Origin of the sequence: Actinomadura rubteroloni, assembly GCF_002911665.1 — a bacterium.
Classification (GTDB): Bacteria; Actinomycetota; Actinomycetes; order Streptosporangiales; family Streptosporangiaceae; genus Spirillospora; species Spirillospora rubteroloni.
The window spans coordinates 56,633-168,238 of the sequence record NZ_MTBP01000003.1; the positions used below are offsets into that span (position 1 = coordinate 56,633).

A 111,606-nucleotide genomic window follows, 5' to 3' on the forward strand; every position below is an offset into this window, starting at 1 on the left:
GCGCGGCGGCCTTGGCCATGCGCTCGTACACGCTGACCTTGAGAGGTTCGAGGTCGGGGTCGGGCGGCGGGATGTGCCGCGTATCCTCCAGCAGCCCGGATCCGGGCGTTGCCTGGCTCACAACGACTCCCCAATGTTTCACCATGCGGAACAGTGGCCGCCATTGTGATACCGAACTCAGGTCGATGGCAAGTGGTCGCTGGCAAGAAGCACGCCGAAACGACTCCGGCCGGCCCTTCGCGGTGAAGGGCCGGCCGGAGACGTCGTCGGGTGGCCTCAGCCGGTGAGCTGGCCGAGCTGGTGAGCGACGCTCATCGTCGCGGTGGCCGTGGACTTGAACCATGCGTCGTCGCAGCGCGACCGGGGGGCGGTCGCCGCGATCGCGCCCCGGACGCGGCCCCGGTTGTCGCGCACGACGGTGGCCACGGCGCTCACGTCGTCCTCGCTCTCGGCCTTGTTCATCGCGTATCCGAGGTGGCGCACCTCGGTGAGGTGCTCGCGCAGCTCGTCCAGGGTGGTGATGGCGCGAGACGTCGCGGCGGGCAGTCGCCCGGTCGGGTAGAGGGCGGCCAGTTCGGCGTCGTTCTTCTCCGCCAGCAGGGCCTTTCCGGCCGCCGTGGCATGGGCGGGCAGGACCCAGCCCATGCGGCTGCCGGTCCGCACGCCCTGGTTGCTCTCGACGCTGTCGAGATAGATCACGTCGGTGCCGCGCAGCGTGGCCAGGTGCGTCGTCTCGTTGGTCAGGTCCCGCAACTGGACGAGCATGCCGTGCGACAAGGCCCGGACGTCGATGTTCTGGACCACCGACAGGCCGATGTCGACGAGGGCCGGTCCCGGCTTGTAGGCGCGGGAGAACTCGTCCTGCTCCACGAAGTCGTGGTGGCTCAGCGTGGCGAGCATGCGGTGGACCGTCGAGCGCGACAGTCCCATGTCCCGAGCCACCTGGTTGACGCGGATCATCTCGTGGTCCTGGAACAGCCGAAGCAGCCGCAGCACGTTGTCGACCGCGCCGATGAGGCCCGCGGGCCGCTCGGAGGTGGAGTCGTCCGGAGACGTGTCGTGGGCGATGACGTCGACCTTTCGTGGCGGTCAGAGCAGATTATCGCGACGAAGTCCAGCCTTGTACTCCGGCGAAGTCGGTAGCAGAATACGGGCCACTGTTCCGTATCGTGACACATGGAGGAGTGAGATGGCTCTCTTCGTCAGCCTTCACCAGGCTCCCGGGCTGTCCGCCGAGGAGATCGCGGGGAACGCGCCCGAGGTCGCCCAGCAGGTGCACGCGAAGTTCCGGAAGCTGTACGTCAACACCGACACCGGCTTCATCGCCTCGGTCTACGAGGCCGACGCGGCCGCGGACGTGGAGCGGGAGTTCGAGCGGGTCGGGTTCCCGTTCGACTCGATCAACGAGATCGACTTCACCCAGACCGCCGAGGAACTGGTCGAACTCGCCGGCAAGGTCTCCCGTGGCTGACGCCCCGCGCCTGGAGCGGCCGGTCACCGTCGCGTTCCGGGGCGACTGGGGACAGGCCAACATGCACCGGATCTGCGGCTGGCTCGCCCAGGAGATCGGTGATCGCGCTCCGGAGGGGTCGCGGTTCGCGGTCTGGTCCGGCCGCGGCGGCACCGACCAGATCCGGGCGCTGCGGTCCGGCGAGGCCGACATCGCCATCGTCACCCCGACGGCCGCCGTGCGCATGTTCCACAGGGCGGGGGAGCTGGACGGGCTGGCGGCCCTCGGTGTGATCGGGCAGAAGGACCGCCTGGTCGTCGCCGTGGACGCCGCCCTCCCCGCGCGGACGGTCGCCGACCTCGCCGATCTCGCCGGCCGGTTGACCGTGGCGACCTCTCCCGACGACGGCGTCAACCTCATCGGCCTGGCGGCCCACCGGGCGCTGCGGGCCGCCGGGGTGGATCCCGCGAGCCTGTCGTTCCGCTACGACGAGCGGCCTTTCCCTTCGGTCGCCGCGTTCGCCGACGGCCGGGCCGACGTGCTCGTCCACGAGGCGGTGATGACGCCCCACTGGCAACGCATCGCCGAGAAGCGTCCGGTCCGCTACCTGCCGTGGGGACCGCGGGTGCTGGCCGACTTCGCCGCGGACGGCTGGCCCGACGCCGTCGTTCCCGCCGGGTACCTGCCCGGCCTGACCGAGGACCTGCGGACCCTGGACTTCTCCGACTTCGTCCTGCTCTGCCGGGACGACCTCGACGACGACCTCGCCTACCTGGCGACGTGGTGCATGGTCCGGACGCGGACGGCTCTGGAAGCGCAATACCGGCACATCCCCGCCGACCGCTCCCCGGTGACGTATCCGCTCGTCCCCGCCGATCTCGCTCGCACCCCGGTGCCGCTGCATCCGGCGTCCGCCCGCGCGTACGCGGACCTGGAGTCGGACGAGCCGGTCTCGGGCACGCCGATCTGGAGCTGAGCATGCACGATCCGACGACCACGGTCGAGACCGAACTGCTGATCGTCGGCGCCGGTCCGGCCGGGCTGTTCGCGTCCTTCTACGCGGGACTGCGGGGCCTTTCGGTCACGCTGATCGACAGCCTGCCGCATCTCGGCGGACAGGTCGCCGCGCTCTACCCGGGCAAGGAGATCTTCGACGTCGCCGGGTTCGCCGCGGTGACCGGAGCCGACCTCATCGAGAGACTGACGGCTCAAGCGCGGCTCGCCGAGCCCACCGTTCTGCTGGGCGAGGAGGCCGGCGGACTGGACGAAGGCGCGCACCACCTCGTCGTCACCACGACCGGCGGCCGGAAGATCATCGCGGGCGCCGTGCTCATCACCGCGGGAATCGGCCGGTTCACCCCCCGGCCGCTCCCGGCCCTGCGCGGCTATACCGGTGGCGGCATCCACCATCAGGTGACCGATCCCGCCGACCACGACGGTCAGCACGTGGTGATCGTGGGCGGCGGGGACAGCGCCGTCGACTGGGCGACCATGCTGACGCCGTACGCCGCGTCGGTGACGGTCGTGCACCGGCGCGCCAGGTTCCGGGCGCACGAGCGCGCGGTCGGCGACCTGATGAACTCCGCCGCCCGCGTCCTCACCGGCTGCGAGATCACCGAGATCCACGGCGAAGCCACGCTGAAGGCGGTGACCGTTCGGGACTGCTCGACCGGCGCGACCGAACGCGTCGACGCCGACGCGGTGATCCCCGCGCTCGGGCATGTCGCCTCGCTCGGCGGCCTGGCCCGGTGGGGGCTCTCGCTGAGCGGCCAGCAGATCGAGGTCGGCACCGACATGTCGACCGGGCGGGATCGGATCTACGCCGCCGGGGACATCGCCGCCTACCCCGGCAAGGTCCGGCTGATCGCCGTCGGCTTCGGCGAGGCGGCCACGGCCGTCAACAACATCGCCGTCCGCCTCCGTCCCGGCGCGGACCTGTTCCCCGGCCACTCCACCGACAGGGCGCCCACCCCGCCCCCGCAGAAAGAGGCTGTGCCATGGCCTACGTGATCAACGAGAGGTGCATCGGCGAACTCGACGGATCCTGCGTCGACGTCTGCCCGGTCGACTGCATCTACGAGGGCCTCACCAAGCGGTACATCAACCCTGGCGAGTGCATCGACTGCGGTGCCTGCCTGCCCGAATGCCCGGTGGACGCGATCGTCGCCCCCACCGAAGGGCCCGACCCGATCTGGATCGACGACAACGCCGCGTTCTTCGCCGTCCCGCTGCCCGGCAGGGACGCGCCGCTGGGCAGCCCCGGCGGCGCCTACGGCACCGGCGGCATCGGCGTCGACACGCCGCTCGTCACGAGCCGGACCAAGGAGTGAACCCGCTCATGACGAACGCGGACGGCACCATCCCCATCCTCATCATCGGCGGCGGCATCGGCGGCATGGCCGCCGCCCTCGCGCTGGCCCGCGCCGGGTTCCCCGCCCACGTCGTGGAACAGGCACCGGAGTTCACCGAGATCGGCGCCGGCCTCCAGCTCGCCCCCAACGCGCTGCGCGTCCTGGAGGGCCTCGGCGTCATGCCGGCCCTGGACGAGGTCGCGGTCAAGCCCCGCAACCTGGTCTTCATGCACGCCGACACCGGCGAGCACCTCACCACCATCGACTTCGGGAAGCCCTTCCGGCGCCGCTACGGCCAGTCCTACACCGTCATGCACCGCAACGACCTCCTCGACGTCCTGCTGTCGGCGTGCCGCGACCACGACCTGGTGACTCTGGAGAACAACCGGCAGGTCGAAGACGTGCAGGACCTGGGCGGCGGCGCGCTGGTGCGGTTCGCCGACGGCGACACCTACCGGTGCGGCGCCGTGGTCGGCGCCGACGGCCTGTGGTCCCGGACGCGCAGGCTGCTCGCCGACGACCGGCCGATCGCCGACACCTACGTCGCCTACCGCGGAGCGCTGCCCGTCGCGGAGATCACCGCGCCCGTCGAGGCCGACGACGAGATCATCTGGATCGGCCCGCACAAGCACCTGGTGCAGTACCCGATCAGGCGGGGCGAGCTGTACAACCAGGTCGCGGTCTTCCGAAGCCGGCGGTACACCCCCGAGGACGAGTTCACCGACCGCTGGGGCGTTCCGGCCGAACTGGACGAGCACTTCGCCTCCTCCTGCGAGCCGGTCAAGGCCGCCATCTCGCTGTTCAACCGCGACCGCCGCTGGGTGATGTACGACCGCGAGCCGCTGGACAACTGGACGCGCGGCCGGGTGACGCTCCTCGGCGACGCCGCCCACCCGATGGTGCAGTACCTCGCCCAGGGCGCCTGCCAGGCCATCGAGGACGCGGGCTGCCTGGCCCGCCAGTTCGCCGCGCACGGCGGTGACGTCGACAAGGCCTTCGCCGCCTACCAGGCCGAACGGATCCCGCGCAGCGCCCTGGTCCAGCGGGTGGCGCGCGGCTGGGGCCGGGTGTGGCACGACAACGGCGACGTCATCCCGGTCCTGCGGGACCGGCTGTTCGCCCGCCGCAGCCCTGACGACTACACCGACCTGGACTGGCTCTACCAGCCCGTATCGAGCTGAACGGCGGACACGATGAAGGAAACGATCGAGGCGACCGTACGGGCGAGCCGGGCGCTGGCCGTCGCCGGGCTCACCGACATGGTGTGGGGACATGCCGCGCTCCGCGACCCCGACGGCCGGGGCGTGTGGATGAAGGCCTCCGGCTTGGGGTTCGAGGAAGTCGACGCCGACACCGTCCTGCTCGTCACCGCCGACGGGGACGTGCTCAGCGGCCAGGGCAAGCGGCACATCGAGTACCCCATCCACACCGAGATCATGCGGCGGCGGCCCGACGTGGGGTGCGTGGTGCACACCCACGCCCCGGCGCTCAGCGCCTTCGCCTCGCTGGAGACCGAGCTGCGGCCGATCTCCCACGACGGCGTCCTGTTCAGCGATCCGCAGATCCCGCGGTTCACCCGCACCGGAGCGCTCATCGCCACCACCGAGCTGGGCGAGGCGCTCGCCGACGCGCTCGGCGACGCCCGCGCCTGCCTGATGCCGCAGCACGGCGCGGTCACCGTCGGCCCCGACGCCGCGACGGCCGTCATGTACGCCGTCCTGCTGGAACGCGCCTGCCGCACCCAGTTGTCGGCGCTCGCCGCAGGCGGGCCGGCGGTGTGGTCCGACGAAGCCGAGGCCGCGTTCAAACGCGAGCAGATCTGGAACCCGGAGCAACTGGAGGCGGGATACCGCTATCTCGTCCGGAAGGGAACGCCGTGAACCCGGACGAAGAACAGTTGTACCGCGACTTCGAGAAGCACGGCCTGATCCCGCTGTGGACCGAGCGGGAGGGCCTCATGCCGATGCGGCCCGAACCGCGCGCCGTCCCCCACATCTGGCACTGGGACGACCTGTACCCGCTGGCCGAACGAGCCGGCGACCTGATCCCGGTCGGGCGGGGCGGCGAACGGCGGGCGATCTCGGTGTCCAATCCCGGGCTGCCCGGCCTGCCGTACGCGACGCCGACCCTGTGGGCGGCGATCCAGTACCTGGGGCCGAACGAGGTCGCGCCCGACCACCGCCACAGCCAGAACGCCTTCCGGTTCGTCCTGGAAGGCGAAGGCGTGTGGACCGTCGTCGACGGCGACCCCATCGCGATGCGGCGCGGCGACCTGCTCCTCACGCCCGGCTGGCGCTTCCACGGCCACCACAACCCCCACCCGGCGCCGATGGCGTGGCTGGACGGCTTGGACATCCCGTTCGTCCAGGCCACCGACACCGGGTTCTTCGAGTTCGGGGCCGACGGCGTCATCGACCGGTCCACCCCGCGGATCTCGCGGTCGGAGCGGCTGTGGGCCCACCCCGGCCTGCGGCCGGTCTCGGCGCAGCAGGACACGCCCAACTCGCCGCTGGCGGCCTACCGGTGGGAGCACACGGACGCGGCCCTGACCGCGCAGCTCGAACTCGCCGCCGAAGGACACGGCGGTGTCACCGAGCCCGGCCACGCCGCCGTCCGGTTCACCAACCCCACCACCGGCGCCGACGCGCTGACCACCATCCGCACCGAGATGCACCGCATCGCCGCCGGGCACCGCACCGCCCCCGTCCGGGAGACCGGCTCCAGCGTCTGGCAGGTGTTCGAGGGCACCGGCACCGTCCGGCTGGACGGCGACCGCACCGACCTCGCGCGCGGCGACCTCATCGCCGTGCCGTCCTGGTGCGAGATGTCCCTGCGCGCGGACACCGACCTGGACCTGTTCCGGTTCGGTGACGCCCCCATCTTCGAACGACTCAACCTGGCCCGGAAGGAATTCTCGTGAAGCTCGCTACCATCCGCACTCGCGGCACCACCGCCGCCGTCCGCGTCGACGGCGACGCGGCCGTCGAGACCGGCGACCTCGACGTCGGCGCGCTGCTGGCCCGGCCGGACTGGCGCGAGCACGCCGCCACCGCCGACGGCGCCCGCCACCCGCTCGGCGACCTCGACTTCGCCCCGGTCGTCCCGCGCCCGCAGAAGATCTTCTGCGTCGGCCTGAACTACCGGTCGCACATCACCGAGATGGGCCGCGACATTCCCCAGTACCCGACGGTGTTCGCCAAGTTCCCCGCCGTCCTCATCGGCGCCAACGACACCCTGGTCCTGCCCGCCGCCTCGCAGGCCGTCGACTGGGAGGGGGAACTCGCGGTCGTCATCGGCTCGCGAGTCCGCAACGTCGAGGCCGAGGACGCCGCCGGTTTCATCGCCGGATACGCCGTCCTCAACGACGTCACCGCCCGGGACTGGCAGCACCGCACCCGCGAGTGGCTCCAGGGCAAGGTGTTCGAGGCCACGACCCCGTTCGGCCCCTACCTGGTCACCTCCGACGAGACCGACGGTTCGGACCTCCGGCTGGTCACCGAGGTCGACGGGGAGACCGTCCAGCAGGCCGTCACCGGCGACCTGGTCTTCGACGCCGCCGCGCTCGTCGCCTACCTGTCGACGATCATCACCCTGGAGCCCGGCGACGTCATCGCCACCGGGACGCCCGGAGGCGTCGGCAACGCCCGCAAACCCCCGCGCTTCCTCGAAGACGGCTCGGTCCTGACGACCCGGATCGAAGGGCTCGGCGAGGCCCGCAACCACTGCGTCCGGGAAAAGACCGATGCGGCCTGATCAGGTCCCCGTCGGCAGGCTCCTGGACTGGCTGGACGCGGGGACCGAGGTGTTCGCCGCCCACAGCGGCGCCCTCGCCTCCGCGAGCCCCGGCCGGCCCACGGCCCTGCCCGGCTGGACGATCGGCCACCTGCTGACGCATGTGGCGCGAAATGCCGACGCGCTCACCAACCTCGCCGCATGGGCCGCCACCGGCGTCGAGACACCGATGTATCCCGGAGGCGCCGACCAGCGGCTCGCCGACATCGACTCCGGCGCCGGGCGGCCGGCCGGCGACCTCCTCCACGACGTCGCCGACAGCACCGCCCGCCTGCGCGACGGCCTGGCCGCACTGCCCCGGGAGGCCTGGCGGCGGACCGTCCGCACCGCGCAGGGACGGAACGTGCCCGCCGCGCTCATCCCCTGGCTCCGGATCCGCGAGGTCTGGATCCACGCCGTCGACCTCGGTACCGGCGTGCGGTTCGCCGACCTCCCCGCAGACCTGGCCGCCGTCCTGCTCCCCGACGTCGTCGGGACCCTCGCGACACGGGAGGGATGTCCGGCGCTGCTGCTGTCGGCGCCCGGCACGACCGTCCTTTCGACCCGTCCGGGCGACCCCGCGGCGACCGAGGTCTCCGGCGGCGTCCCGGCGCTGCTCGGCTGGCTCACCGGCCGGACGGCCGGGGCCGGCCTGACGCCCTCGAACACCCGGCTGCCGACGCTGCCCGGCTGGCTGTGACGGCAAGCCACCACAGAAGGGACGGAGGTGCAGGTCGGGCCAGAGGCCGGTGGAGCGGGCGATGATCTCTTCCGAGATCTCGTTGGCCCGGCGCCCAGACCGTCACGCGACCCGGCACGTGCGGCGACCTGCGCGGCGGCGGCACGGTCACCGGCAGCAGCACCTCTGCCGTGGGTGCGCGCTCAGGGGTGTGTTTTTCGCCTCAAGCTTCATATCTCGCCCTCCATCGATCTGCGACGCTCACGGAGCAGATATCCGAGCCGTCGGCGTCTCCGATGGCTCCGAGGAGGTCAGAGGATGAAGAGCAAGCAGGTCATCGCGGCGCTGGGTCTGGCCGCCGCGGTCATCGCCGCGCCGGCGCAGGCCCTGGCGGCCCCGAATGCGGCCATCGCCGCGGCGCCGCGGGTCGCGCCCGCGGCCAACCCCTACGAGCGCGGTCCCGCGCCGACCGAGGAGTCGGTGAAGGCGGAGAAGGGGCCGTTCGACATCGCTCAAATGCCCGTTCCGGGCGGCGCGGGAGTGTTCGGCGGCGGCACCATCTGGTACCCCAAGGACGAGGCCGGGCCGTTCGGTGCGGTGGTCGTCTCACCCGGGTTCATGACGCTGGAGCCGCTCATCCAGTGGTACGGCCGCACGCTGGCCTCCCACGGGTTCGTGGTCATGACCATGGCGACGATCACACCGATCGACCCGCCGTTCTCGCGGGGTGACGAGCTGCGCTCCGCGCTGGACTACCTCGTCACCAAGAGCACCGTCAAAGACAAGATCGACCCGACCCGGACGGCGCTGATGGGCCATTCGATGGGCGGCGGCGGCACCCTGGACGCCGCCAGCAAGCTCCCCGACCTCAAGGCCGCCATCCCGCTGGCGCCGTGGAACCTCGACTACGCGCCCCCGGCGAAGATCAAGGCCCCCACCCTGATCATCGGCGCGGACAACGACCCGATCGCCCCGACCGCCGCGTTCGCCGACCCGTTCTACGCCGCCCTCACCACTCAGAACCGGGCCTACCTCAAGCTCAAGAACGCCGGACACACGTTCTCGTTCCTGGGCTACAACCCCACCATCACCAAGTACACGGTGTCCTGGCTCAAGCGGTTCGTCGACAACGACACCCGCTACGACCAGTTCCTGTGCCCGATCCCTGCGGCAAGCGACACCGTCGCCGCCTACCAGGGCACGTGCCCGCTCACCTGAGCCGGCGGTCCTCGTTCGCCACCGGTTCTTCCAGCTCGCTGAGGAACCGGTGGTAGAACACCTCGAAATGCTCGATCGAAATCGCCGCGATCTCGTCGATGTCCACCTTCAGGCTCCCCGTCGCCCGGTAGGTCATCAGATCCGACACGGCGCCCACCAGCATCAACGTGCCCATCTCGATGCGCGTGGACCGGGGCGTCCCGAGCGCGCGGGTAACGGTGTCGGCGAGGAAATCGGCGAACCCCATCCGCGCCTCCTGCCAGCGCGCCTGCATCGCCGCTCCCGTCATGAACACCTCCAGGAACACGATCCGCGCAACCCGCTCGTCCTGCGCCAGGCTCCGCACGAACGTCGGGACGGCCACCCTGATCTGCTCCTCGATCGAAGGCCCCGCCGACAGCACCGCGTCCAGCATCACCTCCTGCAACCGCTGGATCTGCGCGTCGTACACGCACCGGAACAGATCCGCCCGGTCGGTGAACGACTCATAGAAGTACCGCTTCACCAAGCCCGCGTGCTCGCACAAGATCTCGATCGTGGACGCCGTGTACCCCAAGGTCCCGAACAGTTCGAGCCCGGTCTGCAGGAACTTCTCCCGGCGCGCCGCCGCACGCTCATGACCGGCCATCCCCCCGTACCGACGCTTCGCAAGCGGCTCCGTCATACCCGCCAGTCTAGGAACCGTTCGCTCACACCCCCGCCCCCCTCCCACCACGCCCGAGAAATGACAGCGGCTACGCAACCTGCCGCTGCACGGCTCCGCGGCCGACCGATCGGGCTCAAGCCGGTCGCGCTCGCCCCGGACCTGACCGCCTGGACCAAGATGCCCGCGCTCCACGGTCCGCGCCCTTCTGGCAGGCTCGGCCAGATGCACGCCACCGGATTGCCACAGCGGCCGCCGGCCGGGGAACGCCGGGCCCGTTCGGGATCGGCTGTTCGACCCACACGACACCAACGCCGCCTACCACGCGGCTGAGGTCGCGTCGTCCTTCTTGCTGGGGCCGGTTCCCGCCGACGCCGTTACGGTGCGGATCACCTATCCGCATCGCGTTGACACCCGGGTCGCGACCCGGGCGCTGCCGAAACTCCACGGGATTCCCGCCGGGCGTTACTTCGTCATCAACGCCGACCCGACCGGATCGATCACCGCGGACGCCGACACGACCGGTCCCGGTAATTGGTGGAGTGTCACCCCACTCGATGCTTCAGGCCGTCCCGTGCCGTTCACGCCATTCTGAATCGGTCGTGCCTTACGCTGCGCCTGAAACATTCGCGTGGGATGCCATGGCTGGTGCGGCATCCATGTGGGCCGGCTAGAGGCCGGTGGAGCGGGCGATGATCTCTTTCATGATCTCGTTGGAGCCGGCCCAGATCTGGCGTGAGACGGGGCGATGTCACGAGGGGGCGGCCGGGGAGCCGTCGGCTCCGTCGAAACCTGCTGACTATGCCGCCCCTTCGCACCTCCCGCCGGCGGGTCCGGCCTCAACTGACGTGCGGGGTGCCGTGGGTGTGGAAGGACTCGATGGTCTTCAGCCCCCAGGCCTGGCCCTTGGCGCGTTCGGCCTCGGTCCAGGTAACGGTGCGCCAGTCCGGGGCGAGGATCAGCCGGGTGTTGGGGTTGCACAGCTCGATCCGGTTGCCGCCGGGCTCGTAGACGTAGAGGAAGAACGTCTGCTGGATGGCGTGCTTGTGCGGGCCGGTCTCGATGAAGACGCCGTTCTCCAGCATGATGTCCGCCGCCCGCAGGATGTCCTCACGGGTGTCCGTGGCGAAGGCGATGTGGTGGAGGCGGCCCCGGCTGCCGGTCCAGTCCTCGGTGTAGACGAGGTCGTAGGACTTGTTGGCGAAGGAGAGCCAGCGGGCGCCGTAGCGGCCGTCGTCGAGCTGGATCTGCTCGGATATTCGGGCCCCGAGGACGTCACGCACGAAGTTGCCGTTGGGTTCGACGCTCGCGGCGAGGAAGTTGACGTGGTCCAGGCGGCGCGGTGCGACACCTTTCCCCGAGTACCGCTGCGGCTGGTTCTTCAGCGCGGGCTGCTGATCCTTGGGGGCGGTGTACCAATCGGTGTCGTAATAGAGCTCCAGTTCGTGGCCGTCCGGGTCGGTGAAGACGTAGGTGTCGCCGATCCCGGGGCGGCCCTCGGTCCAGCCGACGCCGAGGCTCGCCGCCTCGATCGCGGCGACCCGGGACCGCAGCGCCTCGGGGCTCGCGGCGCGCAGTGCGGTGCGGCCGATGCCGGAGGTGCGATGGCGGGTGAGGATGACGGAGTGCCGCTCGTAGTTGTCCCAGGTGCGCAGGTAGACCGAGTCGCCGACGGTGTCGGTGACCGTCAGGCCCATCACCTCGGTGAAGAACCAGAGGCTGCGGTCGAGTTCGGGGGTGAGCAGTTCGACGTGGCCGAGGTGGGCGATGTCGTGCACGAGCCGGGTCGCCATCCCGTCGGGGGCCGGGGAGGTGGTGGGGACCCATGCGGTGGCGCTGGTCGGGGGGATGTCGGGCACGGCGTCGGCGGGTGACATTGCGGCTCCAAACGAGGGTGGGGGTCAGTGGGCGGGACCGGGGTACACCGTGCCGTCGAAGATCTTGCGGGCGGTGCGTACGACTCCGGAGCGGAGCAGTCGCGGGATGGGGCCGGACCGGTCCAGCTCGACCGACACGGCCAGTTCGCCGGTGGGGTGTTCCAGCACCAACGCTTGGCCGGCGGGTGGAAGTCGGGCGTGCCGCGCGCCGACGGCGCCGTCCAGCAGCAGGCCGGTGCCCACGCTGACCGCGGCGAGGGCTCCGATCGCGGCATGCGCGCGGACGGGGATGAAGCTGCGGGTGGAGACCGTGCCGCCGTGGCGGGGAGGGGCCAGCAGGGTCAGCTTGGGAACGGTGGTGGCGACGGCCGGGTCCAGGCCGAGCAGCGGCATCACGGCGCTGCGCACGGCGGCGATCCGGGAGGTCAGCTTCTCGTCGGACTCCAGCTCCTCGGGGGTCTCGTCGCCGCGGACGCCGAAGTCCTCGCCGGCCAGCAGGACGACCGGCATCCCGGCGTCCACCAGAGTGGCCCGCACACCGGGAAGCGGTTCGTCGACGGTGTTGCCGGTCGGCAGTACCGGGGTTCCCGTGCCGTCCGGGGCGGCGAACGCCAGCACCACCGGCGCCGCGGTCCCCGGGACGCCGGGAACGGCGGTGTCGCCGCCGTACTCGACCCGCCTGCCGGCGGTGCGGATCCGGGCGGTGGCGTACTGGCCCGTGTTCAGCATCCGGATCCGGACGGGAGTCTCGTCGGCCTGCGCGGGGACCAGTCCGCGCTCGACGGCGAAGGGACCGACGCCGGCCAGCAGGTTGCCGCAGTTCTGGGCGTCCGAGACGTCCGGCTGGTCCACGCCGACCTGAAGGAACAGGTAGTCGACATCGGCCCGCGGGTCGGGGGAGACGGAGACCACGGCGACCTTGCTGGTGAGGGGGTGGGCGCCGCCCAGGCCGTCGATCTGCCGGGGGTCCGGACTGCCCATGATCCGCAGCAGCAGCGCGTTGCGCTCGGCGGGGTCGGCCGGCAGGTCCTCGGCGCGGAAGTACGCCCCCTTGGAGGTGCCGCCGCGCATAAGCATGCAGGGCACACCCGCGCCTCGACGATCGCCGGACATCAGCTCTCGCCTTCCTCGCGCGCGTATTCCCCGGCGGTGAGGTAGCGCACGCCGAGCTTGTCCAGCAGCGGGCGCAACCCGTACCGGTCGAGGCCCAGCTCGCCCCGCTGGAAGGCGGCCCGGGTCGCCTCCTCCTTCTCCGCCCTGGCCTGTGCCTTCTCCAGGGCCTCGGCGATCCGGGTGCGCGGGACGGCGGTCACGCCGTCGTCGTCGGCGAGCAGCGCGTCCCCGGGCCGTACGATCTGCCCGCCCACCGACACCGGGACGTTGACCGCGCCGGCCGTCGCCTTGACGCTGCCCTGCGCGCTGACCGCCGCCGCCCAGGCGGGGAAGCCCATCGCACGGAGCTCTTCGGTGTCACGGATACCGGTCGTGGTGACCACCCCGCGTACCCCGCGGTGCTGCAGCGCGGTGGCGAAGAGTTCGCCGAACAGGCCGTCCATGGCCGGGGAGGTGGTGGTGACCAGCAGGATGTCGCCCGGCCTGCACTGCTCGACGGCGGCGTGGATCATCAGGTTATCGCCGGGCCAGCACACTGCGGTGACCGCCGAGCCCGCGATCCGCGCCCCTTGCTGCACGGGCCGCAGCCCGGGGCCGAGGTAGCCGGTCCGGCCCAGTGCCTCGTGCACCGTGGCCACCCCGTAGCGGGCGAGCCGGTCGAGGTCGGTGAGGGCCGGCCTCGGGACATCCGTCACGATCACGTTCCTCATGCCAGTTCCCCCGTCACCTGCGGGTACAGCCGCATGTACGCCTCGCCCATGGTGTCCGTCGTGAAGCCCAGGTTGGGCCCGGCGTTGCGCTTGAGCTGGACGCCGCGGCGCTTGGCGAGGTCGGTGTAGTAGTCCCACATGTGCTGCTGCGCGGGCAGGCACTCCATCGCCTTGCGCTTCTTCGCGAACACGGAGGTGATGTCGAGCAGCACCTGCGGCTTGAAGTCGCACTGCTCGCTCTGGTGGGGCTCGAAGAAGAAGACCGGCGGGGCGCCGAGCGGTTCGCCGGGCGCCTGGTAGCCGATGGCCTGGGCGAGGATGCGGGCCTGGATCGCCATCCGGTTCGCGGCCGGGTGGTCCCCGTTGTAGGGGTCGATGCTCGGGTGGGTGAGGACGACGGCGGGCTGCACGTCCCGGTAGATGTGCACCAGGCGGTCGATCAGCTCCTCGGACTCCCGCAGCGGGTAGTCGTCGGCGTCCAGGAAGTCGATCTCGGCGCCGAGTTCGCCGGCTGCGGCCTCGGCCTCGCCGCGGCGCAGTTCCTTGATCTCCTCCAGTGACGCGCCCTGCCGCCAGGCGCGGGCGGACTCGCCGCGCTCGCCGTAGGACAGGCAGACCACCTTGGCCCGCTGCCCGCGCTCGGCGGCCAGGGCTATCGCCCCGCCGGCGCGCCAGACGAAGTCACCCGCGTGGGCGCTCACGACCAGCAGCGCGCCCGCGCCGGAAGCGTCTCCGGGGGTGTTGCTGTCGCTTTCGACCGGGTTGTTCATGGGCCTCGTTCTCCGTATCAGTTATCAGGGGTCCTGTGTCAGCGTGATCCGCAGGCCTCGGAGGCGCCGCCCTCTACCGGCGGCGTCTGCGCAAAGGGATGCGCAGCAAGTCCTGGCCGACCACGATCTCGCCGTGGTATCCGCCGGCTCGCTCGGCCCACCATTGCGAGATCCGGAATTCAGGGCTACTGGGGGAGTAGTGGGTCAGCACCACCTTGAACGCCGTGCGGAACCAGCACTGCGGTCACCGGTTGGTGCTTCGTCTCCCGTTGGAGGGGGCAGGCGGAGGGCCGGTCCAGGGCGGTGGCCGACCCTCCGCGCGCTCTCAGGTCCCGGGCTTGAGGAGGATGCGCCCGACGAGGGCGGTGCCTTGTTCCATCAGTTCGTGGGCCTTCGCGGCCTCGGCCAGCGGAAGGCGTGCCGCGATCGGCGAGTGCAGCCTGCCGTCGGCCAGCAGGGACATCACGCGCAGCGCGTCCTCGTGCCGGGCGCCGCGGACACCGACGATGTCGGCTTCCAGCCGGGTGAGGTCGAACACCGTGAACGGCATCGGGCCGGGCGGGTCCTGTTCACCGGCCGCCGGGCAGAGCCTGCCTCCCAACCGCAGTACGTCCAGGGCCAGGCGCAGGAGGTCGCGGTGGGTGGAGTAGTCGATTGCGTGGTCGACGCCTCGGCCGCCGGTGAGGTCCTTGACGGCGTCTCGGGCGGCGTCGAGGTCTTCGGTGACGACGACCTCGGCACCGCAGGCGGTGCGCAGAGCCTCGACTCGCTCAGCATGTCGGGTGGTGGCGATGGTGCGCAGGCCGAAGATCTCGGCGAGTTGGATGGTGGCGAGGCCCATCGGGCCGGCGGCTCCGGTGACGAGCAGGGTGTCGCCCGCGGTGACGCGGAGTCGGTCCCGCAGGATGCGGTGGCTGGTGCCGTAGGGCCACAGGGTGACTGCTGCCTGTTCCAGGTCGATGTGGTCGGGGACGGGCAGGAAGAGACGCTCGTCGCGTACGACGTATTCGGCGTAGGCGCCCGGGCTCTGGTGGCCGGGGAGAGCGATGCCCGTGGAGAGGTTGCCGAGGCCCCGGTAGGTCTCCAGGGCGTAGGGGTTCTCGGGGTGCACGACGGCCGCCACCCGGTCGCCCGCGCGCAGCAGCCGGGCGTCGGGTCCGGTGGCGATGACCGTTCCTGCGGCTTCACGGCCGAGTTGCTGGGGCATGGGGAAGGGGTTGCGGCCCGGGAGTTTTGTGCCGGGCTGCAGGCCGCGGCGGTATTTCAGGTCCCAGCCCGAGACGGCGGCGGTGTCGATGGCCACCAGCACGTCGGTGGGGCCCAGGGCGGGCAGGGGCCGCTGCTCGTGGACGAGTTGCTCCGGGCCGCCGTGTTCATAGACCCATACGGCTGCCGTGGTGGTCGGGATCGTGGTCATCGGGTGCTTCCTCGCAATGCTTTGGCTACGGCGGAAACAGGGAGTTGATGGGCACTGGTCACGGGTTGACCACCGCCATCCAGATCGGCTCCTTCCGGCTCTGGATCGCGTCGATGGCTTCGTTCGCCTCGGCCAAGGGGTAGCGGTGGGTGATGAGTTCTTCCGCATCCAGGGCGCCCTGCGCGAGCAGGGTGAGAACTTCATGAACGTCGGTGCGCGTGCAGGCCCGGGTGCCGACGACGCGCCAGAGGTTGACCATGATGGCGATCATCGGGAGCGACAGAGGGGCGGAGCTGCCGCCCATGTGCACGAGGCTCCCCCCGGTCGCGAGGGCGGCGAGCGCCTGGGAAGTGGCGGGTCCTTCCGGCACGAAGTCGAGGACCGCATCCGCGCCCTGCGGGACCAGTGCGCGCAGGGCGCGGGTGAGACCACCCTCCTTCGCCCAGTCCGGCGGCAATTCCTCCAGCGCGACGGTGTCGGTAGGCAGGTCGCCTGCGAGCGGCCGGACCGCCGCGAGCCGCTCGGCGCTGCGTCCGATGAGGATGAGCCGGGTGATGCCGAAGTGCCGGGCGAGTTTGACGGTGGCGGTGCCCATCGTCCCGGTGGCGGCGGTGACCACCAGGGTGGCGCCCAGCGGCAGTTCGGCGCACTTGAGGGCGCGCACGGCGTTCGCGAGGTCGTGGACCTTCGCGCCGACGTCGAAGGACACGTTGTCGGGCAGCGTATCGACGAGCCAGTGCGGTACGCGGATGTACTCGGCCATTCCGCCGTCGTGGTAGCGGTCGTACAGCGGCATGGGAACGTCACCGAAAGCGGCGTGGCCGATCATCGACTGCTGTGGGCACATCATGTCCCGGTCGGAGCGGCAGTAGCGGCAGGAGCCGCAGTTGAGATTGGGGTGCACCCGCACGCGGGTGCCGATGGCGATCCCCGCCACCTCGCTTCCCACCGCGGCGATGGTGCCGGCGGCCTCGTGCCCGAGTGTGGTGGGCAGGTGGGTGAAGGCGCCCCGGGCGAGAAGGGTCATCATCCCGGGGGCGAGGCCGGCGGAGGCCACCTTCACCAGGACGTCCTGGGGTCCCGGAACAGGCGCGGGAATCTTGTGCAGGTGCAGCGCATCGGAGTCCTTGTGGGCGCGCGCGGCAAGCATGTCGGTCACGTGATGTGCCTCCTACGTCTTTTCAGTTCAGTGCCGCAGTGCGGCCAGGCGTTCGGGGGTGTACGGCTCGGCGGTCCTGCTCGTCTCGGCGATCTGCGGGAGATCGCGGTCGGAGAACAGGGCGATGTGCTCGCTCTCCTCGGCGCACACACTGGTGTGCGCGATGCCGAGCGGGATGCGAACGAAGTCGCCCGGCCCCAGCTCGACGATGCCGCGCTGGCTGACCAGGGTGCGGCGGCCACTGATCTGGTACTGGATCTCGTCGGCGTCCAGGGTGCGCCGGTAGACGCGCTGGTTCTCGGGCGGCTGTCGTACGGAACTCAGGCGGAAGCCGGGGGAGCGGTACAGCCAGGTCGTGCCGGCTTCGTCGCTCCCGGTGAGAACGCTGAGGCGTTCCTTCTCGGCGTGCACCTGCTCCAGGAGTCGCCGTTCGTCGACGGGGGCGACGGTGATGTCATGGCCGGGTGTGCCCATGCACTGGGTGACCGCCTCGTTGAGGTTGCCCGGTTCCCAGCCGGGGAAGGGCGGGAACGTCGTTTCGGAGCGCCGGACCGGAGCGCGTTCCTCCCGGACGGGAGCGGGTGTGTAGAAGAGCAAATGGCTTTCGCGACGCCCGTAGTTGTCGTGGGCGACACCGCGCGGCAGGCGGGAGAACTCTCCGGGCCGGTGTTCCACCACACCGAGTTCGGTCATCAGGGTGCGCTCGCCGGCGATCTGGTAGGAGATCTCGTCGACGTCGCAGTTTCGGTGGTAGAAGGGCTGCCGGTTGTCCATCGTCTGCCATTCGACGCGGACCTGGGCGCTCTCGTACACGCCGCGCGGCGGAGCGAACGGCACGGCTTCGTATGCGTGGGGGAAGTGCACCACGCTCAGGGGTTCGTGATCCCTCCAGAGTTTCACCGGGAAGGGATTGGGGTGCGGAGGGGACAGCAGGAGGTGCTCGTCCCGCTCGATCGTGCGGGAGGGTTCGTCACTGCAGGCGACGGCGACGACTTCGGTGACAGTGCCCATGAAAGGTCCTTGTTTCGTCAGTAGAAGCCTGGTCAGAGTGCTGCGGGAAGGTGCTCGTCGAGGAAGGCGTGGGTGCGCTGCCAGGCAAGTTCCGCGCTGTCCTGGACGTACATGCGCGGGCGGGCGTCGCAGGCGAAGGCGTGCCCGGCCCCTTCGTAGACGTGGCTTTCGAAGGTCACGCCCGCGGTGGTGAGGGCTTTCGAGATGATCGCCACCTGGTCGCCGGGGATCGTCGGGTCCTCGGCTCCGACGTGCAGCGCCATCGGGGCATCGATGTTCGCGGTCCGGTCCACGACCTCGTGCGGGCCGGCCGCGATGCCCGGTCCGTAGAAGACGACAGTGGCACCGAGGCCGCGGATGCCGGTCGCGGCGGTGAACGCGGCGCGGCCGCCGAAGCAGAACCCGTGGATCGCCGTGCGGGAGACGGGAAGGTTCTCCCTCTCAGCGAGGTGCGTCACGACGGCTTTGACGTCGGTGATGATCGCGTCCGGCCCGATGGCACCGATCAACGGCATGGCCTCGGCGTGCTGCTCGTAGGCGAGGGTGCCGACACCGTTGCGGTGGAACAGGTCCGGGGCCACTGCCAGGAACCCACGCGTGGCGTAGCGGCGCGCGATGTCCTGGATGTGGTCGTTGACCCCGAACGCCTCCTGCAGGACGACCACGGCCCGGTTCGTGGGCTGGGCGGGCCGCGCGACGAAGACGCGCATCGGTCCGTCCGCGGTGCGGACGGTGGTCCAGTCGGTCGCGACAGCGGCGGAATGGGGTTGGTCGTTCATGGCGCATGTCCTTTGCGGAGCTGGTGAGGAAGCGGCCGGAAGTCGTGTGGCCGTTGTCAGGCCGCGCCGCAGGAGTCGGCGGCGGCCTGTCGGACCAAGTAGCGGTATCCGGCCTCCAGTTGGCCGTCGGGCCAGCACTGGGCGCGTTTGGCGAGAGCCTCTGCGATGTCGGAGTGGACGACCGCCCGCCCGGACGCCTGCGCCTGGAACTGCATGGCGTAGGCGCGGTCGAGCAGGACGGCATGCATGACGGCCGCTGCGGCGGTGTGCCCGGCGGCGACCAGCCCGTGCTTGGGCATGAGAGCGGCAGGCGCCGTACCGAGGGCCGCGCTGAGCCTGCGGGCCTGGGCGGGCGTCATTTCGCGGGCAGGGCGTCGTAGTAGCGGGCGGCACCGGGGTGCAGGGGGATGGGGGCCCTGCCCATCGTGACGGGGTCGAGCGGGTAGGTGATGGGGCTGCGTTCCGGAGCCAGGTGCCGGTACTGCCCTTCGATGATGTGCCGCGTCTCTCCCAGTACCCATGCGATGGCATAGGCGACGTCCTCGGCGAGATCGGCGCGGGCGCACACGAGGAAGTCCGAGTACTCAAGGGTCCTGAAGGCGGCCCGCCCCGGAAAGTACCCGTCGTCGACGACTGCCGCCGGCCAGCCGAAGTCGTCATGGAGGCTGTCCAGGACGTGATCCTCGACCTCGAGGAAACTGAAATCACGGCCGATCTCCTGCCACGCGGGCAGCATGATCGCCTCATGGACGATGGCGTTCGCCCGTCCCTCCGTCGCGTGGTCCAAGGACTCGAACGGCCGCTCGTCCTCGAGGAACTCGCCGCCCCAGCCGACGACGTCGACGCCCGCACGTGTCAACAGCTCATGTGCGGCCAGCCCCACGTAATTGACGCCGTCGTTGACAGAGGTCGCGAGACGCAGGACGGGCTTGCTCTGACGCAGTTCGGCGAAGGTGGTGATGCCGAGGTCTTTGTGCACCGCTACGACCAGGCGGTCCCGCTGCGGCACCACACCGAGAGCGCGCAGATCAGGGTAGAACTCGTCGGCGTAGATGCCGCGTCCGTCGAGCGCCGCCGCCGTGAAAGCCGCAGGCGTAGTGAGCGCCACCTGCACCTCCCCCCGGCCCACGGCCCGTACCGCGTCACTCATGCCCCTGCTGTTCCAGGTGGCGATCCGGGTGTGAGGGCCGCAGCGGTCGGTGAGCTCCTGGGCGATCCAGCCGCACACACGATGCAGATTCGCGCTTCCCCAGTCGCCCCGCAGGTGCAGGGTGAGGGAGCGGTCGATCTTGGGTTCTTGGGGGCGGGTAGCCCCGGCCATCTGCTGAGACATGTCGGCTCCTAGATCTAGGAGGCGTCCCAAATGTGAAGACCACGATCCCGCTATGCGGAGATCTGGCCATCAGCCGACGCCTGCTGCGGCACGGGGCGGGTGGACCCGTGAGTGCCGTCGAGTGAGTTTCACCCTAGGGGAAAATTACCTATAGTGCTAGAGGTAATAAGTCCCGGCAGCGAATCCGGCTTGATGGTCGACGTCAGAGGGTGGTTTGGAACCCGCCTTCGCGTCGCCCCACGCGCCCGTCAATGACCGGCCTGTCGAACGTCACCGCTCGTGTCGTGCTCATGAATGAGCCGTAGTGCCCTCTCGCGGTCATGCGCATCGAGGGCGTCGACAAGGTCGCGGTGCGGTGCGTGGCGCTCAGCGGTGTACGCGGCGAGCGGCTGATCACGCCCACCGGCCCCTGGCTGCTCACTCGGGACGAGTTCGGCAACCCCGACGACCTCTGCTCCATCAACGGCGCGGAGGTTCAGAGGGGCCGCACGCGTGACCTGATCTCCAGCATCCCCGCACTGATCGCGAAGCGGCCGCTGTGGGCCTCGGCCGCGGCCCACAGCGCCGGGTCGCCCCGGGCGACGTCCTGGTCTCGTCCATCGAGGGCATCGACGGGTCACGACCGCGAGACCCGTCCTCAGACGAGCGGGGTGATCCTCTCCTCGACGCCGAGCAGGGCCTTGCCGTAGACCTCGAACCCGACGGCGGGTGAGACGACGGCGTGGCGGGCGGCGACGTTCACGTCGCGCCAGATCCGCTGCAACGGACTGACCTCGGCGAATCCGCCGGCCCCGTGGGCGTTCATCAAAACGGTGAGCGCCTCCACGACGTTCTGCACGGCGTGGCCGACGTCGGCGCGGACCCGGGCGCGGGTGGCGTAGTCGAGGTACTCGCCGCGGGCGGCGGCCGCGTCGATGTCGGCGGCGGCCCGGTGGCAGAACAGAGTCGCGGTGTCGATCTTGACGGCGGCGTCGGCGATCTGGAGCTGGAAGGCCACCGATTCGGCCTGGGTCTCGAAGAACGTGTAGGAGATGGGCTTTTTGGCGGCCTTCTCGATGACGAGCTTGAGCGCGGCGCGGCCCATGCCCAGTTGGGGTCCGGCCAGGACGAGGGTGAGCAGCGGTACGAACGAGGACCGGTAGAGGGCCTCCTCGGTGTGCTCGGTCGGATAGGCGCCCTCGATCGCGGCCGGTACCGACAGGACCCGGTGCTCGGGAACGAACAGGTCCTCGCCGACGAGGCAGTTGCTCGCGGTGCCGCGCATGCCGGTGACGTGCCAGACGTCCTCGATGATCAGCTCGGACGCGGGGACCAGGATCAGTCCCTGGTCGACGACTTCGCCGCTCTCGTCGGTCAGAGGGACGCCCAGCACGGCCCAGGTCGACCACCACGATCCGGAGTTGTAGTACCAGCGGCCCGAGACTTGCCAGCCTCCCTCGACTTTCCGCGTCGTGGCGGTGGGGGTGAGGACGCCGGTGACCCGCGGTTCCGGGTCGGCGAACACCTCGTCCTGGGCGCGCTCGGGGTAGAGGGAGGCGAGCCAGTTGCAGACGTTGGTGAGAGCGACGATCCAGCCGGCCGATCCGTCGGCCTCGGCGACCGCGGCGGACACGTCGATCATGGTGCGCATGGAGGTCTCGTAGCCGCCGTAGCGCCGGGGCACGGAGATCTTGAACAGGCCCGCCGCGCCGACGGCCTCGATGCTCTCGGCGGCGACGCGCCGGTCGGTGTCGGACCTGGCGGCGTGCTCGCGCAGCAGGGGCTGGAGCGCTTCGGCTCGGGCGACGAGTTCCGCCGGGGTTGGGGCGGTCATGGGTTCCTCCTCGAGGGGTGCGGTGTCAGCGGGAGCAGGCGGAGATGAGGTCGTCGATCGGCCGGCGGGGCCGGTCGGCGAAACCGGAGTGGGTGCCGAAGATCCGGTTTCCGTAGACGAGCGGGGCCGCCGTCCGGGAGCGCACCGCCCGGACGGTGCCGAGTAGCAGGAGGTGGTCGCCGCCGTCGACGGGCCGAGCCAGATCGCAGGCCAGGAAGCCGGGGGCTTCGGCCAGCCGGGGCAGCCCCTGATCGGTGTACCAGGCGACGGAGGCGAAGCGGTCGCCGCGCCGGGCGAAGGCCAGCGCGGTCTCCGCCTGGCCGCTGCCGAGGATGTTCACTCCGAACCGGCCGGTCCGCAGGATGCGCGCCAGCAGACCCGATGAGCGATCCAGGGCCACGGTCACCATCGGTGGCCGCAACGACAGTGAGGCGAAGGCGCTCACGGTGGTGCCGTGCGGTCCGTCGGCGCTCGTGGTGACGATGGTGACCGGAGCGCAGACCCCGGCCATGAGATCGCGGAACGCCTGTTCGTCGACCATCTCCACCTCATTCATTATGGTCAATGATGGTGAATAATCTCTCGCGGGTAGAACGCGGGTCAAGAGTCCGCCATAATCTTTATGACCGAACCGGCAGGGAGGGCGAGTGACGTCGGCCGAAGAGCAGAGCGAGATACCCGCACTCCGCCGGGCCGACTGGCAGGGCGCGCGCGATGCGGCCAGGCCGCGCGCGGAGGTGGCCGCCGAGAAGGTCGCCGCGCTCGCCGCGCACGTCGAACCGGGTACACGCCTCGGCACCAAGGAGGAGCTCCGGGCGCTGTGCGGCGTGTCCGTCGGCACCTTCAACGAGGCGCTCCGGCTGCTGCAGTCGCGGGAGGTCATCACGATGCGTTCCGGGCCGGGCGGTGGGCTGTTCGCCGCCGAGTCGACGGCCTGGCTCGGGGACGCCGCCGTGATCCTGGACTCCGCCCGCGCCTCGGTGGCCGACGCGGTCCGGCTGCGCAACGCTCTCGACCCCCTGCTGATCGAGGACGCCCTGTGGCACGGCTCTCCCGCTGACTTCGCGGACCTGCGCGAGCATCTCGCGTCCATGGGCAAGGCCACCGAGGCGGGCGACGCGGTCGCCTTCGTCCGGGCCAATTGGCGGCTGCACGCCCGGCTCGCCGACATCAGCCCCAGCCACTGGCTCAGGTCGATCTACACCAAGCTCATAGAGATCATCGAGAGCCACACCATCGAGGTGGTCGCGGCCGGTGACGCGCCGTTGCCGGACTACATCCGGCAGCGGCACGCCCTGCATGCCGACCTCGTCGCGGCGCTGGAACGCCGCGACGCCGACGAGGCCATGCGTCTGATCGCGGCGCACAACACCACCCCGTCCACCGGGCCTTAGCCGGGCACCGTCCCGTATCCGCCCAGAAGGGTCGGCTCGGCAGACCGCGCCTGTTCGGTCGGCCGGGCGACGAGGTCGGCCCCGCCGCCGCGGGGAATCCGGCGACGAAGCCGTCTACCGGGGTAGAGGGCGGCGACCTGCCCGCCAGCAGGCTGTCGAGCAGGGTGACGGACAGACCGCGCAGATCCGTGCCGCCGCCTGGCCGGGCGGCTCTTTCCGGTCAGGCGCTGCTTACGGCACTGCGGCAGCGGTGAAGGTCCGATCGCGGCGCCAAGCTTACGAAGCTCGCTCTTCCGCCACCCCGCTGAGGGCCTCTGGGTTCAGCTCCTCGACGATCCGGTAGAGCAGCCGGTGGACGATGTCCTTGTCCTCGGGCGAAAGCGGGGCGGTCGTTTCGGCCTCGATGCGACGGGTGATCATCGCGGCGCGCGCCGCCACCGGCCTCCCCTGGTCGGTGACGAACAGGCACATGCTGCGGCGGCTGGTGGGATGCGGTTCCCGGCGCAGCAGTCCCCGCTCGACGAGCCGGCCCACCGCCGTCCCCATGGACTGGGCGGTGATACCAGAGCGGCGCGCGATGTCGGCGGCGGTCACACCCGGGCTCCGCACCGTGTGCATCAGGGCGTTGTGCTGAGCCAGGGTGAGATCTTCGGTGCGCAGCGCCCGCTCCAGCATTCCCGCCAGGACCTGGGAGAACTGCCAGGCCAGGTAGCCGGTGGTGGGAAAGGCCGTGTCGGTCACTGCGGCAGTCTATGCGCGGGCGTCGCGCCAGTAGAGGATGGCCGCGGTAAGGGCGATCCACACCGTGAGGACGGTGACGCCGACGACCACTCCGTCGTTGTCGAAGTGCGACAGGCCCTGGATGGCCCGCACGCCCACGCCTACGGGAAGGATCTCCGACAGCGGACGCAACCAGCCGGGGAGGTACGCGGTGGGGAGCGTCCCCCCGCTGGTGCTGTTGCCGAAGGTCAACAGCACCACGGCCGCCAGCGACATCCCGGCCCGGCCGAACAGCCGCAGGAACACCATCGTCGCGCCGCCGACCGCGGCGGCCATCAACGCGATGATCGTCGCGATGCCGAGGAACGGGCCGGGCAGCGCCGCGAACCCGAGGCTCCCGGTCAACAGCGCCACCAGGACGCCGCCGAGGACGCTGAACGCCGAAAGGCTGGCCATCCGCCACCGGTACTCCAGCCGGGGGGCGACCTGGTAGGTCATCAGCCCGAACAGGAAGCCGGCCAAGACAATGCCGAAACCGGCGTAGAACACCGACATGCCGCGGGTGTCGCCGGCCACGGCGGGGACGACGTCGTGCTCGGTGAGCCGGCGGCCTCTCGCCGCGGTCAGCCCGGAGAAGGCTCCGCTGACGGTCGAGGTGACCGAGGGGCCGTTGGCTCCGGCGTACAGCAGCTCATCGGCCTTCCCGGAGCCCGGCACGTAGGCGGCGTAGACCGTCCGGTCCTGGACCGCGCGGCGCGCCGCGTCCGCGTCCGCGTACCGCTTCACCTCGAACCCGCCGGGCAGCGCGCGCTCCAGGCCGTTGGCGACCTGGCCGGCCTGCGCTGCGGTTCCGACGACCGCGACCGGCAGATCGTGCGGACGCGGCGCGTGGAAGGCCGCCAGGAACACGCTGACGAAGATCGCGCCGATGGCCAGCACGATCCCGACCGGAAGCAGGATTCCCTTGAGCCCGGTCGCACCGGGCGGCGCGGGCGCGGCATCCACGGCGTGGTGAGCCGGTGCGCGCGCCTCCTCGGAAGGGGCGGGTGAGGTGGCCATCAGACGTGAGCTCCCAACTCTTAAATATAAGGTGCCTTATATCTCTACCATAGAGATATAAGGCACCTTGCTCTTGCCCTGGGGAGAGGCTCGTCACACCCGATGGGGCCGGGCTCGGCGTCAATCCGGCGTCGGCGGGTCGGGAATCGGCGGGGTCGACCGTCAGGCGGACCATCGGCAGGCGCTCGACGCGCCGCCCGGCCGCCTCTCGATCGTGGCGCGCGGCAGCCGCCACGCGCGGCCGTGCCGTTCGACACAGATGTTCAGCGCGACTGCATGGCGACCAGAGGCGCGCTGATCATGGCGGACCCCGCGGCCGAACGCCTCTGTGAGCTACTGCGCGGCGCGGATTTCGCCTTCACCAACTTGGAAATGGTCCCGAGCAGCGGGCGGGGCCATCCGGTGCGCAACGCGGCTCCGACGGCGCCTTCCGCGCGCCCGACGTCGGACACCTCACCCCGCAGTACCGCGTCACCCACCGAGGCCGCACGGCACCGCTGAACGACATCACCGGCGGCGGCCTCATCGTCCTGGCCGACGGCGACATCGCGTGCTCAGCACTCGACTCCGCCGGCCGGGAGTTCCTCGACCGGATCGGCGCCATGTCGCCTGACACCCCACACCGGCCGCCGGGGCAGCACAGATCACTCACCACGACGCCCGAAAGGTGGCCCGGTTCTCAGGCGCCGCCGGCACTCGGCGAGTGCATGTGTCCTCCACCCTCGGGCAAGCCGCACAATCCATAGCTCTAGAGATAAACTGGAGGCGTGAGTGACTATTCCGCCGCAAGTCTCCCGGCCGAGTTGGTGCGGTTGACGTGGGCCCTTCATCGAGCCTTGCTCCAGCGGCAGACGCCCCCCGCGGGCGAAGTGACTCGTCCGCTGGCTCAGGTTGAAGTGCTGCGGCTCGTCGCAAGCCAGCCGGGGATCAGCGTGCGGGGAGTTGCGGAGGCCCTCCGCATGCATCCCAACAATGTCAGCACCCTCGTCAGCCGACTGCAGCACGACGGCCTGCTGGAACGGCGCCGCAGTGAGCACGACCGCCGCGCCGCGGAATTGCACCCCAGTGAAAGAAGCCTTGCCTTCGGCGCCGAGGTGAACGAAAGTCTGCACCGCGCGATCGGCGAAGCCTTGAGCCACCTCGACCCCGCCGCCGTGACGCGCATCACCGGTGCACTCCCCGACCTGGAAGAACTGATCCGCGCCTTGCCCTCTACTCCCTGAGTCGGCTCTTCAGGAGCCCACTGCGCCCATCCAGCCCACACCTGACCACGACCCGATTCGGGGCGGCATCGGCAGATCCTTGGTTCGGCTGGCGAGTGGATCGCGGTCGACGTTCAGTGTGGCGGGTTCGCTGGCCGAGCGGCAATGTTCGGGCACGTCCTGCCTCGCTGCAGTGGCCGAGGGTCCCTGCGGGCCGAGCAAGCGGGCGTGGCGCATGGAGCGCCGTCGCGAGCGTCTGGATGGTGCTGATGAGCGTCGCCATGTCGGCTGAGCATCTGCGGTGAGAGCGAGCTCGAACCGAGGAGTCGCAGCCATCCTCGCTGTGATGCTGGCTGGAGAGAGTTGCCGCGGAATGCATGAAGGTGCAGGTCGGGCTAGAGGCCGGTGGAGCGGGCGATGATCTCTTTCATGATCTCGTTGGAGCCGGCCCAGATGCGGGTGACGCGGGCGTCCATCCAGGCGCGGGCCACGCGGTATTCGCGCATGTAGCCGTAGCCGCCGAAGAGTTGGACGCAGGCGTCGATCACCTCGTTCTGGACTTCGGAGGTCCAGTATTTGGCCTTGGAGGCGTCCACTGAGTTCAGGTCGCCGGTCACGTGGGCGGCCAGGCATTGGTCGACGAACGCCTGGGCCACGTCGAGTTTGGTGATGAGTTCGGCGATCAGGAATTTGTTGTGCTGGAAGGAGCCGATGGGCTGGCCGAAGGCTTTGCGGTCTTTCGCGTAGGTGAGGGTTTCGTCCAGGACGCCGCGTGCGTGGGCCACGTTCGCTATCGCGCAGGAGAGGCGTTCTTGGGGGAGGCGTTCCATCATGTGGATGAAGCCGCGGTCGACGTCGCCGATGCGGAAGGTGTCGGGGACGCGGACGTCGGTGAAGTACAGCTCGGACGTGTCGGCTTCCGGCTGGCCTACCTTGTCCAGTTTGGTGCCGCGGGTGAAGCCGGGGGTGTCGGCTTCTACGCCGAAGAGGGTGATGCCCTTGGCGCCGCGAGAGGGGTCGGTCTTCGCCGCGACGATCACTAGGTCGGCGTGGCCGCCGTTGGTGATGAAGGTCTTCGAGCCGTTGATCACCCAGGAGTCGCCGTCCCGGACGGCCGTGGTGCGCAGTGCGGCCAGGTCAGAGCCGCCGGAGGGTTCGGTCATTCCGATCGCCGTGATCAGCTCGCCCGTGCAGAATTTCGGCAGCCAGCGCGCTTTTGCCTCGGCGGTTGCTAGTTCCAGCAGGTAGGGCGCGCAGATGTCAGTGTGAATACTGACGATCGAGTTGTAGGCGACGGCCACCCGCGCCAGTTCTTCGCCCAGGACTGCGTTGTACCGGAAGTCGTCCGCCTCCTGGCCGCCGAACTCTGCGGGCACCTGCATGCCCAGGAAGCCCTGGCGGCCTGCTTCCAGCCAGACCGAGCGCCTGAGCGCACGCTCAGTGCGGATCGTCTCGTCCAGGGGCAGCAGTGTCCGCTCCACGAACTCCCGGACGGACGCGCGGAACAGCTCGTGCTCAGCCTCGAAGACGGTACGGCGCATGGCTGGAACCTCCCGGACTCACCGATGTCGCCGCCAGTGTACTGAGCGCCCGCTTAGGATGATCCGGTGGACGAGATGTGGGACGCCGTCACCCCCGAGGCGTCGCGGCGCATGCTGGCCGCCGCCGTGGACGCCTTCGCCGAGCGGGGGTATCACGGCACGTCCACCCGGCAGATCGCGGCGGCGGCCGGGATGAGCCCCGCCGCGCTGTACGTCCACTACCGCACCAAGGCGGACCTGCTATATCGCATCGCCGAGCGCGTCCATGTCTCGGTGCTGGAGACGCTGAGCGCGGCGATGCAGGACGTCGACGGGCACCCCGAGCGGATCCGCGCGCTGATGTACGCGTTCGCGCGCTGGCACGCCCGCCACCACCACGCCGCGCGGGTCATCCAGAACGAGCTGGGCGCGCTGGAGGCCGGGCACGCCCGGAAGATCGCCGCGCTGCGCCGCGAGGTCCGGACGCTGCTGCGCGACGCGGTGCGGGCGGGCGCGGCGGCGGGGGAGTTCGACGTCGCCGACGTGGACGGGACGAGCCGCGCCCTCGCCTCCCTCGCCATCGACGTCTGCCGCTGGTACCGCCCGGACGGCCCGCGCACCCCCGACGAGATCGGCGCCCTCTACGCCCACCTCGCGCTGCGGATGCTGCGCGCGGACTGACGGGTCAGTCCCACCAGAACGACCACCACGTCTTGCCGCGGATCTCCTCGGCGTACCCGGCGAGCGTGCCGGGGCCCTGGAACAGGATGTCGGGGCAGAACGCCCAGTGCTCGGCGGCGACCTGGAGCGCGTGCCGGGCCGTCACCGGAGGGGCCGCGACGGACAGCTCCAGCGTGTTGAAGCCCATCCCGACGACGCGCGCGGCGAACCGGTCCTCCCAGCTCCGCACGACGGCCGACAGCGGCGCCGTCCACTCGTTGTGGTTCAGCGCGCCCTGCCAGCCGGCGGCGGCCAGCGCGTCCGCGCCGCGCTCCACCGCGACGAGCCCGAGGGACAGGCCGCGCCCGGCGAGCGAGCGGGCGTGCCGGTCGGCGACGGCGCCGGGGTCGTCCATCGCGGCGCCGCGCGGGGCGGGTCCGGGGCAGTCGAGGCCGAAGGGGGCGAGGTCGTGGGCCTCCTCGGCGGTCGCCTGATCGGCCCAGTCGCTCCACACCTCGGACATGAACGCGATCGGGGCGTAGTTGCCGATGTCCTCGACGGGCTCGGGCGCGATCTGCCCGGCGGCCCAGGGCTGGTCGGACTCGTCCAGCAGCAGCGGCCAGAGCCCGGACCGCTCGTGCTCGGCGCGCAGCCGCGCCCACAGCTCGCCGGTGACGGGCTCGTCGCTCACCCAGAACGCGGGTCGGAGCTGGATCTGGCGCTGCGGGTAGCCGGGATCGGGCCAGACGAGGTCGCCGGGCGGCAGCGGCGTGGTGAGAGTCCGTCCCGCGGCGCCGTCGGCGAAGAGCTGCGGCAGGTTGCCGGGCAGCCGGGGCCGTAGATCGAGGTCGTCCATTTCACGCCGTTCCGGTCCAGATCATGCCAACGGGATCTTGACACTCCGGGAATGGTAACGGCGGACGGCCCGGCTGGGGGACGACCTGCGCGTTTCGCCGCCCCGGCGCGGGCGGCGGGACGGTTCGTGCCAGGTCACCGGCCCGTGCCGTCCGGTCACGATCTGATAGCGGCCGGTGGGGTCTGGCCATCGGTGATCACGAGTGATAGAAATCAGGCGCTTATTACCGGTTTCTACCCCTCGGAGCCCCGGCATGGCGCGTCGTCCCGTTCTGTCCGTCGCCGTCGCCGGGGCGCTGGTCCTCGCCGGGGCCGTCCCGGCGCACGCCGCCCCCGCGGGCGGACGGTCCGCCGAGGTCGCGTCGTTCGACGGCACCAAGATCGTGACGTACTTCTTCCCGGCGCAGGGCCTCGCGCGGGACGGGAAGGCGCCCACGATCCTGCTCGGCCACGGCTGGGGCGGACGCGCCGCCACCGACGTGACCAGTGGCGACCTCAAGGCGTTCACGACCGCCGGCTACAACGTCGTCACCTGGAACGCGCGCGGCTTCGGCTCGCCCGGCGCGGCCCACGTGGACCGGCCCGAGGTCGAGGGCCGCGACGTCCGCAAGATCATCGACTGGACGGCGAAGCAGCCCGAAGCCCAGCTCGACCGCAAGAACGACCCGCGCCTCGGGATGGCGGGCGGCAGCTACGGCGGCGGTATCCAGCTCGTCGCGGCCGGGACGGACGCCCGCGTGGACGCCATCGTCCCGACCATCGCGTTCACCAACGTCCGCCGCAGCCTCTACCCGGACGACGTGTTCAAGGCGGGCTGGGGCCTGCTGCTGTGCGCGGGCGGCATGCTCAACGGCAACCGGGTGGCGGACGAGGTCGCGCAGGGCTGCGCCGAGGGCCTGCTCACCGGGAAGCTGTCGGACGCCACCGCCCGCTGGTTCGAGGGCGCGGGCGCCGGGGACCTCGTCAAGAACATCAGGATCCCGACGCTCGTCGTCCAGGGCACGGTCGACACCCTGTTCACGCTGCGCGAGGGCATCGGCTTCTACCAGCGGATCAAGGCCAACCGCGCCCCGGTCAAGATGATCTGGTTCTGCGGCGGCCACGGAGAATGCAAGACCAAGCCCGGCCCCGCGGGCGTCCTGACGGCCCGCACGCTCGCCTGGTTCGACCGCTACCTCAAGAAGAAGCCCGTCCAGACCGGCCCCGGCTTCGAGTACATCGACCAGGACGGCGTCTACCGGTCCGCCCCCGCCTACCCGCCCGCGTCCACCGGAGCGCTCCGCGCCGAGGGCAAGGGAAGCCTGACGCTCAGCCCGTTCGACAGCTCCGGCTCCCAGATCGCAGCCGCCCCCGCGTCCCACGCGCTGAACATCGCGATCCCCGCGCCGCGCAAGGCGGGCCGGGCGCTCGGCGTCCCGCACCTGACGCTCACCTACAAGGGCAACGCGCTCAACGATCGGACGGCGCTCTACGCCCAGATCGTCGACCAGAAGACGGGCGTCGTCGTCGGCAACCAGGCCACTCCGCTGCCGGTCACGCTGGACGGCAGGAAGCGGACGCTCTCGCGCGACCTGGAGGCCGTCGCCTGGACGGTCGCGCCGGACAGCCGGCTCGTCCTGCAAATTACCGACGGCACCGCGCTGTTCACCGGGCAGAAGGCCGTCGGCGCGGTGGACGTGACGGACGCGTCCCTGACCGTCCCGACGACCGGGCAGGGCTGACTCACCGGACGTGGCGCTCCACGCGCTCGCCCGAGCGCAGCCGGTCCAGCCCCAGCCAGATGAACTCCAGCGCCATCGCCTCGGCCTCCTCCCGCGCGGTGTCGGGGTGCTCCAGCCACCACGACACCGACGACAGGATCGCCCCGTACATCAGCGGGACGAGCAGCCGCGCCCGCCGCTCGTTCACCGCGAGCGCGGCGGGCGACAGCGTCGGGTCGCTGCGGCGCCGGACGAGCAGCAGCCCCGCGAACGCCTCGCCGAGCCGGTCGCGCAGCCCGCGCAGCTCCCCGCCGCCCTGGAACTTGTCCAGGTGGCGGACGATGAAGCTCCACGCGTCCGGCTCGTCGGTCGCGTAGTCGAACAGGACGCGGATCATCGCGGCGATCCGCGCCGCCGAGTCCTGCTCGGCCAGCACCGCCGCGCTCAGCCGCCGGGTCAGCTCGGCGACGATGGCGGCGGACACGTCGGCGAACAGCTCGTCCTTGGACGGGAAGTGCTGGTAGAGCAGGGCCTTGGAGACCTGCGCGGCGGCGGCGACGTGCTCCATCTGCGTGTCGTGGTAGCCGCGTCGCCCGAACTCGCCGAGCGCGACCCCGCGCAACTGCTCGCGCCGCCGGGCGTGCGGCATCCGCCGTCGGCCCGCCGTGTCCGTCACGCGTACTTCGCCAGCTCGGTGCGCGCCACCGACCGGACGTGGACCTCGTCCGGCCCGTCGGCGAGCCGCAGCGTCCGCGCGCCCGCCCACATCGCGGCCAGCGGGAAGTCGTCGGACACCCCGCCCGCGCCGTGGACCTGGATCGCGTCGTCCAGCACGCGCAGCGCCGTGCGCGGCACGATCACCTTGATCGCCGCGACCTCCGACCGCGCCGCCTTGACGCCGTGCGCGTCGATCAGCCAGGCGGTCTTCAGCGTCAGCAGCCGGGCCTGCTCGATCGCCATCCGCGCCTCGGCGATCTGCTGCCGGACGACGCCCTGCGCGGCCAGCGGCTTCCCGAACGCCACCCGCGACACGGCCCGCCGGCACATCAGCTCCAGCGCCCGCTCGGCCATGCCGATCGCGCGCATGCAGTGGTGGACGCGGCCGGGTCCCAGGCGGGCCTGCGCGATGGCGAACCCGCCGCCCTCCTCGCCGATCAGGTTCTCCACCGGGACGCGGACGTCGGTGAACCGGATCTCGCAGTGCCCCTCCTGGTCGTGGTACCCGAACACCGGCAGCGCCCGGACGACCTCGACGCCCGGCGCGTCCATCGGGACGAGCACCATCGACTGCTGCCGGTAGGGGTGTCCCTCGGGGTCGGTCTTGCCCATGACGATCAGGACGGCGCAGCGCGGGTCGGCGGTCCCGGTGATCCACCACTTGCGGCCGTTGATCACGTAGTGGTCGCCGTCGCGTTCGATGCGGGTGGCGATGTTGCGGGCGTCGGAGCTGGCGACGTCCGGCTCGGTCATCGCGAAGCCGGACCGGATCGTCCCGTCGAGCAGCGGCGCAAGCCAGCGCTTCTTCTGCTCGGGCGTCCCGAACAGGTCGAGGACCTCCATGTTGCCGGTGTCGGGCGCCGAGCAGTTGAGCGCCTCGGGGGCCAGCAGCGGCGACCGTCCGGTCAGCTCGGCGAGCGGCGCGTAGTCGGTGACGCTCAGCCCGTGCGCCGGGTCGGTCGCGTGGGGGAGGAACAAGTTCCACAGGCCGCGCTCGCGCGCCTCGGCCTTGAGGTCGTCCACGACGGACGGGAGGTCGTGCGGACGTCCGGCGGCGGCCAGCTCGCGGCGCTGCGCGGCGTAGACCGGCTCGGCGGGGTAGACGCGCTCGTCCATGAAGCCCTGGAGGCGGGCCAGGTACTCCTGGGCGCGCCCGCTCGGTGCGAAGTCCATGGGGGCTAGAGTAACTGACGAGTCAGTTACTTGATGGGGAGGTCCCATGACGGGCGCGTACGATCCGGACGGCAAGGTCGCCGTCATCACCGGCGGATCCAACGGCATCGGCGCGGCGGTCGCGCGCCGTCTCGCCGCGGGCGGCGCCCGGCTGGTGCTCGCCGACATCGACGCCGACCGGGGCGCGGCGCTCGCCGCCGAACTGGACGCCGTCTTCGTCCGGTGCGACGTCACCGAGCCCGCCGACAGCGTCGCGGCCGTCGCCACCGCCGTCGACCGGTTCGGCGGCCTCGACCTCGCCTTCCTCAACGCTGGGATCGCGACCGGCTTCGGCCTCGGCGACGACTTCGACCCCGTCGCCTACCGCCGCGTGATGGGCGTCAACCTCGACGGCGTCGTCTTCGGCGTCCGCGCGGCGCTGCCCGCGCTGCGCGCCCGCGGCGGCGGCGACATCGTCGCGACCGCGAGCATGGCCGGGCTCACCGCGATGCCGCTGGACCCGGTCTACGGGACGAACAAGGCCGCCGTCGTCGGGCTCGTCCGCGCGCTCGGCCCCGGGCACGCCGGGGAGAACATCCGGGTCAACGCGCTGTGCCCGTCGTTCGCCGACACCGCCATCATCGGCCCGATCAAGGAGCACCTGGCATCGGTGGAGTTCCCGATCCTCGCGGTCTCCGACGTCGTGGACGCGTTCTTCGACATCCTCGCCGGGGAAGGCACCGGCGAGGCGTGGTTCGTCGTCCCGGGCCGCGAGTCCGCGCCGTTCGCCTTCCGGGGCGTCCCCGGTCCCCGCTGACCAGAACGAACAGGAGCATCCATGCGCGCGATCCAGATCACCGAGTTCGGCGGACCGGACGTCCTGACGCTCACCGAGCTGCCCGACCCCGAGCCGGGCCCCGGCGAGCTGCTGCTCGACGTCTCCCGCGCCGGGGTCAACTACGCCGACACCCACCAGGCCGAGAACAGCTACCTGGCGCAGGCCGCGCTGCCGCTGGTGCCCGGAGCCGAGGCCGTCGGCCGCACCTCGGACGGGCGCCGCGTCGTCGCCCTGCTCGGCTCGGGCGGCTACGCGGAGAAGGCCGTCGCGCCCGCCGCGACCGCCTGGGACGTGCCCGACGCCGTGGACGACCTGTCCGCGCTCGGCCTCGTCGTGCAGGGCGCGTCGGCGTGGCTGCTGCTGCGGCGCAGCGTCCACCTCGCGCCCGGCGAGTCGGTCGTCGTCCACGCCGCCGCCGGGGGAGTGGGCACGCTCGCCGTCCAGCTCGCCAAGGCGTGGGGCGCCGGACGGGTCATCGCGACCGCGTCCAGCAAGGAGAAGCGCGACCTCGCGCTGGACCTCGGCGCGGACGTCGCCGTCGACCCCGCCGAACCGGACCTGAAGGCCGCGCTGATCGACGCCAACGAGGGCCGCCGCGTGGACGTCGTGCTGGAGATGACCGGCGGATCGGTCACCGACCAGAGCCTGCGCGCCCTCGCGCCGTTCGGGCGGCTCGCGTTCTACGGCATGGCGTCGCGGACGCCGCCGTCGCCGGTGCAGCCCGCCGCGCTGATGGCGCACTCCACGACGATCGCGGGCATGTGGCTGGCGCACGTGTTCCAGCTCCCCGGCGACGTCATGCGCACCGCGCTGGACGAGTTGTTCGGGCTCGTCGCCGACGGGCGGCTGCGGGTCGTCGCGGGCGGCGAGTACGGGCTGGCCGAGGCGCGCCGCGCGCACGAGGACCTGCGGGCCCGCCGCACCACCGGCAAGCTGGTGCTCGACCCTAGCCGGTGAGCCCGTTCTCGTAGGCGAACACGACGGCCTGCGTCCGGTCCCGCAGGGCGAGCTTGGTCAGCAGGTGCCCGACGTGGGTCTTGACGGTCTGCTCGGCGAGCACGAGCTCGGCCGCGATCTCGGCGTTGGACAGCCCCCGCGCGACCAGGCGCAGGACGTCCATCTCGCGCGGGGTGAGCCCCGCGGTCGCGGTCGGGCTCGGCCGCTGGTGCCGCCGGCGGCGGGCGAAGTCGCCGATGAGCCGCCGGGTGATGGACGGCGCGAGCAGCGCGTCCCCGGACGCGACGATCTGAACGCCGCGCACGAGGTCGGCCGCCGACGCGTCCTTCAGCAGGAACCCGCTGGCCCCGGCGGCGAGCGCCTCGTAGACGTACTCGTCCAGGTCGAACGTCGTCAGCATCAGCACCTTCGGCCGGATCTGCGCCGGGTCGGCGCCGTCCCGGTCGCGGTGCAGTTCGGCGGTCGCGGCCAGGCCGTCCATCTCGGGCATCCGGATGTCCATCACGACGACGTCCGGGTCGAGGCGGCGGGCCAGCTCGACCGCCTCCCGGCCGTCCCCGGCCTGCCCGATCACCTCGATGCCGGGATCGGAGGACAGCAGGGCCGCGAGGCCGTCCCGGATCATCTCCTGGTCGTCGGCGATCAGCACCCGAATCGTCACGCGTGAACCCTAACGGAGCCTCGCGCCGCCCCGGGTCTTCCGCCCGCCGACCTGCGCGAAGACCGGATCGCCGCATAAGCGGGGCGCCGCAGGGAAGATCGCCACTATGACGGAACGTGGTGACGGCGCACCGAGCGCGACCGAGGACGACGCGCAGCCGCGGCACTCGGGCGCGACCGCGCTGCTGCTGTCGGCCGCGGCGGCGCTCGGCGGCTTCCTGTTCGGCTACGACTCCTCGGTGATCAACGGCGCGGTGGGCGCGCTGCGGTCGGAGTTCGGACTCAGCTCGTTCACGGTCGGGTTCGTCGTCTCCTCGGCGCTGCTCGGCTGCGCGGTCGGCGCCTGGTTCGCCGGGCCGATCTCCGACCGCGTCGGCCGCGTCAAGGTCATGCTCGCGGCGGCGGTCCTGTTCGTGATCAGCTCGCTGGGCTCGGCGCTGGCGTTCAACGCGGTCGACCTGACGGCCTGGCGCGTCCTCGGCGGCCTCGCGATCGGCGCGGCGTCGGTCATCGCGCCCGCCTACATCGCCGAGATCGCCCCGGCGCGGCTGCGCGGACGGCTCGGCTCGCTCCAGCAGATGGCGATCGTGCTCGGCATCTTCGCCGCGCTCGTCGTGGACTACGTGATCGCGCAGGTCTCCGACGGCGGCGCGTCCGGCGGGTTCCCCTGGGGCGGGACGGCCTGGCGCTGGATGTTCGCCAGCGCCGTCGTGCCCGCCGTCTTCTACGGCCTGCTCGCCGTCATCATCCCCGAGTCGCCGCGCTACCTGGTCAAGCACCACAAGCCCGTCCGCGCCCGCCAGGTCCTCGCGCGGCTGATGAGCCGGGACGAGGCCGAGCACAAGATCGAGGACATCGAGCACTCGATCACCACCGACCGCCCGGTCCGGCTGCACGACCTGCGCGGCCCCCGGTTCGGGCTGCTGCCGATCGTGTGGGTCGGGATCCTGCTGTCGGCGTTCCAGCAGCTCGTCGGCATCAACGTGATCTTCTACTACTCGTCCACGCTGTGGGAGGCGGTCGGGTTCAGCGAGAGCGACGCGATGCTGACCTCGGTGATCAACTCGATCGTCAACGTGGTCGGGACGGTCGTGGCGATCCTGCTGGTGGACCGGATCGGGCGCCGTCCGCTGCTGGTCGCGGGCGCGTCCGGGATGGTGGTCACGCTCGGGATCCTCGCGTACTGCTTCGCGACGGCGGCGGTCGTCCACGGCAAGCCGCAGCTCGGCGACGTCGCCGGGCCGGTCGCGCTCGTCGCCGCCAACGTCTACGTCTTCTCCTTCGCCGCGACGTGGGGTCCCGTCGTGTGGGTGATGCTCGGGGAGATGTTCAACAACTTCATCCGCGCGTCGGCGCTCGCGGTGTCGGCCGCCGCGCAGTGGATCGCCAACTGGGTCGTCACGACGACGTTCCCCGGCCTGTCGGGCATCTCGCTCGGCCTCGCCTACGGCATCTACACGCTGTTCTCCGCGCTCGCGCTCGTGTTCGTCCTGCGGTCGGTGCCCGAGACGCGCGGGCTGGAGCTGGAGGACATGGACCGGCTCGCGATGCCGGACCGGACGCGCCGCGCCTGAATCGGTTACGCTGAGGCCATGCTGCGCGCCGTGATCGAGACGACGACGCCGGGCACGCCCCGGCGCCACGGCCGCACGTCCTAGAACAGCACGCGGCGAGGCCCCGGGAGCGATCCCGGGGCCTCGCGGCTTTCCGGGACCGTCTTCCGCCCGCGCCGCCCGCCCCGGCAGGAGAACGATGATCCCCCGAGACGCGCCGGTGTCCGGCGACCCCGAGTCGATAGCATCGGCCGCACATTCACCGGAACCATCCCGAGGAGAACCCGTGTCCACCGTGTCAGAGCTGCGCGTCACCCTCGACGGGAGCGAGCGGGTGGTGCCCGCCGGCACGACCGCGGGCGAGGCGCTGGACGCCGACGGCCGCACCGTCATCGCCGCCCGGGTCGGCGGCGAGCTGCGGGACCTGGCGTACCGGCTGGCCGACGGCGACGCCGTCGAGCCCGTCGCGATCGGCTCCGACGACGGCCGGGCCATCATGCGGCACTCGGCCGCGCACGTCATGGCGCAGGCGGTGCAGGAGCTGTTCCCCGAGGCCAAGCTCGGCATCGGGCCGCCGGTGGAGAACGGGTTCTACTACGACTTCGACGTCCCCGCGCCGTTCACCCCCGACGACCTCAAGCGCGTCGAGAAGCGCATGCGCGAGATCGTCAAGCAGGGCCAGCGGTTCTCCCGCCGCGTCGTCGGCGACGACGAGGCGCGCGACGAGCTGGCCGCCGAGCCGTACAAGCTGGAGCTGATCGGCCTCAAGGGCGGCGCGGCCGACGCCGGCGAGGGCGCGGACGTCGAGGTGGGCGGCGCCGAGCTGACCATCTACGACAACCTCGACGCCAAGACCGGCGACCTGCGGTGGAAGGACCTGTGCCGCGGCCCCCACCTGCCGAGCACCCGCGTCATCCCCGCGTTCAAGCTGATGCGCACCGGCGGCGCGTACTGGCGCGGCAGCGAGAAGAACCCGCAGCTCCAGCGCATCTACGGCACCGCGTGGGAGTCGCGCGAGAAGCAGGACGAGTACCTGAAGTTCCTGGAGGAGGCCGAGAAGCGCGACCACCGGCGGCTCGGCGCGGAACTCGACCTGTTCTCGTTCCCCAATGAGATCGGCAGCGGGCTCGCGGTCTTCCACCCCAAGGGCGGCGTGATCCGCAAGGTCCTGGAGGACTACTCCCGGCGGCGGCACGAGGAGGAGGGGTACGAGTTCGTCAACACCCCCCACATCACCAAGGGCCACCTGTTCGAGACCTCCGGCCACCTCCAGAACTACGCCGAGGACATGTTCCCGGCGATGGAGGTCGACGGCGCCGACTACTACCTCAAGCCGATGAACTGCCCGATGCACAACCTGATCTACCGGGCGCGCGGACGGTCCTACCGGGAGCTGCCGCTGCGGCTGTTCGAGTTCGGGTCGGTGTACCGGTTCGAGAAGTCGGGCGTCGTGCACGGCCTGACCCGCGTCCGGGGCATGACCCAGGACGACGCGCACATCTACGTCACCCAGGAGGGCATGGGCGACGAGATCAAGCGGCTGCTGCACTTCGTCCTCGGCCTGCTGCGCGACTACGGCCTGGACGAGTTCTACCTGGAGCTGTCCACCCGCGACGACTCGCCCAAGTTCATCGGCTCCGACGACATGTGGGAGATGGCGACCGACGCGCTGCGCGAGGCCGCCGAGGACACCGGGCTCGACCTCGTCCCCGACCCGGGCGGCGCGGCGTTCTACGGCCCGAAGATCTCGGTGCAGGCCAAGGACGCCATCGGACGCACCTGGCAGCTCTCCACCATCCAGGTCGACCCGAATCAGCCGGAGCGGTTCGGGCTGGAGTACCAGGCGGCCGACGGCACCCGCAAGCGGCCGGTCATGCTGCACCGGGCGCTGTTCGGGTCGATCGAGCGGTTCTTCGGCGTGCTGCTGGAGCACTACGCGGGCGCGATGCCGCCGTGGCTGGCGCCCGTCCAGGCGGTCGGCATCCCGATCGGGGACGCGCACGTCCCGCACCTGGAGAAGCTGGCCGCGCTGCTGCGCGAGCGGGGCGTGCGGGTCGAGGTGGACGATTCGTCCGACCGGATGCAGAAGAAGATCCGCAACGCGCAGAAGCAGAAGGTCCCCTACATGCTGCTGGCCGGGGACGAGGACGTCGCCAAGGACGCGGTGTCGTTCCGGTACCGGGACGGCTCGCAGAAGAACGGCGTCCCGCTGGGCGAGGCGGTCGAGGAGATCGTCCGGGCGGTCGAGGCCCGCGTCCAGGTCTGACCGGGTCCGCGCCCGGGGTCCGTCGGGCTCCGGGCGCACCCGGCGGGTCTTGGTAGCCTCAACGCCTAGATGGTGCAAACCGGGAGAAAGTCGTCCATGAAGACCAGCAGGCCGCCGAAGCCGCCGCACTCGCCGTGGTGGCGGGTCGCCGGGTACGGCGGCGCCCTGCTGCTGGTGGCCGCCGCCGTCGCGGTGCTGGTCGTCCCGGTCGTGCGCGGGAACGGCGGACGCGTCGGCGCCGCCGCCACCCCCGGCCCCGGCCAGGCGGGCGCGACGACCGTCCCGCCGAGCGCGAACCCCGGCGGCAACCCCGTGCCGCAGCAGCAGCCGAGCGGGCAGCTCTACCCGTCGGCCACGCCGTCGGCCACGCCCGGCGGGCAGGGCGGCGGCGGGCCCGAGATGCCGCTGCCCCGGCAGAACGGCGGCGGGACGAACGTCGACTGGTGCGACCAGAACGCCGCCCTCTACCGTCCGGCCGCGACCGGCGGCGGCGTCGAGGTCGTCGTGAACGTCGCGGCCAGCTCCGCCGTGACCGTCGAGGTGACGCTGACCGGCGGCACCCGGAAGTCCAAGCAGGACACCGTGCTGAAGGGCGCCCCGCGCACGTTCGCGTTCCCCGACGTCGCGATCACCGCGCTGAGCCGCGCGAAGGTCACCACGCTCGCGCTCGGCGGGACGATGGGGTCCTGCTACGCGCGTCCGGGGGCCTGACCGCCGCGTCCCGGCAACTGGACGTCCTCGACCGCGAGGTTCACCGCGTCCACCCGCATGTCCAGCATCAGCCCGACGACGCGGGCGACGTTGGCGCGCACCTCCGCCGCCACCGCCATGATCACGCTGCCGTACTCGACGGTGAGCGCAAGGTCCAGCGAGACCCGGTCGTCGTGCAGCCGGACGCGCACCGCGGGCCGCCGGTCGGTCGCTCCGAGCCCCGCCTCGCCGCCCGGCCCGGTGCCGACGCCGACGGCCGCGACGCCGCGCACCTCCAGCGCCGCCAGCAGCGCGATCTTCTCGATGACCTCGTCGTCGATGGTGGTCCGTCCCGGTACGCGTCCCTGGTCCCCGCCGTCGCCGCCCGGCCCGGCGGGCGCCGGACGCGCCGCCAGCGCCCCCGGCGGGGCGGCAGTGAACGGCGTCGCGAACCCGCCGTCGGGCGACCCCGGCGGCGGGATCGGCGGCAGGCCGGGGAAGACCGGCGGTCCGCCCGGACCGTCGCCGGGTCCCTTGTCGAAATCCGTCATGCGCGCACTCCACGGGGGGTCGCCCGGCTCGCGGGCGGGGGCAGGGGGACGGCGGACGCGCCGATTCGCGGGGATCCCGGCTGCGGTCCGCCCGGCTTCTCTCTCTATGCTGCTGGTGAGGCCGTACACGAAGGAGAACGCCGCCTTGAGCGTAGAGCCGGAGGAGTCCGTGGTGCAGCAGGCGCGCGCGAACGCGCCCGACCCGGCGCAGGCGGCGTACCCGGGCGGCCCGCAGGTCGAGGAGGAGCGCGGCGGCGCGGGCGTCCCCGACCACTTCCGGCGGCTGTGGACCCCGCACCGGATGGCCTACATCAAGGGCGAGGGACGGCCGAGCGGCAGCGGCGCGGACGAGGGCTGCCCGTTCTGCGAGATCCCCGCGATGAGCGACGAGGACGGCCTGGTCCTCGCGCGCGGGCGGTCGGTGTACGCCGTCCTCAACCTGTACCCGTACAACTCCGGGCACCTGATGGTCGTCCCGTACCGGCACGTCGCCGACTACGGGGACCTGGACGAGGGCGAGTACACCGAGCTGGCCGTCCTGACGCGCCGGGCGATGGGCGCGCTGCGCAAGGCGAGCGGCGCGCAGGGCTTCAACGTCGGGATGAACCTCGGCCTGGTCGCGGGCGCGGGCATCGCCGCGCACCTGCACCAGCACGTCGTGCCCCGGTGGGGCGGCGACACCAACTTCATGCCGGTCGTCGGGCACACCCGCGTCCTGCCCCAGCTCCTGCGCGACACGCGGCGGCTGCTGGTGGACGCCTGGCCGAAGGACGCCTGATGGACCGCCCCGTGCTGCTCTACGACGGCGACTGCGGGTTCTGCACGGCCTCGGTCCGGTTCATCGACCGCCACATCCCGACGCGTGCGCGGATCATGCCCTACCAGCGCGCGGACCTGGCCGCGCTCGGCGTCACCGCGTCCCGCGCGTCCCGCGAGGTGCTGTGGGTGGACGAGCGCGGACGCGTGTCCGGCGCCGCGCAGGCCGTCGCGCGGCTGCTGACGGCGGCGGGCGGCGCCTGGCGTCCGGTGGGCCTGCTGCTGCGGACGCCGCCGCTGCGCTGGATCGCGCTCGCCGCGTACCGGTTCGTGTCCAAGCACCGCGACCGCCTGCCCGGCGGCACCCCCGCCTGCGCCCTCCCGCCCGGCCGCGCGCCCGGCACGGACTGACGCCCGGCGGCACTACGATGGGCGCGCCGCGCGACAGCGCCCGCACCCTTCACGAACGGACGGCGATGCTCAACAAAGTGCGGCCCGCGCTGGGCCGTGTCCTGACCCCCATCGGACGGTCGGTCGCGCGCACCGGGCTCTCGCCGAACGCCATCACGCTCCTCGGGACGGCGGGGGTGGTCGCGGGCGCGCTGGCGTTCTACCCGCGCGGCTCGTACTTCTGGGGCACGGTCGTGATCACCGCGTTCGTGCTGTTCGACATGCTGGACGGCGCCGTCGCCCGCGTCACCGGGAAGATCTCCAAGTTCGGCGCGTTCCTGGACTCCACGATGGACCGCGTGGCCGACGCCGCGATCCTCGCCGGGCTGATGATCGGCCTGGACCGCGACGGCGCCGGCGTCCTCGCCGCCCTCGCGCTGTACTGCCTGGTCGCGGGCGTGGTGACGTCCTACGCCAAGGCCCGCGCGGAAGGGCTCGGCTACCGGTGCGACGTCGGGATCGCCGAGCGGTCCGAGCGGCTGATCATCGTGCTCGCCGCGACGGGGCTCGACGGGCTCGGCGTCCCGTACGTCCTCGCGGCCGGGCTGTGGGTCCTCGCCGCCCTCAGCACGATCACGGTCGGCCAGCGGCTGGCGACCGTGTGGAAGCAGGCGCGGGAGGAGCTCCCGGCGGCGGAGTCCCGCCGGTGACCGGGGGGCTGCGCGACGAGGCGGCCGACGCGGCGTACGCCCTCGGCTGGACGGTCGTCCGCAGGACCCCCGAGCCCGTCGCGCGGCTGGTGTTCGCCGCGCTCGCCGACCGGACCTGGCAGCGGCACGGCGGCGGCGTCCGCCAACTGGAGCGCAACCTGTGCCGCGTGCTCGGCAAGGACGCCGTGGACGACGAGGTCCGCATCCTCAGCAAGCGCGTGCTCCGCTCGTACTTCCGGTACTGGCTGGAGGTGTTCCGGCTGCCCGAGTACGACCGGGACCGGATCGTCGGCGGGATGCGCGTCACCGGCCACGAGAAGCTGTTCGCCACGCTCGACTCCGGGCGCGGCGCGATCCTGGCGCTGCCGCACATGGGCAACTACGAGCAGGCGGGGGCGTGGCTCGTCCACAGCGGCTACCCGTTCACGACCGTCGCGGAACGGCTGCGGCCCGCGTCGCTGTTCGACCGGTTCGTGGAGTTCCGGGAGAGCCTCGGCATGGAGGTACTGGCGCATCGGGGCGCGTCGGCGTTCGGACGGCTCGCGCAGCGCCTGCGCGCCGGGCGCCCGGTCTGCCTGGTCGTGGACCGCGACCTCACCGCGAGCGGCGTGGACGTCGACTTCTTCGGCGCGACGGCCCGGATGCCCGCCGCGCCCGCCGCCCTCGCGCTCCAGACCGGCGCGGCGCTGTACCCGGTCACGCTGTGGTTCGAGCGCGACGGCTGGGGCGCCCGCGTCCACGACGAGGTCCCGGTGCCGTCCGGCGGCCCCCGCCGCGAGCGGATCGCCGCGATGACGCAGCACGTCGCCGGCGTCTTCGAGCGCGGCATCGCCGAGCACCCGCAGGACTGGCACATGCTCCAGAAGGTCTGGGTCGCCGACCTCGCGGAGACGCGCCGGTGAGGATCGGGATCGTCTGCCCCTACACCTGGAACGTGCCGGGCGGCGTGCAGCAGCACATCCGCGACCTCGCCGAGGCCCTGATCGGGTTCGGCCACCACGTCTCGGTGATCACGCCCGCCGACGACGACGCCGACCTGCCCCCGTACGCGGTGCCGGCGGGACGGGCCGTCCCCGTCCCCTACAACGGGTCGGTGGCGCGGCTGGCGTTCGGGTTCCTGTCGGCGTCACGGGTGCGGCGCTGGATCCACGAGGGCCGGTTCGACGTGCTGCACGTCCACGAGCCCGCCGCGCCGTCGCTCGGGCTGCTGGCGTGCTGGGCGGCGGACGGGCCGATCGTCGGCACGTTCCACGCGTCCTACGAGCGGTCCCGGGTCCTGTCGGCGACCGCGCCGATCCTGCGCAGCGCGCTGGAGAAGATCACCGGGCGGATCGCGGTGTCGGAGGCGGCCCGCACGACGCTCGTCGAGCACCTCGGCGGCGACGCCGTGCTGATCCCGAACGGCGTCGCGACCGCGCGGTACGCGTCCGCCGCGCCGCTGCCCGGCTGGCCCGGCGGCGGCGCGCTCGGCTTCCTCGGCCGCATGGACGAGCCGCGCAAGGGCCTCCAGGTGCTGCTGCGCGCGTTCGAGACCCTCGGCCGGGAGCGGCCGGGCCTGCGGCTGCTCGTCGCCGGTCCCGGCGACACCGCCGACGTCCTCGCCCGCGTGCCCGCCGACCTGCGGTCCCGCGTCGTCGTGCTCGGCCTGGTCAGCGAGGAGGACAAGGTCCGCGCCTACCACTCGGTGGACGTGTTCGTCGCGCCCAACCTCGGCGGCGAGAGCTTCGGCATCGTCTTGACCGAGGCGATGTCGGCGGGCGCGCCGATCCTCGCCAGCGACATCGAGGCGTTCGACCGCGTCCTGCGCGGCGGCCGGGCGGGCGCGCTGTTCCGGGCGGGCGACGCCGCCGCGCTGGCCGCCGCCGCGGGCGCCCTGCTGGACGACCCCGCCCGCCGCGCCGGCCTGTCGGCCGCGGCCCGCGCCGCCGTCCGCGCCTACGACTGGTCGTCGGTCGCGCGGGACGTCCTGCGCGTCTACGAGACCGTCACCGTGGACGCGGGCGTCGTCATCGCCGCCGACCGGGAGGGGTAGGAGCCGGTGCCCGACTGGATCGTGCAGGCCGTGCTGTGGATCGCATTGGCGGTCGTCCTCGCGCTGTACGTGTCGTGGCGGGCGACGCGGCTGGACCGGCTGCACGTCCGCGTCGAGACGGCCCGCGCCGCGCTGGACGCCGCCCTGGTCCGCCGCGCCGCCGTCACGCTGGAGCTGGCGGCGTCCCGGCTGCTGGACCCGGCGACCAGCCTGCTGCTCGCCGCCGCCGCGCAGCGGGCGCGCACCGCCGACGCCGACGCCCGCGAGTTCGCCGAGAGCGACCTGTCGCGCGCGCTGCGCGCCGCCGTGGACCAGCCCGGGTTCGCCGCCGGGCTGGACGGGCAGGGTGAGGACCAGGACGTCCTCGCCGAGCTGGCGTCCGCCGCGGCCAAGGTCGGCTACGCCCGCAGCTTCTACAACGACGCCGTGGCGCAGGCGCGGACGGCCCGCCGGAGGCCGCTCGTCCGGGCGCTGCGGCTGGCCGGCCGCGCGCCGCTGCCGGGGTTCTTCGAGATCGACGACGCCCCGCCCGGTCGCTGACCGTCCCATACCGGGCGGTTCGCTACGCTCGGGGGCTGGTCGTCCGGAAGAAGGTGGAAGGTGCGTTCGTTCGCCAGGCGTGGTCCCGCGGCCGTCGCGGGGGCCGTGGTCCTCGCCGCCGGACTCGCCGCCTGCTCGGGCGGAAGCCCCGCCAAGCGGACGGCCGCGTCGCCGTCGTCGGGCGCGCCCTCGGCGTCGCCGAGCGCGGCGGTCAACCCGCTGACCGGGACGCGCGCGGGCGTGGGGAAGCCCGTCCTCGCGGTGAAGATCGAGAACACCCGGGCCGCGATGCCGCAGGTCGGCGTGTCGGCGGCCGACCTGGTCTACGTCGAGCAGGTCGAGGGCGGCGAGACCCGGCTGATGGCGCTGTTCTCCTCCCACCTGCCCGCGCGCGTCGGCCCGGTGCGCAGCGCCCGGATCTCCGACCTGCACCTGCTGCCGCAGTTCGGACGGCCCGCGTTCGCGTTCTCCGGCGTCCAGGGCAAGATGAAGAAGCACGTGAAGGCCGCGCCGGTCTACGACGTCTCCGAGGACGCCGGGCCGAAGGGCTACTCGCGGTCGAGCGCCAAGCCGGCCCCTTACAACCTCTACGGCGACCCCCGCGACCTGCTGAAACGCGCCCCGAACGCGCAGCCGTCCAAGGACGTCGGGTTCCGCTTCGGCCCCGCGCCCGAGGGCGGGAAGCCGACGAGCAGCTTCACCGCGCGCTGGCCCGCCGCGCGGATGGGCTTCACCTGGTCGGCCAAGCAGAAGCGGTGGCTGGCGTCGTGGGGCGGGACGCCGGACCGGGCGGCGGAGGGCGGCGTGCTCGGCGGTGCGACGATCGTCGTGCAGTACGCCGAGACCACGCGCTCCCGGTTCCACGACTTCCTCGGCAGCTACACACCGCTGATCCACACGACGGGCACCGGGCGGGCGACCGTGCTGCGCGACGGCCGCGCCTACGACGCGCGCTGGTCCCGTCCGTCCGAGAACGCCGGGACGACCTTCACCACCGCGACGGGCGCCCCGATGACGTTCGCGTCCGGCCAGGTCTGGGTCGTGCTGGTCAACGACGGCAAGCCGTACATGCCCTGACCGGGCCACGCGGGGAAGCTCACCGGGCAGCGAATATCATGGAACCCGACGTATCGCCCGTTCACGTGAGGAATGCCCGTGTCTGCTTCGAGTCCTGAGAACACCGCGCCCGCCACCGGCACCGCCCGGGTCAAGCGGGGGATGGCGGAGATGCTCAAGGGCGGCGTGATCATGGACGTCGTCACGCCGGACCAGGCGAAGATCGCCGAGGACGCGGGCGCGGTCGCCGTCATGGCGCTGGAGCGCGTCCCCGCCGACATCCGCGCCGAGGGCGGCATCTCCCGGATGAGCGACCCCGACATGATCGACGGGATCATCTCGGCCGTCTCGATCCCGGTCATGGCCAAGGCGCGCATCGGCCACTTCGTGGAGGCCCGGGTGCTGCAGGCCCTCGGCGTCGACTACATCGACGAGTCCGAGGTCCTCACCCCCGCCGACTACGAGAACCACATCGACAAGTTCGCGTTCACCGTCCCGTTCGTGTGCGGCGCGACCAACCTCGGCGAGGCGCTGCGCCGCATCACCGAGGGCGCCGCGATGATCCGCTCCAAGGGCGAGGCGGGCACCGGCGACGTCTCCAACGCGACCACCCACATGCGGAAGATCCTGGGCGAGATCCGCCGCCTCCAGTCGCTGCCCGACGACGAGCTGTACGTCGCCGCCAAGGAGCTCCAGGCGCCGTACGAGCTGGTCAAGGAGGTCGCGGCGAACGGGAAGCTGCCCGTCGTGCTGTTCACCGCCGGCGGCATCGCGACCCCGGCCGACGCCGCGATGATGATGCAGCTCGGCGCCGAGGGCGTGTTCGTCGGCTCCGGGATCTTCAAGTCCGGCAACCCCGCCCAGCGCGCCGAGGCGATCGTCAAGGCCACCACCTTCCACGACGACCCCGACGTGATCGCCAAGGTCTCGCGCGGCCTCGGCGAGGCGATGGTCGGCATCAACGTCGCGTCGCTCGGCGAGGACCAGAAGTTCGCCGTGCGCGGCTGGTGATCACCCCCGCGTGACATCTCCCTTCCCGGCCCCCGGCGGGCCGCCGCACGGTCTACGCTGACCACGCGGCCCGCCGGGCCCGGACCGCGGAAGGGAAGCGCATGGGCTGGTCGGTCTCGTTCGCCTGCTGCCGGTCCGCCGACCCCGCCGCCGTGTTCCGTCCCGGCGTCACCGCCGACCCCGCCGCCGCCGCGTCGTTCGCGCGGGGCCTCTACCCGGCCGCGACGCTCACCGAGACCGGCGACACCGTCCTGGACTTCGCGCTGCGCCCCTACGACGACGAGTTGTTCGTCGGCGCCTACGACGGCGCGGTGCTCCTGTGCGACCGGCGGCTGTTCCGCCTGGACGACGACGCCCGCCACATCGTGGACCGCGCCGCCTGCGCGCTGCCCGGCGCGTCCTGCGGCGTGCTCGTGCTGGAGAGCGTCGTGTCGTCGTGCTGGTTCCGCTGGTACGACTCCGGCGAGCTGCGCCGCGAGGTCCTGGTGACCGCCGAGGACGGCGTCGTCGTCGACCAGGGCGCCCGGCTGCCCGCCGAGGAGCCGTTCTGGCGCGAGCTGGACGGGGGCGCCGCCGACGTCCCGCTGCCCTTCGACCAGGAGGACTTCGGCCTGGCGCTCGCCGGGGCCTGCATTTTCGGGCGGGGCATCGCCGAGCGCGGCGCCGACGGGTTCCTGCCGCTGGAACTGCCCGTCCGGCGCTTCAAGCTGTCCTGATTCCTGCTTCTTGGCATCTGGACGCACATTCCTTCGGGTTTCTAGTGCGTTCAGACGATGGTTCCGGACGTCCCTTCTCTTCCACCATGTGAGGCCGTGTGCGCCGGATGTGGCGCGCGTCTCACAGGCGTCGAGAGGTGACCCGAGTGCGAGTCCGGAGCCTTGTCCTCACGGCGGCGGGTGCGCTGCTGCTCCCCCTGACGGCGGCGCCGCCCGCTCTGGCCGAGGGGCCGATCGTCAACGCGAACGCCGCCGCGCCCGTCAAGGGCAGCTATCTGGTGACGCTGAAACCGGGCGCGTCGGGCGGCGTCGCGCCCGCGGCCCGCGCGCTCGCCGGACGCTATTCCGGACGGGTCGGGCACGTGTACTCCCGGACCGTCCAGGGCTTCCAGGCGCTCATGAGCCCCGAGCGGGCGCGCCGGCTGGCCGCCGACCCGGCCGTCCAGGCCGTCGAGCAGGACGTGAAGGTCCACGCGACGGACGTCCAGCAGAACCCGCCGTCGTGGGGCCTGGACCGCATCGACCAGAAGGGCCTGCCGCTCAACGGGTCCTACACGTACGCGACCAAGGCGTCCAACGTCACCGCCTACATCGTGGACACCGGCATCCTGACGACGCACTCGGACTTCGGGGGCCGCGCCAGCTCCGGCCACGACTTCGTGGACGACGACAACGACGCGACCGACTGCAACGGCCACGGAACCCACGTCGCGGGCACTGTCGGCGGCAGCACGTACGGCGTGGCCAAGGGCGTGAAGCTCGTCGCCGTCCGGGTGCTGGACTGCAAGGGCAGCGGCGACACCTCCGGCGTCGTCGCGGGCCTGGACTGGGTCGCGCAGCACGCCGTCAAGCCCGCCGTCGCCAACCTCAGCCTCGGCGGCGGCGTCAGCGCCACGCTGGACGCGGCGATCGGCCGGGCCGTCTCCGCCGGCGTCACCGTCGCGGTCGCGGCGGGCAACGACAACGCCAACGCGTGCAACTCCTCGCCGGCGCGCGTGCCCGCCGCGATCACCGTCGGCGCCATGACCAAGACGGACCGGCGCGCGGACTTCTCCAACTACGGCTCCTGCCTGGACCTGTTCGCGCCGGGCGACGGCATCGTGTCGGACTGGATCGGCGGCGCGAACGCGACGCGCACCGCGTCCGGGACCTCGATGGCGTCCCCGCACGTCGCGGGCGCCGCCGCGCTCGTCCTCGCCGCCCATCCCGGCGACACGCCCGCGCAGGTCGCCGCCGCGCTGACCGGCGCCGCCGGGACGGGCGTGGGCAACCCGGGCGCGTCCTCGCCGAACCGGCTGCTGTTCACCACCGACGGCGGCTCCCCGCCGCCGTCGGCGCCGTGCGCCGCCGCGACGAGCACCGGCAAGGTGACGTTCGGCGCCTGGCAGGCCGCGTCCAGCCCGGTCGAGGTCGCCGGCTGCGCCGGGGCCGCGGGCACCGACGGCAAGGTGACCGTGGACATCGACGTCCCCTGGCGCGGCGGGCTCGTCATCGACCTCGTGGCCCCCGACGGCACCGTCCGCTCCCTCAAGGGCTTCGACCTGTTCGACTTCGCCTCCGGTCTCAAGACCACCTACACCGCCGACCTCGCGGGGATCTCCCGGGAGGGCACCTGGAACCTGCGCGTCACCGACTTCTGGCTCGGCAGCCAGGGAACCGTGAACTCCTGGACGCTGAACCTCTGAGTCCCGTCCCCGTCGGCCCGCCGGACGCCCTCCGGCGGGCCGTCGCCGTGCGCGCCCGGAAGAACCGCCGGTCACCGGTGCGTTTAGGGTGTGCCAGGCAGGAACCAGGACGCAGAGGGGTGACATGGGGGCAGATCCCACGATCGGGGTCCTCGCGCTTCAGGGCGACGTGCGCGAGCACGCGCGGGCGCTGGAGAGCGCCGGGGCGCGCGTCGTCGCGGTGCGCCGGCCCGCGGAGCTGGAGCGCGTGGACGGGCTGGTGATCCCCGGTGGGGAGTCCACGACGATCGGCAAGCTGGCGCGGGCGTTCGACCTGCTGGAGCCGCTGCGCAAGCGGATCGAGGCGGGGCTGCCCGCCTACGGCTCGTGCGCGGGGATGATCCTGCTCGCCGACCGCGTCGAGGACGGCGCCGCCGGCCAGGAGACGATCGGCGGCATCGACGTCACCGTCCGCCGCAACGCCTTCGGCCGCCAGGTCGACTCGTTCGAGGCGCCGGTCGCGCTCGCGGGCATGGGCGAGGACCCCTACCACGCCGTTTTCATCCGCGCGCCCTGGGTGGAGCGCGTCGGCGACGGCGTGGAGGTCCTCGGTCGTGCGGAGAGCGGCCCCGACGCGGATAGGATCGTCGCCGTCCGTCAAGGCCGCCTCATGGCGACCGCGTTCCATCCCGAACTGACGGACGACCACCGCGTGCACCATTACTTCGCCGAGTTGGTGCGCCGGGCGACGGAGGAGGAATAACGCATGTCCGGCCACTCCAAGTGGGCGACGACCAAGCACAAGAAGGCCGCGCTGGACGCCAAGCGCGGCAAGCTGTTCGCCAAGCTGATCAAGAACGTCGAGGTCGCGGCGCGTACCGGCGGCGGCGACCCCGACGCCAACCCGACGCTCTACGACGCCATCTACAAGGCGAAGAAGAACTCCGTCCCGAACGACAACATCGAGCGCGCGCGCAAGCGCGGCGCCGGTGAGGAGGCCGGGGGCGCGGACTGGCAGACGATCACCTACGAGGGCTACGCGCCCGGCGGCGTCGCGGTGCTCATCGAGTGCCTGACCGACAACCGCAACCGCGCGGCCTCGGAGGTGCGCGTCGCGCTGACCCGCAACGGCGGCTCGCTCGCCGACCCGGGTTCGGTGGCGTACATGTTCAACCGCAAGGGCGTCGTGGTCGTGCCGAAGGGCGGCACCAGCGAGGACGACGTCATGATGGCCGTCCTGGAGGCGGGCGCCGAGGAGGTCAACGACCTCGGCGAGGAGTTCGAGGTCGTGTCCGAGGCGGGTGACCTGCTCGCGGTGCGCACCGCGCTGCAGGAGGCGGGCATCGACTACGACTCGGCGGAGAGCAAGTTCCTGCCGACGATGACCGTCCCGCTGGACGAGGAGAACGCCCGCAAGGTGTTCCGGCTGATGGACGCCCTGGAGGACTCCGACGACGTCCAGGAGATCTACGCCAACTTCGACGTGAGCGACGACGTCCTGGCCGCGATCGACGCCTGATCCGTCCGCGCACCGGCCGCCGCCCTGGAGCGGCGGTCGTGGTGTTTTTGTCCGGATACGGTGTGGATCATGCAAATTCGGGCGTTGACAGTCGAGGAGTTCGCGGCGACGCGGGAGCAGCGCCGCCAGGCGTTCGGCCCGCTGCCGGACGGCGAGTGGGAGCGGCTCCTGGTGCGCGCCCGGCCGGGCATCGACGCCGGCCGCGCGCTCGGCGGGTTCGTCGCCGGGCAGATCGTCGCGACCTCCTACATCCACGACCAGATCCAGTGGTGGCACGGCCGGTCGGTGCGGCTCGGCGGCGTCAGCGGCGTGACGGTCGCGGCGGAGGCGCGCGGCCGGGGCTACGGCCGGGCCATCGCCGCCGCCGCGTTGGACCGGTGCAAGGAGCTGGGCTTCCCGCTGTCGATGCTCTATCCCGCGACGACGTCCCTGTACCGGGCGCTCGGCTGGGAGCACGGCGGCGGCCTGGACGAGGTGAGCCTCGACCCCGACGCGCTGCGCGGCCTGCGCGCCGAGCCGGTCGACGTCCGCCGCGTCGGGCCCGGCGACGCGGCCGAGGTCGCCGCGACGATCGCCCGCGTCCACCGCGAGGCGCGCGACTGCGGACCCATCGGGTGGGACGACGAACGCTGGCGGTCGTTCCTCAGCGAACCGGACCACGACGCCTACCTCGCCGAGGACGGGTTCCTGACCTTCCACTGGCAGGGCGAAGGCGAGATCCGCGTGAACAAGGCCGTCGCGGTGTCCGAGCGGACGACCCGCGCGCTGTGGGCGATCGTCGGCTCCGGCTCCACGACGGCCGACCGCGTCACGGCGGTGCTCGCGCCGCACGACCCGGTGCTCTGGTCGATCCCGCAGCGGTTCTCCGACCGCGTCCGCCGGGTCCGCTGGATGCTGCGGGCCGTGGACGCGCCCGCCGCCGTCGCCGCGCGGGGCTTCCCGCCGGGCGTCGCCGGGTCCGTCCCGCTGCGCCTGGACGACCCCGACATCCCGGGCAACACGGGCGACTGGCGGCTGACCGTCGCGGACGGCTCCGGCGTGCTCGAACCGGCCCCCGAGACGTCCGGCGCCCTGCGGCTCGGGCCCGGGGCGTTCGCGGCCCTGTACAGCGGTGTCCCGACCGCGACGCTGCGCCGCGCCGGGCGCCTGGACCGCGACGAACCGCTCCTGGACGCGGTGTTCGCCGCCGACGCCCACGCCCTCGACTTCTTCTGAGCGGACCGTTCCGCGCGCGTGTCCGTCCCGTCCGGTAGCGTGGCCCGAGCCGAACAGATGATCGAGGGAGCGTCGTGCGGGTGATGGGGGTCGACCCGGGCCTGACCCGTTGCGGCGTCGGTGTCGTCGAGGGCGCGCCCGGCCGTCCGCTGCGGCTCGTCCACGTCTCGGTCGTGCGGACCAGCCCGGACGACGACGTCGCGCACCGGCTGCTCGGCGTCGAGCAGGGCCTGGAAGCGGTGCTGGCGGAGTTCGCGCCCGACGCCGTCGCCGTGGAGCGGGTGTTCGCGCAGCACAACGTCAGCACGGTCATGGGCACGGCGCAGGCCGCCGGGGTGGCGATGCTCGCCGCCGCGCGGCGCGGCCTGCCCGTCGCGCTGCACACCCCGAGCGAGGCCAAGGCCGCCGTCACCGGCAACGGCCGCGCCGACAAGGCGCAGGTCACGAGCATGGTCACCCGGCTGCTGCGGCTGGACGCCCCGCCGCGCCCCGCCGACGCCGCCGACGCGCTCGCCCTCGCGATCTGCCACGTGTGGCGCGGCGCCGCGCAGTCCCGGCTGGACGCGGCCCGCCGCGCCGCCGTCCCGAGGAGCCGAGGAGGAACCGTCCAGTGATCGCCTTCGTGCGCGGCACGGTCGCCGTGTCCGGGCCGGACACGGCCGTCATCGACGTCGGCGGCGTCGGCTACGCCGTGCAGTGCGCGCCGGCGACGCTCGCGGGCCTGCGGGTGGGCGAGGAGGCCCGCGTCCCGACGTCGCTCGTCGTCCGCGAGGACTCGATGACGCTGTTCGGGTTCGCCGACGACGACGAGCGGCAGGTCTTCGAACTGCTCCAGACCGCGAGCGGCGTCGGCCCGCGCCTGGCCCTGGCGATGCTCGCCGTGCACAGCCCGGACGCGCTGCGCGCCGCGGTCGCCGCCGAGGACCTCACGGCCCTGACCCGCGTGCCCGGCATCGGCAAGAAGGGCGCGCAGCGGATCGTGCTGGAACTGCGTGACCGGCTCGGCGCCCCGTCCGGCGGCCCGGCGGCCGTCCCCGCCCCGCGCGCGGCGGCCTGGCGCGACCAGGTCCAGGCGGGCCTGGTGAACCTCGGCTGGTCGGCCCGCGACGCCGACGCGGCCGTCGACGCCGTCGCCGCAGACCTCGGCGACGCCGAGACCCCGGCCGTCCCGCTCCTGCTCAAGGCCGCCCTCAAGAAGCTCAGCCGATGAGGGCGGTCCGGCGCCGCCGAGCGGAGGCGAGGCCATGAGCGCGCTGGGCCGTGCGGTGGCTGGACTGAGGAGCGCGCGGAGTGACGGAGGAGTGAGCACGCGACGAGGGAAGCCGCCGCGTGGGGCGGTCCGGCGCCGCCGAGCGGAGGCGAGGCCATGAGCACCGATCGGCTGGTGGGTTCCGGGGCTGAAGGGCCGGACGAGGAGGTCATCGAGGCGGCACTGCGGCCCAAGCGGCTGGACGACTTCGTCGGGCAGGAGCGCGTGCGCGAGCAGCTCGGGCTCGTCCTGCACAGCGCGCTGCGGCGGAGCCGGACGCCCGACCACGTGCTGCTGTCGGGCGGCCCGGGACTCGGCAAGACGACGCTCGCCATGATCATCGCGGCGGAGCTGGGGCAGCCGCTGCGGGTCTCGTCCGGGCCGGCGATCGAGCGGGCGGGCGACCTCGCGGCGATCCTGTCCACGCTGGCCGAGGGCGAGGTCCTGTTCCTGGACGAGATCCACCGCATGGCGCGGCCCGCCGAAGAGATGCTCTACATGGCGATGGAGGACTTCCGCGTCGACGTCGTCGTCGGCAAGGGCCCCGGCGCCACCGCGATCCCGCTGGACATCGCCCCGTTCACGCTCGTCGGCGCCACCACCCGCGCCGGGATGCTGCCCGGCCCGCTGCGCGACCGGTTCGGGTTCGTCGCGCACATGGACTTCTACGGCCCCGAGGAGCTGGAGGTGATCGTCCGGCGGTCCGCGCGGCTGCTGGACGTGAAGATCGCCGACGACGCCGCCGCCGAGGTCGCGGGCCGGTCGCGCGGCACGCCCCGGATCGCCAACCGGCTGCTGCGCCGCGTCCGGGACTTCGCCGAGGTCCGGGCGGACGGCGTCGTCACCGCCGGCCTCGCCCGCGCCGCCCTGGAACTCTACGAGGTGGACGAACGCGGCCTGGACCGGCTGGACCGCGCCGTCCTGCGGTCCCTGCTCGCCACCTTCGGCGGCGGCCCGGTCGGCCTGTCCACGCTGGCGGTGTCGGTGGGGGAGGAGCCCGAGACGGTCGAGGTCGTCGCCGAGCCGTTCCTCGTCCGGCAGGGCCTGCTGGCCCGCACGCCGCGCGGCCGGATCGCGACCCCCGCGGCCTGGACGCACCTCGGCCTGACCCCGCCCCCGCCCCCCGGCGACGCCGGAACACTGTTCGACGTCCCCGGCGATCCGCCCCCCGGCGGCTAGGGAACTCCGAGGGGTGGTCGCTCGTCATGTCGTTGCCGGGGTCTCGCGTACTCTCTAGACTCCGGGACTTGGTCACGTCACCAGCCCACGGTCGAAGAGCCGATCAAGCGGACAGACTGGGCAAACCACATCGGAAGGAAGCCCTGCAGTGGGCAGCGACATGATTATTGCGTCGGGGAACTCCGGCGGCGGGGGCGGCTTCGGGCTGCTCATGCTGCTCGCCGTGCCCATCATCTTCTACTTCCTGCTGATCCGTCCGCAGAACCGGCGGCGCAAGGAGCAGCTCGGCCTGCAGAACTCGATCGAGCCCGGTGCGCACGTCATCACGACCGCCGGGATGCACGCCACGGTCGTCTCCACCGACGACGACGGCGTGGTGCTGGAGATCGCCCCCGGTGTCGAGGCCCGCTTCGTGAAGCAGGCCGTCATGCAGGTCGTCGCCGAGGACGCCGACGAGGAACTGGACGACGAGCCGGCCGAGGACGACGACGCGAAGATCGACCTGTCCAAGGACGACGCCAAGCACGACGCCGAGGAAACTCCCGGGGAGATGGACGGGGCCGGGGAGGCCGTGTCCACGGGCAAGGGCGCGGACAAGCCCTCGGCCTGAGGCCGCTCGGTACAGGAACCAAGACGGGAAGTACGACGACCAGTGGCTTCGTCTCGTAGCACTCCATCCGCCCCAGGGCGCACCCTGCTCGCGTTGTTCGCGGTCCTCGCGGCCCTGACCGGCGTGATGTTCCTGCAGGGGCGGACGACCCCCAAACTGGGGCTCGACCTCGCCGGCGGGACGACCGTGACGCTCACGGCCAAGACCGAACGGGGCAAGAACCCCCCGGCGTCGCAGATGGACCAGGCCATCAAGATCATTAACCAGCGGGTGAACGGCCTGGGCGTCTCCGACGCGGAGGTGGCCAAGCAGGGCAGCAACAACATCGTGGTGAACGTCCCCGGTGAGGGGCAGAGCCGGGTGGTCGGCCTCATCGGCACGACCGCCAAGCTCCAGTTCCGCCAGGTGTTCGCGGTGACCGACGGCAAGCCCATCCAGCTCAAGGGCGCGACGCCGGACAAGGGCGCCAAGCCCACGGCGTCCCCGTCGGCCACCCCGAGCTCGTCGGTGTCGGCCTCGCCGTCGGCGACGCCGCGCGGCCGCGCCCTCAGCGGCGCGCTGGCGCTCCCGACGCCGCTGGCGTCCCCTTCGGCGACGAAGAAGCCGTCCGCGAGCCCGTCGGCCAGCCCGTCGGCCACGCCGACCGCCGCGACGACGCCGCCGACGCTGGAGGAGCTGAGGAAGGGGCTGTCGCTGCCCGCCGGGGTGAGCGACGAGATCGTCCGCCAGTTCGCGACGCAGAGCTGCTACGGCACCGACCGCCGCGCCCAGGGCTCCAACGACCCGAACCGCGCGTGGGTCGTGTCCTGCGACCAGCAGCAGGAGAGCGGCGCGTTCCGCAAGTACATCCTCGGCCCCGTCGCCGTCCACGGCGAAGAGGTCGCCTCGGCCGACGCCATCGCCCCGAACGCCCAGAACGGCACGGCGAGCTGGTCGGTCGCGCTGAAGTTCAAGCACAAGGGCGCCGACCAGTTCGCGAAGGTGACCGGCGACGCCTACAAGGCCGCGTCCGGCACCCCGCAGCGGCAGGTCGCGATCGTGCTGGACGGACAGGTCGTGTCCGCCCCGAGCATCGACAACGGCGCCATCTCGGGCGGCACCGCGAGCATCTACGGCTCGGCCGACAGCTTCACGCAGTCCTACGCCAGCGACCTCGCCAACGTCCTCAAGTACGGCGCGCTGCCGCTGGAGTTCAAGCAGAGCTCCATCGACGAGGTGTCGTCCACGCTGGGCTCCGACCAGCTCAGCGGTGGCCTCATCGCGGGCGCGATCGGCCTGGCGCTGGTCGTCGTCTACTGCATGCTCTACTACCGGGGCCTCGGGCTCGTCGCGGTGTCCAGCCTGATCGTCGCGGCCGTGATCACCTACGTGTCGGTGGTCATCCTCGGCGAGAACATCGGGTTCCGGCTGTCGCTCCCGCACATCATCGGCCTCATCGTGTCGATCGGCATCACCGCGGACTCGTTCATCGTCTACTTCGAGCGGCTGCGCGACGAACTGCGCGCCGGACGGCGGCTGCGGCCCTCGGTGGAGGCGGCCTGGAAGCGGGCGCGGCGCACGATCCTCGTCGCCGACGCGGTGACGTTCATCGCCGCGCTCGTCCTGTACTTCCTCGCGGTCGGCGGCGTCGCGGGCTTCGCGTTCGCGATGGGCCTCACCACGCTCATCGACGTGGTCGTGGTCTTCTTCTTCACCAAGCCGCTCGTCACGCTGCTGTCCCGGACGTCGTTCTACGGCCGAGGCCATCCGTGGTCCGGGCTGGACCCGCGTAAGCTGCACAAGCCGGAGCCCGCGACGGCCACGGCCCGCCCGACCGGTCAGGAGGCGTGAGCATGGCGCTCGGCGGAATGTTCTCCCGGATCTACCGGGGCGAGATCAGCGCCGACATCGTCGGCCGTCCGAAGGTCTGGTACTCGATCTCCGGGCTGCTGATCGCGCTGTCGGTCGTCGGCCTGCTCGTCCAGAGCCTGAACTTCGGTGTGGAGTTCAAGGGCGGATCGGTCTTCACCTTCAACGCGCCGCACCGCTCGATCGAGCAGGTGCGCAGCGCCGTCGAGCACGGCGGCGCGCACCAGGTCATCGTCCAGAAGGCCGGCGGCGACTGGCGGGCCACCACCGAGAGCATGCCCTCGGCGGAGGCCGGCAAGATCAAGAACACGATCAGCGCGGAGCTGGGCATCCCGGCCGCGAAGGTCAGCACGCAGGTCGTCGGCGCCTCCTGGGGCGGCGAGATCTCCAAGAAGGCCTGGCAGGCGCTGGCCGTCTTCCTCCTGCTGATCATCTTGTACCTGTCGGTGGCGTTCGAGTGGCGGATGGCGCTGGCGGCGCTCGTCGCGCTCCTGCACGACCTCGTGATCACGGCGGGCGTGTACGCCTGGTCGGGCTTCGAGGTGACGCCGGCGACGCTGCTCGGGTTCCTGACGATCCTCGGCTACTCGCTGTACGACGCCGTCGTCGTGTTCGACATGATCAAGGAGGTCACCCGGCCGCTCTCGCCGACCTCCAAGATCACCTACAGCGAGGCCGCGAACCGGGCGCTCAGCAGCACGCTGGTGCGCTCGCTGAACACCTCGCTGGTCGCGATCCTGCCGGTCGGCGCGATCCTGTTCATCGGGACGACGGTGTTCGGCGCGGGCACGCTCAAGGACCTGTCGCTCGCCCTGTTCGTCGGCATGATCGTCGGGACGTACTCCTCGATCTGCGTGGCGACGCCGCTGCTCGTCCAGCTCAAGGAGCGCGAGCCGCAGTTCCGCGAGCTGCGCGCCAACATCGCCCGCCGCGAGAACAGCGCCAAGCGGCAGGCCAAGGCGGCGCGCACGACCGTCCCGGCGGGCGGGGGCGGCGACGCGACCGACGACGACGAACCCGGCGAGGGCGAGAAGCGGATCGACGTCGCCTCCGACGTGACGCTCCGCAAGGTCGTCCAGACCGGCCCCCGGCAGCAGCCCAAGCGCGGCACCCGGACCCAGCGCCGGAACACGAAGTAATCCGCAGCGACCCGGCCGTGCCCGCGACCCCGCGGGCACGGCCGGCGCGCGTCACGACCCGGCGGCACGGCCGGGGGAGCAGGGAGCGCAGTGGACCTCGACGGCCTGATCAGGGACCGGATCCGCGACGTCGTGGACTACCCCAAGCCCGGGGTGGTCTTCAAGGACATCACGCCGCTGCTGGCGGACCACGTCGCGTTCGCCGGGGTGGTCGACGCGATCGTCAACCACCACGGGCGCGGCACCGTCGACAAGATCGTCGGAATCGAGGCGCGCGGGTTCATTCTCGCCGCGCCCATCGCCTACCACTTCGGTGCGGGATTCGTTCCGGTGCGCAAGAAGGGAAAACTCCCCTCGGCGACGTATGAACGGTCCTATGATCTGGAATACGGGACCGAGACCATCGAGGTCCACGCCGACGCCTTCACGCCCGGCGAGCGCGTCCTCATCGTGGACGACGTGCTCGCGACCGGGGGCACCGCGCGGGCGGCGGCCGACCTGGTCGCCCGGGGCGGCGGCGACGTCGTCGGGCTGTCGGTCCTGATGGAGCTGTCCTTTCTGGGCGGTCGCGACCGGATCGGGAATCTGGACGTTCATTCCCTGGTTACGGTCTAGTACGAAAAAGGCGCCGGATACACTGTCCGGTACCAGTGGTCCGGCGGGGACGGGCGCTCCCCGTGCGGAACAGGGCAGATCACGCGCCCGTCGTGCGTTGGGGAGGCTGGGTGCCCGGTGAGGTGGTGTCGAGCGACGCGGTGACCTCCGCGCCGTCCGCGAACAGGCCCGGGCCGTCCGGCGGCCCCGGGGAGCGGACGGGCGGGCCGACCGCCGAGACCACCGCGCCCGTCCCGCCGTCCGATCCGGCGACCGATCCGGCGGCGGCGCAGGCCCCGCCGACCGACGACCCGTCCCGGCCGCAACCGGCCCCGATCCCGCCGTCCGCCGCACGGGTGCGCCGCAGGCTCGCGCGGCTGGGCGCGCAGCGGGGATCCGCCATGAACCCCGTCCTCGAACCCCTCATCAAGACCGTCCGGAACACGCATCCGAAGGCGGACGTCCGGCAGATCGAGCGCGCCTACGACGTGGCCGCGCACTATCACCGCGACCAGAAGCGCAAGAGCGGCGATCCGTACATCACGCATCCGCTGGCCGTCGCGACGATCCTCGCCGAGCTGGGCATGAACACCGAGACGGTCGTCGCGGCGCTGCTGCACGACACCGTCGAGGACACCGCGTACACGCTGGACGAGCTGCGCGCCGACTTCGGCGACGAGATCACCGCGCTGGTGGACGGCGTCACCAAGCTCGACAAGGTCAAGTACGGCGACGCGGCCGAGGCCGAGACCGTCCGCAAGATGGTCGTGGCGATGGCCCGCGACATCCGCGTCCTGGTGATCAAGCTCGCGGACCGGCTGCACAACATGCGCACGCTCCGGTACATGCCGCGCCACAAGCAGGAGAAGAAGGCCCGCGAGACGCTGGAGGTCTTCGCCCCGCTCGCGCACCGGCTCGGGATGAACACGCTGAAATGGGAGCTGGAGGACCTGTCCTTCGCGACCCTGTACCCGAAGCGGTTCGACGAGATCGCCCGGCTGGTGTCCGAGCGTGCCCCGCGCCGCGACATCTTCCTGCAGGAGGTCATCGAGAACGTCTCGGCGGACCTGCGGGACTCCCGGATCAAGGCGACGGTCACCGGCCGTCCCAAGCACTACTACTCGATCTACCAGAAGATGATCGCCCGCGACGTCGGGTTCGACGACATCTACGACCTGGTCGGCATCCGGGTCCTGGTGGACAGCGTCCGCGACTGCTACGCGGCGCTCGGGACGATCCACGCGCGGTGGAACCCGGTGCCCGGCCGGTTCAAGGACTACATCGCGATGCCGAAGTTCAACATGTACCAGTCGCTGCACACGACGGTGATCGGGCCCGAGGGCAAGCCCGTCGAGCTGCAGATCCGGACGTGGGGCATGCACCGGCGCGCGGAGTACGGCGTCGCGGCGCACTGGAAGTACAAGGAGGAGACGGTCGGGGGCCGCAGGGCCGCCGACATGCAGTGGCTCCGCCAGCTCCTGGACTGGCAGAAGGAGACCGCCGACCCGGCCGAGTTCCTGGAGTCGCTGCGGTTCGACCTGTCGGTGTCGGAGGTGTTCGTCTTCACGCCGAAGGGCGACGTGATCGCGCTGCCGCAGGGCGCGACCCCGGTCGACTTCGCGTATGCGATCCACACCGAGGTCGGCAGCCGCTGCATCGGCGCCCGCGTCAACGGACGGCTCGTGCCGCTCGAATCCACGCTGGACAACGGCGACACGGTCGAGGTGTTCACGTCCAAGTCGCCGGACGCCGGGCCCAGCCGGGACTGGCTGAACTTCGTCAAGAGCGCCCGCGCCCGCAACAAGATCCGGCACTGGTTCTCCAAGGAGCGGCGCGACACCGCGATCGAGTCCGGCAAGGACGCGATCGCGCGCGCGATGCGCAAGCAGAACATGCCGTTGCAGCGGATGATGTCGGGGGAGGCGCTGCTGGCGCTGGCCCGCGACATGCGCTACCCGGACGTGTCGTCGCTGTACGCGGCCGTCGGCGAGAACCAGGTGTCGGCGCAGAACGTCGTGCAGCGCCTGGTCGACGCGCTCGGCGGCCCCGAGAGCGCCGACGAGGACCTCGCCGAGATCGCGCTGCCGACGCGCCGCAAACGGACCCGTCCCGCCGGCGACCCCGGCGTCGTCGTCGCGGGCGACCCGGACGTGTGGGTGCGGCTGTCGCGCTGCTGCACGCCCGTCCCCGGCGACGACATCGTCGGGTTCGTGACGCGCGGGCACGGCGTCTCGGTGCACCGGGCGGACTGCTCGAACGTGGCGAGCCTGCGCACCCAGCCGGACCGGCTCATCGACGTGAAGTGGTCGCCCGGCGAGGACTCGGTGTTCCTGGTGGCGATCCAGGTCGAGGCGCTGGACCGGCCGCGCCTGCTCTCGGACGTGACGAGCGTCCTGTCCGACCAGCACGTGAACATCCTGTCGGCGTCCGTCACCACGACGCGCGACCGCGTCGCGGTCAGCCGCTTCACCTTCGAGATGGGCGACCCGAAGCACCTGGGCCACGTCCTGAAGGCCGTCCGCTCGATCGACGGCGTGTACGACGTCTACCGCATCACCAGCGGCACGAACCGCTGACCCCGGCGTCGCGGCGCCCGCTCCGGGGCGGGCGCCGCGACGGACGGGTCAGTCCTCGGCGAACGGGTCGGCGTCGATCCCGGCCTCGGCGCGCTGCCGGGCGGTGATCGGGGTGGGGGCGGCGGTCAGCGGGTCGTAGGCGGACGCGGCCTTCGGGAACGCGATCACGTCGCGGATCGAGGACTCGCCGGCCAGCAGCATCACGACGCGGTCCCAGCCGAAGGCGATGCCGCCGTGCGGGGGCGGGCCGAACTTGAAGGCCTCCAGCAGGAAGCCGAACTGCGACTCGGCCTCCTCCTTCGACAGGCCGAGGACGTCGAACACGCGCTGCTGCATCTCCGCGCGGTGGATGCGCAGGGAGCCGCCGCCGATCTCGCTGCCGTTGCAGACGATGTCGTAGGCGTCGGCGAGCGCGCTGCCCGGGTCATCCTGGAAGGTGTCGGCGTACGCGGCCTTCGGCGCGGTGAACGGGTGGTGGACGGCCGTCCAGCCGACCTGCTCGCCGCGCTCGTCCTCGACGGGCTCGAAGACCGGCGCGTCCACGACCCAGACGAACGCCCAGGCGGACGGGTCGATGAGGTCGCGGCGGCGGCCGATCTCCAGACGCGCGGCGCCGAGCAGCTCCTGCGTGGCGTGGCGCTTGCCGGCGCCGAAGAAGACCGCGTCGCCGGGGGCCGCGCCGGTCGCGGCGGCGAGCCCGGCCTTCTCGGTGTCGGAGAGGTTCTTGGCGACGGGGCCGCCGAGCGTCCCATCCTCCTGGACGAGCACGTACGCGAGCCCGCGCGCCCCCCGCGCCTTCGCCCAGTCCTGCCAGGCGTCCAGCTCCTTGCGGGTCTGCGCCGCGCCGCCCGGCATGACGACCGCGCCCACGTACGGGGCCTGGAAGACGCGGAAGGACGTGTCCGCGAAGTAGGCCGTCATGTCGGTCAGTTCGAGGCCGAAGCGCAGGTCGGGCTTGTCCGAGCCGTACCGGGCCATCGCGTCGGCGTAGGTGATGTGGGGGATCGGCCGGGGGATCTCGTAGCCCGCGACGTCCTTCCACAGCCGCGCGACGAGGTCCTCGGCGACGCGCAGGACGTCCGCCTGGTCCACGAACGACATCTCGATGTCGATCTGGGTGAACTCCGGCTGCCGGTCGGCGCGGAAGTCCTCGTCGCGGTAGCAGCGGGCGATCTGGTAGTAGCGCTCCAGGCCGCCGACCATGAGGAGCTGCTTGAAGAGCTGCGGCGACTGCGGCAGCGCGTACCAGCGGCCGGGCTGGAGCCGGACCGGGACGAGGAAGTCGCGCGCGCCCTCGGGGGTGGACCGGGTCAGCGTCGGCGTCTCGATGTTCACGAACCCGTGCCCGTCCAGCACGTCGTGGACGATGAACGACGCCCGCGACCGGATGCGCAGCGCGTTCGCGACGGCCTCGCGCCGGATGTCGAGGTACCGGTACTTGAGCCGGATCTCCTCGTTGACGTTGACGTCGCCCTCGATCGGGAACGGCAGCGGCGCCGCCTCCGACAGCACCTCGATCTCCGTCGCGGCGACCTCGATGTCGCCGGTCGGCAGCTCGGGGTTCTCGTTGCCCGCGGGCCGGATCCGGACCTCGCCGGTGATCCGGACGCAGAACTCCGACCGCAGGTCGTGAGCGGTGTCCTCCTCGCGGAAGACGACCTGGGCGGTGCCGGACGCGTCGCGCAGGTCGATGAAGGTGACGCCGCCGTGGTCGCGGCGCCGCGCCACCCACCCGGCCAGCGTCACGGGCTGCCCGGCGTGCTCCCTGCGGAGCGTCCCCGCCTCGTGCGAGCGGATCATTCGGAAAGCCTTTCCGTCAGCGTCGATGTGATGTCGGTCAGCGGGACGGCCGTCTGGTCCCCGGTGGCCAGTTCCTTGAGCTGGACCTCGCCGCCCGCGATGTCGCGTTCGCCGAGGATCACCGCGTAGGCCGCGCCGGACCGGTCGGCGTCCTTCATCGCGCCCTTGAGCCGCTTGCCGCCGAACGCCATGTCGGCGGCGATCCCGGCCTCGCGCAGCTCGTCCACCAGCGTGAACATCCGCCGCTCCGCGGCCTCGCCGAGCGCGACGCCGAACACCTGGCAGCGGGGCTTGCCGGCGAACGACGAGCCCTCGGCCTCCAGCGCCAGGATGGTCCGGTCCAGGCCGAGCCCGAAGCCGATGCCCGGCAGCGGCGGGCCGCCGATGTCCTCCGACAGCCCGTCGTAGCGTCCGCCGCCGCCGACGCCCGACTGCGCGCCGAGCAGCGGGTGGTCGAACTCGTAGGTGGTGCGGGTGTAGTAGTCCAGGCCGCGCACCAGGCGCGGCTCGTCCTCCCAGGCGACGCCGAGGTCGGCGAGCAGCGCGCGGACGCGGTCGTGGTACTCCTTGCACGCCGCGCACAGGTGGTCGGCCATGAGCGGCGCGTCGGCGACCTGCTCCCGGACGGCCGGGCGCTTGTCGTCCAGGACGCGCAGCGGGTTGATCTCGACGCGGGCGCGGGTGGCCTCGTCCAGGTCCAGCCCGCGCAGGAAGTCCTGCAGCACGGCCCGGTACACCGGACGGCACTCCTTGCACCCGAGCGAGTTCAGCAGCAGCCGCACCCGAGTGAGGCCGAGCGAGCGGTACCAGCGGGCCGCGAGCGCGATCGTCTCGGCGTCGACCTGCGGGTCCTCGGTGCCGATCGCCTCCAGGTCGAGCTGGTAGAACTGCCGGTACCGGCCCTGCTGGGGACGCTCGGCCCGGAACACCGGCCCGGCCGTCCACACCTTGACCGGCAGCCCGCCCTGGCGGTGCAGGTTGTGCTCCAGGACGGCGCGCAGCACGGTCGCGGTGAACTCCGGCCGCAGCGTCAGCGACCGGCCGCCCCGGTCCTCGAAGGTGTACATCTCCTTGCTGACGACGTCGGTGGACTCCCCGACGCCGCGCCGGAACAGGTCGGTGTCCTCGAAGACGGCCAGCTCCAGGTAGCCGTACCCGGCGAGGCGCGCCCGCTCGGCGAACGCGTCGCGGATCGCGGCGAACCGCTCGGCGCGCGGCGGGACGTATTCACTGACCCCCTTGGGGGCCTGGAAGCTCGAACTCACGGTCCCTCAGAATCCCTTGTCCGGCCCGTCGGCGGGCGCCAGCTCCGCCAGGAACGGGTTCGTCGTGCGCTCGCGTCCGATCGTGGTCTGCGGGCCGTGGCCGGGCAGGACGACGGTCGTGTCGGGCAGCGTCAGGCACACCCGCGACAGGCTCGCGAGGATCTCGTCGTAGGAGCCGCCGGGCAGGTCGGTGCGGCCGATGGACCCGGCGAACAGCAGGTCGCCGGTGAACATCACGTCCGGGACGTCGGCCGCGGCGGGCGTCCGGAACGTCACCGAGCCCGGGGTGTGGCCGGGGGCGTGGTCGACGGTGAACCGCAGCCCGGCGAGGTCGAGTTCGGCGCCGTCGGCGAGTTCGCGGACGTCGTCGGGCTCGCTCAGCGTCAGCCCGCCGAACAGCTCCTGGCCGGGGTTCAGTGACAGGCCCTTGGCGGGGTCGGTGAGCAGGTCCCGGTCGTCGGGGTGGATCCAGGCGGGGACGTCCTTGGCGCCGCACACCGGAGCGACCGACCAGACGTGGTCGAGGTGCCCGTGGGTGAGCAGCACGGCGACCGGCTTGAGCCGGTGCTCGCGCAGGACGTCGTCGATCCCGCCGGCGGCGTCCTCGCCGGGGTCGATGATCACGCACTCCGCACCCGCCTCGGGCGCCACGACATAGCAGTTCGCGGCGAACGATCCGGCGGGGAACCCGGCGACGAGCACGGTCGTCCTTTCCTTGGGCCGATCTGGGGCGAGTCCGGCGCCGCCGGTCTCCTCCGACCGCGGGCCTCGCGCCGCCCGGGACGGGCTCTGCCGCCGTCCGGGCGCGGTGTCACCGAGCGTACCGGCGCGACGGTCGCGACCGCGAACGAGATCCCGCGATCGCCGTGTCGGCGCGGTCCGCCGGTACCGCTACTATGCGCTGCACGTTCATTGATCGCGGCGAGAGGGCAGGGCACGTGGCGGGGAAGGACCGCAAGAAGCAGCTCGCACGGCAGCGCTATGAGCGCCAGCAGCAGCGGCTGGAGGCCGAGCGGGCCAAGGCCCGCCGCGTCCGGATCATCGCGGCCGGGGCGGTGGCGGCGGTGATCGCCGCGGGCGGCGCCGCGATCGTCGTGATCACCGGTGGGGACGACAAGAAGGCCGAGGCCAAGGGCAAGTCCGGCGAGTGCGACTACCGCGCCGCGACGAGCGACGCCGGGGCGCCCAAGAACCTTGGGAAGCCGTCGGCCAAGCCGCTCTACCACGGGACCGTCCAGGCGACGATCAAGACGAGCCAGGGCGACATCGGGCTGGCCCTGGACGGGGCGAAGGCGCCCTGCGCGACGAACTCCTTCGCGTTCCTGGCGAAGAAGGGCTACTGGAAGAACAGCCACTGCCACCGCCTGTCCACGAGCGCGGGGCTGAAGATGCTCCAGTGCGGGGACCCGACGGGAACGGGCAGCGGCGGTCCCGGTTACCAGTTCGACAACGAGAACACGACCGGCGCGAAATACACCAAGGGAACGCTGGCGATGGCCAATGCCGGTCCCGGGACGAACGGCAGTCAGTTCTTCCTCGTGTACGGGGACTCGCAGCTCACGCCCGACTACACGGTGTTGGGAAAGATCACCTCGGGTATCGAGAAGCTGCAGGCCGTCGCGGACGCGGGCGTCGCCAAGAAGGGCGACGACGGTACCGGGGAGCCGAAGAAGAAGGTCACGATCCAGGACGTCACGGTCGCCGGGAATTAGGCGTTCGGGATACTAAGGTGTGGAGCGTCTTGGGTCCGTGATCTCCACCGGGCCCGCGAATCAGGAGGCAAGGGTGTCCAGCGCGACCGATCCGTGGGGCCGGGTGGACGACGACGGCACGGTCTACGTGAAGACCGCCGACGGCGGTGAGCGCGTCGTCGGCTCCTGGCAGGCCGGTGCGCCGGACGAGGCGCTCGCCTACTACAAGCGGAAGTACGACGCGCTGGTCACCGAGATCGCCCTGCTGGAGCAGCGCGTGAAGACCACCGACCTGCAGCCGAGGCAGGCCGAGCAGACCGTCCGGCGGCTGCGCGACTCGGTGGTCGGCGCGAACGCCGTCGGCGACCTGGACGCCCTCGTCCGCCGCCTGGACGCCCTGGACGGGCTCGTCGGCCGCCGCGGCGAAGAGGTCAAGGCCCGCCGCGAGCACGCCCGCACCGAGGCCCGCGAGGTCAAGGAGCGCATCGTCGCCGAGGCCGAGCGGATCGCGGCCGAGGAGACGCACTGGAAGAACGGCGGCGAGCGGCTGCGGGCGCTGGTCGAGGAGTGGAAGGCCGCCGAGCGCGTCGACCGGCCGACCGAGGCGGGGCTGTGGAAGCGCCTGTCGGCCGCCCGCAACGCGTTCACCAAGCGCCGCAAGGCCTACTTCGCGACGCTGGACGAGCAGCGCAACGAGGCCCGCCGCGAGAAGGAGCGGCTGGTCGCCGAGGCCGAGGCGCTGCAGGGCTCTACCGACTGGACCGACACCGCCGCCGCCTACCGCGAGCTGATGCGCCGCTGGAAGCAGGCGGGCCGCGCCGCGCGCGAGGTCGAGGACGAGCTGTGGACGCGGTTCAAGGGCGCGCAGGACGTGTTCTTCGCGGCCCGCAGCGCCGTGTTCGCCGAGCGTGACGCCGAGTTCGCGGTGAACGCGCAGGAGAAGGAGAAGATCCTCGCCGACGCCGAGAAGCTGCTGCCGGTGCGCGACGTCCGGCAGGCCCGGCAGGCGCTGCGCGGCATCCAGGAGCGCTGGGAGGCGGCCGGGATGGTGCCGCGCGAGGACCGCGACCGGCTGGAGGGGCGGCTGCGCAAGATCGAGGACGCCGTGCGCGGCGCCGAGGAGTCGGAGTGGCGGCGCACCAACCCCGAGGCGCGGGCGCGCGCCGAGGCGACGGTGACGCAGCTCCGCGGGACGATCGAGCAGTTGGAGAAGCGGCGCGACAAGGCCGTCGCGGCGGGCCGCGACCGGGACGTCAAGGACGCCGAGGAGGCCCTGACCGCCCGCCGCGCGTGGCTGGCCGAGGCCGAGCGCACGCTCGCCGAGTTCTCGTGACGTCGCGGGGCGGGCCGGGCCCGCCCCGCGACGGTCAGGCGCCCCGCTGCCGGAGCATGTCGGTCATCAGGGCGATCTCGGCCTGCTGACCGCGCACCATCGTGCGGGCGAGGCGCTGGACCTGCTCGTCGCCGGTCCGGACGAGGACGGCGCGGGCCATCTCCACCCCGGCCCGGTGGTGGACGATCATCAGCCGCAGGAACAGCACCTCGGCGTCCCGTCCCGAAGCCCGTTCGAGCGCGGCGAGCTGGGCGGGCGTGGCCATCCCCGGCATCGCCTGCGCCCCGGCCGCCCGGCCCGCGTGGCCTTCGTGGCTCATCCAGCGCATCGGGCCGCGCGGATCGGTCTTCGGCGCGCCCCACCGGTCCAGCCACGCCGTCATCATGCCGATCTGCTGGGACTGCGTGGTGGCGATGTCGTAGGCGAGCGTGCGGACGGCGGTGTCGCGTGTCCGGTCCCGGACGGTCAGCGCCATCCGCACCGCCTGCGCGTGGTGGGTGCTCATGTCGCGGGCGAACCCGGCCTCGGGCCCGTCCGGGCCGGCCGCGCCGGAGCGCAGCGCGGGCAGGACGGCGACGACCGCCACGATCAGCGCCGCGAGGACGACCGTGACCCGCCGTGCCGTCACGGGGCGTCCTTGCCGCCCGAGCAGGGGGCGCCGGGCTCGGGCGTCTGCGGCCCCTTCACGAACGCGGACATGAACGCGTCGATGCGCGGGTCGTTCGCGTCGGTGACCTTGAGCTGCCGTCCCCACGCGGTGAGCGCGATCGGTGCGCTCAGGTCCGGGTAGGGGCTCATCAGCGAGTAGTCGACGGCGCGGATCCGGCGGGCGAGCGCGTCCACCTGGGCGGCGGCCAGGCCCGGCCGGTAGGCGATCCAGACGGCGCCGTGCTCCAGGGCGTGGACGGCGTTCTCGTTCCGCAGCGGCGCGGTGTAGACGCGGGCGTCGCAGTTCTGCCACGTCGGGTCGTGGTCGCCGCCCATCGGCGGGCTGTCGGGGTAGCGGACGGGTCCGGTCGTGTGGTTCTGGCTGAGGTCGTCCTTCACGACGAGCCCCGCGATGCCGTCCCCGTCCCCGGCGGGCCGGGACCGGACGAACGCGACGGCGATGGCCGCGACGGCGATCAGCCCGACGACGGTGAAGAAGGCGATGGACCCCCACGGCGTCCGCCGCTCGGTCAGGACGTTCTTGCGCGCGCGGGCGCGCGTGTTCGCTGGCATGACGAAAGATCTCCAGATGCTGGAAGGGAAACGGGCTGGCGGCGGGGGCCGTCTACAGCCGGAGCACCTGGAGCGAGGCGAGCGATGGGGCGGGGGCGGCGAGCGGCGGCGGCAGGGCCAGCGTCCACCCGCTTCGGGCGGGCCGCCGGTTCCCGGCGCGGCGGGGGAGCGCGGCCAGCGCGAACGCCAGCAGGCCGAACAGGACGGGCAGCGCGAGGCAGCACGCGTCCACCGGGAACCCGGGGTGGCCGGACGGCGCGGCTGCGTGGACGGCGCCGTCCGAGACGGACGCCGGAAGGTCCGCCGGGGCGTGCAGGCTGTGCGCGGTGCAGATCTCCCGGGGCGGCGCGTGCCCGAGCCCGTAGCTGAACACCAGGCCCGCCGCGACGAACAGGGCGAGCAGCAGCCCGAGCGGACCGCGCCGGGGGCGCTCGGTCCGGTCGGCGGTGCCGGTCGCGTTCACGTGCGCAGAATACCCGGAACCCGGCCGGACGGTCCCGGGCCGTCGGTGCCGCGAGATAGTGTCGGAGCGTGACGAACCGGCGGGAGACGGGGCAGGCGGACGGCCTTTTCGAGGACCCGTCCGTCCCGGCGGCCCCGCCGGACCCGGCGCCGCGCGCCGAGGTCGCCGAGGTCGCCGACGACTCCGGCGGCCCGCTGGCCGTCCGGATGCGCCCCCGCTCGCTGGACGAGGTCGTCGGCCAGCGCCATCTGCTCGGCCCCGGCACCCCGATCCGGCAGCTCGTCGACCGGGACGTCCCGATGTCGCTGCTGCTGTGGGGCCCGCCCGGCACCGGCAAGACGACGCTCGCCACCGTCGTCAGCCGCGTCACCGCGCGCCGCTTCGTGGAGGTCTCGGCGGTCAGCGACGGCGTCAAGCGCGTCCGCGCCGAGATCGAGCTGGCCCGCAGGGAACTGGGGATGACCGGCCGCCAGACCGTCCTGTTCGTGGACGAGGTCCACCGCTTCAACAAGGCCCAGCAGGACGCGCTGCTGCCCGCCGTCGAGAACCGCTGGGTGTCGTTCATCGGCGCCACCACCGAGAACCCGTTCTTCTCGGTGATCAGCCCGCTGCTGTCGCGGTCGCTGCTGCTGACGCTGGAGCCGCTGGAGGAGGACGACCTGCGCGAGGTCATCGCCCGCGCCCTCGCCGACGAACGCGGCCTCGCCGGGGCCGTCGCGCTCGACCCGGCCGCCGAGGACCACCTGGTCCGGCTCGCCGGGGGCGACGCCCGCCGCACCCTCACCTACCTGGAGGCTGCGGCGCTGGTCGCCCCCGAGGACGGGACGATCGACGTCACGGTCCTGGAGAAGGCCGTCGACCGCGCCGCCGTCCGCTACGACCGCGAGGGCGACCAGCACTACGACGTCATCAGCGCGTTCATCAAGAGCATCCGGGGCAGCGACGTGGACGCCGCCCTGCACTACCTCGCCCGGATGATCGAGGCCGGCGAGGACCCCCGGTTCATCGCGCGGCGGATCGTCGTCCACGCCAGCGAGGACGTCGGGATGGCCGACCCGACCGCGCTGCAGACCGCCGTCGCCGCCGCCCAGGCCGTCGAGCTGGTCGGGCTGCCCGAGGCGCGGATCAACCTCGCGCAGGCCGTGATCCACCTGGCGCTCGCGCCGAAGTCCAACGCGGTGATCAAGGCGGTGGACGCGGCGATGGCGGACGTCCGCAAGGGCCTCGCCGGACCCGTCCCGAACCATTTGCGCGACGCCCACTACAAGGGCGCGGCCCGCCTCGGCCACGGCGAGGGCTACCAGTACGCCCACGACCATCCCGGCGGGGTCGTCCGGCAGCAGTACGCCCCCGACAACGTGGACGGACGCGACTATTACCGTCCCACCCGGCACGGAGCCGAGGCCCGGTTCACCGAGGTCCTTACCCGGATTCGGTCCGTCTTGCGGGGACACGGCGCACAAGGTGGCGTCTGACCGGACGATCATGGCAGGCTGACCGGGCGGGCGAGCGCCCCGGCCCGATCGCCGGAGGACTCCACGTTGGGCGGTTCGTCCCGATAATCTGCTGGGCACGGCCGGTCCCGCCGCGCCGGGCCGCGCCGTTGCGGCCGCGCGGACCAGGACGGCGCCCACGGTAGGGTGCGTTTCCGGCCCGGCCGTGCCGACGCGACGTGCCGACGCAAACCGAACGGATGACCCTCATGCTCACTGGCGGACAGCTCGCAGGTCTCATCGTGGCCGTGTTCTGGGCTGTGCTGGTCTCCTTCCTGGCCTACACGCTGCTGCGCCTCGCGCGGCTGCTCGGCGAGGCCGGCAAGGTCGTCGCGGAGATCGGCGAGCAGGCCGGCCCGCTGCTGGACGACATGAACCGCACCGTGCGGCGCGCCAACGAGCAGCTCGGCCGGACCGACGTGATCACCAAGCAGGTCGCGGGCGTCACGCAGAACGTCTCGGCGGTGACGACCGTCATGACGTCCGTGGTCGGCGGGCCGCTGGTCAAGGCCGCCGCGTTCTCCTACGGCGTCCGCAAGGCGCTCGGGAACAAGGGCGACACCGGACGGCCGCAGCTCCCGCGCGGCGGGGAGAAGGGACGGCGATGAAGCGGCTGTTCTGGCTTTCGGTCGGCGCCGGCGCCGGGGTCTACGCCTCGCACCGGGTGAAGCGGCGGGTCGAGCGGTTCGCCCGCGCCTGGTCGCCCGACAACGTCGCCGCCCGCGCCGTCGCGTCCGGGCAGGACGCGGGGGAGCGCCTGCGGCACCGCATCCGGGACTTCGCCTCCGACGTGCGCACCGAGATGGCCGCGCGCGAGGAGGAACTGCGCGAGGCCGTCCGGCTGGACCAGGCACCGCCCACGCCGGAGGAGGCCGGGCCCCGCCGGATCATCCGCGCGGCCCGCTATTCGATCATCGACGACGACAAGGATGGCCACTGATCATGGAGTCGGCAGAGGTCGCGCGGCGCTTCCTCAACTTCTTCGCCGAGCGCGGGCACACGGTCGTGCCGTCGGCCAGCCTGATCGCCGAGGACCCGACGCTGCTGCTCGTGCCCGCCGGGATGGTGCCGTTCAAGCCCTACTTCCTCGGCCAGCGCACGCCGCCGTCGCCGCGCATGACGAGCGCGCAGAAGTGCGTCCGCACCCCGGACATCGAAGAGGTCGGCAAGACCACGCGGCACGCCACCTTCTTCCAGATGCTCGGCAACTTCTCCATCGGGGACTACTTCAAGGAGCAGGCGATCCCGTTCGCCTGGGAGCTGCTGACGCGCTCGCGCGACGACGGCGGCTTCGGCTTCCCCGAAGAGAAGCTCTGGGTCACCGTCTACACCGACGACGATGAGGCCCAGGACCTGTGGCACAGGGGGGTCGGCGTCCCGCTGGAGCGCATCCAGCGCCGCGGCCTGGCCGACAACTACTGGCACATGGGCGTCCCCGGCCCCGGCGGCCCCTGCTCGGAGATCTACTACGACCGGGGGCCCGAGCACGGCCGCGAGGGCGGGCCCGTCGCCGACGAGGACCGGTACCTGGAGGTCTGGAACCTCGTCTTCATGCAGAAGCAGCTCGGGACCGTCCGCTCCAAGGTCGACTTCGACGTCGTCGGGGACCTGCCGTCGCGCAACATCGACACCGGCATGGGCCTGGAGCGCATGGCGGCGATCCTCCAGGGCGTCGACAACATCTACGAGACCGACACCCTGTGGCGCGTCCTGGAGCGCGCGGCCGAGCTGACCGGCGCCAAGTACGGCGCCGACCACCGCGCGGACGTGTCGCTGCGCGTCATCGCCGACCACGTCCGCAGCGGGACGATGATGGTCGCCGACGGCATCCGCCCCGGCAACGAGGGGCGCGGCTACGTGCTGCGCCGCATCCTGCGCCGGTCCGTCCGCAACCTGCGGCTCCTCGGCGGGCAGGACGCCGGGCTCATGCACGCGCTCACCGACGTCGCCATCGCCGCGATGGGCGAGCAGTACCCCGACCTCGTCCGGACCGCCGCGAACATCCACACCGTGATCGACGCGGAGGAGGAGTCGTTCCTCCAGACGCTCCGCACCGGCACGGCGATCTTCGACACGGCCGTCGCGGAGACCCGGAGCGCGGGCGCCGGCGCGCTGCCCGGCGCGCAGGCGTTCAAGCTCCACGACACCTACGGCTTCCCGATCGACCTCACGCTGGAGATGGCCGCCGAGCAGGGCCTGCGCGTGGACGAGGACGGCTTCCGCCGGCTCATGGCCGAGCAGCGCGACCGCGCCAAGAAGGACGCCCGCGAGAAGAAGACCGGCAACCTCGACGTCTCCGTCCTGGACGAGCTGCTCACCCGCTCGGGCGGACGCGTCGACTTCACCGGCTACGGCGCGGTGACCGGCGACGCCCGCGTGGTCGGGCTGATCATCGACGGCGCCAACGTCGCGGCGGCCGGGGAGGGCACCGAGGTCGAGGTCGTCCTGGACCGCACCCCCTTCTACGCCGAGGGCGGCGGCCAGCTCGCCGACCACGGCGCGATCACCTTCGGCAGTGGCGCCCGCGTCGAGGTCCGCGACGTCCAGACGCCGCTGGCCGGGCTGATCGTCCACCGGGGGACGGTCGTGTCGGGCGAGGCCCGCGTCGGCGACACCGCGTTCGCCGAGGTCGACGTCGAGCGGCGCCGCGCGATCTCCCGCTCGCACACCGCGACCCACATGGTCCACGCCGGGTTCCGCCGCGCGCTCGGCGAGTCCGCCGCGCAGGCCGGGTCGGAGAACTCCCCGGGCCGGTTCCGGTTCGACTTCACCGCCTCGGGCGCCGTCCCGCCGAGCGTGCTGCGCGACGTGGAGGACGAGGTCAACGCCGTCCTCATCGAGGACCTGGACGTCCGCTGGTTCAACACCTCCATCGACGAGGCCCGCGCGATGGGCGCCCTGGCGCTGTTCGGCGAGAAGTACGGCGACGAGGTCCGCGTCGTGGAGGTCGGCGACTACTCCCGCGAACTCTGCGGCGGGACGCACGTCGCGTCGTCCGGGCAGCTCGGGCTGGTCAAGGTGCTCGGCGAGTCGTCCATCGGCGCCGGCGTCCGCCGCGTCGAGGCCCTGGTCGGCGTGGACGCGTTCCGCTTCCTCGCCCGCGAGAGCGTGCTCGTCGCGCAGCTCGCCGAGCAGATGAAGGTCCGCAAGGAGCAGCTCCCCGAGCGGGTCTCGGGGATCGTCGCGCGGCTGCGCGAGGCCGAGAAGGAACTGGAGAAGCTGCGCTCCCAGCAGGTCCTCGCCGTCGCCGGTTCGCTGGCCGACGGCGCGGCCGACCTCGGCGGCGTCGCGTTCGTCGGGCACCGCGTCCCGGACGGCACCGGCGCCGACGACCTGCGCAAGCTCGCCGCCGACGTGCGCGGGCGCCTTTCCGGACGGCCCGCCGTCGTCATGGTCGCGGGCGTGCCCAAGGACCGGCCCGTCGTCGTCATCGCCGTCAGCGAGGGCGCGCGCGAGCGCGGCCTGAAGGCGGGCGCGCTGGTCGGCGTCGCCGCCCGGACGCTCGGCGGCGGCGGGGGCGGCAAGGACGACATGGCCCAGGGCGGCGGCTCGGACGCCGCCGCGATCGGGGACGCGCTGGCGGCCGTCCGCCGCGCGGTCGAGGCACCGTGAGCGGGGCGGCGCGATGAGGACCGGCGTCCGGCTCGGCGTCGACGTGGGGAGCGTTCGCACCGGGGTCGCCCGCAGCGACCCCGGCGGCGTGCTCGCCACCCCGCTGGAGACCGTCCGCAGCGGGCGCGGCGACGTGGACCGGCTCGTCGCGCTGGTCGCCGAGTACGAGGCCGTCGAGGTCGTCGTCGGGCTGCCCACCTCCCTGTCGGGGCGGGAGGGACCGGCCGCCGCGTCCGCGCGCCGGTTCGCCCGGATGCTGGCCCGGCGGCTCCCCGCCGGGACCGTCCGGATGTACGACGAGCGGCTCACCACCGTCACGGCGGAGAGCGGACTGCGCGCGAGCGGCGTGCGCGGCCAGGCCCGCCGCAAGGTCGTGGACCAGGCCGCCGCCGTCGTGCTGCTGCAGGCGGCGCTGGACGCCGAACGGACCACGGGCCGTCCCCCGGGCGAGAGCGTCGGTGAGCGCTGATGAACGATCTGGACCTGTTCTCCGAGCAGCCCCGCGAGGAGCGGCGGCGCCGTCCCGCGCGCGTCCGGCAGCGCCGCAAACGCCGCAGCGGCAGCGCCGCGTTCCTGTTCTCGATGGCGTTCCTCGTCGCGGTCGTCGGCACCGGCGGCGTCCTCGGCGCCGCGTGGCTGAACAACCGCATCCACCCGCCGGACTACTCCGGCGCGGGCACCGGGACCGTGACCGTCCAGGTCGCCGAGGGGGCCACCGGACGCGCCATCGGGGACGCGCTGCAGGAGCACGGCGTCATCCGCAGCGTCGCCGCGTTCCTCAAGGTCTACGCGGGGGAGACCCGCGCCAGCTCGATCCAGCCCGGCTTCTACCAGATGCGGCAGAAGATGTCGTCGCACGCCGCGATGGCGCTGCTGCTGGACCCGAAGTCGCGCGCGGGCAACCAGATCACGATCCCCGAGGGACAGCGCGCGAGCGAGATCTACGGGTTGCTGGCCAAGAAGACCGGCATCCCGGTGCGCAAGTTCCAGACCGCCGCCAAGGACGGTGCGGCGCTCGGCCTCCCGTCCTACGCGCGCGGCAAGGTCGAGGGCTACCTGTTCCCGGGCCGCTACGACCTGGACCCGAACGCGTCCGCCGCCGGGATCCTCAAGGACATGGTCGCCCGGTTCAAGAAGGAGACCGAGGACCTGGACCTGGAGTCCAAGGCGTCCGAGGTGGGGCTGAAGCCGGGCGACGTCGTCGTCCTCGCCAGCCTGCTCCAGGCCGAGGGCGGCACCGAGGAGGACTACCCCAAGATCGCCCGCGTCCTCTACAACCGCCTGAACCGGGGCATGAAGCTCCAGCTCGACACGACCGTGCTGTACGCGCTGAACAAGCGCACCTTGCACGTCACCTACAAGGACACGGCCGTCCGGTCGCCCTACAGCACCTACTACGTCAAGGGCCTGCCGGCCGGCGCGATCGACAGCCCCGGCGAGGCCGCGCTGAAGGCCGCGCTGGCGCCCGCCAAGGGCGACTGGCTGTACTTCGTGACCACCGACCCCTCCACCGGGTACACCGAGTACGGCGTCACCGACGCCGACTTCACCCGGATGAAGAACAAGCTGGACAAGTGGCTGGAGAAGCACCCCGAATGACGGTCCGCGCGGCGGTGCTCGGCTCGCCGGTCGCCCACTCGCTCTCGCCCGTCCTGCACCGCGCCGCCTACGCGGCCCTCGGACTGGACGACTGGACGTACACCGCCGTCGAGTGCGCCGAGGACGGCCTCGCGCCGTTCCTCGGCGGGCTGGACGAGTCCTGGGCGGGCCTGTCGCTGACGATGCCGCTCAAGCGGGTCGCCCTCGACCTGGCCGCCGAGGTGTCGGAGCTGGCGGTCGCGGTCGGCGGGGCGAACACGCTCGTCCGGCGCGACGGCCGGTGGCACGCCGACAACACCGACGTCCACGGCATCGTCGCGGCCCTCACCGAGGCGGGGCTCGGCGCGCCCGCGTCCGCGCTCGTCCTCGGCGGCGGGGCGACGGCCGCGTCCGCGTTCGCCGCCCTGTCCCGGCTCGGGGTGGCGAAGGCGCGGCTGGCCGTGCGCAGCCCCGAGCGCGCCGCCGCGTCGCTGGCCGCCGCCGAGCGGGTGGGGCTGACGGTCGAGGTCGCGACGCTGGACCGCGTCCCGGAGCTGCTGGACGTCGACCTGGTCGTCTCCACGCTGCCCGGTCGCGCCGCCGACGCGTTCGCCGCGCCCGTCGCGGCGTCCCGCGCGGCCCTGTTCGACGTGGTGTACGCGCCGTGGCCGACCGCGCTGGCCGCCGCCGTCGCGGGGGCGGGCCGGACGGTCGTCGGCGGGTTCCCGATGCTGCTGCACCAGGCCGTCCGGCAGGTGACGCTGATGACTGGCCGCACGGACGTCCCCGTCGCCGCGATGCGCGCGGCCGGCGAGGCGGAGCTGGCCCGCCGCGCCTGACGGGCCGGGGAATGCCGCGCCCGGTCCCGGGGTTGTACCCGCCGAGGGCCTGGTGTCGGCTCTTCGCACAGGTGGTACAGTGGATGCCTGACCGGCCTGGCGAACGTGTCGAGAGACGCGGGCACCGGGCGCTCAAGCGGAGGCCACCTCCCACCTGACCGGCTCGCGGCCGGCGGGTCTCGGTCCGGCGCACGGCGCACAGCCGTGCCGCCGTCGCCTCGGCGCACCGTCGCCGAGGCGGCCGAAGGTGGCCCCGTATGACGAGTCGTACGGGGCTTTTCGCATGAGGGCCCAGGGGTACGACCGGTCCGAAGACTTCACTGCAGCGGCCCCTAGGAGGTCCCATCAGCGCCGAACCGCGTATCAACGACCGCATTCGCGTGCCCGAGGTCCGGCTCGTCGGACCGAACGGCGAACAGGTGGGCATCGTGCCCATCGCCAAGGCCCTGGACCTGGCGCGCGAGTCGGACCTCGACCTGGTCGAGGTGGCGCCCACGGCGCGCCCGCCCGTCGCCAAGCTCATGGACTACGGCAAGTTCAAGTACGAGTCCGCGATGAAGGCGCGTGAGGCGCGGAAGAACCAGGCGCACACGGTCATCAAGGAGATCAAGCTCCGGCCGAAGATCGACCCGCACGACTACGAGACCAAGAAGGGTCACGTGGTGCGGTTCCTCAAGGCCGGGGACAAGGTCAAGGTGACGATCATGTTCCGCGGCCGTGAGCAGTCCCGGCCGGAGCTGGGCTTCCGGCTGCTGCAGCGGCTGGCCGACGACGTCGAGGAGCTGGGCTTCGTCGAGTCGCGGGCCAAGCAGGACGGCCGTAACATGATCATGGTGCTCGGCCCGCACAAGAAGAAGGCCGAGGCCAAGGCGGAGGCCAAGGCCGAGCGCGCGGCGACGCGCTCGGGCTCGGAGCCGGCGGCCGGCTGACCGCGGGGCCGGCCACAGTGCCGGCCCGGCACCGGCTCCGTACCGGCGGAGTCGGGAACGCACGTACATTGAGCCTGTCCAGGCGCGGTCCGAGCGACCGGGGGAGCGCGCCCGTTCAGGCACGCCCGCGCGCCGCCGCGCACGGACGGACGAGCAGAGGAGACGACGGCGACCATGCCGAAGACCAAGACCCACAGCGGTGCCAAGAAGCGCTTCAAGCTGACCGGCTCCGGCAAGGTGCTGCGCCGCCGCGCCAACAAGAACCACCTGCTCGAGCACAAGCCGACCAAGCGGACGCGCCGGCTCGACGGCCCCGCCGTGGTGTCGCCGGCCGACACGAAGAACATCAAGAAGCTGCTGCGCAAGTAACCCCAGGACACCACTACGACCTGCCGGGACCCGGAAGGGCCCCGGCCTCCACGAAGGAGAACATCACGTGGCACGCGTGAAGCGGGCGGTCAACGCCGCCAAGAAGCGCCGGGTCGTCCTGGAGCGCGCGAGCGGCTACCGCGGCCAGCGGTCGCGCCTGTACCGCAAGGCCAAGGAGCAGCAGCTCCACTCGATGACCTACGCCTTCCGGGACCGCAAGGACCGCAAGGGCCAGTTCCGCCGGCTGTGGATCCAGCGCATCAACGCCGCCGCCCGCGCCAACGGCCTGACCTACAACCGCCTCATCCAGGGCCTCAAGCTCGCCGAGGTCGAGGTGGACCGCCGCATGCTCGCCGAGCTGGCCGTCAACGACGCCGCCGCGTTCGCGGCGCTGGTCGAGGTCGCCAAGGGCGCGCTGCCCGCCGAGGGCAGCGAGGCGGCCTGAGACCCGCGGTCCCCGGTCTCCGGACCCGGAAAGAAGAAGAGGGCGCATGGCGGGCCGTGAGCTGACCTCGATCCGCTCCCCGCGGGTGAAGGCCGCACGACGGCTCGCCAAGCGCGCGTTCCGCCGCCGTGAGCGGCGGTTCCTCGCCGAGGGGCCGCAGGCCGTGCGCGAGGCGCTGGAGATCCCCGGCGGTCTCGCCGAGCTGTTCACCACCGCCGAGGCCGAGACGCGCCACGCGGACCTGGTGGCGGCGGCCGAGCGGGCGGGCGCCCCGGTGCTGCGCGTCAGCGGCGAGGTGATGGCCGAGCTGGCGCAGACCGTCACGCCGCAGGGGCTGCTGGCGGTCTGCGAGTTCGTGGACGTGTCCCTGGAGACGTCGCTCGCCGCCTCGCCGCGGCTGGTGACGGTCCTCGCGCACGTCCGCGACCCCGGCAACGCCGGGACCGTCCTGCGGACCGCCGACGCCGCCGGATCGGGCTCGGTGGTGTTCACCGACGCGTCGGTGGACCCCTACAACGGCAAGTGCGTCCGGGCGTCGGCGGGCAGCCTGTTCCATCTGCCCGTCGTGGTCGGCCCCCGGTTCGACGCGCTGATCCCCGAGCTGTCCAAGGCGGGGCTCACCGTCCTCGCCGCCGACGGCGCGGGCACGCGCACCCTGGACTCCTGCGTGGACGACGGCACGCTCGCCCGTCCCACGGCCTGGGTGTTCGGCAACGAGGCGTGGGGCCTGCCCGACGAGATCCTGCGGCACGTGGACGAGGTCGTCCGCGTCCCGATCTACGGCCGCGCCGAGAGCCTCAACCTCGCGACCGCCGCGGCGGTCTGCCTTTACGCCTCGGCGCGGGCCCAGCGCGGCTGACCGTCCGCCGGCCGCGAGCAGGCCGCACGCTGGCCGCTTGCTGGCCGTGCGCTGGCCGCCCGCTGACCGGTTACGGCCGCGTCGGGCGCCGCGCTGTCCGGTTTGACCTGGGAGAATGGCGACGGCGGCGCCGGGGGACGAGCGCCGCCGTACTCCGCAGGTAGGAGCCGGAAACCACTCCGGCGGCGGACGAATTCTGTCATCACCGATGTTTACGGTGATGAGCGTGCGCGGCGTTCATGCCGCGCGGATGGGGGCTGACCATGATGGCCGACGACAGGACGACCGCCGAGCGGCGGACCGCCCGGCGGGGGCCGGGCGCCGTGCGCTGCCGCGCGGGCGCGCTCGAGCCCGACGAGTCCGGGTACGACGCGGGAACGGTCCCGTGGGCGACCCGGACGCGTCCGGGGCTGGAGATCGCCACCTCGCGCGTCCGTGACGGCGTGGTCGTGGCGTCGGTCTCGGGGGAGATCGACCTGCACACGGCCGACCGGCTGCGCGCCCGCCTGATCGGCCTGCACGCGGCGGGCCGGCGGTCGGTCGTGGTCGACTTCGCGGGCGTGCCGTTCTGCGACGCGGCGGGCCTCGGCGCCCTGGTCGCGGCGCACAACGACGTCGTGGCGCGCGGCGGCGCGATCCGGCTGGCGCGGATGCGGCCCGCCCAGGAGCGCCTGGTGCGCATCACCGGCCTGCACCGGCTGTTCCCCGTCCACGCGACGCTGGACGAGGCGGTCGCGGAGGCCACAAAAGCCTTGCCCTGACGGGCTTCGCGGGTCCCGGCGGCCCTTGCAGTGCGGATAGAGTCTGGTGGCGACGGACCGTGTTCCGACGGGTGCTGGAGGCCGCCGTGGGTGGAGTGGACGTGCCCGGCGGGCTGCCCGCCGACGTCCCGCCGCGCGCCGCGCTGGACGACCTGCCCGACGGACTGCTGATCGCCGACGCGCGGGCGCGCGTGGTGGCGTTCAACCGGGCCGCGGTGCGGATGACGGGCGTCCCGGCGGGCTCGGCGCTCGGCGGGGACTTCCGCGACGTCCTGCCGCTGCACGACGCGGAGGGCCGCGACTGGTGGAAGTGCGTCGCGCCCTACGACGGCCTGGCGACGCGCACGCGGCACCCCGAGCGGTCGCTGTACCTGGCGGACGGGACGGAGCTGCTGGTCACCGCGTCCTACCGGCGGGACGCGCGCGGCCGGGTGGAACGTTTCACGGTGGCGCTGCGCGACGCCGCCGCCCGCGCCCGCCGCGAGCGCGACCGCGCGGACCTGGTCTCCACCGTCGCCCACGAGCTGCGGTCGCCGCTGACGAGCGTGAAGGGCTTCACCGCCACGCTGCTGGCCAAGTGGCACCGGTTCAACGACGACCAGAAGCGGGTGATGCTGGAGACCGTCAACGCCGACGCCGACCGCGTCACCCGGCTCATCACCGAACTGCTGGACGTGTCGCGCATCGAGGCGGGACGGCTGGAGATGCGCCGCCGCGTGGTGGACCTGGACGTCGAGGTCCGCCGGGCCGTGGCGGGCCGGATCGCGGCGGGCGACCCCGCCGACCGCTTCCGGTTCGAGCCGCGCGGCGCGCTGCCCGAGCTGTGGCTGGACCCCGACAAGATCGACCAGATCCTCGGGAACCTGCTCGAAAACGCCGTGCGGCACGGGGCTGGTACTGTCACGATCGTGGTGGAACCGGACGTGCAGGAGAGGGGAGCCGCCGTGTCGGTGCGCGACGAGGGCGAGGGCATTCCGCCCGAGGCCGCCCAGCGCGTGTTCCGGCAGTTCTGGCGGGGCCCCGGCGGCAACCGCCGCGCCGGCACCGGTCTCGGCCTGTTCATCGTCAAGGGCCTCGTGGAGGCCCACGGCGGCACGATCGCCGTGCGGCGCGCGCCCGGCGGCGGCGCCGAGTTCCGATTTACCGTGCCCGCCGGCGCTCCCGCGCACACGGTCTGACCCGCCCGCCGGGCGGGACGGCGTCCCGGGAGCCCCGCGCGGGCGGCGCCGCGGCGCGCGAAGATCGGTACCCGTCCGCGCACTAGACTGCGGACGTCCCACGCCCACCGGAGTTGTCATACCACCATGTCTGCACCCAACAAGTCCTATGACCCCGTCGAGGTCGCGGCGCTGAGCGCCGAGTCGCTTGACCGGGCGCGCGCGGACGCGCTGGCGGCCATCGAGGCCGCCGCCGACCTCGACGCGCTCAAGCAGGTCCGGCTCGCCCACGCGGGCGACCGGTCGCCGCTGGCCCTGGCCAACCGCGAGATCGGCGCGCTGCCCCCGGCGGCGCGCGCCGAGGCGGGCAAACGCATCGGCGCCGCGCGCGGCGCGGTGACGCAGGCGCTGAAGGCCCGCCAGGCGGAGCTGGAGGAGGAGCGCGACCAGCGCGTCCTCGCCGAGGAGGCCGTCGACGTCACGCTCCCGTGGGACCGCGCGGCGCGCGGCGCGCGACACCCGCTGACGACGCTCCAGGAGCGGATGGTCGACGTCTTCGTCTCGATGGGCTTCGAGGTCGCCGAGGGCCCCGAGGTCGAGGCGGAGTGGTTCAACTTCGACGCGCTGAACTTCCCGCCCGACCATCCGGCCCGCTCCATGCAGGACACGTTCTTCGTGGAGTCGGAGGAGACGGGCCTGGTGCTGCGCACGCACACCTCGCCGATGCAGGTCCGCTCGCTGCTGTCGCGCGAGTTGCCGGTGTACGTGGTGGGGCCTGGCCGCACCTTCCGCACCGACGAGCTGGACGCCACGCACAGCCCGGTCTTCCACCAGCTCGAAGGGCTGGCGGTGGACGAGGGCCTGACGATGGCGGACCTGCGCGGCGGCATCGACGCGTTCGTCGCAGGGATGTTCGGTCCGGGCCTGGTGACGCGGATGCGGCCGTCGTTCTTCCCGTTCACCGAGCCGTCCGCCGAGGTGGACATGCAGTGCTTCGTGTGCCGGGGCGCGTCCGCCGAGCCGGGCGGCGAACCGTGCCGGACGTGCTCGTCGGAGGGCTGGATCGAGCTGGGCGGCTGCGGCATGGTCAACCCGCGCGTGCTGGTGGCCTGCGGCATCGACCCCGACCGCTACAGCGGGTGGGCGTTCGGGCTGGGCGTGGAGCGGACGCTGATGTTCCGGCACGGCGTCGAGGACATGCACGACATGGTGGAGGGCGACGTGCGCTTCACCCTTCCGTTCGGGATGGAGATCTGATGCGCGCCCCGCTCTCCTGGCTGCGGGAGTACGCCGACCTGCCGGCCGGGGTCACCGGCCGGGAGCTGGCGGCCCGGCTGATCGACGCCGGGCTGGAGGTCGAGACGGTCGAGCGCGTGGGCGACGACGTCCGCGGCCCGCTGGTGGTCGGCGAGGTCCTGGCGATCGAGGAGCTGACCGGGTTCAAGAAGCCGATCCGGTACTGCCAGGTCGACGTGGGCGAGGCCAACGGCACGGGTGAGCCGCAGAACATCGTCTGCGGCGCGACGAACTTCGCCGTCGGCGACCGGATCGTCGCGATCCTGCCCGGCGGGATGCTGCCCGGCGGGTTCGAGATCGGCGCCCGCAAGACCTACGGCAAGGTGTCCGAGGGCATGATCTGCTCGGTCAGCGAGCTGGGCATCGGGGAGGACCACGACGGCATCCTCATCCTGCCCGGGTCGCCCGAGCCGGGCGCGGACGCGATCGAGCTGCTCGGCGTGCGCGACGACGTCCTGGACATCGCCGTCACGCCCGACCGGGGCTACTGCCTGTCGATCCGCGGCGTGGCGCGGGAGGCCGCGACGGCGTACGGCGTCGCCTTCCGCGACCCGGCGGACGTCGACCTGCCCACGGGCGAGGGCGACGGGCCGGGCGTGGCGATCGCCGACCCGTCGGCGTGCGACCGGATCGTGCTGCGCGAGGTGCGCGGTCTCGACCCGTCCGCGCGGGCGCCGATGTGGATGCGCGTGCGCCTGCACCGGGCCGGGATGCGGTCTGTGTCGCTGGCGGTGGACGTCGCCAACTACCTGATGCTGGAGCTGGGCCAGCCGCTGCACACGTTCGACGGGGACAAGGTGTCCGGGCCGATCACGGTGCGCCGCGCGGCGCCCGGCGAGACGCTGGAGACGCTGGACCACGTCGAGCGGAAGCTGCACCCCGAGGACGTCCTGATCGCCGACACGACGGGCCCGCTGTCGCTGGCGGGGACGATGGGCGGCCTGGCCACCGAGATCTCCGACGCGTCCACGAGCACGGTGATCGAGGCGGCGCACTTCGACGAGATCGGCGTCGCGAAGATGGCGCGGCGGCACAAGCTGCACAGCGAGGCGTCCTACCGCTTCGAGCGCGGCGTGGACCGGGAGCTGGCGCACCGCGCGGCGTACCGGGCGGCGACGCTGCTGGCGGAGCTGGGCGGGGCGCGGATCGTGCCGGGCGTGTCGTCGGCCGAGGCCCCGGTGGCGCCGGTCGAGATCACGATGGCGGCCGACCACCCCGACCGCGTGGCCGGTGTGGCGTACGGACGGGACACGGTCGTCCGGCGGCTGGAGCAGGTCGGCTGCACGGTCGCCGGGGACGCGACGCTGACGGTGACGCCGCCGTCGTGGCGTCCGGACCTCACCGACCCCAACGACCTCGCCGAGGAGGTCATCCGGCTGGAGGGCTACGAGAACATCCCGTCGCGGGCGCCGCGTCCGGCGGCCGGGCACGGCCTCACCGGCGCGCAGCGGCTGCGCCGCCGGGTCGGCCGCGCGCTGGCCGGGGCCGGGTACGTCGAGACGATCAACTTCCCGTTCGCGGCGGAGAAGGACTGGGACGCCCTCCAGCTCCCGGCCGAGGACCCGCGCCGCCGGGCGCTGCGGCTCGCCAACCCGCTGTCGGAGGACGAGCCGCTGCTGCGGACGACGCTGCTGCCGGGCCTGCTGAAGGCGCTGGCCCGCAACGTCGGCCGGGGCTTCGGCGACGTCGCGCTGTTCGAGCGGGGCGTGGTGTTCCGTCCGGCGGACGGCCCGGTGGCGTCCGCGCCGCGCCTGCCGGTGGACCGGGGCCCTTCGGCGGACGACGTCGCGGCGCTGGACGCGGTGCTGCCCGACCAGCCCGAGCGGGTCGCGGCGGTGCTGGCGGGCGAGCGCGCGCCGTCCGGCTGGTGGGGCGCGGGCCGTCCGGCGACGTGGGCGGACGCGATCGAGGCCGCCCGGACGGTCGCGCGCGAGGCCGGCGTGGAGCTGCGCGTCGAAGCGGACCGGCACGAGCCGTGGCACCCGGGGCGCTGCGCCGCCCTGTACGCCGGGGACGTCCTGGTCGGCCACGCGGGCGAGCTGCACCCGCGCACGACCAAGGCCTACGGGCTCCCGGCGCGGTCCTGCGCGATGGAACTGGAGCTGCGCGGTCTCGGCGAGCCCGCCGCGCCGCGCGCCCCGCACGTGTCGGCCTACCCGGTCGCCACGCAGGACGTCGCGCTGATCGTGGCCGAGGACGTCCCGGCGGCGGCGGTCGAGGCGGCGCTGCGCGACGGCGCGGGCGAGCTGCTGGAGTCGGTGCGGCTGTTCGACGTCTACACCGGCGAGCAGGCCGGCGAGGGCCGCCGGTCGCTGGCGTACACGCTGCGGTTCCGCGCGCCGGACCGGACGCTGACGGCCGAGGACGCGGGCGCGGCCCGGGACGCGGCGGTCGCGGCGGCGGCCGAGCGGACGGGCGCGGTGCTGCGCGGCGCCTGAGCCCTGTTGAGGACGCCCCCGTCACGTCGGCGGGGGCGTCCTGTCGTTTGACAGGCGCCCGGGAACCGTTTAAAGTGCTCGGGTCCTATCGCCGCCCGGTTGGGGAGTCCATTGAGGAACTGAGATCGCAGACACCGCGCGATGGCCCGTCTCGACGACGGCCCGCGCACGCGATCTCGGTGGACTTCCGCGTCCCGGGCTTTTTTCATGCCCGCAGGCGCGTCGCGCGGTCCGCGGTGTCTCCAGGTGTCCTTGAACCCTCCACGCACCAGGGGAGCCGCCCTATGTCCCATGCCATCGTCTGCTCTGATCTGTCCTTCGCCTGGCCGGACGGGACGGTCGTCCTGGACGGCCTGGACGCCGCGTTCGGGCCCGTCCGCACCGGTCTCGTCGGCGTCAACGGCGCGGGCAAGTCGACGCTGCTCAAGCTGGTCGCGGGCGAGCTGAGCCCCGCCGCCGGGACCGTCTCGGTCGCCGGGGAGATCGGCTACCTCCCGCAGACGCTCCCGCTCGCCGGGCACGACACCGTCGCTGACCTGCTCGGCATCGCCCGCGCCCGCGCCGCGCTGCTGGCGATCGAGCGCGGCGAGGCGACCGAGGAGAACTTCGCGGCCGTCGGCGACGACTGGGACGTCGAGGAGCGCGCCCGCGCCGAGCTGGCCCGGCTCGGGCTCGGCGACGTCGGCCTGGACCGGACGGTCGCGACGCTCTCGGGCGGGGAGGCGGTGCTGGCGGGGCTCGCGGCGCGGCTGCTGGCCCGTCCGGACGTCCTGCTGCTGGACGAGCCCACCAACAACCTCGACCTGGACGCCCGCCGCCGCCTCTACGACGCGGTGGACGCCTGGACGGGCGTGCTCGTCGTCGTCAGCCACGACCGCGAGCTGCTGGAGCGGGTCGACGCGATCGCCGACCTGCGCGACGGCGCGATCCGCACGTTCGGCGGCACGCTGTCGCAGTACGACGAGCGGCTGGCAGTCGAGCGGGAGGCCGCCGAGCGGACCGTCCGCGCGGCCGAGGGCGACCTGCGGCGGCAGCGGCGCGAGCTGGAGGAGGCGCGGACCAAGCTCGCCCGCCGCGCCCGCTACGGCAAGAAGTCGCAGGACAGCGTCCCGCGCATCGTCGCGGGCCTGCGCAAGCAGCAGGCGCAGGTGTCGTCGGGCAAGCACCGCGTCCTGCACGAGCAGAAACTCGCGGGCGCACGCGACCGGCTGGCCGAGGCGGAGGAGGCGGTCCGCGACGAGGACGAGATCCGGGTGGAACTGCCGAACACCCGCGTCCCGGAGGGCCGGACTGTCCTCACCGTGACCGGCCTGCCCGCTGAGGAGCCCGGGTCGCTGCCCGAGCTGGTGGTGCGGGGCCCGGAGCGGATCGCGCTGACCGGCCCGAACGGCGCGGGCAAGACCACCCTGCTGCGGGCGTTCGCGGGCGGGGCCGCGCCGGACGGCGTCGAGGTCCGGGCGGAGGACGTCCGGTACCTGCCGCAGCGCCTCGACGTCCTGGACGACGCGCTGAGCGTGGTCGACAACGTCCGGGCCGTGGCGCCGTCGGCGTCGGTGCGGGAGGTCCGGGCGGGCCTCGCGCGGTTCCTGCTGCGCGGCGACCGCGCGGACCGTCTCGCCGGGACCCTGTCGGGCGGCGAGCGGTTCCGCGCGGTGCTGGCGTCGCTGCTGCTGGCCGAGCCCGCCCCGCGCCTGCTCCTGCTGGACGAGCCGACCAACAACCTGGACACCGCGAGCGTCCGGGCGCTGGCCCAGGCCCTCGCCGCCTACGAAGGGGCGTTCGTCGTGGTGAGCCACGACCTGCCGTTCCTGCGGACGCTCGGCCTCACCCGGTGGCTGCGCATGGACCGGAACGGGGAGCTTTCGGAAGGCGGGCCCGTGTGAGCGGGCCCGCCCTCCGGGGCGCCGGTCAGGTCAGGACGCGCTGGGTGAACTTGCGCGCGGCGAGCCACGTCAGGAGGACGGTCCCGACGAGGATGACCGTCCCGTACACCCAGAAGTGCATGTGCTCGACGTTCGGGGTGAGCGCGGCGCGCAGCCCTTCGTTGAGGAACACCATCGGGTTGGCCAGCGAGACGATCTGGAGCCAGCGGACGTGCTCCAGCGCCGCCCACGGGTAGTACACGCAGCCGAGCATCGACAGCGGCATGAGGATGATGCCGAACAGCATCTGCGCCCGCTGCGGGTCGATGACGGTGCCGAGCAGCAGCCCGGCGGACGCCGACAGCAGCGAGCCGAACACGCACACGAAGATCAGCAGCGGCCAGTTGCTCACGTGGACGTCCGGGCCCTGCCCGCCCGCGTGCACGAACAGCACGCAGGGGAAGACCAGCAGCCCGGCGATGAGCGCCTGGAGCCCGCCGGCGGCGATCTTCTCGATGGCCAGCAGCGGGATCGGCAGCGGCGCGAGCGCCCGGTCGGTGATGGAGCGCTGCCAGTTCAGCTCCATCATCAGCGGGAACACGATCGCCATGATGCCCTGCATGAAGATCGAGGACCCGACGAGGCCGGGGACGAGGACGGTCGAGAACGTCGTCCCCCCGCCGCCGCCCGCGCCCCCGGACATGGCGCCGCCGCCGACCTTCGGCAGGACGTAGGCGAAGACGAACACGAACAGCAGCGGCTGGAGCAGGACGCGGACGAACGTCGCGACGAAGTTCTTGCGCAGCACCCGCACCTCGCGCGACAGCATCGCGACGAAGGTGCGGCCGATGGTGACCCGTACGGCGGGTTCGGAGTCGGCGGGGAGGTCGGTCGGGAGGGTGGAGGTCATGCGGAGGGCTCCTCTGGGGGGATCGGCGGCCGGGTCAGTCGCGGTAGTCCCGGCCGGTCAGGTTCAGGAAGACCGTCTCCAGGCTCGGCCGGAGCTGGGAGGCGTCGGTCACGTTCACGCCCGCGGCGGCGCCCGCCGAGACCAGCTCGCCGAGCAGGCCCTCGGGCGCGGTGGAGAACACGCGGACCTGGCCGCCGTTCACCTCCACCTTGGAGATCCCGGCGCGGTCGGCGAGGCCGTCGAGCTTGGCGGGGACGTCCCCGTCGTAGGACACGGTGATCACGGTGTCGGCGCCCGCGGAGTCCTTCAGCTCCGCGGCCGTCCCGCGCGCGAGGACCTCGCCGTGGTCCACGACGGCGAGCCGGTCGCACAGGACCTCGGCCTCTTCCATGTAGTGCGTGGTGAGCAGGATCGTCTGGCCCTGGGACTGCAGGTCGCGCAGCAGGTCCCACAGGTTGACGCGGTTTTGCGGGTCGAGGCCGGCGGTGGGCTCGTCCAGGAACAGCACCTCGGGCCGGTGGACGAGCGCGCGGCCGATCATGAGCCGCTTGGCCTGGCCGCCCGACAGCTCGAACGGGTTTCCGTCGCGCCGGTCGGTGAGGCCGAACAGTTCCAGCAGTTCGTCGGCGCGGCGCTTGGCGGCGCGCGGGCCGAGGCCGAAGAACCGGCCGCGGAACTCCAGGTTCTCGACGGCGGTCAGCTCGCTGTCGAGGGTGTTGTTCTGCGAGACCATGCCGATGCGGCGCTTGACCTCGACCGAGTCGTCCACGACGTCGAAGCCGCACACGCTCGCCTTGCCGGACGTCGGCTTGACGAGCGTGGTGAGCATCCCGATCGTGGTGGACTTGCCGGCGCCGTTCGGGCCGAGCAGGCCGAAGAACTCGCCGCGTCGGACGTCCAGGTCGATGCCGCGCACGGCGGGCACGTCGCCCTTGGGCCCGGAGTAGGTCTTGTGGAGATCCTCGGTTCTCACCGCGATCTCGGGGGTGGGGGTCACGTGCGCTCTCCGTTCGGGTCGGTGCAGTCGTCGAACTTGTCGATCAGCGCGAGCAGGAAGCGGCGGACGGCGGGTTCGTCCTCGGGCGGCACGACGTCGTAGAACTCCCAGATGTCGGGGCCCAGCTCCTTGATCGTCGCGGCGATGAGCCGTGAGCCGGCCTCGGTGATGTGCAGGCGCACGGCGCGGCGGTCGGCCTCGTCGCGGCGGCGTTCCACGTGCCCGTTGCGCTCCAGCGTGCCGATCACGGAAGTGGCGCTGGCCGGGGACGTCATGAGCCGGCGGGCGACCTCGCCGGCGCGCAGGCCGTCCTCGCTGTGCAGGATCCGCAGGACGAAGAAGCCCGCGGGGCTGACGCCGTGCCGCTCGATGAGCCGCCACATCATCGGCCCCGTCATGCGGGCCGCGGCGGCGAAGAGCCGCCCGATGGGCCACTCTTCGATCGGCCCCAGCTCCTCGGGAGCCCCGAGGCCCAGCTTGTTCACTTCCATGCCGAATATTCTTAGCCCCTTAATCTTTAGTGGTCAAATCTTTAGCTCCTTAAGCAATCTACTGGTGGGTTGCATGATCTTCCATGGCCATGCATACTCTTACTCGGACATTCGGGAGAGGGTGAGGCGCTGTGGGGATCCGGGCGGCGGTCGCGGGGGCCAGCGGGTACGCGGGCGGGGAGATCCTGCGCGTCCTTGCGGGCCATCCCGACTTCGAGGTCGGCACGGTCACGGCGGGCTCCAACGCCGGGACCGAACTCGGCGCGCACCAGCCGCACCTGCTCTCCCTCGCCGACCGGGTCCTGGCGCCGACGACGCCGGACGCGCTCGCCGGGCACGACGTCGTCTTCCTCGCGCTCCCGCACGGGCAGTCCGGGCCGCTGGCCGCCGACCTGCCCGCCGACGTCCTGGTCGTGGACTGCGGCGCCGACTTCCGCCTCGGCGACGCCGCCGACTGGGAGAAGTTCTACGGCAGCCCGCACGCCGGGACGTGGCCCTACGGCCTGCCCGAGCTGCCCGGACGGCGCGACGTCCTGCGCGACGCGCGCCGCATCGCCGTCCCCGGCTGCTACCCGACCGCCGTGAGCCTCGCGCTGTTCCCCGCGTTCGCCGCCGGGATCGTGGAGCCCGACGTCGTGGTCGTCGCCGCGTCCGGGACGTCCGGCGCCGGCCGGGCCGCCAAGCCGCACCTGCTCGGCAGCGAGGTCATGGGCTCGGTCTCGGCGTACGGCGTCGGCGGCGTCCACCGGCACACGCCCGAGATGACGCAGAACCTCGCCGCCGTCGCCGGCCGGCCCGTCCGGGTCTCCTTCACCCCGACGCTCGCCCCGATGAGCCGCGGCATCCTCGCGACCTGCGTCGTGCCCGTCCGGCCCGGCGTCACCGCCGCCGCGCTGCGCGCCGTCTACGCCGACGCCTGCGACGGCGAGCCGTTCCTGCACCTGCTGCCCGAGGGGCGGTGGCCCGCGACCGCGATGACGCTCGGCGCCAACACCGCCCTGCTCCAGGTCGCGCTGGACGAGACGGCCGGACGCGTCGTCGTCGTGTGCGCCATCGACAACCTCGCCAAGGGGACCGGGGGTGGCGCGGTGCAGTGCGCCAACCTCGCCCTGGGCCTCCCCGAAACCGCAGGACTCACCACGATCGGAGTGTCCCCGTGAGCGTCACCGCCCCTTTCGGGTTCCGAGCCGCCGGCGTCGTCGCCGGGCTGAAGGACAGCGGAGCCCGCGACCTCGCCCTCGTCGTCAACTACGGACCGTCCCGCGCCGCCGCCGGGGTCTTCACCCGCAACCGCGTCAAGGCGGCGCCGGTCCTGTGGACCGAGCAGGTGCTGAAGGGCGGACGCGTCCACGCCGTCGTGCTGAACTCCGGCGGCGCGAACGCCTGCACCGGCACGGCCGGCTTCCAGGACACCCACGCCACCGCGGAGAAGGCCGCCGAGCTGCTGGGGGAGTCGGCCGGGGAGATCGCGGTCTGCTCCACCGGGCTGATCGGCGAACGGCTCCCGATGGACCGGCTGCTGCCGGGCGTCGGCGCCGCCGTCGCCGCGCTGTCGCCCAACGTGGGCGGCCTGGACGCCGCCGACGCCATCCGCACCACCGACACCGTCGCCAAGATCGCGCACCGGCAGGGGACGGGCGGCTACCGGATCGGCGGCATGGCCAAGGGCGCGGGGATGCTCGCCCCGTCGCTGGCGACGATGCTCTGCGTCCTCACCACCGACGCCGACCTGGACGCCGCCGCCCTGGACCGGGCGCTGCGCGCGGCGACCGGCGCCACCCTGGACCGGCTGGACGCCGACGGCTGCCTGTCCACCAACGACACCGTCCTGCTGCTGGCGTCCGGATCGACGGGCATCACGCCCGACGAGGCCGAGTTCACCGCCCTGCTCACCGACCTGTGCCTGGACCTCACCCGGCAGCTCCTCGTGGACGCCGAGGGCGCGTCCAAGGCGATCGCGATCGAGGTCGTCGGCGCCGGCGCCGTCGCCGACGCCGTCGCCGTGGGCCGCGCGGTCGCCCGCAACAACCTCCTCAAGTGCGCGATCCACGGCGAGGACCCGAACTGGGGACGGGTCCTGTCCGCCGTCGGCACGACCGACGCGGTGTTCGAGCCCGACCAGCTCAACGTCGCGATCAACGGCATCTGGGTCTGCCGGGGCGGCGCCGTCGGCGACGACCGCTCCAAGGTGGACCTGCGCCCCCGCGACGTGACGATCACGGTGGACCTGGCCGCCGGGCCGCACAGCGCGACCGTCTGGACGACCGACCTCACGGCCGACTACGTCCACGAGAACTCGGCGTACTCGACATGAGCGCGATCTCGGGCGCGCGGATGCGCAGCAACCGGGCCGGGGTCCTGTCCAAGGCCGAGACGCTGATCAAGGCGCTGCCGTGGCTGGAGCGGTTCCACGGCACGACCGTCGTGATCAAGTACGGCGGGCACGCCATGAACGACGAGGAGCTGCGGCACTCGTTCGCCGAGGACATCGTGTTCCTGCGGTACGCGGGGCTGAAGCCGGTGATCGTCCACGGCGGCGGGCCGCAGATCAACGCGGCGCTGGCCGCCGCCGGGATCGAGTCCACCTTCACCGCCGGGCTGCGGGTGACGACGCCCGAGGCGATGGAGGTCGTCCGGATGGTCCTGGTCGGCCAGGTCGGCCGGGACGTCGTCGGGCTGATCAACCGGCACGGCGCGTTCGCCGTCGGCATGTCCGGCGAGGACGCCAACCTGTTCACCGCCGAGCGCAAGCAGGCGATCGTGGACGGCGAGCCGGTCGACATCGGCCAGGTCGGCGAGATCGTCGAGGTGCAGGTCGGCGCGGTGCGGGCGCTGCTGGACGACGGGCGCGTCCCGGTCGTGTCCAGCGTCGCGCGCGGCGACGACGGCGAGGTCTACAACGTCAACGCCGACACCGCCGCCGCCGCGCTCGCCGTCGCGCTGGACGCCGCCAAGCTCGTCGTCCTCACCGACGTCGAGGGCCTGTACGCCGACTGGCCCGACAGCGACGACGTCATCGACAACCTGACCACCGACGAGCTGGCCGTGCTGCTGCCCGGCCTGACGTCGGGGATGGTCCCGAAGATGGAGGCGTGCCTGCACGCCGTCCGGGGCGGGGTGCCGCAGGCGCACGTGCTGGACGGGCGCGTCCCGCACTCCCTGCTGCTGGAGATCTTCACCGACGAGGGCGTCGGGACCATGGTCCTGCCCAGCCCGTCCGGCCCGCCCGGCCCGAAGGAGGACTCGTGACCAACGCCGATCTCCGGAGCCGGTTCGCCGACGTGTTCATGCCGAACTACGGCGTTCCGCCCGTCGCGCTGGTGCGCGGCGAGGGCGCCCGCGTCTGGGACGCCGACGGCACCGAGTACCTCGACCTCATCGGCGGCATCGCGGTGTCGTCGCTCGGGCACGGTCACCCGGTGCTGGCCGCCGCCGTCGCCGAGCAGGCCGCACGGCTCGCCCACACCTCGAACCTGTTCGTCAACGAGCCGTCGGTGCGGCTCGCCGAGCGGCTGGTCGCGCTGGCCGGCGGGGACGCGCGGGTGTTCCTCGCCAACAGTGGCACCGAGGCCAACGAGGCCGCGCTCAAGATCGCGATCAAGTACGGCAAGGCGAACGGGCGGCCGTACGTCGTCGCGACCGAGAACGGCTTCCATGGGCGGACGCTAGGCGCGCTGTCGCTGACCGGCAAGCGCTCGATCCGCGACCCGTTCGGGCCGTTCGCGCTGGACGTCCGGTTCGTCCCGTACGGGGACGCCGACGCCCTGCGCGCCGCCGTCACCGACCAGTGCGCCGCCGTCTTCCTGGAGCCCACGCAGGGCGAGGCGGGCGTCGTCCCGCCCCCGGCGGGCTACTTCACCGCCGCCCGGGAGATCTGCGACGCGACCGGCGCGCTGCTGGTCGCCGACGAGATCCAGTCCGCGATCGGCCGCACCGGCGCCTGGTTCGCCTGGCAGCACGAAAACACCCGGCCGGACGTGCTGACGCTGGCCAAGGGGCTCGGCGGCGGGCTGCCCGTCGGGGCGTGCCTGGCGTTCGGCGCGCACGCCACGACGTTCGCCAAGGGCGACCACGGCAGCACCTTCGGCGGCAACCCGGTCGCCGCCGCCGCGGCCCTCGCCGTCCTGGACACCATCGAGCGCGACGGGCTCCTCGCGCACGCGGCGGCGGTCGGCGACACCCTCGCCGCCGGGATCGCGGCCGTGGACCACCCGCTGCTCGCGGGCGTCCGGGGCCGGGGCCTGTGGCGGGCGCTGGTCCTCACCGGGCCCGCCGCGCCCGCCGTCGAGGCCGCCGCCCGCGACGCCGGATTCCTCGTCAACGCCGTCCAGGCCGACGCGGTCCGGCTCGCCCCTCCGCTGATCCTCACCGACGCGCAGGCCCGGTCCTTCACGGCGGCCCTCCCCGCCGTCCTGGACGCCGCGCAGAAAGCGAGCTGAGCGCATGTCCCCGAAGGTCCGCCACTTCCTCCGCGACGACGACCTCACCCCCGCCGAGCAGGCCGACGTCCTCGACCTCGCCGCCGCGCTGAAGAAAGACCGGTTCGCCCGCCGTCCGCTGGACGGCCCCCGGTCCGTCGCCGTGCTGTTCGACAAGCCGTCCACCCGCACCCGCGTGTCCTTCGCCGTCGGGATCGCCGAGCTGGGCGGGCACGCGCTGATCATGGACGCCGGGTCCAGCCAGCTCGGCCGGGGCGAACCGATCTCCGACACCGCGCGGGTCCTGGAGCGCCAGGTCAGCGCGATCGTCTGGCGGACGGCCGGGCAGGAGCGCATCGAGGAGATGGCCGCCGGGACGACCGTGCCCGTCGTCAACGCCCTCACCGACGAGTTCCACCCGTGCCAGATCCTCGCCGACCTCCAGACCGTCCGCGAGGAGTTCGGCGACCTCGCCGGGCGCACCCTCGCCTACTTCGGCGACGGCGCCAACAACATGGCGCACTCCTACCTGCTCGGCTGCGCGACCGCCGGGATGAACGTCCGGATCGCCGCGCCCGAGGACCTGCCGCCCGACCCCGCCGTCGTGGACCGCGCCATCGCCATCGCCGCCGGGACCGGCGGATCGGTGACCGTCACGGCCGACGCCGAGCAGGCCGCAGCCGGGGCCGACGTCCTCGCGACGGATACATGGGTGTCGATGGGTCAGGAAGGCAAGGACACGAGCCGGTACGAGCCGTACGCTGTGGACGAGGCACTGCTCGCGTCCGCCGCGCCCGGCGCGGTGGTCCTGCACTGCCTGCCCGCCTACCGCGGCAAGGAGATCGCCGCGACCGTCCTGGACGGCCCCCGCAGCCGTGTCTGGAACGAGGCGGAGAACCGGCTGCACGCCCAGAAGGCGCTGCTGACCTGGCTCCTGGAGAGATCGACATGACCACGCCGATGACCAAGGCCGCCCGGCACGCCAAGGTGATCGAACTGCTCGGCCGCCATCCGGTCCACTCGCAGCCCGAGCTGGCCCGGCTCCTCGGCGACGCCGGGCTGGAGGTCACCCAGGCGACCCTGTCGCGCGACCTGGTCGAGATCGGCGCCGTCCGGCTGCGGGCCGACGACGGCAGTCTCGTCTACGCCGTCCCGGGCGAGGGCGGCGACCGCATCCGCCGCGCCCGCACCGGCTCCACCGAGTCGTTCACCGGCCGGCTCACCCGGCTCGCCGCCGAACTGCTGGTGTCGGCCGAGGCGTCGGCGAACCTCGTGATCGTCCGGACGCCGGCCGGTGCCGCGCAGTACCTCGCGTCGGCCATCGACCACGCCGAATGGCCGTCGATCCTCGGCACCGTCGCCGGCGACGACTCGATCCTCGTCATCGCCCGCGACCCCGACGGCGGCGCGGACCTGGCGAACGCGCTGCTGCGGCTCGCGGCCGGACGCGAACGACGAAGTTAGGGGCGCCCCGCCCCCGGCCCCCGCAGCCACACCCCGTCCACACCGAACCTTCGTCATGGGAGAAGCACCAGCATGAGCGAGCGCGTCGTTCTCGCGTACTCCGGCGGCCTGGACACCTCGGTCGCCATCCCGTTCCTCGCCGAGCAGACCGGGGGCGAGGTCGTCGCGGTCGCGGTCGACCTCGGCCAGGGCGGCGAGGACCTGGAGACCATCCGCAAGCGGGCGCTGGCCTGCGGCGCCGTCGAGGCCGTCGTCATCGACGCCCGCGAGGAGTTCGCCGCGGACTTCTGCTTCCCGGCCCTGCGCGCCAACGCCCTCTACATGGACCGCTACCCGCTCGTGTCGGCGCTGTCGCGGCCCCTGATCGTCAAGCACCTCGTCGCGGCGGCCAAGACGTTCGGCGGGACGGTCGTCTCGCACGGCTGCACCGGCAAGGGCAACGACCAGGTCCGCTTCGAGGCCGGGCTGTCGGCCCTGCACCCCGAGCTGAAGGTCATCGCGCCCGCCCGCGACTACGCCTGGACGCGCGACAAGGCCATCGCGTTCGCCGAGGACAAGGGCCTGCCGATCGACGTGTCGGCCAAGTCGCCCTACTCCATCGACCAGAACCTGTGGGGACGCGCGGTCGAGACCGGCTTCCTGGAGGACATCTGGAACGGGCCGGTCGAGGACCTGTACTCCTACACCGCCGACCCGGCCGAGCCCCGCGAGGCCGACGAGGTCGTCATCACGTTCAAGGGCGGCGTCCCGACCGCGCTGGACGGCCGCGCCCTCACCCCGTTCCAGATCGTGGACGAGCTGAACCGCCGTGCGGGCGCCCAGGGCGTCGGCCGCATCGACATGGTCGAGGACCGGCTCGTCGGCATCAAGAGCCGCGAGGTGTACGAGGCGCCCGCCGCGATCGCGCTGATCACCGCGCACATGGAGCTGGAGAGCGTCACCGTCGAGCGCGACCTCGCCCGCTTCAAGCGGTCGGTGGACCAGCGCTGGGGCGAGCTGGTCTACGACGGCCTCTGGTTCTCGCCGCTGAAGGACGCGCTGGACGCGTTCATCGCCGACGCGCAGCGGCACGTGTCCGGGGACGTCCGCCTCACCCTGCACGCGGGCCGGGCCGTGGTGACCGGACGCCGCAGCGACGCGTCCCTCTACAGCTACGACCTCGCCACCTACGACACCGGCGACACCTTCGACCAGAGCCTCGCCAAGGGCTTCGTCGAACTGTGGAGCCTGCCCACCAAGATCGCCTCGATGCGGGACCGGGGCCAGGGCTGACGCGCCGCCGGGCGCCGCGGCCGGCGGCGCCCGGTTTTGCGCAACCGCACCGCGGGGGTGTAAGCCCTGCGGGGAGAACGTACGAACCTGGGAAGAGGATTTTCGTGACCAAGGCACCGACGCGACTGTGGGGCGGCCGTTTCGAGGGCGGCCCGTCGGACGCGCTCGCGCGGCTCTCGGTGAGCGTCCAGTTCGACTGGCGGCTCGCCCCCTACGACCTGCTGGGCTCGCGCGCGCACGCCCGCGTGCTCAACCGGGCGGGGCTGCTCACCGACGACGAGCTGGCCCGCATGCTCGGCGCCCTGGACGACCTGGAGGCCGCCTGCCGCGCGGGCGAGTTCCGTCCCACCGTCGCCGACGAGGACGTCCACACCGCGCTGGAGCGGGGCCTGCTGGAGCGTCTCGGCCACCTCGGCGGCAAGCTCCGCGCCGGCCGCAGCCGCAACGACCAGGTCGCCACCGACCTGCGCCTCTACCTGCGCGACCACGCCCGCCAGATCGTGTCGCGCCTGGTCGAGCTGGAGACCGCGCTGATCGCGCAGGCCGAGCACAACCTCGGCGTCGCCGCGCCCGGCATGACGCACCTCCAGCACGCGCAGCCGGTGCTGTTCTCCCACCAGCTCCTCGCGCACGTCCAGCCGATCACCCGCGACATCGACCGGCTGCGCGACTGGGACCGCCGCGCGTCGGTGTCCCCGCTCGGCTCCGGCGCGCTCGCCGGGTCGTCGCTGCCGCTGGACCCGCAGGCCACCGCCGCCGAACTCGGCTTCGACGCCGCCGCGCCGAACTCGATGGACGCGGTGTCGGACCGGGACTTCGTCGCCGAGTTCCTGTTCGCCGCCGCGCTGATCGGCGTGCACCTGTCGCGGCTGGGCGAGGAGATCGTCCTGTGGGCCTCGCAGGAGTTCCGCTGGATCGAGATGGACGACACCTACGCCACCGGGTCGTCGATCATGCCGCAGAAGAAGAACCCCGACGTCGCCGAACTGGCGCGCGGCAAGGCGGGTCGGCTCATCGGGCATCTCGTCGGGCTGCTCACGACGCTCAAGGGCCTGCCGCTCACCTACAACCGCGACCTCCAGGAGGACAAGGAGGGCGCGTTCGACGCCGTCGAGACGCTGCTGCTCGTCCTGCCCGCGATGTCCGGGCTGATCGCGACGATGCGCGTCAACACCGAGCGGTTGGAGGCGCTGGCGCCCGAGGGGTTCGCGCTCGCCACCGACCTCGCCGAGCTGCTGGTCCGGCGCGGGGTGGCGTTCCGGGACGCGCACGAGGTCGTCGGCCACCTCGTCGTGTGGTGCCAGGTCAACGACAAGGACTTCGGCGACCTCACCGACGACGAGCTGGCCAAGGTGTCGCCGCATTTGACGCCGGACGTCCGGGAGGTCCTGAACGTGGCGGGCGCGCTGGCGTCCCGCAAGGCGTACGGGGGCACCGCGCCCGACCGCGTCCGCGAGCAGCTCGCGACGCTGCGCGGCCAGGTGGACGAGCACGCCGCCTGGGCCACCGGTTCCGACGATGGGCGATGACGGACGCGCCGCTGCCGCGTGCGTTCTTCGACCGTCCGGTGGAATTGGTCGCGCCTGATCTTTTGGGGCGTGTCCTCACGCACGACACGCCGTCCGGGACGGTCGCCGTCCGCGTCACCGAGACCGAGGCGTACGCGGGGCCGCTGGACCCCGCGTCGCACGCCTACCGGGGGCGGACGCCGCGCGTCGAGGTGATGTTCGGGCCGCCGGGACACGCCTACGTGTACTTCACGTACGGGATGCACTTCTGCGTGAACCTGGTGTGCGGGCCTCCCGGGACGGCGTCGGCCGTGCTTTTGCGCGCGGGCGAGGTGGTGGCGGGGGCGGAGACGGCTGCGGCGCGGCGGCTGCGGTCGTCCGCGCGTGACCTGGCGCGCGGGCCGGCGCGGTTGTGCCAGGCGCTCGGGATCGTCCGGGAGCACAACGGGCTGGACGTGTGCTCGGGTGGGCCGTTGCGGATCTCGTCCGGCGATTCGGCGCCCGCGTCGGTGCTGAGCGGGCCTCGGGTCGGGGTGTCGAGCGCCAAGGACGTGCCGTGGCGGTACTGGATCGAGGACGACCCGTTCGTCTCGCCGTACCGCGCGCACGTCCCGCGCCGCCGCCGTCCGGGCGCGGCGGGAAAGTCGGTACCGTGAAGACGCGTCCGGCCGCCATGCTGGACGCGTCCCCTATTCGATCCGGAGAAGAGAACCGACGTGACCGACATCCTCGACGATCTCGCGTGGCGCGATCTGATCGCGCAGTCCACCGATCCGAGTGAACTGCGGGCGCTGCTCGCCGCGGGGCCGGTCACGCTCTATTGCGGATTCGACCCGACGGCGCCGTCGCTGCACGTGGGGAATCTGCTGCAGATCCTGACGCTGCGGCGGTTCCAGCTCGCCGGGCACCGTCCTATCGGGCTCGTCGGCGGCGCGACCGGGCTGATCGGTGACCCGAGCGGCAAGAGCGCCGAGCGCGTCCTGAACTCGACGGAGACCGTCGCCGGCTGGGTGGAGCGCATCCGCGACCAGGTGTCGAAGTTCCTGGACTTCGAGGGGGCGCACGCCGCCCGGATGGTCAGCAACCTCGACTGGACCGGCCCGATGTCGGTGATCGAGTTCCTGCGCGACATCGGCAAGCACTTCCCGGTGAACCGGATGCTCGCGCGCGAGACCGTCAAGGCCCGGCTGGACACGACCGGCATCAGCTACACCGAGTTCAGCTACGTCCTGCTCCAGTCGATGGACTTCCTGGAGCTGTACCGCCGGTACGGCTGCCTGCTCCAGACCGGCGGCAGCGACCAGTGGGGCAACCTGACGGCGGGCGTGGACCTGATCCGCCGCGCCGAGGGCGGTGTGGCCCATGCGCTGACGACGCCGCTGCTCACCAAGGCGGACGGCACCAAGTTCGGCAAGACGGCCGGCGGCGAGACGTACTGGCTCGACCCCGACCTGACGTCGCCGTACGCGTTCTACCAGTTCTGGATCAACGCCGACGACCGGGACGTCGAGAAGTTCCTCAAGGTCTTCTCGTTCCGCTCCTGCGAGGAGATCGAGGCGCTGCTGAAGGAGGGCGCGGACCGTCCCGCGCTCCGCCTGCCGCAGCGCGCTCTGGCGGACGAGATGACGACGCTCGTCCACGGCGCCGACGAAACGTCCCGCGTGACGGCCGCGTCCCGCGCCCTCTTCGGCCAGGGCTCGCTGACCGACCTGGACGAACGCACGTTGCGCTCCGCCCTGGCCGAAGTCCCGCGCACCGAGGTCACCCCCGACGCCCTACCGTCGGTAGCCGACCTGCTGGCGGCGTCCGGCCTCTGCAAGAGCAAATCCGAAGCACGCCGCGCGATCGCCCAGGGCGGCGCGTACGTGAACAACGCAAAGGTCGAGTCCGAAGACGCCGTACCGTCGACATCCGACCTCCTCCACGGCCGCTACCTGGTGCTGCGCCGAGGCAAGCGCAACATCGGCGGCGTAGAGGTCACCGGAGCCTGACGCGCGGAGCCCGGCATCCCTTCTCGGGATGCCGGGCTCTTTCCGTTGGGTGTGGGTCAGCCGAGTCCGTCGCGGACGGCCTTGATGAGGGCGGTGGCGTCGCCGTCGAAGTAGTCGCGGATGACGGCGTTCAGGACGGCGCGGGCGCGGGGGTTGGGCCTCGGCACGGGGTCGGGGTCGGCCGCGGCCGCGGGGTCGGGCCCGTTGCCGACCTGGAGCAGGTTGTGGATCTCGGACGCGTGGTAGCGCCGGTGCCCCGACGGCAGCGTGATCGGGTTGAGCGTCCCGGTCCGCGCCCACCGCGTGACGGTCTTCGGATCGACGCGGAAGAAGTTCGCGACCTCGGCCGGGGTGTAGAGGGTCGGCTGCTGGGGTTCTTCGGGCTTTTTGGTCATGGTGATGGGGTTCCGGTTCTCGGTCTCGGTTTCTGTTTTCGGGGACTTACGGGGCGGTCGCTTCCGGCGGACCGCCCTCCCCGACCGGTCCGCCGTTACCCGACCGCCCGGCCAGCCGCGCAGCCTTGCCGTCCTGGTGCTGCATGAGGGCTTTGAGGCCCTTCAGATCCAGCGCGACGACGACGTAGAGCAACCCGGCCCGCTCCTGCTCATGGGTGAGCGGACGCCGCAGGCTGCACTTCCACGTCCCGTCGAGCGCGATGTAGGGCCGCATCCACCGGCCCTCGGGCTCCCGGTACCCCGGCAGCGGCTCACGATGATCGATCCGAATGAACTCCCGGCGTTTCTCCGGCCCGCTCACCCGGCACCGCCAGATATTCCACCAATAGCGGCATAAGCCACATTGGTGATCTCACACCTGATCAAAACCCCTCCCAACCATCGGTGTCATGGTTGGAAAAGTTAAACCCGACCCCAGTCGGGTGTCATTGGCACTCTTGGAGAGAGCGTGCCGCAAGTACCCAAGGCCGTAGTACTCCGAGGTCAATAGGCCAGATGGATAAACTCGGCCAAATCTCGCATCTCTGGCGTAAGTGACCGCCGGCTGCGCACGATCTTGCCGAGGACGTCCCGCGCCATGCGCTGGTTGCCCAGCCATTCGGGACTGACCGACCGGACCTCCTGAAGGATTTCGAACGCATCGGCGTACCTCTTGAGCTGCACGTTCGCCTTGGCGACATCCAGCCGATGCCGGTTCCGGCTGGACGCACGCGCCCGAAAGCCCGACTTCGGAATGCGCTCCGACAACGCGAGGACCCGGTCCGGCCGGTCCTCGACCATGTAGTTCTCGACCCTCCGCGTAGCGACGGCGATCGGCCCGAACGTCCGCAACGGGTCCGAGACGGGGGCCAGCTCGTCCTTGATCGCGACCGCCGCAGCATGGGCGAACCGAAGGGCGTCCTCGGCCTCCCCGGGCTCGTTGTTCCGCGACGCGGCGGTCGAGACCCGCAAGAGCATCCCGCCCCACGCCGCAAGTTCCTCCGAGGTGGCACGCGAGATCCGGGGCTCGATGTCATCGGCCGCCCGCGCGGCGAGATTCAGCGTCCCCGCCAGGTCCCCCCGGCGCATGAGCAACCAGCACCGAGAGTTCGTCACGGCCGCCTGCTCAAGCCGTCCGGGAGCGTCGTCATAGGCGCGCCGCAGCGCGATCTCGGCGGCATCGAACTGCCGAGTCGCGATCATCAACAGCCCCGCGAGATGCAACACCCGCGACCGGACCGGCCGCCCCGCGCCCCCAAGAGCCTCGGCATCGCGAATAAGCGGAGGCAAGGCCGCCCCCAACTGCGCGTACTTGTTGTCGGTGAACAGCGGCTCGGCAGCGCCGACAGCACCCGTCACACCCGCGACGGTAGGAGCCTCCAGCGGCCCATCGGCCTTCCGCAGCAACGCGTCACGCACAGGCACCCAGACATCGGACGTGGCATCCGCCGCCTCCGGCGCGACAATCAGATCCGACGTGGAGACTTCAAGCGCCTTCGCGAGCTTGCGAAGCGTCTCAAGCCGGGTGTCCTCCCGCTCAGCCTGCTCGATCTTCCGAATCAACGACAGGGAAACGCCGGAAGCGGCAGCAAGCTCACGCTGCGTGAACCCCCGCCGTTTGCGGACGGAACGCAGCCGGTCCGCGAGGTTGGGCATGCTCATGCCCCCATCGTAGAGACCGAAATCATCTATCAGCGGGCCATCCGACCGAACGCAAAAATGCCCACAACCGCCAAAACCGTCTCTCTCCCGCAGGCGGCGCAAGCCCTCAGCGCCAAAAAACCTACGGAATGCCCGCAACCGGACCAGCCGGGGCGGGCGTGGCTGAGCCCTGTGGATCTATGTCTGGTCGAAAGTCCAGGCGAGCACCACTTGCTCGTCTTCCGGTGCGCCCCCGGCGCGGCTGTACGTCGCCAGTGCCGCCGCGTTGTCCTCTTCCGTGATCGTCCACATGCCGTAGCAGTCGCGTTCGCGCGCCAGATCCGCGAGCGCCGACGTCAGAGCCCGGCCGACGCCCCTCCCACGGAATGACTCGTCCACGCCCAACTCGTACAGGAACATCTCGGTGCCCTTGTCCGGGTGCGTCATCTCGACGCCGGTGACCATCCCCGCCGGGACGTCGTCCACGTAGGCGATCAGGAGGTGATGGCGCTCGTCTGCAAGGAACCGCTCGGTTGCCTCCGGTCGAGGAGGTGAGTCGAACAAATGCCCGGCATCCTTGACGGCCTCGACCTGAATGATGCGGCGGATCTCCATCCGGGGATCCTGACAGGTCTCGTCACGGAGGGCACCGGGTTTTTTCGTCAAAGCCCGTCCGGACCCGGGACCGGACTCCGCGCCCCAACCCCGCGATCTAGAGAACTGTCACACGGTCCGGCGGTCCGGCCGCGCGGGAGGCGGGCGGTGCTGTTCGCCTACGTCGGGCGGGCCGGGTGGAGTTCTGGTTGTCCGGTCGGCCGGTACACGTGGACGCTGGCGCCCTTTGCGTCGGTGTGGGAGCTGATGACTTCGAGCGCGGCGGGGGGCCCGTCGTCGGGGAACAGGCGCATTCCCTGTCCGAGAAGTATGGGAACGACGAGCAGCGTCAGTTCGTCTACGAGGTCGGCGGCGAGCAGCGAGCGGATCAGGGTCGCGCTTCCGTGCACCTGGATCTCGCCCGGTGACGATTCCTTCAGTTCCTTGATCGCTGTGGTCGCGTCCCCGGCGAGCAGTGTGACGGGTCCCCACGATGGTTGCTTGAGGCTGTTGGACGCGACGTACTTCTGCGCCCCGTTGAGCGCTACCCCGATGGGGTGCGCCCGCATCTCCGGCCGGGTGCCCCAGGTCTCGGCGAACATCTCGTACGTGCGCCGCCCGAACAGGAACGCGTCCGCCCGCTGGTAGGTCTCGGTGATCATCTCGCCGGTGTCATCGGCAAATGCTTTCCTCGGGAGTCGCGTGACCGTTGCCCTGCATCACACCGTCCACGGTCACCTGCGTCATCGTCGTCAGCCCCATGCGCCCATCCTGGGCGCGCACGGCGGCCCGCGGCAACCAGCGTGCCGGAACGGCAACAGCGCGCCGCCGCATCCTGCCCACCCCTAGCGATCGCGGACGGCGATCCGGAGAAGTGCATCAGGGCCTCGTCGAATGGCGAATTAGCAGACCTTTTTCTGGAGCCGTTTCTTGGGGCCCGGCCCCGGGTCTAGCACGGTTTGGCGGCGTGTGCCAGAGGGCGTCCTGACCATGGGTGGACATTAAAGTGCGCGATCAGTTGCGAGTCGGCAACGAAATGGCGGTGATGTTGATGGGCGGTTCGGCGGAGCGGACGTTGGCGTTGTACCGTCCGTCCCGAAAGGCCCCCATGCATCCTTTTTCTCGGCGTCGCCCGTGGCGTGCCGCCGCCGGTCTGGCCGCGGCCGTCGCCCTGCTGCTCGGATCGAGTTCGGCAGCCGCGAACGTCACCCTCACCACGATCGGGTCCGACCCGTTCGCCAACTCCACCAGCCAGCACAAGACGCAGGTCGAGCCGGACACGTTCTCCTACGGGACGACGATCGTCTCGGCGTTCCAGACCGGCCGGTTCTTCGACGGCGGCGCGTCCGACGCCTGCTTCGCGACGTCCACGAACAGCGGCGGCAGCTGGACCCAGGGTTGCCTGCCCGGCGTCACCAAGTTCAACGGCGGCGGCATCTACGACCGGGTCAGCGACGCCGCCGTCGCCTACGACGCCCGCCACAACGTGTGGATGATCTCCACGCTCGCGCTCACCGACACCGGCGGCGTGGTCGGCAAGGCCGTCCTGACCAGCCTGTCGACCGACGGCGGCCTCACCTGGCCGACGGTCGTCACCACGCGGCTGGCCACCGGGAGCGCGAACCTCGACAAGAACTGGATCGTCTGCGACAACACCTCCACCAGCGCGTTCTACGGCAACTGCTACACCGAGTACGACGACAACGGCGCGAGCAACCGCATCCACATGTCGGTGTCGTCCAACGGCGGGACGAGCTGGACCGACCACACCCTGACCCAGACGGGCCTCGGCGGCCAGCCGGTCGTCCGCCCGAACGGGACCGTCATGGTGCCGTACGAGAGCAACAGCGGACAGATCCGGTCGTTCCGGTCCACCAACGGCGGCTCTACCTGGGGCAGCTCGGTGACCATCTCCACCGCCCAGGTCCACACCACCGCCGGCGGGCTGCGGACCAGCCCGCTGCCGTCCGCGGAGATCGACGCGGCGGGCACCGTCTATGTCGTGTGGCAGGACTGCCGGTTCCAGTCCGGGTGCGCGGCCAACGACGTCGTCCTGTCCAAGTCGACCAGCGAGACGACCTGGAGCACCGTTACCCGGATCACCAGTGACGGCGGAGACCACTTCATTCCCGGCATTGCCGTCAACCCCGCCACGTCCGGCGGCTCCGCGGCCCTCGCCGTCGCCTACTACCGTTACGCCACGCCCAGTTGCTCGGCGAGCACCTGCCAGCTGACCGTCGGCTACACCTCGTCGGCCAACGGCGGGACGTCCTGGAGCGCCCCGACCCAGCTTGACGGCCCGTTCGGCCTGTCCCTCATCGCCGACACCAGCCAGGGCCGGATGGTCGGCGACTACATCTCCGTGTCGATCTCCGGCGGCCTGGCCTGGCCGGTGTTCATGCACGCCCAGACCCCGTCCGGCGCCGCCTTCGACGAACACGCCGTGACCCCGTCGACCGGGCTCCCGGTGACCGGTGGCGCCATCGCCGCCGTCGACGGCCCCGTACAGGTCACCGGCGGCCACAACCTGCCCGTCAACGGCCACAAGCACTGACCGCCCGACAGTGAGAGAGACCCGGCCGGGGACAGCCCGGCCGGGTCTTCGACACCCGTTCAGGTGCCAGGGAGCTGGATCTGTCCGACTGGATCATTAGTCTTTCGGCCGTGAGTGGCGACGTTCGCAGGACTTCTTCGGCATCAGATTCGGCGGGGGCGGAAGGGTGCTCGTCCGCCCGGATCGCCGCCGTTCCTGTGGAGGGTGTCGATGCCGAGCCGTGGCGGGTGCTGTGGGCTACCGGTTCGCAGAGTGATTCGCAATTCGAGATGAACCCGTCCGGTCATACCGACGGTGTCAGTGCGGTGGTGACAAGCGTCTCGGACGGTCGGCACGTCGTGGTCACCGGCAGCAAGGACCAGACAGTTCAAGTGCGGGACCTGGAGACCGGGCGGCCGGTCGGTGGGTCTGTGAGCGGTCTGGACGGCAGGGTGTGGGCAGTCGCGGCGGTGGACGGGCGGCCGTGCGTCGTTACGGCCGGTGACTGGGCGGTCCGGGTGTTGGACCTGGCCACCCGGAAGTGGGCCGACGAGTTGCCGGGGATCGATGGTGAGGCGTGGTGTGTGGGCACGGCCGTCGTCCACGGGCGAGCGTGCGCGTTCGCCAGCGATGATGACGTGTCCGTGCGGGTCTGGGATCTGGTCAGTGGAGAACAGGTCGGCGAGCTGACCGGACACGACGACTTCCTGATGGCCGTCGAAACTTTGATGGTCGATGGCAGGCCTCATGCAGTGGCCTGTACGAGCGGCGGTGAGGTCTGGACGTGGGATCTGACCACCGGAGATTCGGTGGGGGAGCCCCTGGAGGGCCACGACGGCGAAGCGTGGGCGATCGCGACGGCGGACGTCGGTGGGCGGGCGCACGCGATCACGGCCGGGTACGACGCCACCGTGCGCGTGTGGGACCTGGTCGCCGGGCGGGAAGTCGGCGGGCTTGTCGGCCACGACGGCACGGTGTCGGCGGTGGTGACCGCGGTGACCGGTGGAGAACTCCGGGTCGTCACGGGCGGTTCGGACGGAACCGTGCGCCTGTGGGAGCCCGCGACCGGGCGGCAGGTCGGCCGGGAGCTGGTGTTCCCCGCGCCGGTCCACGCGCTGACCGTGGCCCCGGACGGCTCGCTCGTGGTGGCCTTCGGCGGCGACGTCGCCGTCCTGCACAGGCTGGGGCGGTAGTCGAACGTGCGGCGGTACGGGTCGATATCGCGGTAGTGGCCGGAGCCGGACGGGGCCGGACGGGACGGGAGTCACGGGGTTACCGTGCGCGCACGGGGCGTGCCGATGACGGGGGCCGCCCTCGCCGGGGCGTGTGAGCGGTCCGGCGCATCCGCGACGCGGCCAGGGGGTTCGCGATGGCGTTGGTGGTCACGTTCGCAGGGAAGGTTCCGCTGGGCGTGCCCGGCGCCGATGCGGCGTTGCGCGTCTGGTCGTACACGGTGACGGGGAGTCCGCCGGATCTGATTCCGGGGCAGCGGGTCGCGCTCGCGCTCCCGGCGGACGTCGATCTGCGCGATCCCGGTGCTTATCCGACGGTGGCGGCGCTGCGCGGCATGTTCGTGGAGCACGGGGACGCCATCAGCCGGCAGTACGCCGGCAGGACGGTCACGCCGACCGGTCCGCAGACGATCGCGTTCGTCGCGCCGGCCGGGCAGGCGGATCGGGAAGTGTTCGTCGTGACGGCGCAGACCGGGAAGCCGTGGACGGTCGTGCCGTTCGCGACGAGCACCGGCGGCACCGCCGACAACGTGAAGACGATGCCGGCCCCGGCCCGCGCGTCCGGCACGGGCAGCGGACGCCCGGTCGCCGAGTTCGCGGGCACGCTCCCGTACGCCAGCGAGATCTTCGGCGTCTACCAGCCGCTGGCCGGGTGGTTCGGGACGAACGCGTCGCTGCGGTTCGCGGCGGCCCTCGGCCTGGAGCAAGCGGACCGCGCCGCGTTCACCGGCGACGACGCCCGCGGCCTGGCGCATCCGGTGCTGGCGGCGCTGGCCGCGCAGGATCCGCCCGCGCAGGGCGTGCTGTCCCCGGTCGGCCTCGTGAACCTGTTCCGGCAGTACTTCTTCGAGTTCGACACGTTCCTCGGCCCGCCCGCCGGGCACCTGTGGCTCAGTCCGGGCGGGACGGTCGAGGTCGTCGAGTCCACCACGCGCCGCACGCTCGTCGAGCGGACGGCCGAGCAGTCCGAGGAGACCGACCGCCGCACCGAGGAAACCCTGACCGAGCAGGACGACGTCGCCGACGCGGTGAAGCAGGAGAACGCCAACGACACCAAGCTCGGCGCGAGCGCGAGCGGCGGGGCGTCGTTCGTCGGGATCTACCACGCGGACGCCAGCGCCAGCTTCAGTTCCGACACGACGACCAAAAAGTCCTCCGAACAGACCCACAAGCACACAAGGACGCAGAGCGCCAAGGTCAGCAGCGAGATCAAGAGGAACTTCAAGACGACGTTCAAGACCGTCACCGAGACGACCGACACGACGAGCCGCCGCTACGTCGTCCAGAACACGACGAGTTCGCTCCTGAACTACGAGCTGCGCCGCAAGATGCGCAAGGTCGGCGTGCAGGTGCAGCACATCGGCGAGCAGTTGAGCTGGCAGGTGTTCCTGGGGGCGGGAGCGTCGGCGACGAGCAAGGTCACGACGCCGCCCGGACGGCTGCTCGGCCTCGGCGAGCTGGTCCACGTCGTCCCGGCGCCGGACCTGACGTCGTTGCGGGAACCGCAGAAGCCGCCGCCGCTGGAGCGCAAAGAGGCGAACTACACGTGCGTCTTCAACATCCAGATGTTCCCGATCAACAACAACAACCCGCCGCACAACGACGCGTACTGGAGCCGCATCGACGAGAACACCGGACGGATGGGACGCGGTGAGGAGGACGAGTACATCGTCGGGAACCTGACCGTCAGGCCGAGCCCGCCCGCCGAGGGCTACACCCTCGACCCGGACCCGGGGCTCATCCGGTTCGTGTCCTGCAAGTCGGCGAACGGCTCCGACACCGCGTTCGACGCGCACTACAGCGTGGACGGCGCCGATCCGGCCGTCATCACGATCAAGGTCGACCACGTCAGCTTCGGCGGCACGGGCGCGGTGACGCTCGTCCACTCCCTGACCTGGGCGCCGCCGACGACGGACGCCGCGCACCAGGAGTACGACGCGGCGAAGAAGCGCTATGACGAGCAGGCCGCCGAACTCCAGCGCAAGGCGTACGGGGAGGCCGTCCGGACCCGGCTCGACCTGGTCAGCGGCGTCCGCCCCCGGCCCGCCGCCGACCTGCGCAAGGAGGAGCGGCAGGCGGTCTTCACCAGCCTGATCGAGCAGTTGCGGCTGATCCCGGAGGACCCGCATCTGGAGGCCGAGCTGATCCGGCAGATCTTCGACGTCGACCAGATGCTGTACTTCGTCGCGCCCGACTACTGGCGGCCCGGCCACCTCGCGGACCCGGCGAAGGCGGGCACCGCCGGCCGCTACCCCGTGCCGAGCCCGGTCTGGACGACCACCGACGCCGATCCGCTCGCGGGGGAGACCGTCCTGAGCTGGTACGCGCACACCGGCGCGAACAAGGCGGCCCCCGCCGATCCGCCGGCGGACGACGAGTACCGCGTCAACTACCTCGTCACCGAGAACACCCAGCCCGCGCCGATGGGCAGCTCGCTGGGCTGGCTGATCCAGATCGACGGCGACGAGCGGCGCAACGAGTTCCTGAACGCGGCGTGGGTGAAGGCGGTGCTCCCGATCCGTCCGGCGCACGAGCGCGAGGCGCTCGCCTGGCTCGCGAAGGCGGGCGTGGAGGGCGAGGCGGGGCTCGGGCTGCCGTACCCGTTCCAGCCGGGCGACCCGCCGGACTACCGGGACAAGACGGTCGGCCAGGTGCTGGACCTGCTCGCCGCCGAGCTGGCGGCCAAGAACGGCGACGTCGGCAACACGCTCGCGACCGAGAAGGTCTTCGAGACGGGCTTCGACCCGCTGGACGGCGGGTTCCGGCCCGCCGAGCAGTACAAGATCTTCGACCAGTGGATCGAGGTGCTGCCCACCGACCAGGTCGTCGCGGTCGAGGTCCAGTACGACCCGAAGACCGGGCAGCAGCTTTGAAACTGCGGGTGTCGTGGGCCGCCCGGCCGCACTTCCTGCTCGACCGCCGCCACCCCGCCGGGAAGCCGGACGGCGCCGTCTCGCTCGACGTCTTCAGCGACCTGACGGCCGGGCGGCCGTGGCACACGCCGGGGAGCGGCCTGCCGTCGCTGGCGGTCGAGATGGACGAGACGGCGGTGACGTTCGACGTCCCGGCCGACACGCCGCTGCGGCTGGAGGTCGCGATCGACACGGTCGTGGACGGCCGGTCGTGCCGGTCGCTGGAGGTCGTGCAGCTCCTGCGGGTCGCGCCGTCGGGGGCCGTCGCGTTCCAGGAGCACGCGCTGACCCGCTACCACGTCGACCTGCGTCCGTCCGGCGGCGCGAACACCGTGCCGGGACGCAAGCCATTCGTCCACGCGAGCGGCACGCCCGTCTTCACCGGACGGCACCCGCTGCTCACGACCGACGGCCGGGGCCAGCCGCGCGTGCTCGCCGACTTCCTCGACGTCACCGCGCTCTGGTGGGACCTGCACTACCGCGACACGCCCGTTCCGCAGGACACCAAGGCCGTATCGACCTGGGATTTCTGCCCCTGGTACCTCGATCCGGCGTGCGGCGGGCGGCCGGACGGGCTGCGCGTCCTCGCCAGCACCTGGGGGACGCCGCTGCTGTGGTTCGCGGTGGTGCCGCCGAGCGCCGAGCGCGAGCTTCCGGCGGGGACGAAGATCGGCGGGGCCGTGTTCTTCCGTCCGGTCGCGAGCGCCTACGCCTACGCGTCGGACGCCAAGAAGGGGCTCAGCACGCCGGTGCACGCCAAGACCGGCATGGAGCACCTGGCGCACTACCTGCTGCGCGGACGGAACCGGGTGCAGGCCGCGTCGGTCGTCCACTACAGCCCGCGCAGCGCGGAACTGTACGACTTCGCGTCGGGCTTCCACGAGCCGGACAAGCCGGTGCCGAAGCCGAGCGGACGGCTGCCGTCCCTGCCGATCGGCGTCGAGGACCAGCTCGCCCGGTCGGCGGCGCGGCTGCTTCCGGCGGCCAAGGAGCAGCGGGTCCTCTTCCTGCCGTGGCCCGCGGCGCCCTCGCTCGACGGCGCGTACGCGAACGCGCTCCTGCCCGGGCTCGCGCCGCACATCGGGCAGGCGCTGCACCTGCTCGCGGCGCGCGGCGCGATCGGCGGCGCGAACCAGGCCCTGGCCGGACGCGACGGGATCGCGCCGATGGCCCTCGGCGGCGCGTCCGGCGCCCTGGCCCTCGACCCGCTGCTGTGGATCGCGGGCTACAGCCTGGGCGGCGTCGCGGCGAGCCGGACCGTCATCGCCAATCCGGCGGACGTGTCCCGGTTCGTCTCCGTCGACGACGGACGGCTGCCCGCGAGCGAGGACGGGCTGGTCAACGCGGCCCGTCAGGCGGCCCGCGCGGGACGGAGACTGCGGGCGCTCGTCGTGCATTCGCCGTACACGGGGCCGCCGCCGTACGCCACGCTGGCGGCCCTGCGCTCGGCCGGGGCGGACGCCGTCCTGCTCCCGCGCGGCGACTACACCGCGTTCTGGGCCGCGCCGCCGTTCACCGCGCCGTCCTGGCGGCAGTACGTGCTCGCCGACTGGGACGGCGCGCCGGACGTCGTCCGCACGGACGTCCGCGAAAACGCCGGCCGGTACTCGGCCTGGCACCACGAGTTCGCCGCGTACGGCGGCGAGATCTTCACCAAAGAGCCGCAGAACGCGGCCACGCGCGGCTTCCTGGAGGAGTGCTTCGGCCCGTGATCAGGGGACGAGGCCGAGTTCCTGGGCCTTCTGGCCGGCCTGGAAACGGGAGTCGGCGTTCAGCAGGAGCAGGATTTCGGCGACGCGGCGGCGGTAGGTGCGCAGCGAGAGGTTCAGGTGGCGGGCCGCCGCCTCGTCTTTGAGGCCGCGGGCCAGGAGGCGCAGGATGTCGCGGCTCTCGGGCGAGAGGGACGGCGTGCGGTCCGCGCGGAAGGACGCCAGGGTGGGTGATTTCTCCCAGGTCGCCCAGTACAGGGAAAGGATGCTCGCCACCACCGCCGGTTCTTCGACGAGCGTGTAGGAGCGCACTCCGCGCGTCGGCGGCCCGGCCATGATCGCGAACCGGCGGTCCATGACGATCGTCTCGTGGGGGAGCGGGGTGAGGCAGATCCGCACTTCGACGCCGGCCGCGCTGACCTCGACCAACGCGTGCTCGTCGGCTTCGTCGGCCAAGGCCTTGGGCGTGTAGAGCTTGCAGACGCGGCTGCCCGGCGGGCGCTGCGAGCGGATGGCGCGGAGGCGGTCGCGGGCGGACGGCGCCGTCCACGTCCACATGTCCTCGGCGGCGCACACGAACTCGTCGCGGACGTCGCCGAACAGGTGCGCCGCGTGCTCGAAGAGGGCCTGCTCGCCCTGGACGGTGATGCTCATCGCTCCTTCAGTCTGCCCCGCGCGGCGATGTGGCAGCAAGCTG

113 protein-coding genes (1 of these 113 running past the window's edge) are annotated in these 111,606 nt (G+C 72.3%); 74 read left to right on the forward strand and 39 right to left on the reverse strand.

Features of this window, described 5'->3' with window-relative positions; genetic code table 11:
- Both BTM25_RS21610 and BTM25_RS21615 read right to left on the reverse strand, forming a co-directional pair.
- A protein-coding gene (locus BTM25_RS21610; protein ID WP_103564839.1) for a hypothetical protein crosses the window boundary here: on the reverse strand, positions 1-121 show its 5' portion. The gene continues 620 nt to the left of window position 1, outside the view; the window shows 121 of its 741 coding nt (coding positions 1-121); the start codon lies at positions 119-121; its stop codon lies beyond the left edge, outside the window.
- A gap of 155 nt (positions 122-276) precedes the next feature.
- The gene (locus BTM25_RS21615) at positions 277-996 is read right to left on the reverse strand and encodes an IclR family transcriptional regulator (RefSeq protein WP_205648209.1); all 720 of its coding nucleotides are present in this window, start codon (positions 994-996) and stop codon (positions 277-279) included.
- Between the two features lie 193 nt (positions 997-1,189).
- Here BTM25_RS21615 and BTM25_RS29780 point away from each other — a divergent pair, with 193 nt between their 5' ends.
- The 10 genes from BTM25_RS29780 to BTM25_RS21665 all read left to right on the forward strand — a co-directional run bounded on the left by BTM25_RS29780 (position 1,190) and on the right by BTM25_RS21665 (position 9,469).
- Positions 1,190-1,471, forward strand: a complete 282-nt coding sequence (locus BTM25_RS29780; RefSeq protein ID WP_103564840.1) for a nickel-binding protein — start codon at positions 1,190-1,192, stop codon at positions 1,469-1,471.
- Positions 1,464-2,426 carry a TAXI family TRAP transporter solute-binding subunit gene (locus BTM25_RS21625; RefSeq protein ID WP_235828552.1) on the forward strand — a complete coding sequence of 321 codons (963 nt, stop codon included), beginning with the start codon at positions 1,464-1,466 and terminating at the stop codon, positions 2,424-2,426. Before BTM25_RS29780 ends, BTM25_RS21625 begins: the two co-directional genes overlap by 8 nt.
- A gap of 2 nt (positions 2,427-2,428) precedes the next feature.
- The gene (locus tag BTM25_RS21630; protein WP_103564841.1) at positions 2,429-3,460 is read left to right on the forward strand and encodes an NAD(P)/FAD-dependent oxidoreductase; all 1,032 of its coding nucleotides are present in this window, start codon (positions 2,429-2,431) and stop codon (positions 3,458-3,460) included.
- Positions 3,448-3,780 (forward strand): indolepyruvate ferredoxin oxidoreductase subunit alpha, encoded by a 333-nt coding sequence (locus BTM25_RS21635; RefSeq protein WP_103564842.1) that lies wholly within the window; start codon positions 3,448-3,450, stop codon positions 3,778-3,780. Before BTM25_RS21630 ends, BTM25_RS21635 begins: the two co-directional genes overlap by 13 nt.
- 8 nt (positions 3,781-3,788) lie before the next feature.
- A complete protein-coding gene (locus tag BTM25_RS21640) occupies positions 3,789-4,982 on the forward strand; it encodes an FAD-dependent monooxygenase (RefSeq protein WP_103564843.1) in 1,194 nt (397 codons plus the stop codon).
- Positions 4,983-4,994: 12 nt separating this feature from the next.
- Positions 4,995-5,681 carry a class II aldolase/adducin family protein gene (locus BTM25_RS21645; protein ID WP_103564844.1) on the forward strand — a complete coding sequence of 229 codons (687 nt, stop codon included), beginning with the start codon at positions 4,995-4,997 and terminating at the stop codon, positions 5,679-5,681.
- Positions 5,678-6,721, forward strand: coding sequence for a cupin domain-containing protein (locus BTM25_RS21650; protein ID WP_235828553.1), 1,044 nt, complete (start codon positions 5,678-5,680; stop codon positions 6,719-6,721). The genes BTM25_RS21645 and BTM25_RS21650 overlap by 4 nt, the downstream gene beginning before the upstream one ends.
- Positions 6,718-7,554, forward strand: coding sequence for a fumarylacetoacetate hydrolase family protein (locus BTM25_RS21655; protein ID WP_103564845.1), 837 nt, complete (start codon positions 6,718-6,720; stop codon positions 7,552-7,554). The genes BTM25_RS21650 and BTM25_RS21655 overlap by 4 nt, the downstream gene beginning before the upstream one ends.
- On the forward strand, positions 7,544-8,272 hold the full coding sequence (locus tag BTM25_RS21660) for a maleylpyruvate isomerase family mycothiol-dependent enzyme (protein WP_103564846.1): 729 nt from the start codon (positions 7,544-7,546) through the stop codon (positions 8,270-8,272). Before BTM25_RS21655 ends, BTM25_RS21660 begins: the two co-directional genes overlap by 11 nt.
- A gap of 297 nt (positions 8,273-8,569) precedes the next feature.
- Entirely contained in the window at positions 8,570-9,469 is a 900-nt protein-coding gene (locus BTM25_RS21665) for a dienelactone hydrolase family protein (protein ID WP_103564847.1), read from the forward strand.
- Here BTM25_RS21665 and BTM25_RS21670 read toward each other — a convergent pair.
- The gene (locus tag BTM25_RS21670; protein ID WP_103564848.1) at positions 9,462-10,133 is read right to left on the reverse strand and encodes a TetR/AcrR family transcriptional regulator; all 672 of its coding nucleotides are present in this window, start codon (positions 10,131-10,133) and stop codon (positions 9,462-9,464) included. The genes BTM25_RS21665 and BTM25_RS21670 overlap by 8 nt on opposite strands.
- Positions 10,134-10,494: 361 nt before the next feature.
- Between BTM25_RS21670 and BTM25_RS29305 the strand changes: the two genes are divergently transcribed.
- Positions 10,495-10,707 carry a hypothetical protein gene (locus BTM25_RS29305; protein ID WP_146059104.1) on the forward strand — a complete coding sequence of 71 codons (213 nt, stop codon included), beginning with the start codon at positions 10,495-10,497 and terminating at the stop codon, positions 10,705-10,707.
- Positions 10,708-10,951: 244 nt separating this feature from the next.
- Here BTM25_RS29305 and BTM25_RS21675 read toward each other — a convergent pair whose 3' ends face one another.
- From BTM25_RS21675 to BTM25_RS21720, 10 genes are all read right to left on the reverse strand, one after another.
- On the reverse strand, positions 10,952-11,989 hold the full coding sequence (locus BTM25_RS21675) for a catechol 2,3-dioxygenase (protein WP_235828554.1): 1,038 nt from the start codon (positions 11,987-11,989) through the stop codon (positions 10,952-10,954).
- 24 nt (positions 11,990-12,013) lie between these two features.
- The gene (locus BTM25_RS21680; protein WP_235828597.1) at positions 12,014-13,066 is read right to left on the reverse strand and encodes a 4-oxalomesaconate tautomerase; all 1,053 of its coding nucleotides are present in this window, start codon (positions 13,064-13,066) and stop codon (positions 12,014-12,016) included.
- Positions 13,067-13,101: 35 nt separating this feature from the next.
- A complete protein-coding gene (locus tag BTM25_RS21685; protein WP_103564850.1) occupies positions 13,102-13,812 on the reverse strand; it encodes a 4-carboxy-4-hydroxy-2-oxoadipate aldolase/oxaloacetate decarboxylase in 711 nt (236 codons plus the stop codon).
- Complete coding sequence (locus BTM25_RS21690) at positions 13,809-14,582, reverse strand: PIG-L deacetylase family protein (RefSeq protein WP_103564851.1); 774 nt, start codon at positions 14,580-14,582, stop codon at positions 13,809-13,811. Before BTM25_RS21690 ends, BTM25_RS21685 begins: the two co-directional genes overlap by 4 nt.
- Before the next feature lie 325 nt (positions 14,583-14,907).
- Complete coding sequence (locus BTM25_RS21695; RefSeq protein ID WP_103564852.1) at positions 14,908-15,999, reverse strand: quinone oxidoreductase family protein; 1,092 nt, start codon at positions 15,997-15,999, stop codon at positions 14,908-14,910.
- Between the two features lie 58 nt (positions 16,000-16,057).
- Positions 16,058-17,149, reverse strand: coding sequence for an alcohol dehydrogenase catalytic domain-containing protein (locus BTM25_RS21700; protein ID WP_235828599.1), 1,092 nt, complete (start codon positions 17,147-17,149; stop codon positions 16,058-16,060).
- Positions 17,150-17,185: 36 nt separating this feature from the next.
- Entirely contained in the window at positions 17,186-18,169 is a 984-nt protein-coding gene (locus BTM25_RS21705) for a cupin domain-containing protein (protein WP_103564854.1), read from the reverse strand.
- A gap of 32 nt (positions 18,170-18,201) precedes the next feature.
- Positions 18,202-18,948, reverse strand: a complete 747-nt coding sequence (locus BTM25_RS21710) for a dienelactone hydrolase family protein (protein ID WP_103564855.1) — start codon at positions 18,946-18,948, stop codon at positions 18,202-18,204.
- A 56-nt stretch (positions 18,949-19,004) separates the two neighbouring features.
- Positions 19,005-19,307 (reverse strand): class II aldolase/adducin family protein, encoded by a 303-nt coding sequence (locus BTM25_RS21715; RefSeq protein WP_103564856.1) that lies wholly within the window; start codon positions 19,305-19,307, stop codon positions 19,005-19,007.
- Positions 19,304-20,281, reverse strand: coding sequence for a TAXI family TRAP transporter solute-binding subunit (locus BTM25_RS21720; protein ID WP_235828556.1), 978 nt, complete (start codon positions 20,279-20,281; stop codon positions 19,304-19,306). Before BTM25_RS21720 ends, BTM25_RS21715 begins: the two co-directional genes overlap by 4 nt.
- Before the next feature lie 320 nt (positions 20,282-20,601).
- Here BTM25_RS21720 and BTM25_RS21725 point away from each other — a divergent pair, with 320 nt between their 5' ends.
- Positions 20,602-20,970, forward strand: coding sequence for a fumarylacetoacetate hydrolase family protein (locus BTM25_RS21725; RefSeq protein WP_205648210.1), 369 nt, complete (start codon positions 20,602-20,604; stop codon positions 20,968-20,970).
- On the opposite strand, the gene BTM25_RS21730 is transcribed toward BTM25_RS21725, so the two are convergent.
- Positions 20,919-22,094, reverse strand: coding sequence for an acyl-CoA dehydrogenase family protein (locus tag BTM25_RS21730; RefSeq protein WP_103564857.1), 1,176 nt, complete (start codon positions 22,092-22,094; stop codon positions 20,919-20,921). The genes BTM25_RS21725 and BTM25_RS21730 overlap by 52 nt on opposite strands.
- Before the next feature lie 25 nt (positions 22,095-22,119).
- The gene (locus BTM25_RS21735; protein WP_103565276.1) at positions 22,120-22,635 is read right to left on the reverse strand and encodes a flavin reductase family protein; all 516 of its coding nucleotides are present in this window, start codon (positions 22,633-22,635) and stop codon (positions 22,120-22,122) included.
- Positions 22,636-22,741: 106 nt separating this feature from the next.
- Here BTM25_RS21735 and BTM25_RS21740 point away from each other — a divergent pair, with 106 nt between their 5' ends.
- On the forward strand, positions 22,742-23,488 hold the full coding sequence (locus BTM25_RS21740) for a FadR/GntR family transcriptional regulator (protein WP_235828557.1): 747 nt from the start codon (positions 22,742-22,744) through the stop codon (positions 23,486-23,488).
- A gap of 276 nt (positions 23,489-23,764) precedes the next feature.
- Here BTM25_RS21740 and BTM25_RS21745 read toward each other — a convergent pair whose 3' ends face one another.
- Positions 23,765-24,229: a MarR family winged helix-turn-helix transcriptional regulator gene (locus BTM25_RS21745; protein WP_205648211.1), complete on the reverse strand. Its 465-nt coding sequence runs from the start codon at positions 24,227-24,229 to the stop codon at positions 23,765-23,767.
- Positions 24,230-24,238: 9 nt separating this feature from the next.
- Positions 24,239-25,267, reverse strand: a complete 1,029-nt coding sequence (locus BTM25_RS21750; RefSeq protein WP_205648212.1) for an ABC-2 transporter permease — start codon at positions 25,265-25,267, stop codon at positions 24,239-24,241.
- A 767-nt stretch (positions 25,268-26,034) separates the two neighbouring features.
- Here BTM25_RS21750 and BTM25_RS21760 point away from each other — a divergent pair.
- Positions 26,035-26,490: a MarR family winged helix-turn-helix transcriptional regulator gene (locus tag BTM25_RS21760; protein ID WP_205648213.1), complete on the forward strand. Its 456-nt coding sequence runs from the start codon at positions 26,035-26,037 to the stop codon at positions 26,488-26,490.
- Positions 26,491-26,864: 374 nt separating this feature from the next.
- Here the strand turns inward: BTM25_RS21760 and BTM25_RS21765 are convergent, their stop codons facing one another.
- The gene (locus BTM25_RS21765) at positions 26,865-28,010 is read right to left on the reverse strand and encodes an acyl-CoA dehydrogenase family protein (RefSeq protein ID WP_103564858.1); all 1,146 of its coding nucleotides are present in this window, start codon (positions 28,008-28,010) and stop codon (positions 26,865-26,867) included.
- 75 nt (positions 28,011-28,085) lie between these two features.
- Here BTM25_RS21765 and BTM25_RS21770 point away from each other — a divergent pair, with 75 nt between their 5' ends.
- The gene (locus BTM25_RS21770; RefSeq protein ID WP_103565281.1) at positions 28,086-28,670 is read left to right on the forward strand and encodes a TetR family transcriptional regulator; all 585 of its coding nucleotides are present in this window, start codon (positions 28,086-28,088) and stop codon (positions 28,668-28,670) included.
- A gap of 4 nt (positions 28,671-28,674) precedes the next feature.
- Here the strand turns inward: BTM25_RS21770 and BTM25_RS21775 are convergent, their stop codons facing one another.
- A complete protein-coding gene (locus tag BTM25_RS21775; RefSeq protein ID WP_103564859.1) occupies positions 28,675-29,505 on the reverse strand; it encodes a DUF4253 domain-containing protein in 831 nt (276 codons plus the stop codon).
- A 253-nt stretch (positions 29,506-29,758) separates the two neighbouring features.
- On the opposite strand from BTM25_RS21775, the gene BTM25_RS21780 reads away from it, so the two are divergent.
- Positions 29,759-31,225, forward strand: a complete 1,467-nt coding sequence (locus BTM25_RS21780) for an alpha/beta hydrolase family protein (RefSeq protein WP_103564860.1) — start codon at positions 29,759-29,761, stop codon at positions 31,223-31,225.
- A 1-nt stretch (position 31,226) separates the two neighbouring features.
- Here BTM25_RS21780 and BTM25_RS21785 read toward each other — a convergent pair whose 3' ends face one another.
- Entirely contained in the window at positions 31,227-31,880 is a 654-nt protein-coding gene (locus BTM25_RS21785) for a TetR/AcrR family transcriptional regulator (protein ID WP_235828558.1), read from the reverse strand.
- On the reverse strand, positions 31,877-33,094 hold the full coding sequence (locus tag BTM25_RS21790) for an acyl-CoA dehydrogenase family protein (RefSeq protein ID WP_103564861.1): 1,218 nt from the start codon (positions 33,092-33,094) through the stop codon (positions 31,877-31,879). Before BTM25_RS21790 ends, BTM25_RS21785 begins: the two co-directional genes overlap by 4 nt.
- Positions 33,095-33,140: 46 nt before the next feature.
- Here BTM25_RS21790 and BTM25_RS21795 point away from each other — a divergent pair, with 46 nt between their 5' ends.
- Both BTM25_RS21795 and BTM25_RS21800 read left to right on the forward strand, forming a co-directional pair.
- Positions 33,141-33,890 carry an SDR family oxidoreductase gene (locus BTM25_RS21795; protein WP_103564862.1) on the forward strand — a complete coding sequence of 250 codons (750 nt, stop codon included), beginning with the start codon at positions 33,141-33,143 and terminating at the stop codon, positions 33,888-33,890.
- A gap of 21 nt (positions 33,891-33,911) precedes the next feature.
- Positions 33,912-34,868 carry a quinone oxidoreductase family protein gene (locus BTM25_RS21800; protein WP_103564863.1) on the forward strand — a complete coding sequence of 319 codons (957 nt, stop codon included), beginning with the start codon at positions 33,912-33,914 and terminating at the stop codon, positions 34,866-34,868.
- Here BTM25_RS21800 and BTM25_RS21805 read toward each other — a convergent pair.
- Positions 34,858-35,529 carry a response regulator gene (locus BTM25_RS21805; protein ID WP_103564864.1) on the reverse strand — a complete coding sequence of 224 codons (672 nt, stop codon included), beginning with the start codon at positions 35,527-35,529 and terminating at the stop codon, positions 34,858-34,860. The two genes, BTM25_RS21800 and BTM25_RS21805, sit on opposite strands and share 11 nt — an antisense overlap.
- Positions 35,530-35,635: 106 nt before the next feature.
- Between BTM25_RS21805 and BTM25_RS21810 the strand changes: the two genes are divergently transcribed.
- The 3 genes from BTM25_RS21810 to BTM25_RS21820 all read left to right on the forward strand — a co-directional run bounded on the left by BTM25_RS21810 (position 35,636) and on the right by BTM25_RS21820 (position 40,058).
- Positions 35,636-37,102 carry a sugar porter family MFS transporter gene (locus BTM25_RS21810; protein ID WP_103564865.1) on the forward strand — a complete coding sequence of 489 codons (1,467 nt, stop codon included), beginning with the start codon at positions 35,636-35,638 and terminating at the stop codon, positions 37,100-37,102.
- 265 nt (positions 37,103-37,367) lie between these two features.
- Positions 37,368-39,347 (forward strand): threonine--tRNA ligase, encoded by a 1,980-nt coding sequence (gene thrS, locus BTM25_RS21815; RefSeq protein ID WP_103564866.1) that lies wholly within the window; start codon positions 37,368-37,370, stop codon positions 39,345-39,347.
- A 96-nt stretch (positions 39,348-39,443) separates the two neighbouring features.
- Positions 39,444-40,058: a hypothetical protein gene (locus BTM25_RS21820; RefSeq protein ID WP_103564867.1), complete on the forward strand. Its 615-nt coding sequence runs from the start codon at positions 39,444-39,446 to the stop codon at positions 40,056-40,058.
- Here the strand turns inward: BTM25_RS21820 and BTM25_RS21825 are convergent.
- Positions 40,037-40,588, reverse strand: coding sequence for an Asp23/Gls24 family envelope stress response protein (locus tag BTM25_RS21825; RefSeq protein ID WP_103564868.1), 552 nt, complete (start codon positions 40,586-40,588; stop codon positions 40,037-40,039). The genes BTM25_RS21820 and BTM25_RS21825 overlap by 22 nt on opposite strands.
- 145 nt (positions 40,589-40,733) lie before the next feature.
- Between BTM25_RS21825 and BTM25_RS21830 the strand changes: the two genes are divergently transcribed.
- The 20 genes from BTM25_RS21830 (at position 40,734) to BTM25_RS21925 (ending at position 58,837) form a co-directional block, all read left to right on the forward strand.
- Positions 40,734-41,366 carry an HIT family protein gene (locus tag BTM25_RS21830; RefSeq protein ID WP_235828559.1) on the forward strand — a complete coding sequence of 211 codons (633 nt, stop codon included), beginning with the start codon at positions 40,734-40,736 and terminating at the stop codon, positions 41,364-41,366.
- Positions 41,366-41,755 (forward strand): thiol-disulfide oxidoreductase DCC family protein, encoded by a 390-nt coding sequence (locus BTM25_RS21835; protein ID WP_205648214.1) that lies wholly within the window; start codon positions 41,366-41,368, stop codon positions 41,753-41,755. The genes BTM25_RS21830 and BTM25_RS21835 overlap by 1 nt, the downstream gene beginning before the upstream one ends.
- 65 nt (positions 41,756-41,820) lie before the next feature.
- On the forward strand, positions 41,821-42,444 hold the full coding sequence (pgsA, locus tag BTM25_RS21840) for a phosphatidylinositol phosphate synthase (RefSeq protein WP_103565284.1): 624 nt from the start codon (positions 41,821-41,823) through the stop codon (positions 42,442-42,444).
- Positions 42,441-43,346 (forward strand): phosphatidylinositol mannoside acyltransferase, encoded by a 906-nt coding sequence (locus BTM25_RS21845; RefSeq protein ID WP_103564870.1) that lies wholly within the window; start codon positions 42,441-42,443, stop codon positions 43,344-43,346. Before pgsA ends, BTM25_RS21845 begins: the two co-directional genes overlap by 4 nt.
- A complete protein-coding gene (locus BTM25_RS21850) occupies positions 43,343-44,476 on the forward strand; it encodes a glycosyltransferase family 4 protein (RefSeq protein WP_103564871.1) in 1,134 nt (377 codons plus the stop codon). The genes BTM25_RS21845 and BTM25_RS21850 overlap by 4 nt, the downstream gene beginning before the upstream one ends.
- A gap of 6 nt (positions 44,477-44,482) precedes the next feature.
- Entirely contained in the window at positions 44,483-45,016 is a 534-nt protein-coding gene (locus BTM25_RS21855) for a LemA family protein (RefSeq protein WP_103564872.1), read from the forward strand.
- A 60-nt stretch (positions 45,017-45,076) separates the two neighbouring features.
- Positions 45,077-46,093, forward strand: a complete 1,017-nt coding sequence (locus tag BTM25_RS21860) for a DUF3048 domain-containing protein (RefSeq protein WP_103564873.1) — start codon at positions 45,077-45,079, stop codon at positions 46,091-46,093.
- 72 nt (positions 46,094-46,165) lie between these two features.
- The gene (gene pdxS / locus BTM25_RS21865) at positions 46,166-47,083 is read left to right on the forward strand and encodes a pyridoxal 5'-phosphate synthase lyase subunit PdxS (RefSeq protein ID WP_103564874.1); all 918 of its coding nucleotides are present in this window, start codon (positions 46,166-46,168) and stop codon (positions 47,081-47,083) included.
- A gap of 101 nt (positions 47,084-47,184) precedes the next feature.
- Entirely contained in the window at positions 47,185-47,799 is a 615-nt protein-coding gene (locus BTM25_RS21870) for a DUF6928 family protein (RefSeq protein WP_103564875.1), read from the forward strand.
- Positions 47,800-47,945: 146 nt separating this feature from the next.
- Positions 47,946-49,484, forward strand: coding sequence for a S8 family serine peptidase (locus tag BTM25_RS21875; protein WP_103564876.1), 1,539 nt, complete (start codon positions 47,946-47,948; stop codon positions 49,482-49,484).
- A 124-nt stretch (positions 49,485-49,608) separates the two neighbouring features.
- Positions 49,609-50,226, forward strand: coding sequence for a pyridoxal 5'-phosphate synthase glutaminase subunit PdxT (gene pdxT, locus BTM25_RS21880; protein WP_103564877.1), 618 nt, complete (start codon positions 49,609-49,611; stop codon positions 50,224-50,226).
- Positions 50,227-50,229: 3 nt separating this feature from the next.
- Positions 50,230-50,982: a YebC/PmpR family DNA-binding transcriptional regulator gene (locus BTM25_RS21885; RefSeq protein ID WP_103564878.1), complete on the forward strand. Its 753-nt coding sequence runs from the start codon at positions 50,230-50,232 to the stop codon at positions 50,980-50,982.
- A 69-nt stretch (positions 50,983-51,051) separates the two neighbouring features.
- A complete protein-coding gene (locus BTM25_RS21890; protein ID WP_146059105.1) occupies positions 51,052-52,197 on the forward strand; it encodes a GNAT family N-acetyltransferase in 1,146 nt (381 codons plus the stop codon).
- 74 nt (positions 52,198-52,271) lie between these two features.
- Entirely contained in the window at positions 52,272-52,811 is a 540-nt protein-coding gene (ruvC, locus tag BTM25_RS21895) for a crossover junction endodeoxyribonuclease RuvC (RefSeq protein ID WP_103564880.1), read from the forward strand.
- The gene (gene ruvA, locus BTM25_RS21900) at positions 52,808-53,407 is read left to right on the forward strand and encodes a Holliday junction branch migration protein RuvA (protein ID WP_103564881.1); all 600 of its coding nucleotides are present in this window, start codon (positions 52,808-52,810) and stop codon (positions 53,405-53,407) included. The genes ruvC and ruvA overlap by 4 nt, the downstream gene beginning before the upstream one ends.
- 156 nt (positions 53,408-53,563) lie before the next feature.
- Positions 53,564-54,625, forward strand: coding sequence for a Holliday junction branch migration DNA helicase RuvB (ruvB, locus tag BTM25_RS21905; protein WP_103564882.1), 1,062 nt, complete (start codon positions 53,564-53,566; stop codon positions 54,623-54,625).
- Between the two features lie 148 nt (positions 54,626-54,773).
- Positions 54,774-55,235 carry a preprotein translocase subunit YajC gene (gene yajC / locus BTM25_RS21910; RefSeq protein WP_235828560.1) on the forward strand — a complete coding sequence of 154 codons (462 nt, stop codon included), beginning with the start codon at positions 54,774-54,776 and terminating at the stop codon, positions 55,233-55,235.
- 93 nt (positions 55,236-55,328) lie between these two features.
- A complete protein-coding gene (gene secD, locus BTM25_RS21915) occupies positions 55,329-57,065 on the forward strand; it encodes a protein translocase subunit SecD (protein WP_328589660.1) in 1,737 nt (578 codons plus the stop codon).
- Positions 57,066-57,067: 2 nt separating this feature from the next.
- Complete coding sequence (secF, locus tag BTM25_RS21920) at positions 57,068-58,222, forward strand: protein translocase subunit SecF (RefSeq protein WP_103564883.1); 1,155 nt, start codon at positions 57,068-57,070, stop codon at positions 58,220-58,222.
- A 90-nt stretch (positions 58,223-58,312) separates the two neighbouring features.
- Positions 58,313-58,837 (forward strand): adenine phosphoribosyltransferase, encoded by a 525-nt coding sequence (locus BTM25_RS21925; protein WP_103564884.1) that lies wholly within the window; start codon positions 58,313-58,315, stop codon positions 58,835-58,837.
- A 79-nt stretch (positions 58,838-58,916) separates the two neighbouring features.
- On the opposite strand, the gene BTM25_RS30455 is transcribed toward BTM25_RS21925, so the two are convergent.
- Entirely contained in the window at positions 58,917-59,219 is a 303-nt protein-coding gene (locus BTM25_RS30455) for a hypothetical protein (protein WP_235828561.1), read from the reverse strand.
- On the opposite strand from BTM25_RS30455, the gene BTM25_RS21930 reads away from it, so the two are divergent.
- Complete coding sequence (locus tag BTM25_RS21930) at positions 59,218-61,392, forward strand: RelA/SpoT family protein (protein ID WP_235828562.1); 2,175 nt, start codon at positions 59,218-59,220, stop codon at positions 61,390-61,392. The two genes, BTM25_RS30455 and BTM25_RS21930, sit on opposite strands and share 2 nt — an antisense overlap.
- Before the next feature lie 48 nt (positions 61,393-61,440).
- Here the strand turns inward: BTM25_RS21930 and aspS are convergent, their stop codons facing one another.
- The 3 genes from aspS to BTM25_RS21945 are packed head-to-tail and all read right to left on the reverse strand — an operon-like array spanning position 61,441 to position 65,159.
- Complete coding sequence (aspS, locus tag BTM25_RS21935) at positions 61,441-63,192, reverse strand: aspartate--tRNA ligase (RefSeq protein WP_103564886.1); 1,752 nt, start codon at positions 63,190-63,192, stop codon at positions 61,441-61,443.
- Positions 63,189-64,457 carry a histidine--tRNA ligase gene (gene hisS, locus BTM25_RS21940; protein ID WP_103564887.1) on the reverse strand — a complete coding sequence of 423 codons (1,269 nt, stop codon included), beginning with the start codon at positions 64,455-64,457 and terminating at the stop codon, positions 63,189-63,191. The genes aspS and hisS overlap by 4 nt, the downstream gene beginning before the upstream one ends.
- A 6-nt stretch (positions 64,458-64,463) precedes the next feature.
- A complete protein-coding gene (locus BTM25_RS21945) occupies positions 64,464-65,159 on the reverse strand; it encodes an MBL fold metallo-hydrolase (protein ID WP_103564888.1) in 696 nt (231 codons plus the stop codon).
- 236 nt (positions 65,160-65,395) lie between these two features.
- Here BTM25_RS21945 and BTM25_RS21950 point away from each other — a divergent pair, with 236 nt between their 5' ends.
- Both BTM25_RS21950 and BTM25_RS21955 read left to right on the forward strand, forming a co-directional pair.
- Positions 65,396-66,169, forward strand: coding sequence for a peptidylprolyl isomerase (locus BTM25_RS21950; RefSeq protein WP_103564889.1), 774 nt, complete (start codon positions 65,396-65,398; stop codon positions 66,167-66,169).
- 73 nt (positions 66,170-66,242) lie between these two features.
- Complete coding sequence (locus BTM25_RS21955; protein WP_103564890.1) at positions 66,243-67,481, forward strand: DUF349 domain-containing protein; 1,239 nt, start codon at positions 66,243-66,245, stop codon at positions 67,479-67,481.
- A 34-nt stretch (positions 67,482-67,515) separates the two neighbouring features.
- Here the strand turns inward: BTM25_RS21955 and BTM25_RS21960 are convergent, their stop codons facing one another.
- The 3 genes from BTM25_RS21960 to BTM25_RS21970 are packed head-to-tail and all read right to left on the reverse strand — an operon-like array spanning position 67,516 to position 69,165.
- The gene (locus BTM25_RS21960; protein ID WP_168212204.1) at positions 67,516-68,109 is read right to left on the reverse strand and encodes a DUF305 domain-containing protein; all 594 of its coding nucleotides are present in this window, start codon (positions 68,107-68,109) and stop codon (positions 67,516-67,518) included.
- Entirely contained in the window at positions 68,106-68,702 is a 597-nt protein-coding gene (locus BTM25_RS21965) for a DUF3105 domain-containing protein (RefSeq protein WP_103564891.1), read from the reverse strand. The genes BTM25_RS21960 and BTM25_RS21965 overlap by 4 nt, the downstream gene beginning before the upstream one ends.
- Positions 68,703-68,754: 52 nt before the next feature.
- Positions 68,755-69,165 (reverse strand): hypothetical protein, encoded by a 411-nt coding sequence (locus BTM25_RS21970; RefSeq protein WP_103564892.1) that lies wholly within the window; start codon positions 69,163-69,165, stop codon positions 68,755-68,757.
- A gap of 206 nt (positions 69,166-69,371) precedes the next feature.
- Between BTM25_RS21970 and BTM25_RS21975 the strand changes: the two genes are divergently transcribed.
- The 16 genes from BTM25_RS21975 (at position 69,372) to BTM25_RS22050 (ending at position 86,824) form a co-directional block, all read left to right on the forward strand.
- Entirely contained in the window at positions 69,372-70,640 is a 1,269-nt protein-coding gene (locus tag BTM25_RS21975) for a replication-associated recombination protein A (RefSeq protein WP_235828602.1), read from the forward strand.
- Positions 70,641-70,867: 227 nt separating this feature from the next.
- Positions 70,868-71,266: a DUF948 domain-containing protein gene (locus BTM25_RS21980; protein WP_103564893.1), complete on the forward strand. Its 399-nt coding sequence runs from the start codon at positions 70,868-70,870 to the stop codon at positions 71,264-71,266.
- Positions 71,263-71,598 carry a hypothetical protein gene (locus tag BTM25_RS21985; RefSeq protein ID WP_103564894.1) on the forward strand — a complete coding sequence of 112 codons (336 nt, stop codon included), beginning with the start codon at positions 71,263-71,265 and terminating at the stop codon, positions 71,596-71,598. Before BTM25_RS21980 ends, BTM25_RS21985 begins: the two co-directional genes overlap by 4 nt.
- A 2-nt stretch (positions 71,599-71,600) precedes the next feature.
- Positions 71,601-74,270, forward strand: coding sequence for an alanine--tRNA ligase (alaS, locus tag BTM25_RS21990; protein WP_103564895.1), 2,670 nt, complete (start codon positions 71,601-71,603; stop codon positions 74,268-74,270).
- A 13-nt stretch (positions 74,271-74,283) separates the two neighbouring features.
- Complete coding sequence (gene ruvX, locus BTM25_RS21995; protein WP_103564896.1) at positions 74,284-74,739, forward strand: Holliday junction resolvase RuvX; 456 nt, start codon at positions 74,284-74,286, stop codon at positions 74,737-74,739.
- The gene (mltG, locus tag BTM25_RS22000) at positions 74,739-75,869 is read left to right on the forward strand and encodes an endolytic transglycosylase MltG (RefSeq protein WP_103564897.1); all 1,131 of its coding nucleotides are present in this window, start codon (positions 74,739-74,741) and stop codon (positions 75,867-75,869) included. Before ruvX ends, mltG begins: the two co-directional genes overlap by 1 nt.
- On the forward strand, positions 75,866-76,687 hold the full coding sequence (locus BTM25_RS22005; protein ID WP_103564898.1) for a shikimate dehydrogenase: 822 nt from the start codon (positions 75,866-75,868) through the stop codon (positions 76,685-76,687). Before mltG ends, BTM25_RS22005 begins: the two co-directional genes overlap by 4 nt.
- A 362-nt stretch (positions 76,688-77,049) precedes the next feature.
- Complete coding sequence (gene infC / locus BTM25_RS22010; RefSeq protein WP_268877685.1) at positions 77,050-77,616, forward strand: translation initiation factor IF-3; 567 nt, start codon at positions 77,050-77,052, stop codon at positions 77,614-77,616.
- A 174-nt stretch (positions 77,617-77,790) separates the two neighbouring features.
- Positions 77,791-77,985 (forward strand): 50S ribosomal protein L35, encoded by a 195-nt coding sequence (rpmI, locus tag BTM25_RS22015; RefSeq protein ID WP_103564900.1) that lies wholly within the window; start codon positions 77,791-77,793, stop codon positions 77,983-77,985.
- A gap of 67 nt (positions 77,986-78,052) precedes the next feature.
- Positions 78,053-78,430, forward strand: a complete 378-nt coding sequence (gene rplT / locus BTM25_RS22020; RefSeq protein WP_103564901.1) for a 50S ribosomal protein L20 — start codon at positions 78,053-78,055, stop codon at positions 78,428-78,430.
- A gap of 46 nt (positions 78,431-78,476) precedes the next feature.
- Positions 78,477-79,289: a TrmH family RNA methyltransferase gene (locus BTM25_RS22025; RefSeq protein ID WP_103564902.1), complete on the forward strand. Its 813-nt coding sequence runs from the start codon at positions 78,477-78,479 to the stop codon at positions 79,287-79,289.
- A gap of 239 nt (positions 79,290-79,528) precedes the next feature.
- Complete coding sequence (locus tag BTM25_RS22030; protein WP_235828564.1) at positions 79,529-80,050, forward strand: STAS domain-containing protein; 522 nt, start codon at positions 79,529-79,531, stop codon at positions 80,048-80,050.
- An 86-nt stretch (positions 80,051-80,136) separates the two neighbouring features.
- A complete protein-coding gene (locus BTM25_RS22035) occupies positions 80,137-81,228 on the forward strand; it encodes a PAS domain-containing sensor histidine kinase (RefSeq protein ID WP_103565290.1) in 1,092 nt (363 codons plus the stop codon).
- Positions 81,229-81,354: 126 nt separating this feature from the next.
- Positions 81,355-82,464 (forward strand): phenylalanine--tRNA ligase subunit alpha, encoded by a 1,110-nt coding sequence (gene pheS / locus BTM25_RS22040; RefSeq protein ID WP_103564903.1) that lies wholly within the window; start codon positions 81,355-81,357, stop codon positions 82,462-82,464.
- Positions 82,464-84,941 (forward strand): phenylalanine--tRNA ligase subunit beta, encoded by a 2,478-nt coding sequence (gene pheT / locus BTM25_RS22045; RefSeq protein WP_103564904.1) that lies wholly within the window; start codon positions 82,464-82,466, stop codon positions 84,939-84,941. Before pheS ends, pheT begins: the two co-directional genes overlap by 1 nt.
- A gap of 284 nt (positions 84,942-85,225) precedes the next feature.
- Positions 85,226-86,824 carry an ABC-F family ATP-binding cassette domain-containing protein gene (locus tag BTM25_RS22050; RefSeq protein ID WP_103564905.1) on the forward strand — a complete coding sequence of 533 codons (1,599 nt, stop codon included), beginning with the start codon at positions 85,226-85,228 and terminating at the stop codon, positions 86,822-86,824.
- 25 nt (positions 86,825-86,849) lie between these two features.
- Here the strand turns inward: BTM25_RS22050 and BTM25_RS22055 are convergent, their stop codons facing one another.
- The 3 genes from BTM25_RS22055 to BTM25_RS22065 are packed head-to-tail and all read right to left on the reverse strand — an operon-like array spanning position 86,850 to position 89,201.
- On the reverse strand, positions 86,850-87,713 hold the full coding sequence (locus BTM25_RS22055; RefSeq protein WP_103564906.1) for an ABC transporter permease: 864 nt from the start codon (positions 87,711-87,713) through the stop codon (positions 86,850-86,852).
- 34 nt (positions 87,714-87,747) lie between these two features.
- Positions 87,748-88,710 (reverse strand): ABC transporter ATP-binding protein, encoded by a 963-nt coding sequence (locus BTM25_RS22060; RefSeq protein ID WP_103564907.1) that lies wholly within the window; start codon positions 88,708-88,710, stop codon positions 87,748-87,750.
- Entirely contained in the window at positions 88,707-89,201 is a 495-nt protein-coding gene (locus tag BTM25_RS22065; RefSeq protein WP_103564908.1) for a MarR family winged helix-turn-helix transcriptional regulator, read from the reverse strand. Before BTM25_RS22065 ends, BTM25_RS22060 begins: the two co-directional genes overlap by 4 nt.
- Positions 89,202-89,332: 131 nt before the next feature.
- On the opposite strand from BTM25_RS22065, the gene argC reads away from it, so the two are divergent.
- From argC to tyrS, 10 genes are all read left to right on the forward strand, one after another.
- A complete protein-coding gene (gene argC / locus BTM25_RS22070; RefSeq protein WP_103564909.1) occupies positions 89,333-90,361 on the forward strand; it encodes an N-acetyl-gamma-glutamyl-phosphate reductase in 1,029 nt (342 codons plus the stop codon).
- Positions 90,358-91,515 carry a bifunctional glutamate N-acetyltransferase/amino-acid acetyltransferase ArgJ gene (gene argJ, locus BTM25_RS22075; protein ID WP_103564910.1) on the forward strand — a complete coding sequence of 386 codons (1,158 nt, stop codon included), beginning with the start codon at positions 90,358-90,360 and terminating at the stop codon, positions 91,513-91,515. The genes argC and argJ overlap by 4 nt, the downstream gene beginning before the upstream one ends.
- Positions 91,516-91,535: 20 nt before the next feature.
- Positions 91,536-92,450 (forward strand): acetylglutamate kinase, encoded by a 915-nt coding sequence (argB, locus tag BTM25_RS22080; RefSeq protein ID WP_103565291.1) that lies wholly within the window; start codon positions 91,536-91,538, stop codon positions 92,448-92,450.
- The gene (locus tag BTM25_RS22085; RefSeq protein WP_103564911.1) at positions 92,447-93,640 is read left to right on the forward strand and encodes an acetylornithine transaminase; all 1,194 of its coding nucleotides are present in this window, start codon (positions 92,447-92,449) and stop codon (positions 93,638-93,640) included. Before argB ends, BTM25_RS22085 begins: the two co-directional genes overlap by 4 nt.
- A 4-nt stretch (positions 93,641-93,644) precedes the next feature.
- Positions 93,645-94,571 carry an ornithine carbamoyltransferase gene (gene argF, locus BTM25_RS22090; RefSeq protein WP_103564912.1) on the forward strand — a complete coding sequence of 309 codons (927 nt, stop codon included), beginning with the start codon at positions 93,645-93,647 and terminating at the stop codon, positions 94,569-94,571.
- On the forward strand, positions 94,568-95,083 hold the full coding sequence (locus tag BTM25_RS22095; RefSeq protein WP_103564913.1) for an arginine repressor: 516 nt from the start codon (positions 94,568-94,570) through the stop codon (positions 95,081-95,083). Before argF ends, BTM25_RS22095 begins: the two co-directional genes overlap by 4 nt.
- 72 nt (positions 95,084-95,155) lie before the next feature.
- On the forward strand, positions 95,156-96,355 hold the full coding sequence (locus BTM25_RS22100; RefSeq protein ID WP_103564914.1) for an argininosuccinate synthase: 1,200 nt from the start codon (positions 95,156-95,158) through the stop codon (positions 96,353-96,355).
- A 104-nt stretch (positions 96,356-96,459) separates the two neighbouring features.
- Positions 96,460-97,884, forward strand: a complete 1,425-nt coding sequence (argH, locus tag BTM25_RS22105; RefSeq protein WP_103564915.1) for an argininosuccinate lyase — start codon at positions 96,460-96,462, stop codon at positions 97,882-97,884.
- On the forward strand, positions 97,881-98,519 hold the full coding sequence (locus tag BTM25_RS22110) for a DNA-3-methyladenine glycosylase (protein WP_103564916.1): 639 nt from the start codon (positions 97,881-97,883) through the stop codon (positions 98,517-98,519). Before argH ends, BTM25_RS22110 begins: the two co-directional genes overlap by 4 nt.
- Before the next feature lie 60 nt (positions 98,520-98,579).
- Positions 98,580-99,854 carry a tyrosine--tRNA ligase gene (gene tyrS / locus BTM25_RS22115; RefSeq protein WP_103564917.1) on the forward strand — a complete coding sequence of 425 codons (1,275 nt, stop codon included), beginning with the start codon at positions 98,580-98,582 and terminating at the stop codon, positions 99,852-99,854.
- A gap of 56 nt (positions 99,855-99,910) precedes the next feature.
- Here tyrS and BTM25_RS31025 read toward each other — a convergent pair whose 3' ends face one another.
- The 5 genes from BTM25_RS31025 to BTM25_RS22140 all read right to left on the reverse strand — a co-directional run bounded on the left by BTM25_RS31025 (position 99,911) and on the right by BTM25_RS22140 (position 103,185).
- Positions 99,911-100,249, reverse strand: coding sequence for a helix-turn-helix domain-containing protein (locus BTM25_RS31025; protein ID WP_103564918.1), 339 nt, complete (start codon positions 100,247-100,249; stop codon positions 99,911-99,913).
- A 46-nt stretch (positions 100,250-100,295) separates the two neighbouring features.
- On the reverse strand, positions 100,296-100,523 hold the full coding sequence (locus tag BTM25_RS22125; RefSeq protein WP_205648215.1) for a hypothetical protein: 228 nt from the start codon (positions 100,521-100,523) through the stop codon (positions 100,296-100,298).
- A 269-nt stretch (positions 100,524-100,792) separates the two neighbouring features.
- Positions 100,793-101,950 carry a helix-turn-helix domain-containing protein gene (locus tag BTM25_RS22130; RefSeq protein ID WP_103564919.1) on the reverse strand — a complete coding sequence of 386 codons (1,158 nt, stop codon included), beginning with the start codon at positions 101,948-101,950 and terminating at the stop codon, positions 100,793-100,795.
- Between the two features lie 177 nt (positions 101,951-102,127).
- On the reverse strand, positions 102,128-102,544 hold the full coding sequence (locus tag BTM25_RS22135; protein WP_103564920.1) for a GNAT family N-acetyltransferase: 417 nt from the start codon (positions 102,542-102,544) through the stop codon (positions 102,128-102,130).
- A 158-nt stretch (positions 102,545-102,702) separates the two neighbouring features.
- A complete protein-coding gene (locus BTM25_RS22140; RefSeq protein ID WP_235828565.1) occupies positions 102,703-103,185 on the reverse strand; it encodes a dihydrofolate reductase family protein in 483 nt (160 codons plus the stop codon).
- 446 nt (positions 103,186-103,631) lie between these two features.
- Here BTM25_RS22140 and BTM25_RS22145 point away from each other — a divergent pair, with 446 nt between their 5' ends.
- The 4 genes from BTM25_RS22145 (at position 103,632) to BTM25_RS22160 (ending at position 110,912) form a co-directional block, all read left to right on the forward strand.
- A complete protein-coding gene (locus BTM25_RS22145; protein WP_205648216.1) occupies positions 103,632-105,077 on the forward strand; it encodes a sialidase family protein in 1,446 nt (481 codons plus the stop codon).
- 110 nt (positions 105,078-105,187) lie between these two features.
- Positions 105,188-106,249, forward strand: a complete 1,062-nt coding sequence (locus BTM25_RS22150; RefSeq protein ID WP_146059106.1) for a WD40 repeat domain-containing protein — start codon at positions 105,188-105,190, stop codon at positions 106,247-106,249.
- A 176-nt stretch (positions 106,250-106,425) separates the two neighbouring features.
- Positions 106,426-109,161: a hypothetical protein gene (locus BTM25_RS22155; protein ID WP_103564922.1), complete on the forward strand. Its 2,736-nt coding sequence runs from the start codon at positions 106,426-106,428 to the stop codon at positions 109,159-109,161.
- A complete protein-coding gene (locus tag BTM25_RS22160; protein ID WP_146059107.1) occupies positions 109,158-110,912 on the forward strand; it encodes a hypothetical protein in 1,755 nt (584 codons plus the stop codon). Before BTM25_RS22155 ends, BTM25_RS22160 begins: the two co-directional genes overlap by 4 nt.
- Here the strand turns inward: BTM25_RS22160 and BTM25_RS22165 are convergent, their stop codons facing one another.
- Positions 110,913-111,563 carry a helix-turn-helix transcriptional regulator gene (locus BTM25_RS22165; protein ID WP_235828566.1) on the reverse strand — a complete coding sequence of 217 codons (651 nt, stop codon included), beginning with the start codon at positions 111,561-111,563 and terminating at the stop codon, positions 110,913-110,915.
- Positions 111,564-111,606: the final 43 nt, after the last annotated feature.

Coding starts and splice junctions, on each gene's coding strand:
- BTM25_RS29780 (WP_103564840.1), top strand. CDS start 1,190: ATGGCTCTCTTCGTCAGCCTTCACCAGGCTCCCGGGCTGTCCGCCGAG.
- BTM25_RS21630 (WP_103564841.1), top strand. CDS start 2,429: ATGCACGATCCGACGACCACGGTCGAGACCGAACTGCTGATCGTCGGC.
- BTM25_RS21635 (WP_103564842.1), top strand. CDS start 3,448: ATGGCCTACGTGATCAACGAGAGGTGCATCGGCGAACTCGACGGATCC.
- BTM25_RS21640 (WP_103564843.1), top strand. CDS start 3,789: ATGACGAACGCGGACGGCACCATCCCCATCCTCATCATCGGCGGCGGC.
- BTM25_RS21645 (WP_103564844.1), top strand. CDS start 4,995: ATGAAGGAAACGATCGAGGCGACCGTACGGGCGAGCCGGGCGCTGGCC.
- BTM25_RS21660 (WP_103564846.1), top strand. CDS start 7,544: ATGCGGCCTGATCAGGTCCCCGTCGGCAGGCTCCTGGACTGGCTGGAC.
- BTM25_RS21665 (WP_103564847.1), top strand. CDS start 8,570: ATGAAGAGCAAGCAGGTCATCGCGGCGCTGGGTCTGGCCGCCGCGGTC.
- BTM25_RS21670 (WP_103564848.1), bottom strand. CDS start 10,133: ATGACGGAGCCGCTTGCGAAGCGTCGGTACGGGGGGATGGCCGGTCAT.
- BTM25_RS21675 (WP_235828554.1), bottom strand. CDS start 11,989: ATGTCACCCGCCGACGCCGTGCCCGACATCCCCCCGACCAGCGCCACC.
- BTM25_RS21680 (WP_235828597.1), bottom strand. CDS start 13,066: ATGCTTATGCGCGGCGGCACCTCCAAGGGGGCGTACTTCCGCGCCGAG.
- BTM25_RS21685 (WP_103564850.1), bottom strand. CDS start 13,812: ATGAGGAACGTGATCGTGACGGATGTCCCGAGGCCGGCCCTCACCGAC.
- BTM25_RS21690 (WP_103564851.1), bottom strand. CDS start 14,582: ATGAACAACCCGGTCGAAAGCGACAGCAACACCCCCGGAGACGCTTCC.
- BTM25_RS21695 (WP_103564852.1), bottom strand. CDS start 15,999: ATGACCACGATCCCGACCACCACGGCAGCCGTATGGGTCTATGAACAC.
- BTM25_RS21700 (WP_235828599.1), bottom strand. CDS start 17,149: ATGCTTGCCGCGCGCGCCCACAAGGACTCCGATGCGCTGCACCTGCAC.
- BTM25_RS21705 (WP_103564854.1), bottom strand. CDS start 18,169: ATGGGCACTGTCACCGAAGTCGTCGCCGTCGCCTGCAGTGACGAACCC.
- BTM25_RS21710 (WP_103564855.1), bottom strand. CDS start 18,948: ATGAACGACCAACCCCATTCCGCCGCTGTCGCGACCGACTGGACCACC.
- BTM25_RS21715 (WP_103564856.1), bottom strand. CDS start 19,307: ATGACGCCCGCCCAGGCCCGCAGGCTCAGCGCGGCCCTCGGTACGGCG.
- BTM25_RS21720 (WP_235828556.1), bottom strand. CDS start 20,281: ATGTCTCAGCAGATGGCCGGGGCTACCCGCCCCCAAGAACCCAAGATC.
- BTM25_RS21725 (WP_205648210.1), top strand. CDS start 20,602: ATGCGCATCGAGGGCGTCGACAAGGTCGCGGTGCGGTGCGTGGCGCTC.
- BTM25_RS21730 (WP_103564857.1), bottom strand. CDS start 22,094: ATGACCGCCCCAACCCCGGCGGAACTCGTCGCCCGAGCCGAAGCGCTC.
- BTM25_RS21735 (WP_103565276.1), bottom strand. CDS start 22,635: ATGGTCGACGAACAGGCGTTCCGCGATCTCATGGCCGGGGTCTGCGCT.
- BTM25_RS21750 (WP_205648212.1), bottom strand. CDS start 25,267: ATGGCCACCTCACCCGCCCCTTCCGAGGAGGCGCGCGCACCGGCTCAC.
- BTM25_RS21765 (WP_103564858.1), bottom strand. CDS start 28,010: ATGCGCCGTACCGTCTTCGAGGCTGAGCACGAGCTGTTCCGCGCGTCC.
- BTM25_RS21770 (WP_103565281.1), top strand. CDS start 28,086: ATGTGGGACGCCGTCACCCCCGAGGCGTCGCGGCGCATGCTGGCCGCC.
- BTM25_RS21775 (WP_103564859.1), bottom strand. CDS start 29,505: ATGGACGACCTCGATCTACGGCCCCGGCTGCCCGGCAACCTGCCGCAG.
- BTM25_RS21780 (WP_103564860.1), top strand. CDS start 29,759: ATGGCGCGTCGTCCCGTTCTGTCCGTCGCCGTCGCCGGGGCGCTGGTC.
- BTM25_RS21790 (WP_103564861.1), bottom strand. CDS start 33,094: ATGGACTTCGCACCGAGCGGGCGCGCCCAGGAGTACCTGGCCCGCCTC.
- BTM25_RS21795 (WP_103564862.1), top strand. CDS start 33,141: ATGACGGGCGCGTACGATCCGGACGGCAAGGTCGCCGTCATCACCGGC.
- BTM25_RS21800 (WP_103564863.1), top strand. CDS start 33,912: ATGCGCGCGATCCAGATCACCGAGTTCGGCGGACCGGACGTCCTGACG.
- BTM25_RS21810 (WP_103564865.1), top strand. CDS start 35,636: ATGACGGAACGTGGTGACGGCGCACCGAGCGCGACCGAGGACGACGCG.
- BTM25_RS21820 (WP_103564867.1), top strand. CDS start 39,444: ATGAAGACCAGCAGGCCGCCGAAGCCGCCGCACTCGCCGTGGTGGCGG.
- BTM25_RS21825 (WP_103564868.1), bottom strand. CDS start 40,588: ATGACGGATTTCGACAAGGGACCCGGCGACGGTCCGGGCGGACCGCCG.
- BTM25_RS21835 (WP_205648214.1), top strand. CDS start 41,366: ATGGACCGCCCCGTGCTGCTCTACGACGGCGACTGCGGGTTCTGCACG.
- pgsA (WP_103565284.1), top strand. CDS start 41,821: ATGCTCAACAAAGTGCGGCCCGCGCTGGGCCGTGTCCTGACCCCCATC.
- pdxS (WP_103564874.1), top strand. CDS start 46,166: ATGCCCGTGTCTGCTTCGAGTCCTGAGAACACCGCGCCCGCCACCGGC.
- BTM25_RS21870 (WP_103564875.1), top strand. CDS start 47,185: ATGGGCTGGTCGGTCTCGTTCGCCTGCTGCCGGTCCGCCGACCCCGCC.
- pdxT (WP_103564877.1), top strand. CDS start 49,609: ATGGGGGCAGATCCCACGATCGGGGTCCTCGCGCTTCAGGGCGACGTG.
- BTM25_RS21885 (WP_103564878.1), top strand. CDS start 50,230: ATGTCCGGCCACTCCAAGTGGGCGACGACCAAGCACAAGAAGGCCGCG.
- BTM25_RS21890 (WP_146059105.1), top strand. CDS start 51,052: ATGCAAATTCGGGCGTTGACAGTCGAGGAGTTCGCGGCGACGCGGGAG.
- ruvB (WP_103564882.1), top strand. CDS start 53,564: ATGAGCACCGATCGGCTGGTGGGTTCCGGGGCTGAAGGGCCGGACGAG.
- secF (WP_103564883.1), top strand. CDS start 57,068: ATGGCGCTCGGCGGAATGTTCTCCCGGATCTACCGGGGCGAGATCAGC.
- BTM25_RS21930 (WP_235828562.1), top strand. CDS start 59,218: ATGAACCCCGTCCTCGAACCCCTCATCAAGACCGTCCGGAACACGCAT.
- BTM25_RS30455 (WP_235828561.1), bottom strand. CDS start 59,219: ATGGCGGATCCCCGCTGCGCGCCCAGCCGCGCGAGCCTGCGGCGCACC.
- aspS (WP_103564886.1), bottom strand. CDS start 63,192: ATGATCCGCTCGCACGAGGCGGGGACGCTCCGCAGGGAGCACGCCGGG.
- BTM25_RS21965 (WP_103564891.1), bottom strand. CDS start 68,702: ATGCCAGCGAACACGCGCGCCCGCGCGCGCAAGAACGTCCTGACCGAG.
- BTM25_RS21975 (WP_235828602.1), top strand. CDS start 69,372: ATGCGCCCCCGCTCGCTGGACGAGGTCGTCGGCCAGCGCCATCTGCTC.
- BTM25_RS21980 (WP_103564893.1), top strand. CDS start 70,868: ATGCTCACTGGCGGACAGCTCGCAGGTCTCATCGTGGCCGTGTTCTGG.
- BTM25_RS21985 (WP_103564894.1), top strand. CDS start 71,263: ATGAAGCGGCTGTTCTGGCTTTCGGTCGGCGCCGGCGCCGGGGTCTAC.
- alaS (WP_103564895.1), top strand. CDS start 71,601: ATGGAGTCGGCAGAGGTCGCGCGGCGCTTCCTCAACTTCTTCGCCGAG.
- ruvX (WP_103564896.1), top strand. CDS start 74,284: ATGAGGACCGGCGTCCGGCTCGGCGTCGACGTGGGGAGCGTTCGCACC.
- mltG (WP_103564897.1), top strand. CDS start 74,739: ATGAACGATCTGGACCTGTTCTCCGAGCAGCCCCGCGAGGAGCGGCGG.
- BTM25_RS22005 (WP_103564898.1), top strand. CDS start 75,866: ATGACGGTCCGCGCGGCGGTGCTCGGCTCGCCGGTCGCCCACTCGCTC.
- rpmI (WP_103564900.1), top strand. CDS start 77,791: ATGCCGAAGACCAAGACCCACAGCGGTGCCAAGAAGCGCTTCAAGCTG.
- BTM25_RS22025 (WP_103564902.1), top strand. CDS start 78,477: ATGGCGGGCCGTGAGCTGACCTCGATCCGCTCCCCGCGGGTGAAGGCC.
- BTM25_RS22030 (WP_235828564.1), top strand. CDS start 79,529: ATGCCGCGCGGATGGGGGCTGACCATGATGGCCGACGACAGGACGACC.
- pheS (WP_103564903.1), top strand. CDS start 81,355: ATGTCTGCACCCAACAAGTCCTATGACCCCGTCGAGGTCGCGGCGCTG.
- pheT (WP_103564904.1), top strand. CDS start 82,464: ATGCGCGCCCCGCTCTCCTGGCTGCGGGAGTACGCCGACCTGCCGGCC.
- BTM25_RS22050 (WP_103564905.1), top strand. CDS start 85,226: ATGTCCCATGCCATCGTCTGCTCTGATCTGTCCTTCGCCTGGCCGGAC.
- BTM25_RS22055 (WP_103564906.1), bottom strand. CDS start 87,713: ATGACCTCCACCCTCCCGACCGACCTCCCCGCCGACTCCGAACCCGCC.
- BTM25_RS22065 (WP_103564908.1), bottom strand. CDS start 89,201: ATGGAAGTGAACAAGCTGGGCCTCGGGGCTCCCGAGGAGCTGGGGCCG.
- argB (WP_103565291.1), top strand. CDS start 91,536: ATGCGCAGCAACCGGGCCGGGGTCCTGTCCAAGGCCGAGACGCTGATC.
- argF (WP_103564912.1), top strand. CDS start 93,645: ATGTCCCCGAAGGTCCGCCACTTCCTCCGCGACGACGACCTCACCCCC.
- BTM25_RS22095 (WP_103564913.1), top strand. CDS start 94,568: ATGACCACGCCGATGACCAAGGCCGCCCGGCACGCCAAGGTGATCGAA.
- BTM25_RS22100 (WP_103564914.1), top strand. CDS start 95,156: ATGAGCGAGCGCGTCGTTCTCGCGTACTCCGGCGGCCTGGACACCTCG.
- BTM25_RS22110 (WP_103564916.1), top strand. CDS start 97,881: ATGACGGACGCGCCGCTGCCGCGTGCGTTCTTCGACCGTCCGGTGGAA.
- BTM25_RS31025 (WP_103564918.1), bottom strand. CDS start 100,249: ATGACCAAAAAGCCCGAAGAACCCCAGCAGCCGACCCTCTACACCCCG.
- BTM25_RS22125 (WP_205648215.1), bottom strand. CDS start 100,523: ATGCGGCCCTACATCGCGCTCGACGGGACGTGGAAGTGCAGCCTGCGG.
- BTM25_RS22130 (WP_103564919.1), bottom strand. CDS start 101,950: ATGAGCATGCCCAACCTCGCGGACCGGCTGCGTTCCGTCCGCAAACGG.
- BTM25_RS22135 (WP_103564920.1), bottom strand. CDS start 102,544: ATGGAGATCCGCCGCATCATTCAGGTCGAGGCCGTCAAGGATGCCGGG.
- BTM25_RS22140 (WP_235828565.1), bottom strand. CDS start 103,185: ATGATCACCGAGACCTACCAGCGGGCGGACGCGTTCCTGTTCGGGCGG.
- BTM25_RS22145 (WP_205648216.1), top strand. CDS start 103,632: ATGCATCCTTTTTCTCGGCGTCGCCCGTGGCGTGCCGCCGCCGGTCTG.
- BTM25_RS22155 (WP_103564922.1), top strand. CDS start 106,426: ATGGCGTTGGTGGTCACGTTCGCAGGGAAGGTTCCGCTGGGCGTGCCC.
- BTM25_RS22165 (WP_235828566.1), bottom strand. CDS start 111,563: ATGAGCATCACCGTCCAGGGCGAGCAGGCCCTCTTCGAGCACGCGGCG.